We start from the raw sequence: 112,728 nt of genomic DNA, 5'->3' as shown, positions 1-112,728 counted from the left end.
ACGCCGTCCGCACTCGCCGCGTGTGATCGCAGCGCGCCCGGCCGGCACGAATGAGAGCAGCTCGAGGAAATGTTCTGGCTTCTGGCTTCCGGCGCGGTTTGGGCATTTCTAAAAAATGCTCAAGCCCCGCCATCCTTCTCCCCGCCTTCACCACCGGGACACCGGCGATTGGCCATTGAGGAGTTGTATCCAGTTACAGCAGCGCAACTGCTTCCGATTTTCACGGAATTCCTTCCTTCGATCTACTAACGTTTAAACTGGCAAAGAACTGGCGTCACATTAGGGAACACGCCCGGCGGGGAGCAAGTGCAATCTTGGAGAGAGCCAAGTGTTTCACAGCCCTACGCAGATGGTGTCGCCACTTGGCTCTTGGCTCTTGGCACTCGCTGTTTCTGATTGATCCCCCGCCTCTTCGGGAGCACTGTATCCGCGATGTTCGCCGCGCTTTTCCTCCTCGTCGTCGTTGTTCTCTACCGCATCCTTTCGGGATTCATCGGCAGTGGCGATTTTCACTGGGCGCATAATTTCGCACCGGTGGCCGCCGTCGCCCTTTGCGGGGCGGTCTATCTGCCGCGCCGCATCGCGATGGTGTTGCCGGTCGCCATGCTCTTCATCAGCGACCTCGTGTTGAACCTGTTTCACTATCATCAACCGCTGCTCACTTTCGATATCCTGCCCCGTTACCTGGCGCTGGCGCTCATTTCCGGTCTCGGTTTTGCCCTGCGCGGTCATGCGAATATCCTCCGCTTGCTGGGCGCGAGCTTCGTGGGCTCGCTGGTCTTCTTCGTGATCACGAACACCGGCTCCTGGCTCTCTGAACCGGCCTACGCCAAGACGGCGGCCGGATGGGTGCAAGCGATGACGACTGGTCTGCCGGGCTATCCGTCCACGTGGTGGTTCTATCGCTACACCCTGCTCAGCGACCTCTTCTTCACCCTGCTTTTCGCGGTCTGTATGATGGTGCCTTTCAAGGGAGAAGCGCAACCGGCCGCCAAGGGCGAGCTGGCGCATTCCTAGGCAACGGATTCCCAGGCAGCGTATTGCGCTGAGTTCGAGAAGTTTCCAGAGGGACAACGAATTTTAGCCGACAGGCCCGCCAGGCCGTCAGTTTCCTGTCCGGCGCACCAACGGTGCATTGTCTTTTCTCTTCTCGCCATGGGGCTCCCATTTTCGCCCGGCTTTCGCCGTTGAGAATTGAGCCGATTTGGTGTCTTTTGGACGTCCCTCCGAACGTCGACAGAGAGACCACCGACTGAAACCCAAATGTCTCATTTCCTTTTCTTGACAGTAGCTACGAGGAAGATTGATTAACGACGCGAAATTTCCATGCCGTTACTTATTTCGAATACCCTGACCATTCGATTCGAAGGCTGCCCTGCCTTCCGGCTGCGTTGCCGCGTTTCCTCCTCCCGGCCGTAACGCCCTACCCGCCCTTTTGCCCGACCTTTTTAAGTCCCGCCTGCCCTTTTTTTGCCTATGTGGAAACGAATGATCGTCATGCTCGTGGTGGTGTTTTCGTGCATCGCCGGAATCGGCTACGCCAAAAAAGTCATGGTGATGAAAGCCATCGAGGCGCATAAGAATTTCGCCATGCCGCCGGTCGCGGTAACGACCCTGGTGGTGAAAGGCCAGAAGTGGCAGCCGGTGCTCAGCGCCGTGGGGTCGCTGCGGGCGGTCAACGGTGTGACCGTGAGCACGGACCTCGCGGGCATCGTCTCGGAGATCAATTTCGAATCCGGCGCCGCGGTGAAGAAAGGTGCCTCGCTCATCCAGCTCGACACCCAGCAGGAGGAAGCCCAGCTCCACGCCGCCGAAGCCAAGCTGGAATGGACCAAGGTGGACATGGATCGCAAGCGCGACCTCGTCGCCAAGAAGACCATCTCGCCTTCCGATTGGGACTCCGCCCAGAGCGAATACCGTCAGGCCGTAGCCAATGTCGATACCGCCAAGGCGGTCATCGCGCGCAAACACATCGTCGCGCCCTTCGATGGCTATCTCGGCATCCGCCAGGTCAATCTCGGCCAGTATCTCAATCCCGGCGCGTCCATCGTCCCGCTGCAATCGCTCGACCCCATCTATGTCGAGTTCAACCTCCCGCAGCAGGACCTCGGTCAACTCGCCGTCGGCAAGAAGCTCCGTCTCCGGGCCGCGGACATCGAGGGCGAGTTTGAGGGCGAGATCAATGCCATCGACTCCCGGGTCGACGACGCCACGCGCAACGTAATGGTCCAGGGCACCGCGCGGAATCCCGATCACAAGCTGCGTCCCGGCATGTATGTGAACGTGGACGTTCTGCTTCCGGAAAAGGACAGCGTGCTCGCTATTCCCGTTTCTTCCGTCAACTACGCGCCTTACGGCGATTCCGTCTACGTCGTGAAACCGGCGGCCGATGGCAAGCCCGGTCTGGAAGTGGAGCAGCATGTGGTGAAGCTCGGACCGGCGCGCGGCGACCAGGTCTCCGTGCTCTCCGGCATCCAGGATGGCGACGAAGTAGTCACCTCCGGCGGCTTCAAACTGTGCCCGCACGCCGCCGTCCAGGTGAATAACGCCGTCACGCCCGACAACAGCCTTACCCCCAAACCGAACGACACCTAAGCTGCCCGCCGCTCGACCAGGGATATGAAGTTTACCGACCTTTTCATTCGCCGCCCGGTTGTCGCGACCGTGCTCAGCCTGCTCATTCTCGTGGCGGGTCTGCAGTCGATCCGCAACCTCAACGTGCGGCAATACCCGCGCAGCGACATCGCTACGATCACGGTGAAGACCTACTTCATCGGCGCCGCGGCGGACCTGGTGCGTGGCTTCATCACCACGCCGCTGGAGAAGGCCATCGCCAGCGCGGATGGCATCGATTACCTCGAGTCGCAGAGCGCGCAGGGGCTGAGCATCATCACGGTGCACCTCAAGCTGAACTACGACACGAACGCCGCGCTCACCCAGATCCAGTCGAAGCTCGCGCAGGTGCGCAACGATCTGCCGCCGGAGTCCCAGGCGCCGACCATCGAGCTGCAGATGAGCGACAGCCAGTACGCCATCATGTACATCAGTTTCGACTCGACCACGATGGACCCGAGTCAGGTCACTGATTACCTCACCCGCGTGGTCCAGCCGAAGCTCACCGCGGTGAGCGGCGTGCAAAAGGCCGACATTCTCGGCGCGCGCCTCTTCGCCATGCGCATCTGGCTGAAGGGCGACCGCATGGCCGCGTTGAACATCTCGCCTTCGCAAGTGCAGGCCGCGCTCGCCGCAAACAACTACCTCTCCGCCCTCGGCACGACGAAGGGCTCGATGACCGTCATCGACCTCATCGCCAACACCGACCTGCACACGCCGGAGGAATTCGCCCAACTCGTCATCCGTCAGCAGAACGGCGCCATCGTCCGTCTCAAGGACATCGCCGACGTGGAGCTCGGCGCCGAGGACTACGACATGGACGTGCGCTTCAACGGCAAGAAAGCCGTATTCATGGGCATCTGGGTCATGCCCACGGCCAACTCGCTCGACGTCATCGACGGCGTGCGCGCCGCCCTGCCCGAGATCGAGAAGCAATTGCCCGTCGGCATGAAGATGGACGTCCCCTACGACGGCACCCGCTACATCCGCGACGCGCTGCATGAGGTGATCCATACGCTCACCGAGACGCTGCTCATCGTCGTCGTGGTGATCTTCCTCTTCCTCGGTTCGATTCGCGCGGTCATCATCCCGGTCGTCGCCATTCCCATTTCGCTCATCGGCGCGGCGTTCCTCATGCTGGCCTTCGGCTTCACGCTGAACCTGCTCACGCTGCTGGCCATCGTGCTCTCGGTCGGTCTGGTGGTCGACGATGCCATCGTGGTGGTGGAAAACGTCGAGCGCCATTTGCACCTCGGCGAGCCGCCGCACATGGCTGCGTTGAAAGCGGCGCGCGAACTCGTCGGCCCGATCATCGCCATGACGATTACCCTCGCCGCGGTGTATGCGCCGATCGGTATTCAAGGCGGCCTCACTGGCACGCTCTTCCGCGAATTCGCCTTCACCCTCGCCGGCGCGGTCATCGTCTCGGGCATCGTCGCCCTCACGCTCTCGCCGATGATGTCTTCGCAGCTCCTGCGGGCCGGCGATTCGCACAAGGGCTTTGCCGGCTGGATCAATCGCCGCTTTGACGGTATCCGCCACCGTTACATGCGATTGCTCGCCAACTCGCTGCGCTGGCGGCCGGTCACGCTGACCCTCGCGGTCATTGTCATGATGCTCATCGCGCCGTTCTCCATGTTCAGCTTGAAGGAACTCGCGCCCAAGGAAGACCAGGGCGTGATCCTCGGCATCGTCAACGCCTCGCCGAACTCCACCATCGAGCAAACCGCGCGCTACACGGAAAAGGTCAACGACGTCTTCCAATCCATCCCGGAAAACCTCCACACCTTCCAGCTCACGCAGCCGTTCACGGGTTTCGGCGGCATGGGCTTGAAACCGTGGAGCCAACGCCATCGCACGGCGGAGCAAATCGTCGGCGAAGTCTTCGCCAAGACCTCGCAGATCGGCGGCATCCAGGTCATCGCCACCACACCCGAACCGCTGCCGGGCGGCAGCCAGTTCCCGGTCGAATTCGTCATCAACTCGACGGCGGAGCCGCGCGAGATCGTCGACTACGCCAACCAACTCGTGGCCGCCGCGTTTGCCAGCGGCAAGTTCATGTTCGCCGACACCGACTTGAAGTACGATAACCCGCGCACGGAGGTCGTCTTCGATCGCGACGAGGTCGCCTTTCAGGGCTTGAACCTCGGCCAGGTCGGTGCCGATCTGTCCACGATGCTCGGTGGCAACTTCGTCAATCACTTCGCCATTCAGGGCCGCAGCTACAAGGTCATCCCGCAGATCAAACGCGCCGAACGGCTCAACCCCGATCAGCTCAAAAACTATTACGTGACCGGCCCGAACGGGAAGCTCGTGCAGCTCTCGACCTTTGCCAAGCTCAAGAGCAGCGCCGAGCCGCGCACGCTCAACCGCTTCCAGCAACTCAACTCCGCGAAAATCCTGGGCGCCGTCCCGCCAGGCATCACGCTCGACCAGGGCCTGAAAGTGCTCGAGGAAAAGGCCAAAGAGATTCTGCCGAAGGGCTTCACCATCGACTACGGCGGCACCGCCCGCCAGCTCCGCACCGAAGGCGACTCGCTGACCACGACGATGATCTTCTCTGTCATCCTCATCTTCCTCGTGCTCGCCGCCCAGTTTGAGAGCTTCCGCGATCCGTTTATCATCCTGCTCGGCTCTGTGCCGCTGGCGATTTCCGGCGCGCTCATGTTCAGCTTCCTCGGGTTCACCACGCTGAACATCTACAGCCAGGTGGGTCTGATCACCCTCGTCGGCCTCGTGGCCAAGAACGGCATTCTCATCGTGGAATTTGCCAATCATCTGCAAGAAACCGGTCTGACCAAAGTGAAGGCCGTGACCGAAGCCGCCGGCACCCGCTTGCGTCCGATCCTCATGACCTCGGTCGCCACGGTCGCCGGCCACTTCCCCTTGGTCATCGCTACCGGCCCCGGCGCTGCCGCGCGCAACAGCATTGGCATCATGCTCGTCAGCGGCATGATCGTCGGCACCATCCTCACCCTCTTCGTCCTGCCCTCCATCTACGTCCTTGTCGCCCGCACCCGCCAGAAGGTGAAGCACGAGGAAGATTGCCAGGATGTCCTCGACGAAGTCGCCCTCGAACCGGCGGAGGTGTAGGCGGCGAACGGGCTGGAGAAATTCTTGCGCCGTAGGTGATGGGAGCTTCCCGCTCTTCGGCAGTAGAATCCGCCGGACCGGTTCCTACCCGTAAATCGGCACCTTCGGATCACACGACACGACGTCGTCTCCGCGCCACTGGAGTTGAAACTTCCGATGGCTGACGGGCATCTCCTCCACTGTTTGATGGGCCGGCAGATCGTGCTCCAGCGTCACGGCCGCTTGGTCGGGAAGCTCCTTGTCGGACAAAACGAGATACGCTCCGTCCCAACTCGCAGCCGTCGGCCGCTCACCGATTCGCAGCTGCACCGAATCACGTGATACCCAGGCGGGCACGCGAATCCTGAGATCGCGGCGCTGCTTCAGCGTCACGACGAGCGTGGCCTTTCCCCCGCGTCTCGACGCCACCTTGACCGCGGGCGTCTCGGCATCGAAATGCAAATTCACGGAGACCGCTCCCGCGGCCGTGGTCGTGATGATCTGCTGCTGCAGGTCCGCAAGGGAATGCAGCACCGCGGCAAACACATCGAGAATCGCCCCAAAACCGAAGGGATGTGCATAAACGCCCCACGCCCCATTGTTGCGCGGCCGCTTCTCATCTTTCATTTGCGACGGTAACAAACGCGCCCGAACCAATCGCTCCACGTCGTCGAGCAAATCCGTCTGCCCGGCCCGCAATGCCAGCCACAGCGCGATCTGCGCGATATCGCCACAGCTGGCGTGCTCGCCCACCGGATCGCCTTCCGGTCCGTGAAAACGGCTCTTGCCTTGATCGTGCGGTGTCCAGCCGGAGTGACTGATCGCCGAACCCCAAAGCCCGCGGCGATAAGTCGCGGCCACCGCATCGACATAGCGCTGCTCCCCGCTCGCGAGCCCGAAAAGCAATAACCCACGCAGGGTGCCACAATAGGAATGAGTATGCCCCACGTGCCCCGGGTCGCGCAGCTCCGCGCGCACCTCGCCGCTGAGATCGATCGTTTGCCGCAGATGCGTTTCCGCCAGTCGCTGGGCGAGTTTCCAGGCCAGGGCATCCTCAGTCGCCTCATGAAACCACACGATGGCCTCGATCGCCCGCCCCGTCGTCGCGGTCGCATTGAACCATTCCCCCGCCGGCGCGCGCTGAATCATCAGCGGATCCGCCGTGAGCGGCCCACCCGCCACCGTGGCCAACTTCGGGTAATTCATTTGTCCATCCGGCTCGAGCACCGACTCGATCGCCTCCAGCAACGTATGCCCTTGCGTCGCCGCCCAGTCGCTCTTGCGATAGCGAACCAGTGCGGTATAGGCCAGCATCGTCTCGCGCAGGTTATGCGGGTTCACTTTGATCTTTTCCGCAGGGATCGGCAAACCGGCGCAATTCATGAGCAACGCCGCCGGATTCCCGGTCAACGCGCGCAAGTTCTTCATCATGGCCTGCTCTTCGCGCTCCGGAAGCCGGACACCTGTCGCCGCCTCGTAGCGGAGCATCGCATCCCACCAGCGCCCCGTGTCGTGGGCCACTTCGTAACCACCCGTCGGCAACCATTCCGCCTCGGGATTCAGCCAGGCGAGACAACATTGAGCCGCGCGATCCATGGATGTCCTCAATCCTCCTTCACCCGGAGTCGGACCAGCCGCCCGGAGCGCTCCTCTCCCCGAGAAAGAAAACGCCGAGAGAGCGGCGATTTGCTGCAGAAACGTGCGCCGTGTCGTGGAGGGAAACTTCATCGTGCCCCAAAGGGCGTAGCTCCCTTTACTGGCCTGCGCAACCCCGGGTTGGCCAGAAGCCCCCTCGTCCCGAAGTTGAACTTCCGAACGAGCAGACAACCTGGCTCGACGGCAACGGCCAATCCGCGTGTAATTCGTGCCCGTCGAGGCAACTTGACCCGAAGGCCCCCATGAAAATCGCCACCCTCCTTCTCGCTACCGCATTGCTCGGATGTTCCGCAAAGGCGCAGGATTATCTTGAACCTGAACGCGGCATTTTCGCCGGTGATAACGGGGACAACTATTACGCCAACGTCCGCCAGGTTTTTGCTCCGGCTTACCAACCAGGCGTAATCCTGCGCGTCGTGGTTATTCCCTCATTTCGTCCGGAATTCGTGGTTGGCCTGCGCGCGGGCGAGAAAGGGGTCGAGGCCTTTGTCACCACGCCCTCCTGCCACATCTGGAACCTGGAACTGCTGCATGATTACGAATCGGGGCACATGACCGCCTTGGACCAGGACGGGAAGGAGCTCCCCATGGAAAAGAACGAAGCATATCAAAAGCTGAAACAACGCACGCCCGGCAACATCTCCGAAATCACCACGCATACGGTTGCCAAAGCGCTCCCCGAGCCGCTCGCCGAGCAGACGGCACTCTCCGATCGCGTCAAAGCGATTTGGAAGAAGACCTTGCTCGACGCACGCCATCCCGCCGAGCCTCGGAATGGAGCCGACGGCGTTTCCTACTATTTCTCCATGTGGATACAGGGACGCGGCTCTCTCGGCGGCGAGACATGGTCACCCGACGAGCACACCCGGATGCGCGACCTCGTCACCCTCGTCGACCAGCTCGCTGCTTACGCCAACGGCAAGGCCAATGCACGACAACTGGAAGCGGCCCTGAAACCGCTCGAATAGCGGTTGTCGCATTCCGCTCCGCCCGCCGAAACCTCATCATTGCCCCGCCGGTAGCGCCGGCACATCTTCACCTTTGCGAAGCTGCGCGAGACGATCATCGATTTCCGCATGAGTCAGCCCATGTTCTTTGAGGAAAACCGTGTACGCACCCGCTGTATTCTGCAAAGGAGGGGGCGGCTGCCCGGCCGCCTTCTCCGCTTGATAAAGCAGGGACAGCGCGCGACGAAAAGTGGCATCGGCCTGCGGCGTCTCGCGGGAATGATTTTGAATCGCGGCCAAGGTGGTCAGCCAGACCGGAAGCAACCGGCATCCCGTCGGCAATTTCTCACCGATCGCCACCGCCTGCTCGACGGCATGCCGGCCTTCATCTTCCCGTTTCAGAAGCAACAGAGTCTGCCCCAAGCTGTGCAGGTAGCCCCCATAGGTTTCGTTGTCCTTGCCGAGCGTGAGTTCCACATTGGTGAGGATCTTGCGCTGCAGCGGAAGGGCCTCGTCAAATCGCTTCGTAGTCTGGAGGACGTAGGCCAGCGTGTTCATCGCCCGCGCGTACTCCAGGTTCTTCGTTAAATCATTGGCGATTCCCAAATCGATGACGCGTTTGAGCAGCTGTTCCCCCTCGGTTGGCCGTCCCGTCGTGACATACAACCCCGCAAGACGATTGAGGACCAGAATGATCTCAGGGTGGTTGGGGCCGTATTTCTTCTCCATGATCGCCAGGCCACGCTTGAAGTACGCCTCCGCTTCGATGTTCTGCTTCATGGCGTTAAGGACCTGGGCCAGGCTGATGTAATCTTGGGCAAGATTGACCCCCTCCGGCTCCCTTTTTTCGTCGGCGGCAATCGCCCGCCGGACAAGGTCCGCCGCTTCCCGATAGTGCCCCGACTGCGCCGCGGACTGCCCTTGCATGTACAAGACACGCGAGTATTCCGGCGCCGTCGGTGACGGCAGGGTTGCTCCCACCGCAGCCGAACCCGAGTCCGCCGGGGCCTTTTCGTTCAGTTCCCACTGAAGCGTATTCAGATGGCTTTGGACAGAGAGGGTGAAGTGGGAATCTGGTCCCACATTTTTCCGATAGATATCCAAAGCGCCACGAAAATACCGCTCGCTATCTGCCAGACGGTTGGTCTTCTCGGCAATATAACCGAGAAGTCCCAAGTCGTGACCGACCTCGATGTGGTCCGCGGGAAATATTGCCTCATGAATTTCCAGGCTGCGTTGGGCCAGTTTCTCCGCGGTGGCGTAATCTCCGACATGCGCGCAGGCACTGGCGGCGAAACGGAGGAACATGCCCATCATGGGATGTTCCTTCCCGTAAAATTTCCCGCACAACTCCACAGCACGCGGAGCCAGCCTGGCCCCGTCGGAAAAATTTTGCCCCGTGCTGTCACAGGCCACCAACCGACCGAGAGCGATCGCCGTGTGCAAATCGTCTGCACCGTAGACCCGCTCACACTCACTCAACACACGGCGAGAGGCCATTTCGCTCTCCGTATACCGCTGCATCTCGTGGAGCAAAAATGAACGGATGGTGGCCGCAAAGAGGATATCGGGATGATCCTTATCGAGTTCCCACCGGTCGGCATCGAAGGCCTTGTTCAAGATATCCAGCCCCTCCTGTGCTTTGCCCAAGTCATGAAGGCAAATGGCCAATCGCGCCTTCGCCTCGAGAGGAGCGTCACCCGGCTGGCCGGAATTCGCCCGCATGGTGGCGATGTATTCCCGCTGCCGGCGCTCTTCTTCGAAATGACGCGCCGAATGCCAGACGTCGGCCAACCGTTCATTCAGACGAAATGACTCGGCGGTATCCCGGTCCTCATTCGCCCGCGATAACGCCTCGCGGTAGTAACGTTCCGCTTCGGGGAGCTTGAAAAGCGCGTAGGCCACATCTGCCGCCTGGAGCCAGCGCATCCGGGCCTCTTTCCCAGCCTGCGGAGCAAGGGCGACAATCTCCTTGAGATCTTCCTCGAGTCCCTTGCGAAACTGATCGACGGGCCGTTTCAACTCCTGGGCCACCGTGATTTGTTTGACCTGCCAGAGATCCGTATCGACGGGCCAGAAATCCGGTTCCTGCAGCTCGTTTAGCACTCGCCGGGCTTCCTCCACGCTGCGCTCCAAGCGCTCGTCTCGAATGCGAATCCGGTCTTCCTCCAGTTGCGCCTGCCGGGCTTGTTCTTCGTGCACCGCATGGTCATGGACCTCCCAGGCAATGCCGGCGGCAGACACCCCGAGGCATCCCATGGCGATAAAAACGTAACTCAGTTTCTTTGGCATTCCGCGTCCCGATATGGAGGCTGGCAGGTAAACACCGGTCGGCGCTTCCGTCAACGCAACCGGGTGGACAAAAGGATATCTCGCGCCGATACCGGCTTGACGGATCCGCAACCCCGGGTTGACCGCACGCCACTTGCCGCCCATAGTGCGCGGCTCTTTCCATGCCACAAACGCGCACCCGCAACTTCTGCATCATCGCCCACATCGATCACGGGAAGACCACGCTTTCCGATCGGCTGCTGGAATTCACTGGCACGATCCAGAAGCGTGAAGCCCAGGATCAGCTCCTGGACGCCATGGACCTCGAACGCGAGCGGGGCATCACCATCAAGGCCCACCCCATCGCCATGAACTACACGGCGAAGGATGGCGTGACCTACAAGCTGAACCTCATGGACACGCCCGGCCACGTGGACTTCGCCTACGAGGTCTCCCGTTCGCTGGCCGCGTGCGAAGGCGCGCTGCTCATCGTGGACGCCGCGCAGGGCGTGGAGGCGCAGACGGTGGCCAATGTCCACCTGGCGATGAAGCAGGGTCTCACGCTCATCCCGGTCATCAACAAGATCGACCTCCCGAATTCCGACCTGCCTTCCGTGAAGCGCCAGCTCGAGGAAATCCTTGCCATTCCCGCGGACGAAGCGCTGCTGGCCAGCGCCAAGGCGGGCATCGGCATCGAAGAAATTCTCGAGGCTGTCGTCGCGCGCATCCCGCACCCGAAAGGCCACCCGACGCACAAGATGCGCGCGCTGGTCTTCGACTCCACTTTCGATACCTACCGCGGCGTGGTTGTCTATGTGCGCGTGGTCGATGGCAGCATCAAAGCCGGCGACCCGGTGAAGCTCATGGCGACCAATGGCAGCTATGAGGTGAAAGAGGTCGGCCTTTTCAAACCGCAGCAGCCCAAGTTTTTTGCCCAGCCGATGCTCAACGCCGGCGACGTCGGCTACGTCATCGCCAACATCAAGACGACCAGCGAGGTGAAAGTCGGCGATACGCTGACCAACGGGCGCACCCCCGCGGAGCAACCGCTGCCCGGCTTCCAGGTCGTGCAGCCGATGGTGTTCAGCGGCATTTATCCGATCAACACCGCCGACTTCGAGCATCTCAAGATGGCGATGGGCAAGTTGCAGCTCAACGATTCCAGCTTTGTCTTCCAGGCCGAGTCGAGCGTCGCGCTCGGCTTTGGTTTCCGTTGCGGTTTCCTCGGCCTGCTGCACATGGAGATCATCCAGGAACGTCTCCGGCGCGAGTACGACATGGATATCATCGCCACGTATCCTTCGGTCATCTACGAGATCGAGAAGACCAATGGCGAGGTGTTGTACGTGGACAATCCGGAGTTCATGCCCGACCCGAGCGTGATCTTCGAAATCCGCGAGCCCATCGTGAAATGCTTCATCATGGTGCCGAACGAGTACATCTCGCCGCTGATGCAGCTCATCATGGACAAGCGCGGGATGCTCGACCACACCGAGACCCTCGATGCGCGCCGCGTGATGCTCACCACGATCCTGCCGCTCAACGAAATCCTCGTCGACTTCAACGACAAGATTAAGTCCATCACCCGCGGCTACGGCTCAATGGATTACGAGCACGCCGGCCATCGCGCCGACAAGCTGGTCAAGCTCGACATCCTGGTGAACGGCGAACCGGTCGACGCCTTCAGCAGCATCGTGCATCGCGACAAGGCCGAGGCCCGCGGCCGCATCCTCGCGGCAAAGCTCAAGGAAGTCATCCCCACCCAGCTCTACCAGGTCGCCATCCAGGCAGCGATCGGCGGCAAGGTCGTGGCCCGTGAGAACGTCAGCGCCATGCGCAAGAACGTGACCGCGAAATGCTACGGCGGTGACATCAGCCGCAAGCGCAAGCTGCTCGAGAAGCAGAAGGAAGGCAAAAAGCGCATGAAGGCCATCGGCCGGGTGAACATCCCGCAGGAAGCATTCATCGAGGTGCTCAAGGCGAACTAGGCCAAACCGGGTTTGAGCGAGCATCCGGAATTGGCCTTCAGTCCACCTTACCGATCCGGTTACTTCGGCGAACACCCCACAGGAGTTGTTCGTCGGGGCACTGAAGGCGAATGAGGCAGCGCCGCTTTTGCGGCGCATCGAGAAATTGACCTCCATATATGAATGTGGAAACATCCATATATGCATCGCACCACCATTTTGCTGCCGGAAGACTTGCGACGTCGTGCGGAAACTGTTGCCGCCACTCGCGGCTTATCTTTGAGCGAGTTGATCCGCCGGCAACTAGAGAAGGTTGCTGGACCGGCGTCAAAACCGAGTAGCCGCCGTGACGACCCTCTTTTCAAAAAACTGAAGCCTTCCAGTAAGGCTACTCCACGGGATTTGGCCGCCAATCACGATCACTATCTCTACGGCGAAGCATGAGCAAGTTGTTCATCGACACCGGTGCGTTTCTCGCCCGTGAGTTGACACACGACCAACACCATTCAGCCGCTACAGAAGGCTGGCAGATGCTGGCTGATTCCGATGATCGTCTCTTCTCCACGGAGCATGTACTGGATGAAACAATTACCCTGCTGGCCAGGCGCGAATCGTACGCTTTCGCCGCCGAATGTGCCGCTACCTATTTGCAAAGCAAAGCAATCGAGTGGTTGCGGCCCGGCATGGATGACTACAACAAGGCCGTGAAACTCATGCGAAAATACGCAGACCAGTCCGTATCTTTTACCGACTGTATTTCTTTCGTTCTCATGCGACGCGAATCCATTACCCGGATTTTTGGATTCGACCGGCATTTCCAAGCGGCACAGTTCCGGCTCTGGCCAGCTTAATTTCAGTCCCTTGTTTCCGGCTTCTCGGGAAGCAGATTACCCCTTATGAAGTGCTTCATCATGGTGCCAAACGATTACATCTGGCCGCTCATGCAGCTTATCATGGACAAGCGCGGCATGCTCGAGAAGCAGAAGGAAGGCAAAAAGCGCATGAAGGCCATCGGCCGGGTGAACATCCCGCAGGAAGCATTCATCGAGGTGTTGAAGGCGAATTAGGAACGCCTCAACGACGCCCATGGTTGAAATCCACCGGGGCGATTTTCAACGATGCGCCGGGATTGTCGCGTATCTCCACGTCGACACAGCTCGGGTCGACCTGGATGGCGGCATCGTGTGACCGAAAGACATTGTCCTTGAAAAGGAGTTGCTGGCCGCCGGGCGCGAACGTCACCGCGGGTGAACCGCACTCTGGGCCGGTGACAAAAATGTTGTCGCGGACAATGACGGGCCCGTAATGGCCATCGCGTTCGTGGAGTGTGAAATAGAGCTCCGGCTTCTGCTCATAGTCGCCAGTCACGAAACTCCGCCGGCCCCGATGCGGATCGTGCTCGTTCTTCGTCGTATTGTTGATGAAGACGTTTCCCGTCATCACAAAATTGCGCGGCTGATTGATCCACGAGCCACGCCCTCCGTTGCGGAACGTATTGCCGGTGATCGTTACATCCTCGCACGATTTCTCCACACTCATGACGCGAGAACCGTTGGTCCCGTCGATCGTATTTCCGGTGATGGTCGCATTCTGACAAAACTCCGCGAGGAAAAAGGCGCCCATGCGTGAACCGGTGATGTGATTGTCCGCGAAAACCACGCCGCGGCTTTTCTGAATGTGCATGGTATCGCCGAGGGCGCTCAACCGGCAGCCCCGGACAATCACTTTCTCGCAACCGACGAGATCCATCGCCCCTTTGCCAGGACCGGCGCCGGTGGGCGAATAGAGAGCGCCATAAGCGGCTGAAAGATTGTGGATTAGTTTCACCTCGCCACCCGCCCCTTCGAAGCGCATCGGTGAACCCGACGGCTGTTCGGCAATCTGAATGCCTTCCGCATCACTTGCCACGACGAAGTATTGGCGACCGCGCACGACATTGCGCGGCAGCGCATCGCCGAAAAAGCACACCGCGTATTGAGGATCATCGCCACGACTGATCCCGACGGGATGGTCGCGGTTCGCAAAGCGCACGCGACTGTCTCCGTCGGCCATACTCACTCCTGGGCAAATCAGATCATTGCGGAAATATTTCGCCGCCAGCGCGCGTTCGCGTGGCGAGTAATCCTCCGGCCAAATGGTGATCTGCCAGAGCAGACCGTAATCCCACATGAATTTTCCGCTGCGCTCGAGCGTGCAGTTCTCCACCGTCACGTTTCTGGCGTAAGATTCGATTTCGCGGTCGCTGCCGTGCTTCTCCGCTCCCGCCACGCTGATCGCCGCGCCCGCGAGCCCATCGGAAGTCACATCACGGAACGTGAGATTTTTCGTCTCTCCGTTTCCTGTCGTGGAGATGAGAATCGCCCGCGTATTCACATTGGGCTCCCACGAGTTCTCCTCCCGCGCGGGATCGAATACATGGCCGGCGAAGTGCCCGCCAAACCACCGAAAATCACTGACGTTTTCTCCCCTGAAAAGCACCGCCCGCGCTTTATCGCCGAGCACATCGGGCAAATGAAAACGCGCTCCGTAAGCAAAGACGGTCGTGTGCGATGCCAAAGGAATCGGCTGCGTGCCGTCGAGCGCATAGTCCCCGGGCGGGATGGTAATGGTCCCGCCATGCTCGGCAACCGCAGCAAAGAGCGGCGCGAGCTTTGCCGAATCATCCGCAACACCCCGGCTGGCACAGACGGTAAAGATGGCGGCACACCAAATGAAGGAACCGATATTCATAGGTGCAGTGAAGATCGCCGCCCCACGGTTTCCTTGGCCTGTTTTCCGTCCGTCCCATTTCCCTCCGGAATTCGTAACCGCGCTCTACCGATCCCGGCGGAGGTCGCGGAAGGCCGTGTCGATGTCGCCGAATTCCGCATCCATACGCATGTCGTCGATGTGACGGTTCAGCCGGCCCTTGACGTTGATTTTGTCGAAGACTTCGTCGCGCGGGATCAGTTGGAGGGTAAAGCACAATTGCTCCGCGTCGGCATTGGAGAGCGCGGAGATTCGCTGCTTAATGGCGTCCTTGTCCTGCCGGCGCCAGGCGTGAATGGCTTCGGGCGTTGAGGCGGGATCGGGCTGTCCGGCCTCGGGGATGTCTTTTCCGGCGTCGGGATTCACTTTCGTCAACGTCTGTGCGGGAACATCCGGAGTCACGAGCACAGTCGCCTGCGCAATCGGCGCCGGTCTCTTCGGCATCAGCACATATCCCAGCCCCATGCCTAACAACGCCGCTGCCGCCACAATCGCGAGTAGAGTCGTCTCACGCATGGCGGAAGACTAACACGATTCGCCGGGGAGTAAAGAATCCGCCGACCGGGTGATTTTCGGCGCTGGAGCGGCGCCGGCTAGGAGGGGACGCACCACGGAGGGATGCGCTCCTGCGCGTTCCTACTTCCCCGTTCCCAGCCCCCAAATGGGGAACACGCAGGAGCGTGTCCCTCCGTGGCGCGCCGCGATGCGCCGGCCAGAGGGCCTATTTCGCCGCCGCTTCCGGCAGGGCGAAGGCGACAATGCTGCCGCCGGCGGGGCGGCCGGATTTCGCTCCGCCCGCGGAAATGACGACATACTGCCGGCCCTTCACCGTGTAAGTGCTCGGCGTCGCGTCGCCACCAAAGGGGAGCGCCGCTTGCCAGAGGATCTTGCCGGTGTCCTTGTCGAAAGCGCGGAACGTTTCATCGGCCGTGGCGCCGATGAAAAGGAGTCCGCCTGCGGTGACGACCGGGCCGCCGTAATTTTCCGTGCCGGTCGGCGGGAGGCCGCGCTGGGTCAATGCCTTGTATTCGCCGAGCGGCACCTTCCATTTGATTTCGCCGGTGTTGAGGTCGACCGCGTTCAATGTGCCCCACGGCGGCTTGATCGCCGGGTAACCTTCTTTGTCCAAAAAGCGGTGAAACCCGGCAAAGGCGTATGGCGGCTCCTTGCGTCCCTTGGCCGCGGGCGCGGGCGCTTCATCAGCCCGGCCGCTGGTGGCGGGTGGCGGCGTGACGCCAAGGATGTAATCGAGAATCGCGTTGCGATCGCCTTCACTCAAGCGATCGAAGGCCGGCATGCGCCCGGCGCCTTGCTTGGTGACGAGCACCATCTGGTCGCGCGTCTTGCGCTTGGCGATATCGACGAGCGTAGGGAAACCGCTTTGCGGATTCCCGGTGAAGTCGAGGCCGTGGCAGGCCGCGCAATTGAGCATGTACTCGCGCTTGCCGTGGGCGATCGGCGTGCCGTCGGGATTGCGCGTTTCGACCATTTGCATGATCCACGGCATCTCATTCACGTTCACATAGTAGATGCCATTGGGGTCCGCGGCGCCGCCGCCCCATTCCATGCCACCATCGAAGCCGGGGAACATGATCAATTCCTTGATACTCGGCGCGGGGAACGGGCCGACATTCGGCGAACTCTGCACCTTGTTCACCGTCGCCAGCGTGGCGTCGGGCGAAATAGTCGAGATATCCTCGAGCTTGTAGAACTCGCGCGTGAGCGGCACGGGCTTCGTGGGGAAAGGCTGCGTGGGCGAGGCTTGCTCGCCGCGCAATTCGGATTGGGGGCCCGGCTTCTCCTCGATCGGCCAGAGCGGGTGGCCGGTCACACGATCGAAGACGAAGAGCAGCCCCTGCTTGGTGCCCTGGGCCACGGCGTCGACCTTCTTGCCGTCGTGCATCACGGTGATGAGCACCGGCGGGCACGGCAGGTCGCGATCGAGCAGATCGTGGTGGACGATCTGGAAATGCCACAGGCGTTTGCCGGTGTTGGCGTCGAGCGCCACGAGGCAGTTGGCGAAGAGATTGTCGCCGTGCCGTTCGCCGCCGTAGAAGTCGGGCTCCGCGGTCTTCGTCGCGACATAGAGGATGCCGCGCTGCTCATCGAGCGATTGCCCGCACCACGGCATGAGGCCGGTCGCGGTCTTGTAAGCCTCGGGGGGCCAGGTGTCGTACCCGACGTCACCCGGACGCGGGATGAGATGGAAGATCCAGCGACGTTCGCCGGTGTGGACATCGAACGCGCGCATCGCGCCCGGCCCACCAAAGCCGCCGATGATGAGCATGTCTTTGTAAGTCACACCCGGCGTGTTGAGTCCCACGGCGGGCAAGCCTTCCACGTCGAGTCCGGTGCCGAGATGGATCGAGCCATTCTGCCCGAAGTTGCGGATCGGCTGGCCGGTCTTCGTGTCGAGCGCGTAGAGGTAATTGCCCACGCCGGTGAAGATGCGACCCTCGCCACCGCTCTCGTTTTGCCAGAAGACGAGCCCACGCTCGCGGCTGCGATTCCCGCCCGGCCGTTCCGAGACCGGATCCCACTTCCACAGCTCCTTCCCCGTGGCCGCGTCGAGGGCGACCACCTTGCGCGTCGGCGTAGCGGTGTAGAGGACGCCGCCAACGATGAGATTGTTCGACTGATACTCGCCCTTGTCGCCGGTGTCGTAAGTCCACGCGACCTGAAGCTGCGAGACGTTATCGCGGTTGATCTGCTGGAGCGGCGAGTAAAGGCTGCGCGATTTGCCGCCGAGATAGACCGGCCAATCGACATTCGCCGAAGCATCACCCGGACTGGCAGCGAAACTCGCGGACGGCATCCACACGCCCACGGAACAAAGCGACGCCACCAGAACACTGGGGAGAAAAGTGCGATTCATGGCGTCTTCCAAAGCGGGAACGCCGCTCGAATGCAAACCGGTTCTTTTGCCAGCCTGCGTACAAAGAAAGCGCTCTGCCAAGCTTGAGAGCCTGGCAGAGCGCTGAAATCTGGGACCGGTTACTTCATCAGTTCGGTCAGCTTCGGCGTAATCGCGTCAGCCCAGATCTGGTAGCCCTTGTCGTTCGGGTGCAGGGAGTCGGGCATGATGTCCTTGGGCAAGGTGCCGTCGGGTTGGAGGAATTTCTCGCCGATGTCCATATAGAAGACGTGTTTGTCGTCGTTCAGCTTGGAAATGATCTTGTTCACTTCCGCGAGCTTCTGGCGGGCGGGATTGGGGCTGGCCTTTTCCCCGCGCGGGAAAACAGCAAGGAGGAGGATCTTCGTGTCGGGGGTCTTGGTGCGGATGGTGTCGACGATCTTCGTCACACCCTTGGCAATGGCCTCAGCGGAATCCCCACCCACGTTGTTCGTGCCGATCATCAGCACACAGACCTTCGGTTTGAAGCTGTCGGCGAGCTCACCGTTTTCGATGCGCCACAGCACGTGCTGCGTGCGGTCGCCGCCGATGCCGAAGTTGACCGGATCCCATTGCGAAAAGGATTTGGCCCACACTTCCTTGCCGCGGCCCGCCCACCCGGCCGTGATGGAGTCGCCGAGGAACAGAAGCTTCCCTTTGCCCTCCTTGGCGATCTTTACATATTTCTCATGCGCGGCGAGGAAGCCGGCATCTGGCTGGCCAGTCTTGGCGCTGTATTTCTCCGCGGCGACGTCGGGCTCCTGCTTGGGCAGCGGGAAGGGCGTGGCTAGGGGAGTTGCGGTGGGAGCGGCGGCTGGCTTATCCTGCGCCCAGAGGGCGGGCGTAAGCACGAGCGAGGCGGCGACGAGGGCGTGAAGGGGGAGTGATTTCATGATGAGGTAAGGAGCGCCGACTTTGCGACGAGCGGCCCGGTGGAGGCAAGCGCAGCGTCGCTCCTGGTTCTTAATCTTACTCGTAATCTTAATCTTAATCCCCGAGTGCGCCGCAGCCGCGGGATTACGATTAAGATCAAGATTAAGATTAAGAATGAGAAGCCTTCCCACCGCGGCAGCGCAGTGCCGCCACTACAGCGCACAGAGCCAACCGGTAGAATTCGCAAGAAGTGGTTTCCGATCTCAAAAAACCGCCTACAGTCCCCGACCATGAAATACCTCCCCCTTCTGCTGATCGCCGTTTTCCTTGTCGGCTGCGATACCAGCGAAGAAGACCGCAATTTCTATTATAATGGCTGGATGAAGCCAGAAACGGATGCGAATAAGCGCATCTACGGTGGCGAACCGACCAAGGTTCCGGCGGATCCGATCGATGAGCGGTAATCGCCGTTCGTCGGCAAAATTTCTCTTTCTTTACGGGGGATTTCGGATTGGACTCCCGACTCCGCGTCCCTAGCCATGTTTTCATTTTTCCTTCCTAAATTCGTCCAACAAGGGCGTCAGTTCGCCAAGGACGCACGGAAGATTCTCGACTACAAACGCGACCTTTGGAGCGAAGTCACTGTCACGGATTTCGAGCGCGAAATTGAGCATCTCGAGGAAGGCTGCAAGGAGCGCGACGCCCAGAAAGTCGAATCGGCCGCACAGGCCCTCAACGCTCTCTGCACCAGCATGCTTCCCAAAGTGGAAGACGCCGCCTGGCGGGAAAACTGCGAGGTCTTCCTGGTTGCCATCGTCGTGGCCCTGGCCGTGCGCACCTTCTTCATTCAGCCGTTCACGATTCCGACCGGCTCCATGCAGCCCACGCTGAATGGCATCCTCGGCCACAAGACTCCGGAAGATCCGCCGAACGCCGCCATCCGCCTCTGGGATTCGCTGATTCACGGCCGTTCCTGGGTCAACGTGGTGGCGCAGGACGACGAATCCATCGCCAGCGTCGAGGAAGTGAACTGGGCCTTTTTCTTCACCTACACCAAGGTGGAAACGAGCCAGGGACACACCTATTGGATTCACGGCCCGATGCGCACGGCGGTCGAAACCTGGGGGCTGAATTCCGTGGAGACCTATCATCGGGGTGACCACATCGCCCGTGGCTACATCGACACCGGCGACCACGTCTTCGTGGACAAGATGTCCTACGAATTCCGCCTGCCCCGGCGCGGCGACGTCTTCGTCTTCAATACCGAGCGCCTGCCCACCATCGATCGCCGGCACTCCGGCAGCTTCGAGCCGAATGATCCCACGCAATTCGACTGGCCGGAACTTGCGAGCTTCGCCGATCAGTGGCACTGGAAAGTCGACATGAACGTGCCGTCGCAATTCTACATCAAGCGTCTCGTCGGCCGCCCCGGCGATACGCTGCGGATCGATTCGCCCCGGCTCTACGTCAATGGCCAACTCGCCGAGGGCGCTCCCTTTGCGCGCGTCATGGCGGCCAAGGACGGATACGAAGGCTACAGCTTCGGCACCTCCGGCTTCCTGGCGAATATCCTCACCGCCTCCGACAAGACTTTCACCATCCCGCCGAAGCACTACTTCGCCATGGGCGATAATAGCTACCACAGCTCCGACAGCCGCGACTGGGGTCCCGTGCCGCAGCGCAACATCATGGGCCGCGGTCTCTTCGTCTACTGGCCCTTCGGTCCGCACTGGGGTTTCATCAAATGACGGTCGCGCCCGCAGCGCCCGTTTTGTAAGGCTCGTGTAAAGAGAAATGACAGCCCAACGGCCCAGCTCCAAGTTCCCGGAAACGAATATCCCATTCGTCATTCATCACTCGTCTTTCGTCATTCCGATTTTTCCCTCCCATGGCACGTCGCGCTAGTTCTTCCGCTCATCCCGCATGGATGTTGATCGCTGTCATCCTCGTCCTCGCGGCCCTGGGTGGCGGCTATTTTCTCTTCGGCCGGGCGAGCGATCCGTTTCGCGGCATATCTCCGTTGCCGGTGCAGGACTACCTGCAAAATTCCAATAGCCTGCGCGGCAACAGCTACAAACTGGATGCCGTCATTGGACAATCGCTCCAGTGGTCCCCCACGATCGGTCGTTTGTTTTCCGTGGAGGCGAATGGCGAAGTATTGCCCATCCTCGTCCCCCCGAAATTTAACAGTGTGAACATTGAAAAAGGGCAGCGGTTTTTCTTCCTGATCAAGGTGGAAGATCATGGAATTTTGTCCGCCGAGGATGTAAAGAAGTCCTGACCTCTATGAGAACGTTCTCCCCGGAAAGCCTGCGCCTTATGTCTTGGGGCGCTTCCCTCCTGCTCGCCAGCACCTCCATTGCCCAGGTCCCGGACGCCCCCGGCGGTCCTGCTCCGGCAGCCGGTGGCGGCGCCACAGCCACTGCTCCCGCGGCCCAGCCTGCCGCTCAGAACGGCGCCGGCGGCGGCCAGAAAGGCAGCTTCTTGGGCAAGGATGTTCCCTCCTTCGATCCCGGCACGGAAATCATGACCTGGGACGGCAAGAACTGGAACGTGAATAACAATCGCCTCTTCCAGGCCCGGTTTGAGAAGTATCTGAACGCGCCCGAGGAGACCACCGCGGTGGACCGGCAGTACCAGACCGTCATCAATAACCTGTTGACCCTCCTCGCACCGGGCAACGCCACGACGCAAAACATCGACGCTGCGTTCCGTCTGCTGCCGCGCGGCTCGAGCTTCGATATCGATGCCCGCCTGTGCGATTCGATTGCCGACGCCGTCTACAGCGCCTGGCGCGCGCAGAACGCGCAGAACCGTCTCGCCTCCGCCAATGACGCGCTCGATTCGGAACTCAAACAGGAATACTGGAACGCGCAGCACGCCAGCGTCATGGATGGCTCGCGCGAAGCGTCCTCAACGGGAAGCAGCTCGAAGCAAAAGGGCGGCGGCAAAAGCCCGTCCAGCAACCAGAGTTACGAGGGACAACATGATCCAGGTGGAGCACACCAAGCGCATCGCGGAGATCGAGGCCGTAAAGAAGGCCAACTCGGTGAAGCGCGAGCTCAACTCGATCCAGGCCAAGGTCGAGTTTCAGGCGCTCATCCTCCAGTTCTTCCTCCAGCGGCGTTTCCAGCACGTGCTCATCGCCACACGCTTCTACCGTGCGGTCTTTACCGATGGCGACACCAAGCTGAACGTGGGCAAGGACACCAAGGATCTCTTCGAGAAGAGCTCCGGGCTGCCGCCTACCGTGGGCACGATCGATTCCATGGCCAATGAAGCCCTGCGCGACGTGCGCGAAGGGGTGCAGGCCTACAACTTCCTGCTCGAGAAACAGGAACTCGAAAGCGCCACCAAGCGCCTCGGCGAGGCGTTCACCGTCGGTGAGTTCGTGCCCGAGATTCGTACCCTGCCGCGCGAGAAGAAGCGCAAGGCGCTGGAGTTCGCGCATAAGACAAACCAGCTTGTCTCCGCGATCGACGTAAAGGATTACACGCTCGCCGAGTCGCTCGTGAAGGATCTAGGCGTCATCGCCAAGGATTTCGATTCCTCGAAGCCGATGGCGGCGATCGATACCTCCAAGCAGATCTCCGACATGCACCTGGCCAAGGCGCGCAACGCGGCGCTCAAGGGCGACAACGCGACGCTCGAAGCCGAGCTCACCGCTGCCACGGAACTCTGGCCGCGCAATCCCGCGCTGGCCGAGCTTTCGAAGAAGATCTTCCAAACGGGCGACATCCAGCAAAAGGCGGTCATCGATTTCGAACAGCTCCTCAGCCAGAAGAATTACCGGCAGATCTTCGACGACCGCGCCCGCTTCATCGGCGCCCTCGCCTTCTATCCGGACAAAGCGGCCAAGTTGAAAGAGGTGCTCGACAACGTCCAGACCATCGAAGTCGCGCTCATGCGGGCGGATGAAATGGTGCGGCAGAACAATTACCCGGGCGCCTGGGAGAGTGTGGAGAAGATCGCCCAGCAATTCCCCGACGACACGAAGCTGAGCAAGACCCGCGCAGACCTCACCCCGCACGCGGCCGATTTCGTGCGGACCTTGCAGGACGCGCAGGACATGGAAAAGCGCGACCAAGTCGGCTCCAGCCTCGCTTATTACCTCAAGGCCCGGAAGATCTACCCCGCCAGCGATTTCGCCGGCGAAGGCGTCGACCGGCTGGTGAAGAAGATCGTGCCGGATAGCAATAACTAGAGCGGGGCGGGGCTTTCCGGGGACGGAGGCAGGATTCTTAATCTTAATCCTAATCGTAATCTTAATCCTCCGGCGCGCGTGTGCACGGAGATTAAGATTAAGATCAAGATTACGATTAAGAAAAGAGGCTCCGACCCACAACCCACCATTCGTGCGCCGAGCCACCAAAGGTTTTGCTCCCTCAGCGATTGGCTCACTCGTCATCACCCCCGCCTTTTACTAAGCAGCCTTTCCTCCCCACGCCAGATTCTCCCATCTCCCTCTCCCTCCCCTTTTCATGAGACTCACCGCCCCTTCATTTGTCCTCGCCGTCGCTCTTGGCCTCACCTCCCTGGCTCAAGCTCAAGCCCCGCAAGCTCCCGCGAAAAAAGCGCCGAAGCCCAAGGACCCCGACGCCGGCAAGCAGATCAATGAAAACAAGGCCACGCCGGCCGAGCGCATCAAGGTGATGAAAGACTTCAAGGTCGAACTCCTTTACTCGGTGCCGATCGCCGAGCAAGGCTCCTGGGTGGCGATGTGTGTGGACAACAAGGGCCGGCTCATCACCAGCGACCAGTACGGTTCGCTCTACCGCTTCACCCCGCCGCCCGCCGGCCAACCACTCGATCCGAAGACCATCGAGCGCCTCGACATCCCGGTCAAAGCCGCCAACGGCCTGCTCTGGGCTTTCAACGCCCTCTGGGTCGGCGTGAACGACTACGAACACGGCGAGAGCACCGGCCTCTATCGCGTCACCGCCTCGAAGGGCGATGATCATCTCGACACCGTCGAGCAGTTGCGCTCCATGAAAGGCCGCGGCGACCACGGTGTGCACGCCGTGCTGCCCGGACCGGATGGCAAATCCGTCTTCCTCATCACCGGCGACGGCACCACGCCCACGGAATTCAACCGCTCGCGCGTGCCCACCATTTGGGGCGAGGATCACCTTCTGCCCCGCCTGCCCGATGGCCGCGGCTTCATGCGCGACGTGCTCGCCCCCGGCGGCATCATCTACAAGATTTCCGCCGACGGCAAAGATTGGGAAGTCTGGTCGAGCGGCTATCGCAACATTTACGACGGGGCGTTCGACAAAAACGGCGAGCTCTTCACCTACGACGCCGACATGGAGTACGACTTCAACACGCCGTGGTATCGCCCTACGCGGATCTGCCATTGCGTGAGCGGCTCGGAATTCGGCTGGCGCAATGGCGCGGGCAAACGCGCGGAATGGTATCCGGACAATCTGCCGCCGGTGCTCAACATTGGCCCCGGTTCGCCCACCGGCATGGTTTTCGGCTACGGCGCGAAGTTCCCGGCGAAATACCAGAGCGCCCTCTTCGCGCTCGACTGGAGCTGGGGCCGCCTCTACGCGGTGCATCTCCAGCCAAACGGCGCGACCTTCAGTGCCACGAAGGAAGACTTCCTCAACGGCGCTCCGCTGCCGATGACCGATGTGGTCATCAACCCCAACGACGGGGCGATGTATTTCACCATCGGCGGACGCAAGGTGCAGAGCGGTCTCTATCGCGTGACCTATACGGGCAAGGAAAGCACCGCGCCCGCGCCGGCTCCAAAGAAGGACGCGCCGGCCATCGCAGAGCGGCATCGGCTGGAGGAATACCATCACGAAGACACCGGCGCACTAACCGTGGCATGGCCGAAGCTCGGCGACAACGATCGCTTCATCCGCTGGGCCGCGCGCACCGCCGTCGAGCATCAGCCGGTGGCCACGTGGGCGGACAAGGCGCTTAGCGAAACGGATCCCGCCAAGCAACTCGAAGCGCTTCTCGCGCTCGCCCGTTGCGCCGGCATCGACCCGCAGCATCGCAAGCCGACCGATCCGCCGGTCGACACCGCGATGCGCGACAAGCTTCTTACCGCGCTCCAGAAGTTCGACTGGTCCACACTCAACCAGGAGCAGCGCCTGACGCTCGTGCGCACGCTGCAGATCGCGCTCGTCCGCTTTGGGCGGCCCGACGACGCGACAGTGAAAGCACTCCTTGCGAAATTCGATCCGCTCTTCCCCGCGCCGACCTATGAGCAGAATCGTCTGCTCTGCGAGACGCTCGTTTATCTGCAATCGCCGACCATCGCCGCCAAGGCCGTGCCCATGCTCACCAGCGCGCCCACCCAGGAAGAGCAGATGGAATACGCGCGTTCGCTGCGCATGCTCAAGACCGGCTGGACCACACCGCTGCACACCGCCTACTTCGACTGGTTCCTCAAGGCCGCCAACTACCGCGGCGGCGCCAGCTTCGAGAACTTCATCGCTTTCATCCGTGCCGATGCCGTGGCCAGTTTGAGCGACAGCGAGAAGACCGAGCTGGCCGCGGAACTCGACAAGAAGCCCGTCATCAAATCGCCGCTCGAAGTCGCCGCCTCGGCGCTCGTCGGCCACACCAAGATCACCAACTGGACCCTCGACGACGTCAATCCGCCGGCCGCCCTTACCGGCCGCAACTACGAGACCGGGCACAAGATGTTCGCCGCAGTCGGCTGCTCGGCCTGCCATCGCTTCGGCAATGAAGGCGGCATGACCGGCCCCGATCTCACGCAAGCCGGCGGCCGTTACAGCCCGCGCGACTTGATCGACAACATCATCAACCCGAGCAAGGAGATCAACGAGCAGTTCGTCCCCACGGTCATCACCATGGAAGACGGCACGCAGCACATCGGCATGATCGTCAACCTCAACTCCGACGGGGTGAGCCTGAATACCGATCCCACGCAGCCGAACCAGCAGGAGCACATCGACCGCCGGAAAGTGGTGAAGATCGAACCCTCCAAGGTCTCCCTCATGCCTCCCGGCCTGCTCAATATCCTGAGCCGCGACGAAGTCCTCGACCTCGCCGCCTACGTCCTGAGCGGCGGCGACGAGAAGAACGCGATGTTCACGAAGAAGTAAGCGGTGGGACATCCCGAAGGGATGAAGGACCGTAGCCGGGGGTAAGCGAGCTTGGCGAGCAGCACCCCCGGTCACCCGTCCTCCACGGTTCCCACCCCAGAGGGGTGGAGGAATCTTTCGTCAGCAAGAAATTCCGGCACCGCCTCCGGGGTGCATTCGTTTTTGGAGGCGTATCCGGGGGTGGCGTTCGCAGACTCACTTACCCCCGGCTACGGTCCGGTATCCCTCCGGGATACGGGTCGCCGCAAATCAAAGATATAGATAATGTGCAGACTGGGTGACACCACTGGCGGTGCCCAACTGCAAGGCGAGGAAAACTGCCCTTCACCGCTCCATAGCGCCGAACGGGGAAGCTCCTCACCGCCATTGCCCATTCGCCTATTTTCGAGTTCGATAGCCAGGTGCGTTCCTTCACTGTGATCTGCTCGGTTTACGTCGCGCTGCTCGCCGGCACCGGAGCGCGGGCGGCCGAACCTGCGCTGCAAAGCATTCTCACTGCCGTCCAGCGGAGCGTGCCAAGCGCGACTTTGGTCGCGCCACCCAAGGATCCCGCCACTTTCTTCGCCGGCCATTTCAGCACCAGCCCTGAGGTCGCCCGCCGCGCCGGCAATCCCCTGCATGGCGACGACCTCTATCTCCTGCCAGATCAGACCTATTTCTATCTTTCCTGGACCGATATTTCGGCTCACTCCGAGATGGAGGATCAAGGCCATTGGCGCTTCGATGGACAATTTATCCGGACGCAAAGTGACCAGACCGTTCCCCGGCGGACGCCTTTTCACGATCATGCGTTCGCTCCTTTCTTCGCCAAAATCGCCAGCGAGAAATCCCTTTACCTGCTGGAGACCAGCCAGGATTTCCCGGGCTTCGTGAAAGAGACCAAGCCGGGCGACGATTTCCTATTTCTGGTGCTCGCTCGGATGCGGGTGGCCCCCATTCAAGACGCAGCCGCGGAACGGACGAAAATCTGGAAATCCACAGGACAGGCCGCACCGCCGAAATGACACGCGTACTCGCCCGCTTTGGAAACTTGGCGACAAATCATTTTCACCCATGCATCCCGAAATCGAGCAAAGCGGCTTCGCGCTGGTCGGCAATGTCCTGGATGCCAGCGAATGCTCGGCTCTGCGGGAAACCCTCGGCCCGGTGTCTGGCGCCGGGGAACGCGGGCTGTTGGGACGGCCCGGAGTGGTTACCCTCGCCCAATCGGACCGCCTGCTAAATCTCATCCGCCCGCATTTGCCCGCCGAACCGCAACCCGTTCGTGCCATCTACTTCGATAAATCGGCCGAAGCGAACTGGGGCGTCCCCTGGCATCAAGACCTGACCATCGCCCTGCGTGCTCGGACGGAAGTCGTCGGCTTCGGCCCCTGGAGCACGAAGGAGGGCATTCCCCACGTCCAGCCACCAGCCGAGTTGCTTGCCCAGATGCTCACCCTCCGCCTGCACCTCGACGACACGGACGAATCGAATGGCGCCTTGCATGTCCTGCCCGGTTCCCATCGCGAAGGGCGCCTCACTTCCGACCGCATTCAGGAATTGCGCGCCCAGCAAACCGATTACCTCTGTGTCGCAGCCGCTGGGGATGCCCTGCTCATGCGCCCGCTCCTGCTTCATGCCTCCGGTCGCTCGACCAGCCCACGACACCGGCGCGTCCTCCATATTGAATACGCCGGATTTGCCCTGCCAACGGGGTTGGAGTGGCACGAGGCGGCGTAACCGCGGCCCGCTTCTGGAGAGCGCGCGTGCCCCGGAAATGGGTTGCAGCGTTTTTGCGTTGATAAGAATATCGCCCGAAGCCCGATCTACTTCTGTAATTCCAGTTTACTACATTTTATCGGAGTTACGCATATTAACCCTACGTAGTTTTCCGTTCACGGGTTTTTGCACTTGTGAAATCCGTTCAGGACACTACTTCTTTCTCACAAATGAATTTGCCCAATGACGCGGGCGCGGCCCGCGTGGATGATTCGGAACGCGGTGGTGAGCGCAAAGCGCCCCGGCAATTGTCGGACCTGCAGAAGACGATCACCATGGCGCAGATCGCCAAGGCGGCCGGTGTCTCGCAGGGTGCCATTTCGTCGCTCTTGAACGATCGCGATTATGGCATTCGGGTGAGCGAAAAGACCCGCGAACGGGTCTTCAAGGTCTGCCGCGAGATGGGCTACATCCCGAACGACTTGCGCGCCGTAGTCCGCATGTATCCGGAACTCGGCGACTTCTGCCTGCTCCTTTCCACCAGCATCGAGGGCGGTCTTTTGGATCCCTTTGTGCATCGCCTCGTGGCCGCGGCCATGTCCGCCGTGCCGGATGAGTCGCACCCGCTGAGCCTCGCTTATTACGGCGAGACGCAGGATTACACTGCGGCCGGCACACTGCCACATCCGGTCCGGGTCGGCACTTACTCGAAATTTCTCATCCACGGCACGCCGAACGCCTCGCTGTTGGAGGTGCTTTTCAAGCGCGGGTTGCCGGTCGTCTCCCTCGGCTACGAAGCTCCGTTGGCCGGGCTGACCAGCCTCGTGCCGGACTATACGCAGGCGGCCACGCTCGCCATCGAGCATCTCGTCCAGCTTGGACATGAGCATCTGGGGATCATCTCCGGTCCCTTTGGCTCGACGCATCCGAAGATTCTCGAACTGAATCACGGCGTCAGCGTGGCCTGTGAAAAATTCGGACTGCCGATCGAGTCCCAGCACATCGTCTATGGCGATCTTTCCGAGCAGGCCGGACGTGCAGCGCTGGAGGAAATCCTCGCCCGTCAACCGGCGCCGACGGCCATCTTTGCCATGAGCGACCGGGCCGCTCTCGGCGCGCTCTCCCTCGCCCAAGCCCGCGGACTGCAAGTGCCTGGCGACCTGAGCATTGTCGGTTGCTCGGATGATCCCGGCAGCCAGACCGCGCACCCGCCGCTCACCACCGTCCATTTGCCGGCCGAGGAAATGGCAGCCCAAGGCATCCGGGAAATCGACCGCTTGGTGAACGCCGGAGCAGCGGACGCTCCGCGCAAGGAATCACTGCCCGTCCGTCTCGTTACCCGCTCCTCGACTGGCCCCGCGCGCAAGTTGCAAAAAGTTTAATCAAAAGCTGATTTGCCCCTTGACGCCCGCTGGTGTCTTGAACGAGAAGTTCGCCCCCTCTAATGAAACTCTCCTTTTATATCTCAGTCGCCGCCTCGGCACTCTGTCTCGTACTGAGCGTCGTCGTGCTCATCCAGGGCAACATCAACCAAGGGCTGCAGAACGACATTCAGACCCAGCAAGGCATCTATCAGAGGCAGCAGGAGGAAATTAACCGTGGCAACTCGATCAGTCAGCAGGTCGGACCGGCTCTGCTCCGCGACATGGCTGTTTCCTCGACCAAGAACGAGAAGATGAAGCAGCTCCTCGCGGCCAATGGTTACACCGTGAATCTCGCCACCCCGGCGCCCGGTTCCTCGCCGGCTCCTGGTGCGGCCACCCCGAAACCCGCCGCTCCTGCGACCGGCGAAGCCCCTGGCCTCCGTCCCTAATTTCACCCCATGAGCTCCGAACCCGATTACAATTTCAATCAGCCCACCTCCGCCGCCAACTCGGAGAACGGGTCCCTGCTGATCCCCTTCGCCCTCCTGACCGCGGCCATCGCCGTGGTGATGGTGGCGCAGACCTGGAACACCTTCCGTGCCCGCACCGCGCTGCGTGAGAACAGGACCCAACTCATCGATGTGGTGAAGAAGCGTGAACCGATGGTGGCTCAGTCCGGGGAAATTCAGAAGAAGCTCGAGAAGCTGATTCTGGACCTGCTCGTCCTCGCCAAGACGGACGAAGACGCCAAGGCGATCGTGCAGAAGTACAACATCCAGCAGGGCAACCCGACGGGTGCCGCGGAAGCGCCGGCTTCCACCGAAGCTCCGAAATAGCGAGCCGCTGACTTCAAGAAAGCATTCCCGAAAGCCCGGCCTCGTGCCGGGCTTTTCGTTTTATCAACCATGTCCGCCTCCGTCTCCCTCGCCGAATCCGCGCGCCGCGTCGTGCAGCAATTGCAGGACGCGGGCTTCATCGCGTACTACGCCGGCGGGTGCGTGCGTGACCAGTTGATGGGCGTGGAGCCGCACGATTACGACATCGCGACCAATGCGCATCCCGAGCAGGTGCAAAATCTCTTTCGCCGCACCATCGCGGTCGGCGCGCACTTTGGTGTCATCATCGTGCTGCAGGATGACTTCGAATTCCAAGTCGCCACTTTCCGCAACGACGGCCAGTACATCGACGGCCGTCGCCCGGAATCGGTAAGCTTCGCCACGCCCGAGGAGGACGCGACGCGGCGCGACTTCACGATCAATGGCCTCTTCTTCGACCCGATCGCCGGCAAGCTCATCGACTATGTCGGTGGACAGCAGGACCTCGCGAAGAAAATGCTGCGAGCGATCGGCAATCCTTACGACCGCCTTCGCGAGGACCGGTTGCGCCTGCTGCGGGCCGTGCGTTTCGGCGCGACCCTTTGCTTCGATCTCGATGGCGCCACTTGGCGGGCGGTTTGCGAAAATGCCCGGCATATCCATGAAGTCAGCGCCGAACGCATCCGCGAGGAGTTGGTGAAAATCTTCCTCTCGCCCAAGCGAGTCCGTGGATTCGATCTGCTGGACGAAAGCGGCTTGATGGCCGCTGTCCTGCCGGAAATCGAGGCCCTGAAAGGCTGCGAGCAGCCGCCCCAGTTTCACCCCGAGGGCGACGTCTTCGTCCACACGCGCATCATGCTCGGACTGCTGCCCACTCAGGTCTCGGTGCCGCTGGTCCTTTCCGTGCTGTTCCACGACATCGGCAAGCCGGGAACTTATGCAGTCGATCCCGACGGGCGCATCCGCTTTAGCGGGCACGACAAGCTCGGCGCAGAGATGACCGAGGCGCTGATGAGCCGTCTGCGCTTTTCGCGCGCGGAGATCGACGCCACGGTCGAAGCGGTGGCAAATCACATGGTCTTCAAGGACGTGCAGCAAATGCGCGTGGCGAAGCTCAAGCGTTTCCTCGCGCGCCCGCACATGGAGGATGAACTGGAGTTGCACCGGGTCGATTGCACGAGCAGCCACGGCATGCTCGACAACTACGAATATCTGAAAGCCAAGCGTGAGGAATTCGCCAACGAACCGTTGATCCCGCCACCGCTCATCACCGGTCGCGAACTCATCGCGCTGGGCCTGAAGCCCGGACCGCGTTTCGCCGAGATCCTCGAAGCGGTGCAATCGCGCCAGTTGGAAGGCACGCTCAAGACCTCGGAAGAAGCCTTGGAATGGGTCAAGAACGACTGGCTGGGCGAAGGCGGGGAAAATTCTTAATCTTAATCTTACTCTTACTCTGCCCGAGCGGGTTTGGATTAAGAGTAAGAGTAAGAGTAAGATTACGATTAAGAATCCTGGGAACAACCGCAATATAGGGTCGGTTTCCGGCAATTCCTAAGTAGCGCCCGCCTCCGAGGTGAGCTAAGAACAATCTCTCCATGTCTGCCATCGAACATAACGATCCCCTCAACGCCCAGATCCTCGCCGTTTCCGAGGACAAGATTCAGGGCTTTGTCCGCGAACCCTTTGTGGCCATCGCCGAGCGTAGCGGCGTGCCGCTCGAAACGGTGCTCGAGCGGCTGAAGACGATGCTCGCCGCCGGGACGATCCGTCGCATTCGGCAGACGCTCGTGGCCAGCAATCTGGCCGAGGGTGCGCTCGTGGCTTGGAAGGTGCCGGAGGAGAAGCTGAACGACGCGTTCGACTTCATGTTCCAGAAGGACCCTTTTAGCGGGCACATCGTGGTGCGGTCGACCGATACCGCCACCACCGGCAGCGAATTCCGTCTCTGGACCACGCTCAAGACCCCGGTCGGCACTTCCATGGAAGAGCATTGCGAAGTGCTCATGCGCCACACGGGCGCCACGCATTACAAACTCATGCCGGCCAAGGGCATCTTCGCCCTTGGTGTCGGCCATGTGCGCCGCAAGACCATCGAGCCCGGCGACAAGTGCGAGGGCCCGGCGAAAATGATCAAGGTCGGCGTGGTCGATCTCACCGATCTCGAATGGGAGGTCCTGCTCGCCCTCAAGCGCGAGCTCACGCTCGATGAAATCCGCGTCGGCCTGTGGGAAGCGCGCGCCGCCGAGGCCGGGGTCGATCTGGAGACTTTCTGCCGGGTCGCCGAGGACCTCAACCAGCGTCAGGTCATCGGCCGCTTCTCGACATTCCTCGAACACGTGAAGCCGTCGGCCAGCGGCCAGCGGGTCACCCGTTTCAACGCCCTGTTCCACTGGCGCGTGCCGGAAGGTCGTCAATTCGAGGCCGGCAGCGAAGTCGGCCGTTTCGACATCCTCACCCACTGCTACTGGCGTGAGGGCGGTCCGGAATTCAACAACGTCAACATCATGGCCGTGTGTCATGGCACCGAGAAGGACCGCGTCTTCGCCCACAAGGCGGCCATCGACGCCCATCTCGAGAGTATCGGTATTCCGGTGACTTACACGAACGTCTTCTGGGGCGGTCGCAGCGAGATCAAGCCCAGCGAGATCTCGCCGAAGGTCCATCGCGAATGGATGGAGAAAATGCGCGGGCCGGTCGCCGCGAACGTGTAAGGCGGAATATTTGGAGGGCGCCGCTCCGGCGGCGCCCACTTCCGCTGATCCATTTAGGCGCTGGCAGAGCCTAAGCATTACCCACATCTTTGCTCGGTTTAGGGACAGCGGGGAATTCGGCTGCGGCTCACTGGGAGGGGCGACTTTCCAGTCGCCCTGCGTCGCGGAGCGACGCCCCAAAGAAGGCGCTCCGCGCGTTGGTTCCGGTCGGCGACTGGAAAGTCGCCGCTCCCAACGCACTATCCGTATCGACGTCCAACACCGAGCAAAGATGTGGGTAATGCTCAGGGCAGAGCAGCGTCCTCCAACGTCACCCCTCAGTTCTCCGGCTTGTCGATATCGAGATAGGTCGGGTTGCGATCCTTTGAGGTGCCGTTGAAGGACTCGATCCGCATTTCCTTCAAAATCCACAGCCCGCCGCCCAGCGACTGCCCGCTCATCACCTTGAACCGCCGCGCCAGTTTGCCGGCGGCGTCAAACGCCTCGGCCTGCATCAACGCACCGGTTTTCTTGCTGATCCAGAGATCGACCTTGCCGTATTGCGTATCGCCGCGCGATCCCGGCTGCACGCGAATGATCCAGCACTTTTGCAGCAGCATGGTCTGCTCGCCTTGCACGGTCGCATTCGGCCAGTAGAGAAAGCACAGTGAAAGGTCTTCGTAGCTGATGTCCGTATCCCGCACGCGCTCATCGAAACGCCGCGGCGAGACCTTCGCCGCCTTGCCATCGACTACTTCCTCGAGCCGCGCATCCTTGTCGCCCAGCTTCACCTGCAGGACCTGCGGCGGATTCGTGAACTCGTAGCGGATCACACTACCCGCGCAAACCAGGCGGAACGGCAGGCTCTTGCCGCCATTGCGAATCTCGCCGTTGAGCGTGCGATTTTGCTCGGACTGCGCGATACGCACGGTCTTTAAGATGACGTGCGGGTCCGGTGCATCCTCGGCCAGCAACGGACCAGCGAACAGCGCGAGTGCTGCCAAAAGATTTGCGATGTGTGACTTCATACCCATACCTTCGCAAGGCTCCGCGAATCCCGCATGGATCAAAAGCTCCTTTTTCTCATCAATCGGCAATGGATCGGTCCCACGCTGGATCGAATCATGGCGCTCTTCTCGAGTTTCGACGCCTGGGTTTTGCCGATGTTGATCCTCATCGCGCTGCTGCTCTGGCGCGGCGGATTTCGTACCCGCGCCTTCGTGCTCTGCGCGGGGATCATCGTGGGAATCAATGATGGCGCGATCTCAAACAGCATCAAGCACCTCGTCAGCCGCCCGCGGCCCTATCAGAGCATCGACGGCGTGCGCCAGGTGGATCTCGGCAAGGCGAAGCCTCGCATGCTGGCGGTGGCCAAGCCGCTGAAGATCAAGCTCTCGGCGGCTGCTCCCGACCTGCAAGATCTGGCCGGGCGCTCGTTCCCGTCCTCTCACACCATCAACACTGTCTCCGTGGCACTGCTGGCGACCTGCTTCTACCGGCGTCGCGGCTGGCTGGCCTTCATCCCAGCCGCCCTGGTCGGCTACTCGCGGATCTATTGCGGCTCCCATTGGCCGAGCGATATCCTCGCCTCCATCTTCATCGGCCTCGGCGCCACCCTCCTTCTGTTCTGCCTGCTGGAATGGCTGTGGAAAAAGTGGGCCGGATCCGTTTTACCAGCGGTGCATACGGCGCACCCCAGCCTGCTCCATTCATGAATCCGCGGCGGTTTCTCTTTCTCTTTCTCGGCGTTCTCACGGTCTTCCGGCTCGTCTACATCACGCAGGTCGAGCTGTTTCCCGATGAAGCGTATTACCTGCAGTGGTCGGAGCATCTCGACCTGAGCTATTTCAGCAAGGGCCCCGGCATCGCACTGGCCCTGTGGCTCAGCACTCACATTTTCGGACCCACGGTCTTCGGCATTCGCGTGTTCAGCCCGCTGCTCGCGCTCGGCACGAGCCTGCTCATGTTTTCTTTCGCCCGCCGGCTCTATGGCGAGACGGTCGCCGTCTGGACGGTGCTGATGCTGTCCTGCGCTCCCATCCTCGAAGTCGGCTCGCTGGTCATGACCATCGACCCGCTCTCGCTCTTCTTCTGGATGGCCGCGCTCTACACCTTCTGGCTGGCCTTGGAAAAGAGCCCGGCCTTCAGCGTCTGGTGGCCGGCCACCGGCGCGCTCATCGGCCTCGGCTTCCTGGCGAAATACACCAACGCCATGCAGCTCCTCTCGATCCTGCTGCTGCTCGTCTTCACGCCGAAATATCGTCGCGTACTGCGCCGCCCCGGCTTCTATGCCATGCTCGGCGTCTTCCTCGTTTTCACCGCGCCGGTCATCATCTGGAACGCGCAGCACGCGTGGATCACCCTGCTGCACCTGCGTGCCCGCGGCGGCCTCGACGAGCCCCGGCGTTTCAACCCCATGGGCTTCCTCGAATACTTCGGCGCGCATCTCCTCGTCTATTCGCCGATTATCTTCGGCGCCATGGTCGCCGCGCTCGTCTGGGCCTGGAAAAAGTCGCGATCCCACTTCAAGCCGCGCTTCCTCCTGGCCTTCGCGCTGCCGCTCTACGTGATGTATTTCGGCCTGGCCTTCAAGAAAGCCGGCGAGCCGAACTGGACCGCTCCCGCCACCTTGAGCCTGGCGATCCTCGCCGTGGTCTTCTGGCTGGAACTGATGCGCCAGAAAAAATGGGCTGCCTCGCTGGCCGTCGTGGGACTCATCCTCGGCGGTCTGGAATGCGTCGCGACCCTGGATACCGACGTCATTCGCCGCGCGGGTTTGGCGTTTTCCTACGACCGCGACCCCAGCACCCGCGCCCGCGGATGGCAAACGGCCTCCGAGCGCATCCAGGAAATCCGCGATGCCTATGAAGCCGAGCACGGGCCCGTTTTCCTCATCGCCAACAAATACGGCACCGCAGCCAGCGTCGGCTATTACCTGCCGCACCCGCGGCGCGAGTTTCCGGATCACCCGCCGATCTACGTTCCGGAATCCGCCTGGCCGGACAACCAGTTCTACTTCTGGCCACGCTACGATGGGCTGGTCGATTACACCGACGTCGCCCGCGAAAAACTGCGCCCCGGCAGCAATCTCGACCCGGCGGTCCGCACTGAGCTTGCTGCCGCGCTGCAAGCCATGCCCACGGCGGAGAATGTCATGCCGAATGATGAAATCCGCATCCGCTTCCTTCGCGCCCTCAAGGCCGCATCGCCGGAACTCGGCATCGAGGATTACTACACCGAATCGCTCGGCTACAGCCCCTTCGTCGGCCGCAACGCCCTCTACATCACCGATCGTGACGACGAATCGCGCCCCCCGGACGTCTTCGAGCGGACCTTCGCCCACAGTGAGATGATCGCCTGCTTCAACGTGCTGCGCCGCGGCGGTTCCCTGCGCCAGATCCGCGTTTTCGCCTGCACCGGCTACCACTTGCAGGAATTGTAAGCCGCCCTTGTTTTGGGGCGTCAGCCGCGTTATCGGCTTCCGGCTCTTGCCACTGCTCTTTCGTTTCTGCATTCTGACCAACCCATGCCAGCCGTCTCTGTCGTCATCCCGCTCTACAATGAGGAGGATAACGTCGCCGAACTACAAAAAGAGATCGCCGCCGCGCTTGTGGGCCTCGACTACGAGCTCATCCTCGTGGACGACTGTTCGAAAGATCAGACCCTGGCCCGCATCGAACGGCGGCCGGAGGTGCGCGTCATCGAATTTGCCAAAAACACCGGCCAAAGCGCCGCCATGTATGCCGGCATCCAGGCCGCCAATGGCGACGTGATCGTCCTGCTCGACGGCGACCGGCAGAACGATCCGAACGACATCCCGAAGCTCCTCGAGGGCATCGCCCAGGGCGCCGACCTCGTGTGCGGCTATCGTGCCAATCGCAAGGACACCACTTTCAAGCGCATCCAGAGCCGCATCGCCAATGCCGTGCGCAGCCGTTTCACCGGCGACGGCGTACGCGACACTGGGTGCACGCTCAAGGCCATGCGCCGCGAATGCCGCGAAGCGCTCGTCCCCTTCTACGGCATGCACCGCTTCATCCCCGCGCTGATCAAGGGCATGGGTTACAAGATCGCCGAGGTGCCCACGCATCACCGCCCGCGCACCGCCGGGGTGAGCAAATACGGCTTCGGCAATCGCGCATGGAAAGCGACCTGCGATATGTTCGCCGTGAAATGGCTGCTCTCGCGGCAATTCCAGATCCGCATTCGCCGGGAGACCGGCGGCGACTCCGGAAATATCTCGTGAATCTCCCGCCTTCAATGGCACGTTAAAACATGCCCACTCTCGGCCTCGATCTTGTTGAAGAAATCCTCGAATTGAAGCGCACGCGCAATGCCGTGATTCTCGCGCACAATTACCAGGTCAAAGAGATTCAGGATCTCGCGGATTTCGTAGGCGACTCTCTCGGCTTGAGCTATCAGGCGGCCAGGACAGATGCCGATGTCATCGCCTTCTGCGGCGTCCACTTCATGGCCGAGACGGCGAAGATCGTGAACCCGACGAAGAATGTCGTATTGCCCGATCTCGAAGCCGGCTGCTCGCTCAGCGAGTCGTGCCCGGCCGACAAGCTCGCCGCCTATCTCGAGGCGAATCGCGACAAGCATTATTACGTCGTCGCCTACATCAATTGCAGCGCCGGGGTGAAAGCGCTCAGCGACGTCATCTGCACCAGCGGCAACGCTGTGAAGATCGTCCAGCGCGTGCCCGCCGATCGCCATATCCTCTTCGTGCCCGACCAAAATCTCGGCGCCTGGGTCATGGAAAAAACCGGTCGCAAGATGGAGCTTTGGAAAGGCAACTGCTACGTCCACGTCGAGTTCACCCGCAGCGCCATCGAGCGCATCAAGACGGAGTGGCCGGATGCTCCGGTCGTCGCCCATCCGGAGTGCACCTACGCTGTCCGCCTGCTGGCCGATGAAGTGTGCTCGACGGAAAAGATGATCACCTACTGCAAGGAATCGCCGGCGGAAGCGTTCATCATCGTCACCGAATCCGGCATGTTGCACCGGCTGCGCCGGGAGATTCCCGGCAAGACGTTCATCCCCGGGCCGACCGACCAGTGCGCCTGCGCCGACTGCCGGTTCATGAAGATGAACACGCTGGAGAAGCTCCACGCCGCGCTACTCAATCTCGAACCGGAGATCGTCATCCCCGAGCCGATCCGGGCGCGCGCCGAGCAGCCGATTCGTCGAATGCTGGAATGGAGCGCCTGATTCTGCTTCGCTCGTGATCGCGATGCGTTCCCTCTTCCGATTGTTAGCCCTGGCTCTTTTCCTACCGCTCGCCGGCTGTGAAAAAAGAGCCGACCCACTCACCTCCGCAAAGACCTTCTTCGGCCAAATCTCCACCGGCCATGCGGAGGACGCCTACCGCGGCGCTTCCTTCGCTTTTCAAGCACAACGCAGCTCGACCACCTTCAGCGCCTCGGTCAAGGACATGGGTCTCCTCGACTTTACCGGTGCGGATTGGGGCAAGCCCGAGCGCAACGGCCATACCGTGACGATTCCCGTGAAGATCAAAACCCACGGCGGCACGGAAATTCCGCTGATCGTCACCTTGATCGATCAGACCGGCGCCTGGCGGGTCTTCTCGCTCAAATCGCCCCCGAGCCAGGATACTGGCCAGACGGAAAATCGCTTCAGCCTCGTCGGCCAGGTCCCCTCGTTTTCGGACGCGGTCCAGAAACCGATGCCACCGGAAAATGAGATTCGCCAACTGGTCCGCGAGAATCTTTTGCGCTTCAACGAAGCGATCACCTCGCAATCGTTCGATGCCTTTTACGAGTCGGTGGCCACCCATTGGCAGGACCAGCTTACCAAGGGCCAGCTCCAGCGCGCCTTTCAACCATTCATCGACCAGAAGATCAATCTTGGCGGCATCGCCGATGCCCCGCCGATTTTCGATGAGGCTCCAGCGATCAACAGCGAAGGCCTGCTGATCGCCAACGGCCACTACGAGACAAAGCCGTATCGCGTGCAATTCGCCATGCGTTTCTACTACGAATTGCCCACCTGGAAGCTCTTCGGCCTCGACGTCAATATCCTGAAATAGGCGCGCTCGACGAACCCGCACTTGCGCGAAAGGCCGAATGGCCTGCATCTTCGCCGCCTTTTCGATGCTCACGCTTTCCCAAGTCAGTAAAGCTTTCGCCGGACGTACGCTCTTCAGCGACGTCTCGCTGCAGGTCAATCGCGGCGACCGCATTGGCCTTGTCGGCCCCAACGGCGCGGGTAAATCCACGCTTTTCTCCCTTATTCTCGGCGAGGCTTCGCCGGATACCGGCCGGGTCATGCTGGAGAAGAGCGCGAACATGGGCTTCCTGCCCCAGGAAAGCGCCCCCGCGGGCGATGAGACGGTGCTGGAACTGGCCTGCGCGACTTCGCCGGAGATGATGAAAGCCCAGCGCATCATCAAGGCGTACGAAAGCGCCCACTCCTCGAGCGAAGGAGCCACCCCCGGCACACCCTCGGACGAGGATTACCACGAAGCTCTCGCCACCTTCGACGAGCTCGGCGGCTGGCAGCTCGAGCCCAAGGCCAAGCAGATCCTCCACGGCCTGGCTTTCCGCGAAGTGGATTTCGACCGGCAGGCCCGCACGATGAGCGGCGGCTGGATCATGCGCGCCCATCTGGCGCGCCTGCTCGTCATGGAGCCTGACCTGCTCCTCCTCGACGAACCGACCAACCACCTCGACCTCGAATCGCTCTATTGGTTCCAGGATTATCTCAGCCGCTATCCCGGCGCGATCCTCATGATCTCCCACGATCGCGAATTCCTGAACGCGCTCGTCGGCTCCATCGTCGAAATCGCGCACTCGAAGCTCAACCGCTATCGCGGCAATTGGGACAAATACGTCGTCGAAAAGGCGGCGCGCGAAGAGCAACAACTCGCTGCTTACAAAAACCAGCAGAAGGAAATCGCATCGCTGCAGGAATTCGCCGATCGCTTCCGCGCCAAGGCCAGCAAAGCGTCACAGGCGCAGAGCAAGCTGAAGCAGATCGATCGCATGGAAAAAATCGAGGCGCCGCTCTCGCAGGAGAAGACGGTGCACATGCGCTTCCCGCAGCCGCCGCGCTCGGGCATCCGTGCGATCGAGATGAAGGGCATCGACTTCTCCTACGGCGACCTCACGGTCTACCGCGGGCTCAATTTTGAGGCGGAACGCGGCCAGCGCACCGTGCTCGTCGGCCCGAACGGCGCCGGCAAGTCCACGCTGCTCAAGCTTCTCGCCGGCAATCTCAAGCCACAGGCCGGGACGGTCGAGCCAGGTTACAACGTCAAGGTCGGCTACTTCTCGCAGCACCGCATGGAGGGGTTGAAGCCCAAAAGCACCGTCCTGGAGAGCGTCCAGGACATGCCGAACCCGCCGGGCGAGCAGATGTGCCGCACCGTGCTCGGCTCGTTCCTCTTCCGCGGCGATGATGTCTTCAAGCCCGTAGGCGTGCTGAGCGGTGGGGAAAAGACGCGTCTCGCCCTGGTCAAGCTGCTACTCGATCCGCCGAATCTTTTGCTCATGGATGAGCCGACGACCCACCTGGATATCGGCTCCATCGATGCGCTGATCAACGCGCTGCAGCAGTACGAGGGCACGCTCATCTTCATCAGCCACGACGTGCATTTTATCCGCGCCATGGCGAAGACGGTGTTGCACATCAGCGCCGGCAAGCTCACGCCTTATGCTGGGGATTACGATTACTACCTCGAGAAATCCAAGGCGACCTCCGCTCGCGAAGCGCTGACCGCCGGCGAGAAGCTGACAAATTTCCAACCCAAGGCCGCCCCGGTCGCGGCGACCAACGTCACCGGCAACGCGCCCACGCCCCGCAAATCCAAGGAGCAAAAACGCGCCGAAGCGGAAGCGCGTCAGGCGCAAGCGCGCGTTCGGAAGGAGCACGAGACGAAGGTGGCGTCACTGGAAATGCAAATCGCCACCCTGGAAGGAAAGCAACGTGCACTGACGGCTGAACTCGAAAATCCCGACACCTACGAGAGCGGTGGACGGGCGGTGGAGATCAATCGCGACCTCATGGCCGTGTCGGAAGACCTCGCGCGGTTGACCAAGGAATGGGAAGCCCTCGCGGCCACGGCGCCGGAAGACGGAGCGTAGCTACCTACGGCAGTTGCTCGTAAGCCGGCACATCCTTTTCAATCGGATCCCACGGACACGCATCCGCCACCCAGAAATTCATCTGCGGGCGAAAGAAGCTCGAGTCATCCAGCGTGCCGACGGTAATCCCGATCCCCTCGTCGCTCTCCCCGCCGGAAACCCGCGAGCCGCAATCCGCACAAAATCCCCGCTTGTGCTGTCCGCCTTTCACGCTCGGCGTGAAATGATGCCGGATCGTCCCTTGCGTCCAACTAAACCCCGTCTTCGGCACATAGATCGCGGCCACATACGGCCCGCCGGAGAGCCGCTGACAATCGCGGCAGTGACACTTGAACATGAACGCCGGTTCGACGGTGATTTCGTAGCGGATCGCCCCGCAGGCACACCCGCCGGTGAGTGGAAGGTTCATAGATAATTACGACTGGGTTTGGGCTGACTCTTAAGACGTTCCTCCGCTTCTTTCAATCGGCGCGCCAGAAACGCCTGCTCGGATTTCAGCTCCGCGAGTTGGAGCGCACGATGAAAATGGCTCGCCGCCACGAGGTCGTTTCCGACCTGCGTCTCGAATTCTCCCAGCACGGCGTAGAGCAGATAATAGGAAGAGAGCTCGCTGCGCCCGGAAATCGCCCGGATCGCTTCCAGTCCTTTCGCTGGGCCGTGCACGTTGGCCACCGCAACCGCGCGATTGAGAGCGACAACCGGCGAGTCATCCATTTCCACCAAACGGTCGTAGAGCGAAAGGATCTGCCGCCAATCGGTCGACGCGTCATCCAGCGCCGTGTCGTGACACGCCGCGATGCCCGCGTGCAGATGATACTCGCTGATCTCATTCCCGTACGCCGAGCGCCCGAGATGCATGATTCCCCGTGCGATCATCTCGCCATTCCACAGCGAACGGTTCTGCTCCTTGAGCCGCAAAATATTTCCGTCGCTATCCACCCGCGCGGGCAGGCGCGCGCCATTCAACAGCATGAGCGCGAGCAACGCGTGCGTGCGCGGTTGATTTCCCGCTGGATGCTCGGCGAGCAATGCCGTGAGACGAATCGCCTCCGCGCAAATGTCCTCCCGCACCAGGGATTCGCCGCTGGAGGCCTTGTAACCCTCGTTGAAAAGCAGCAGCAGCGTCTGCCGCACCCCATCGAGGCGGCTCGCCAATTCCGGGCCCGATGGAATCTCGAAGGGAATCTTCTGCTCCTGAATGCGCTGGCGGGCGCGGGTGAGACGCTTGGCGATCGCCGCCTCGGTGGTCAGGAAAGCGGTGGCGATCTCCACGGTACCCAGACCGCAAAGAGTCTTCAGCGCGAGCGCCGCCTGCGAGTCCGGTGGAATCAGCGGATGGCAGCAGGTGAACATGAGCCGCAACCGGTCGTCCTTGATCTCACCTTCCAGCATCGGCGAATTGCCGCCCTCACCGACGCCTTCTTCGACCTCAGCGATGATCTCAGGCTGCTTCTCATGAAAGCGCTTTTCACGCCGCACGATATCCAGCGCCATGTTCTTCGCCGTTTGCATGAGCCACGCCGCCGGGTTCTTCGGGATCCCTTGATACGGCCAGGTCTGCATCGCGCGGATGAGCGCCTCCTGCACCACGTCTTCCGCCATTTGCAGGCGGTCGGCACCGAAGATACCGGTGAGAACCGACACCAATTTACCCGCCTCGTGCCGGAAGAGATGCTCCGTCAACTGCGGAACATCCGACGTTGAGGGGATGGGCGGTGATGCTGACCTGGCCGCTTCCACGGAGGAATCAGGCGTGAACGGTGGCTGGCTTGGCTACGGCCATTTCGCTGGCCGCGCAACGGGCGAGCAGCGGGCGCACTTCGACCGTCGTCCCGTAACCGAGTGTCGGGCATTCCTTCGCGATCTCCGCGGCTTCCTCGAGACTGCCAACGGTGAGCAGAAAGTAGCCGGCGACGGACTCCTTGGCCTCGGCGTAAGGGCCATCGACGACGTTTTTCATTTTGCCGGAGACAATTTTCGAGTCGGGGCCGAGCGACTGCCCGCCCTTGCAACGACCTTCTTCGACGAGGCGGTTAAACCAGGCCATCCACACGGTCATGGTCTTTTGAATTTCGTCCGGGGAGAGACCGCGATGCCAGTCGGCGCCGCGGAAGAGAAGGAGATAGTCGGATTTTGCGGATGTGTTGTTCATAAGGGACTATTTGTGCGCTTCGGATTCAGACTGACTCTTCAAGTCGGCGAGGCCTTTTTCAAACATCGGCCCGCACATTTTTTCGCAGTCCATGAAGAGGCTCACGGCCTTGGTGACGAAATTGTAAGTGCCCGTCATGGTCCAACTGACGACGGTTTGATCGCCATTCGGCTTGAAGATGAATTCCACTTGGTTCGTACCCTTGAACGGCTTGAGGAAATCGAGCCGGTAGCCGAGCAATTCGTTCGGCTGGCACTCGGTGCAGGTCATGGAACCCTCGCCGGCCTGGGAGTTTCCGACCCAGGAGAAGCTGGCGTCCTTGCCCGAATCCGGGCCGGTGTAGGTCATCTTCGCCGCCGGATCGATTTTCGCAAAGGGCGACCACTCCTGCATTTTGTGCAGGTCGCTCACCTTGCCGAAGATGACCGCAGGCGGCGCAGTGATGGTCGCGCTCCGGGAGACGCGAAAATGATCGGGACGCGTGGCCACCACGATGACGAAGACGACGACAATGACGAGGAGACCGAGGAGGATGAATTTCAACATGGGATGCGAAGGGGTTGCGTGAGGATGGGGAGTTCAGTTTAGCAAGCCGGCGAAAGCTTTGCGGCCACACCAGAGCAGGTAGAGGGCGAGAAGGACGATGACGATGGTCATCGGGTCGGGGACGGTCTTGGCGACTAGGATTTGGAATGCCAGGATGTTCAGAATAATCGGGCCGAGCACGAGCATGCCGTAATTCCGCGTCCGCGGGATCGCGACGAGAATGCCGCCGATGAGCTCGAAAATTTTCACAAAGGTCATGTACCCCGTGTCAAAGAAGACCTGGTTGAACAGAGCGACCGGCGAACCTTCGGGAAGCTTCGGCATGGGCGCGAGGTGAAACAGGACCACGACGCTGGCCATGATGAAGAGGAGACCGAGAAGGACTCCGGCGATGATGGGGATGTATTTCATAGTTGGGAGGTGGCGGACATTTTCAAATTTATTTCTTTGCGAGGCCGGCGAGATAGACGTCGAGTCGAGTAGTGGTCACGGTGGGTTCTCCCTGGCGGGCTGGAAAAAAGGGGTGGCGGAGCGGAAGACCTTTACCGGGCGCGCCTTGCTGAACGCTCGGGAAAACGTCGTCGGGGTAGAGGCAGGGTGCTCATTTCATACCTACGACGAGCGGCCGACGCCATTCTGGACATGATTTTCGACTATTTTTCACAAATCTCTTCCAGAAGGGGGCTTTGGTGATTTTCTGCTGGGAAATGGCGCGGGGCGGCGCACCTTTCCCGGGAGCACACCGGCATGACCTCTTCCCTCGCGGCCCAACCGAGCATCGTTCTCGACCCGATTCTGCCCATCGGCGCGGTCATTCTTCTGGGGGCGACCGTGGCGATTCTTACCATCGCCATCTATCTCCGCGTGGGTTCGCGGCTTTCGGCCGGGCAAAATGCGCACCTGCTGTTGTTCCGGCTGCTCGGTGTGGCGCTGGTCCTGGGGCTGTTGCTGCAGCCTTCTCACATGGAGGAGATTCCGCCGCCGGTGACGAATCGCGTGACCCTGGTCGCCGTGGACGATTCGCGCAGCATGGCGCAGAAGGATGTCGAGCAAGGCACCCGCGCGGAAGCCGCCCAAGCCATGCTGGCCGATGCGAATCTCGTCAAAGCCGATGGCACACCGGCCGATCGCGAGACGCGGCTATTTCAGTTCGGCGAAGATGCCACGCCGATCAAGAGCACGAAAGAGCTCAAGACGGCCGGCGTGACCACTCGCATGCATCACTCCATTTCGACGATCCTTTCGTCGCTGGAGAACAACGACACCGCTCGCGCGCTGCTCATCTTCAGCGACGGCCACGATTTCGAGCTCACGAATCCAGCGAAGACCGGCTTCCTTGCGCGACAACGCGGCGTCCCGATTTACGCGGTGCCGATTGGTCAGCAGGGCAAGGTGCGCGATGCGAGCGTGCGCATTACGAGCTACCAGCCGTATTGTTACGTGAAGCAGAAGGCGCGCATCAGTGGCGCGCTGCGACTCATCGGTTGCGAACTGGAAACGCTGGAAGTGGAATTGGCGCGCGGCGACCAGATGGTGCAGACTCAGCACATCCATACGGGCGATGAGTCGGAAATCCCGGTGAACTTCGACGTCACGGAACCGGCGGTGGGACAATACGAATACGAGATCCGCGTGACGCCGCTGCCGGGAGAAACCGAGACGGAGAACAATCGCGCGCTGACTTATCTCAATGTCATCGACCAGCAAATCCAGGTGCTCTTTCTCGAAGGTTCGCCTTACTGGGACACGACGTTCCTCCAGCGTTCGCTCATGCGGAACGACAAGATGAATGTGGATAGCATCGTCCAATATGCCGACGGGAAGGCGCGCGTGGTGCGCAAGAAACCGGCCGACACCGAATTGAAAATCCCCACTACCGCCGATGCCTGGCGGCACTACGACGTAGTGGTGCTCGGGCGTTCCGTGGAAAAGCTGCTCGATGTCGAGGCGCTTCGGCAACTCGAGGATTACGTGAAGAACCACGGCGGCACGGTCATTTTCAGCCGCGGACGCGCTTTCGGCAGTGACACGCCGAATGAACTCGAGCCAGTCATTTGGTCGACACAACCGACTGAGCATGTGCGGCTGCAAGTGGCGCACGAAGGGCAGGCGCTGGCCCCATTTCGCACCATCACCGGTCCCGGGAATTCGGACAATGTGCCGGACCTCATCGCCAGCTATGGCGCGACGGACAAGAAGCCTCTCGTCGCCACCCTGGCGACGGCACAAGCCACCGATGGCGGTGAGGCCATGCCCGGCATGGTGCATCGCCGCTTTGGTGAAGGCCAGGTTTTGAGCGTCGGTGTGGATGGGCTTTGGCGCTGGGCGTTCAACGCGAAGATCGATGGCGTCAATACGCTATTTGATCGGTTCTGGGATCAGATGATCCTCTGGCTCATGGCCGGGCGCGATTTCCTGCCCACCCAGCAGTTTGCGTTGCGGGCGAATTCCGCGAACATCCCACTGGGCGAGAAGATCTATTTCCGCGCCGTCGTCCGCGATGGGGCGTCGAAGAGCGGTGCCGGCGACATCCCACTCACCATCTCGCGCGAGAATGCGGAGGAAGGCCGCACCGCCCTGCACGCCGAAGCGAATGCCATCGACAAACTCACCGCGGAATTTCTCGCGCCAAAAACCGGCAAATATACGGCGACGGCGAAATTCCCCGATGGGACATCACAGACCGTGCGCTTCGTCGTCTTCGACGAAAACCTCGAGCAAACCGAAGTCGCCACCGACACCGGCTATCTCCGCAAACTTTGTGAAAGCAGCGGCGGCCGCCTGCTCCTCCCCAGCGAACTCAGCAAACTCCTCGAGGAGCTGCGAAACGACAAAGTAGAGAGCGCCCCGATTCGAAAGTTAACCAGCATCTGGGATCGCGTGTGGGTGTTTTGGGTCATCGGTCTGCTCTTCGGGGTCGACTGGTATCTGCGCCGGCGCTGGGGCCTGGCGTAGGGGAAAGTGGATGGTTGATGGTTGATAGTTGATAGCCGCTCTGCCACCTGCGGAGATTTTCAGCGAAACAAAGCTTAATAGATCTCCAACCCGGTCCGAGACACGGCAAACCAACCGCAGCTTTCAACTATCAACTCTCAACTATCCACTCTTCTCCCCCGCCAGAAGTGGCTTGTCAGGCTCGACGCAACCGGTCAGAGAACCCTCGTTCACCTCCACGATGTCTCCCTTCCAGATTGCTTCGTTCATCTTCATCGCCGTCGGGCCATTGCTGGTCTGGATGTTCGACCGCAAGCCGCACACGGCACATCTGACGCGCATCTGCGAGCGCACGCTGGCGGTGCTGCTCGTGCTCGCGCTCCTCGGTGAACTCGGCGCGAAGATCTCCGACGGCACTTTCGACTTCGCCGATGCCCTGCCCATGCAGCTCTGCGATTGGGCACTCTTCACGATCAGCGCTGCGCTGTGGTGGCGCTGGCGGCCGGGGTTTGATGTCGCGTATTTTTGGGGTCTCGCCGGCACGGCACAGGCGCTCTTCACGCCGGCCATTGCGAGCGACCTTTTCTGGGGCCGACTCCTGATCTTTTTCTTCATTCACGCGGGGATCGTGGCCGGCGTGTTGCACCTGCTGCTCACCGCGCGTTTCCGTCCCGAGTGGCCACGCTCCATCATCCGCCTGGCGATCGCCTCATGCTGTTATGTGATCATCGCCCTGACCGCCAATGCCCTTACCGGCGGGAACTACGGCTTTCTCAGCCACAAACCGCCAACCCACTCGATGCTCGATCTCTTTTCCAACACGCATTGGCTTTATGTGCTGGAGATCAATCTGACCGGCTGGGTCTTTTTCGCGGTGCTGTATTTGCCGTGGGCCATTGCGGATATTTGCCGTAGCCGGAGGATTGCCCAAGAACCGTTGCCAAGGTGAATATGCTCCCGTATTGCCTATGTTCGAATCGGTATTACACTTTCGGCATGAAGACGATTACGGTCAAGCTCCCCGATTTTTTGAATGCCTCACTGGATGCTGTGGCGGCGAACAGCAAGAAGACAAAATCGGAAATCGTCCGTGATCTTTTGCAGAAGGCATTGCCGGGGAAAGAGGTTGTATCCGGTCGAAAGAAGAAGAGACCGTCCCTGCATGATCGGTTGCGCAAATACCAGGATGCTGGGCCGACGGGAGTAAAGGACCTGGCCTCGAACCCCGCGCATCTCGCCAGCTATGGCCGCGACTGACGGCGTCATTCTCGATACCGGCCCGCTAGTAGCGTATCTGGCGGGTGACGAGCAGTATCACTCTTGGGCCACCAAACAATTTGATCGCCTCGAAGGACCGATTTTTACCTGCGATGCCGTGATCAGCGAAGCGTGGTTTCTGCTGCGGCATTTGCCGCGTCACCTCCGCCAGTTGCGTGCGATGCTCGCTGATGGAGCCTTCGATCTTTCTTTCCATCTCGAAGACGAAGGCCGGGCTATTGCCCATTTGATGGACCGTTACGATGACATTCCGATGTCATTGGCGGACGCTTGTCTCGTCCGGCTTTCCGAACTCCGTCCGCGGGTGCCGTTAATGACTCTGGATTCGGGCTTCAAAGTTTATCGGCGTCACGGCCGACAGTTGATTCCGGTGATCACTCCCTGACGGACCGTTATCCATCGGTCCCCCAAAGAGCAGAAAGGCGCACGGTTTCCCGTGCGCCTTTCGCGAATGATCTTACTGGACCGTCCGCTTAGTAGCGGTAGTGGTTCGGCTTGTAAGGGCCCTCCACCGGGACGTCGAGGTAAGCGGCCTGCTTGGCGGTGAGCGTGGTGAGCTTCACGCCGATCTTGGCGAGGTGCAGGCGGGCGACTTCTTCGTCGAGCTTCTTCGGCAGGACGTAGACGGCCGGCTTGTAGCTGTCCTTGTTCTTCCAGAGGTCGAGCTGGGCGAGCGTCTGGTTGGAAAAGCTGTTGCTCATGACGAACGACGGATGGCCAGTGGCGCACCCGAGGTTCACGAGACGGCCTTCAGCGAGGAGGAAGACTTCCCGGCCGTCCGGGAAGACGTATTTGTCGACCTGCGGCTTGATGTTCACCTTCTTCACGCCGGGCAGGTTGTTGAGCTTGTCGACCTGAATCTCGTTATCGAAGTGGCCGATGTTCGCCACGACCGCCTGGTCCTTCATCTTGCTGATTTGCTCGGCGGTGATGACGTCCACGTTGCCGGTGGTGGTGATGTAAATATCACCGCGGCCGAGGGTGTCTTCGAGGGTGGTGATTTCGTAACCTTCCATCGCGGCCTGGAGCGCGTTGATGGGATCGATCTCGGTGACGATAACCCGCGCGCCCTGGCCGCGCAGCGATTGCGCGCAACCCTTGCCCACGTCGCCGTAACCGCACACAACCGCGACCTTGCCAGAGATCATGACGTCAAGCGCGCGGTTGAGGCCGTCGACGAGCGAATGGCGGCAGCCGTAGAGATTGTCGAACTTCGACTTGGTGACGGAGTCGTTCACGTTAAACGCCGGGACAAGCAGCTTGCCGAGTTCCTGAAGCTTGTAGAGGCGATGCACGCCGGTGGTGGTCTCCTCGGAGACGCCGCGCCAGTCCTTCACGATCTCGTGGAAGATGTAGGGATTCTCGGCGTGGATCTTCTTGAGCAGATCCTTGATGACCTTCTCCTCGTGGGAACCACTTTCGCTGTCCACCCACTTGTCGCCTTCTTCGAGCTCGTAGCCCTTGTGGAGGAAGAGCGTCACGTCGCCGCCGTCATCGACGACGAGCTGCGGGCCCTTGCCTTCGCCGTTGAGGATCGCCTTCCAGGTGCAGTCCCAATACTCCTCGAGCGTCTCGCCCTTCCAGGCGAAGACCGGCACGCCAGCCTCGGCGATGGCCGCCGCGGCGTGATCCTGCGTGGAAAAGATATTGCAGCTCGCCCAGCGCACCGTGGCGCCGAGGGCGACGAGGGTCTCGATGAGCACCGCCGTCTGGATGGTCATGTGCAACGAACCGGTCACGCGCACGCCGGCCAGCGGCTTCTGCGGCGCGTACGTTTCGCGGATCGAGATGAGGCCGGGCATTTCCTTCTCGGCGATCTCGATTTCCTTGCGGCCCCAATCGGCCAGCTTGATGTCGGCGACTTTATAGTCGGTATTTTTCGGGGAGAGAGTGGTAGTGCTCATTCTTAAAATCAGTCGATGGTTTGAGTGTTAGGAGTGGAGACTCGGCGGTGATTACTTCACCGCCGCCTTCAGGGCCTCGACCTTGTCCGTCCGTTCCCAGGTGATCTCCGGGTCGTCCTTGCCAAAGTGGCCGTAGTTCGTGGTCTTGCCGTAGATCGGGCGCAGCAGGTTGAGTTGCTCGACGATACGGCCCGGCTTGAACGAGAAGACTTCACGGACACCTTTCTCGATCTTTTCCTCGTCGACCTTCGCGGTGCCGAAGGTATCGATGTGAATGCTGACCGGATCGGGATGGCCGATGGCGTAGGCGAACTGCACTTCGCAGCTCGTGGCCAGGCCGGCGGCGACGACGTTCTTCGCCACCCAGCGGCCCATGTAGGCCGCGCTGCGGTCGACCTTCGACGGGTCCTTGCCGGAGAAGGCGCCACCACCATGGCGTCCCATGCCGCCGTAGGTATCGACGATGATCTTGCGGCCGGTGAGGCCGGTGTCGCCCTGCGGTCCACCGACGACGAAACGGCCGGTGGGGTTGATGAGAAACTCCGTCTTGTCAGTAATCAATTCCGCCGGCAGTTCCTTGCGAATGACTTCGCTGATGAGGAAGTCGCGGATTTCCTTGTGCTTCACGTCCGCCGCGTGCTGCGTGGAAATGACCACGTTCGAAATGCCGACGACATCGTTGCCGTCGTAAATAACCGAAACCTGCGACTTCGCGTCCGGGCGCAGCCAGCCGACCTGGCCGCTCTTGCGGATGCGGGTCAACGCACGGCCGAGACGATGGGCGAACATGATCGGCGCCGGCATCAGTTCCGGCGTCTCGTTGCAGGCGTAACCGAACATCAGGCCCTGGTCGCCAGCGCCCTGTTCGGCGTGGCCCTTGCCTTCGGCTTCCGCGGCGTCCACGCCCTGGGCGATGTCGGGCGACTGCGCGGTGATGATGTTCTGCACGAAAATGCGATCCGCGTGAAAGACGTCGTCGTCATTCACATAGCCAATCTCGCGCACGGCATCGCGCACGATCTGCACGTAATCGAGCTTCGCCTTGGTGGTGATTTCACCGCCGACGATGACGATATTGCTCTTGGCGTAGGTCTCGCAAGCGACACGGCTGTGCTTGTCCACGCGCAGGCAGGCGTCGAGCACGGCATCGGAAATGGTGTCACAGACTTTGTCGGGGTGGCCTTCACCGACGGACTCGGAGGAAAAAATAAAACGACGGGACATTCGCGAAATATGGTTTGGTGGATTCGAAACGAAAGGTCAAACAACGTATTGACCAATCATGATGCGGTGATATGTTTAGCCCGCATCCGCATGGTGTCAATCGTTAAATCCCTGCGCCTTCTTGCTGACGAAACACGTCTGCGCCTGCTGCTTTTGCTGCGCAAGGAGGAGCTCTCGGTGGTCGAAATTCAGGAGGTGCTCGGGATGGGCCAATCACGCATTTCCAGCCACCTCGCGCAATTGCGGCAGGCCGGCTTGGTGCGCGATCGGCGCGCAGGCAAGAATATCTACTACGCGCTGGTCGACAGCGGCGCGCACGCGGAGTTGCACTCGATTATCGAAGCTGCCGCCAGGGAACTGCCCGAGGCCGCGCGCGACCAGGTCGCGCTGAAAGTGGCGCTGAAGAAACGCGACGACAAGGCGCGCGAGTATTTCAACCAACTCGCGGGAAAATTTGGCCGCGCCTATTGCCCGGGGCGCACTTGGGACGGCGTCGCACACATGCTCTTCACGCTCGTGCCGTCGATGGTCATCGCCGATCTCGGCGCGGGGGAAGGCACGCTTTCGCAGTTGCTCGCCAAGCGGGCGAAGAAAGTGATCGCCGTCGACAACTCGGAGAAGATGGTCGAGTTCGGCTCGGGATTGGCGAAGAAGCACGGGTTTAAGAATCTCGAATATCGCCTCGGCGAAATGGAAGAGCCGCCGATTCCGGCGAACAGCGTGGATCTCGCGCTACTCAGTCAGGCGCTGCATCACGCGCCCAATCCGCAGCGGGCCATCACGGCTGCGCATCACATTTTGAAAAAAGGCGGACGCATCGCGGTGCTGGATTTGCTCGCACATCAGTTTGAAGAAGCGCGCGAGCTCTACGCGGATCGCTGGCTCGGCTTCAGCGAAGCGGATTTGCAACAGTTCCTGGAGGAGGCCGGGTTTCACGAGATCGAGGTCCAGATCGTCTCACGCGAAGCGCAGCCGCCGCATTTTCAGACGGTGCTCGCGACCGGGGTGAAGTAAAAGCGACGCATGTATCGCTTCTTCGTTTGTCTGCTCGTCCTCGCATTGACCACGCAGTTGGCCTCCGCCGCGTGGGTGCTGAAGGAGAGCGCGGATCGCCCCGCGCCGACGGAACTCGAGTTCACGGAACGCCACGTGCAAGGCGACGCTGGTGATGTGACGCTCTGGGTCGTGACATTTAATCCGAAAGCCTGTGCCTTTGCCGTGATGGACAATCCAACCGGCGCTTTCGATCTCGGCACGGCTTCGGAGAAGCGCGGCGCGCTGGCGGGAGTCAACGGCGGTTACTTTCATCCAGATCGGACCCCGCTCGGACTCGTCGTGCGGCAAGGGGTGGAGATTCATCCACTCGAACGCGCGAAGTTGCTCAGCGGCGTGCTGAGTGTGATGCCCACGACGATCACCCTTCAGCGGACCGGCGCTTTCAAAGGCTCATCGGCGGTGCGCGAGGCGCTGCAGGCCGGCCCATTCCTCATAGAGAAGGAAAAGCCGATCCCCGGTCTCGAAGCCACCAAGGAAGCCGCGCGGACGGTGGTGTTTCAAAATGCCAAAGGACGTTGCGGATTCCTGATCTGCAAGAGCACCACCCTTGCCGGCATGGCGGATCTGCTCGCCACATCGTCCATCTTTCCGGAGGGCAAAATCATTCGCGCGATGAATCTCGATGGCGGCACCAGCACGGCACTGTGGGTGCGCGGCACGCCACCGTTCTATGCGCGGGAATGGAAGAGCGTGCGCAACTATCTGGCGATCGTCCCTCGATAAGATGCGTCAGCTGCTCTTCGCTCTTTTTGCGCTGCTGCTGGGAGCATGCGCCGCGAGCGCCCATCCGCTTCTCCAGAACGCGATGTGGGTGCAATTCGAGCCGACGCAGGTCCACCTGGCGGTGAATGTTTCCGTGCGCGAGATCACCGTAGCCCAAGGCCTCACTGCGAAAGGGGACCACTTCGATGACGCCGCCGTCGCCGCGGCGGCGGAGAAAGATCGCGATTACATTCTGCAACATCTGCATGTCACGGCAAACGGCCAGACGCTGACCGGAAAGATTCTGCAGGTCACCCCGCCCCCGGAAGTTTCCGAACCGGAGAAGACCTACTACCAATACGAATTGGAATACCCCTTCCCGGGGCCGCCGTCCCCAAAGATCACCATTACCGAAGACATGCTGCGCGAGTGGTCGTATGCCGTCGGCACGCCGTGGGATGTCAATTACCTCGTCCGCCTGAAGCGCTCGGACTCCACGGAAATCACCACCGCGCTGCTGCTCCGTCGCCAGCCCACGGATTTTTTCACCGGCTGGGGAACCGCGTCGCCGCAAGCTACACCAACGCCGGAGGCCGGGAAATGGCGCACCTTCCGCGACTACTTCTGGCAGGGCGTGATGCACATTCTCACCGGCTGGGATCACCTGCTCTTCGTTGCGGCGTTAGTCATCGCCACGCTGAATTTTTGGGAAATGGTCAAGGTCATCGCGGCCTTCACCGTGGCTCACACGATCACCCTCACGCTCTCGGTGTTCAATATCCTCCGCCTTCCGCCGTGGATCGTGGAGCCCGTCATTGCGCTCAGCATCATCTTTGTCGCCTTGGAAAATGTGGTCCGGCCACGCCACGCACATTCGCGGATGCGCCTCGCCGTGGCGTTCGGCTTCGGTCTCGTCCATGGGTTGGGCTTCGCCGGAGGCTTGCTCGACGCCATGGCCGGCCTGCCCCACATCGGCATCTGGGTCGCCCTCGTCGCTTTCAGCCTCGGCGTGGAGACCGGACATCAGGTCGTGGTGCTGCCCCTGTTCGGCGTCCTCGCGGCTGGGCGCCAGCAATTGCACGAGCGCTTTACCCGTCCCGCCATGCGCTTCGGTTCCCTGCTCATTTCGTTCTGCGGCGTGTATTATCTCTGCATCGCCTTGCACGAGCAGTTCTTTGCACGGTGATTCCGCCTTGCACCGGAAGGGCTTCTTCCGCAGCGTCCGCGCGGAATGTCCATCGCCTCCCCCATGCTCGTACCGCTCGGTTCAGCGCTGGGATATGCTTTTGCCGCGATCATGCTCAAGCGCGGCACCGAGGGCGCTGGACCATGGCGGGTGAATTTCACCACCAACTGGGTGCAGGCCACGCTCTTTTCCCTGCTCTGGTTCGTGCCGACCGCGCACGCGGTGAGCGCCACCAACCTGACCCATGCGATCATCTCCGGCGCCATCTTCTTCGGCGGACAAATTTTCACCTTTCTCGCCCTGAGCCGTGGCGATGTCTCGGTGGCTACCCCAGTGCTCGGCTCGAAAGTCGTCTTCGTGGCCCTTTTCAGTGCCGCACTCGGCACCGAACACATCGGCGCGTCGACGTGGCTCGCGGTTTTTCTTACTGCGTGCGCGACACTGCTGCTCGGTCTCGGCCATCCGCATGCGGATAAGGAAGCGATCTTCCGCAGCCTCGTCTACGGCTTCAGCGCCGCGGCATTTTACGCGGTCACCGACATTACCCAGCAGCATTGGGTTCGTGATTGGGGCTTCTCACATTACATCGCCACGTTCTTCCTCACCGTGGGCGTATGCTCGTTCACGCTGTTGCCCGTCTTGCGCGGCGACCGGCGCGCCGTCCCGGCGGAAAGCTGGCGCTGGATGGCCGCCGGCGGCGGCATGCTCGCCGTGCAGGCCTGTGGCGTCGCGTGGTCGATCATCACCATCGGCGCGACTTCGACCAACGTGCTCTACAACTCCCGCGGCCTCTGGAGCGTGGTGCTCGTCTGGACCATTGGCAGTTGGTTTGGCAATGCCGAGCGTGGACACGGCCGCGCGGTCATGCTGCGCCGCCTCGGCGGCTCGCTGCTGCTGTTGGCCGCGATCTTCCTCATTACTCAGAGCCCCCATCGCTGAGGATACTCCAAGGGAGAAATTCGGAATGCGGAGTGCGGAATGCGGAATACGGCGCACCCATTCCGCATTCCGCATTCCAAATTCCGCATTTGAGACGGCCTCGACCTACACTTGCGTGACGGAGCATTTCATTCTAACCCTTCTCCACCTCCCATGGTCCGCCGATTCCTCCTCCCCGCCAGCCTCGCCCTGCTCCAAGTGAGCGCGACGGCGGCCCCTGCCGTCTTCGCGCCGGGCGAACTCGTGCGCGTTTCCCGCGGCGAAATGCTCCAGTTCGAAGGCAAGAATTTCGTCGGCGCCGCCAAGGGGCAGGAATTCCCCGTCATCCATGAGGATCTCGCCCGCGGCCTGGTCTTCGTGCCTTTCTATAAGAAGGACGGCGCACCCGTTGCCGTGACCATCCCGGCCGATGCGGTCGAAGAAGCACCGCACGATGGCTGGCTCGATCTCCTGGGCAGCATCGAAGCATTTCGCGATCAGCGCTACGACATCATGCGCCCGCTCCTCTCCCGCGCGGCGCAGGATGAAAAATACAAGGCGCTCGTCCTGGCCCTCGCTCCGCGGCTGCAAGGCGCCATCGCCTCGCGCAATGCCGCCGCGCTCGGAGTCCTGCGCGAAACGGCGGCACAATTGGAGAAGCTCGGCTACCTTTCCCTCGCACTCGCCGTCGACCAGGGGACCGATCGACTCGGCGGTACCACCGCGCCGGCCACGAAGCTGGATCGCGCAGCGCTGGAGCCAAAGGTCGCGACGAGCACCCGCGCCGTCGCGCGCACCCGCCAGGCTATCGCCATGCGGTGCCTCATGAATGCCACCGAGGAAATCGACCTCGGTCTCCAGGCCGAACCCAATCGCCCGGACCTCAAGGCCTTCCAGACCAAAGTGCAAAAAGACGTCGAAGAGGCCGGACAAAAATACGAAGACGCGGAACGGATGCGCCGTTTCCCGAAAGGCACGCCACACGCCCTCACCGCCCTGGAGATGGGCCTGAAGCTTTGCGCCGATTATCCCAAGCTTTTGTCATTGAAAAAGGACATGGGAGAAGCCTTCGAGTCGCAGACCGCGCCGCCGGTGGACGCGGCCTTCATGGCGGTCGTGAAGGGCGGCGATGCGAAGGAGTTGGCCGAGGGCCACAGCCTTTACACGAATCGCTGCACCGAATGCCACGATCTCGACCTGCTCGACTCGCGCTCGATGTCCAGTTGGGAGCGCATGGTCGGCAATATGTCCGGCCGGGCACGGATCGATAGCGCGCAGCAGGCCCGCATCGTGGCCTACATCGCCGCCGCGCAGAAGGTCGTGGAATCCAAGCCGCAGGAATAAAGGGCGCGTCGACGGCAATCGCGCCGCGACACGGCTATCAGCCCGTGCGCCTGCGATTTTCATAGGTATGAAAGCCTATTTGCGCGCTGTTTTCACGATGGCGTTGGGTGTGGCGATAAGCGTCCACGCCGCGACACCCAAGCCAAACCACCAGCAACTCGAGCAGAACACGCGGCTGCAAATTTTCCTCGATAACGCGAACTTCGGCCCGGGCAAAATCGACGGCCAGCAGGGCGAGTTCACAAAGAAGGCGCTGACACTCTACCGTCAGGCCAAGGGACTGCCAGAGTCATCAACGCCGGCGAATCCCAAAGCGCCGTTGGACACGACCGGGCTCGACCTCTCCGGCGTCGACCCAGTTTTCACGACCTACACCGTTACCGCGGACGACCTGGCCAATGTCGGCGAACTGCCCAGCGGCCCAGTCGCCGAGGCGAAAGTGAAGCGCCTGCCCTACGCCACCGTGGCCGAAGGCGTGGCGGAGAAATTCCATTGCGCGCTGCAGTTCTTCAAGGAACTGAATCCCAGGAAGACGGATAAGCTGAAAGCGGGCGATCAAGTCACCGTGCCAAATGTGAAGCCGTTCGAACTCAGCGCGGTGAAAGGCATCCAACCCGGCGCGGAGGAAAAGGCGGTGATCGCCAACGAACTCGGCGAGGACAATGCCACGCCGAGCAACGAGAAGGCCGAAAAGTCAGGCGCCGAAGCCAAGCTTTCGCTGCACGTGGGTGTAAAGGACGAGATGCTCGAAGTGCTCGTCGACGACAAAGTAGCCGCGGCCTTTCCCGTCACCGTGGGTTCGCAACAAACCGCTTCGCCCATCGGCCACTGGACGGTCAAGGCGGTCGCCAAAATGCCGACCTTCCGCTACGACCCACTCATGCTGAAGAAGGGCGAACGCAGTTCGCACGCCAACCTTCTGCCGCCCGGACCGAACAATCCCGTCGGCGTGCTCTGGATCGCGTTGAACAAAAAAGGCATCGGCATTCACGGGACGAACGATCCCGACTCGATCGGGCGCAACGCGAGCCACGGCTGCATTCGACTGGCGAATTGGGACGTGGTGAAACTCGCCGGGATGGTGAAGCCGGGGGTGCCCGTCACCGTCGACGATAACAGCCCGCTCGGAGCGATTGGCGGCGCGGCGAAAAAGCCGTAGGGATTGGAAAATTCATGAGTCCCACAGCGCGTCGCGGTGAAGCCAGTCTCCTCTGGATCGGCACGTACAAGCTCCTGCAAGGAATCATGCTCGTCGTCCTGGCGACGGGACTCTTGAAGGCCGTGAATCACGACCTCGAGGCGACGATGAGCCACTGGATTCGAGAGCTGCACTTCGATCCCGGCAATCGTTACATCACGTCACTCCTGCACCGGGCCGGGCTCATCGACGACCGCACATTGAAACGACTCAGCAGTCTCACCTTCACCTACGGAGCCGTTTTCATGGTCGAGGGCACCGGCTTGTTGTTCAAGCAGCGCTGGGCCGAATACCTGACGACGATCATCACGTTCTCACTCGTGCCCCTGGAGATCTACGAACTCGCGAAACATTTCACCGCGCTGAAGGTCGTCATTCTCCTCGTGAACATCGCGATTGGGATCTATTTGATCGTAATGATCCGGCGCAAGCCGGCGTGAGGCAGCGGCCGATGGCAAGCAGAGTGGCGGCATCCTGCCGCTTTGCGTTTCACGATCAGCGGCAGGGATGCCGCTGCCACTACGCGTCCACCCATTGGTAAGCCGCATCGAGGGCATCGAGCGCGAAATAGTGCACCCGCGCCGTGGTAAAGGAACCGCACAGGCTGGCCATCCGCTTGTGCCATCGCTCGTCGCCGACGATGGCGATGCGATCGACATGATTGAAATGCTTCGCCTCCCACTTGATTTCCTCCCACGTCGCTCCCAAGTCCCAACCGTCGAAATCGTGCAGGATCACCAGGATCCGGATCTTCCCGTATTTCTGAATCAGGCGCTCCGTCTCGGGCACGATGTGGTCGAAATCGGATCGGCTCAGCTTGCCATGCAGGTTCACATCCAGCACTCGGCCGTGAACAAATTCATCAACATGTGCCGTGGTTTTCATGACTCTAAAGAAGTTCGCATCCCGGGCCGGGCAGCGGGTGCCTTTTGGGGTTCGAAGGAATGCCTCTTTGCGCAAGGAGACAGGATTCACGCCACCGTAAAGACCACTCTTTCAAGGATGGTTGGCACACGTGTTTCCGCCCCCAATCCGACCAAAAAGATGACTCGGGTCATCATCTTGTCGCGACGCCCTAGGAAGTTCAGGGCGAACACAACCGTAGTTCCGCGCAGCCTCTAAAGAGGCGCGAGCGAGTTCCGCAAATCGGCTGCAATTTCGTCAAAAAATTCCAACTCGGCCCAATGGCGCAACACCAGTACAATTGAGGCCCTTTTCATGAAACCCACCTAGCCTCCGCTCCAGCACCATTCTCAGCGATGTCGAAATCACCGGCACGCTCACCTTCACCGGCGAACTCAGCTTCGACGGCCAGTTGCACGGCGGTGACATCATCGGCGAGGTCCTGATCATTGGCCCGAAAGCCAAGATCAATGGCAACATTCAGGCCGCTTCGCTCGTTTTGCACGGCACGGTGCAGGGTGATGTGTTGGTCACCGGCCGCTGCGAACTCAAGGGTTCGGCTTCGCTCGTCGGCAGCCTCACGACCAATCGCCTCGCGATGGACGAAGGCGCGACCTTGATCGGTAAAGCGGAGATTACGCCGGACGCGAAGCATCGCGCCGCACAGCAGAAGCCCCGCTAAACGCGGCGCGCTCCAGCACGGTAGCGGCAGACCGCAATCGGATCCTGCCCGCATCGATCAAAGACAGCGAAGAAGCCCGCGGATCACTCAGATAACGCGAATGAAGAAGGTTTCATTCGTGTCATTTGTGTGATTCGCGGGCTCTTCTTTCCCTCGCAGGGATACCGAAAGGAGATGGCAACGAAAATAAGAGTCGCCCGTTTCTGGTATCTGCCGAAAGGTGGAGGGTTTGAACCCGCATACTGCACTTCACACTCTGCTCCAGAGCGGCGACCCACTGCTCCTTCTCGCGCCCATGCAGGACGTCACGGATCTGCCCTTCTGGCAGCTCCTAACGCGCTACGGCGGGGCGGATTTGTGCGTGACGGAATATTTCCGCGTCCATCCGGACTCGCGGCTCGATCCCGACATCCTCGCTTCCATCACGAAGAATCCCACCGGGCGTCCCGTGGTCGCGCAGATGATGGGCAACGACATCCCCAGTCTCGTGCGCGCGGCAAAGGAACTGGAGCAGCATCCCGTCGCCGCCATCGACCTGAATCTCGGCTGCCCGGTGCCGGTGGTTTATCGCAAGTGCGCCGGTGGCGGCCTCTTACGCGACCCGGAGCGCGTCGATTCCATTCTCGGCGCCCTGCGCGAGGCGGTCACCATTCCCTTCACGGTGAAGACGCGCATCGGCTTCGATGATCCGTCCGTTTTCGAGCAGATGTTGCCGATCTATGCGCGTCATTCGCTCGACCTGCTGACCGTGCACGGGCGCACGGTGAAGGAGATGTATCGCAGCGAAGTGCACTACGAATACATCGCCCGCGCCGTCGCCGCCATGCCCTGTCCGGTGGTGGCGAATGGCAACGTCTCGTCGGTGCACAGCGCGGAGGAGGTGCTCAATTTGACCGGGGCGCGCGGCCTCATGATCGGCCGCGCGGCGATCCGCAATCCCTGGATTTTCCAGCAGATCCGCCAGCATCGCCGCAGCGAACCAATTTACCAGCCGACCGGCCGCGAAGTGCTCGAATACATTCAGGCGCTCTACGAGGCCGTTTGCGACCCACAGGTGCGCGAAACCTCGCAGGTGCAGAAGATGAAGAAGTATCTCACCTACATCAGCGACGGCGTGGAGCCGACGGGGCAATTTCAGCACTCCATCCGCCGCGTGATAACCAAGGCGGATTTCTTCCGCATCTGCGGCGAATACCTCGATCACGATTCCCCCATCCCGCACGTGCCGTTGCGCATGGCCACGGCGGTGGGCGTCGCTGCCGGCAGCGCCAATTCAGACGAGGGCTGAGCCCATCGTCAATCAACCGCAGGAAGCAATCGACGCTCGCGGAGCAGCATGCTTTTCTGCTGCGCACCAAGTGCGTTGGAATTGTCGACTTTCCACATGACCCCCGAAATCGCCGAAACGATCCCTTCCTGGAATTACCATGCGTATTGGGACGAACTGCGCCGCATGGAAGTCGAGCTGCCGCAACATAGCAAAGAGTTCCAGCCGCTCATGCAATTTGTGGAGAAGCTGCAACTGCGCAATCTCGTGGAGGTCGGCACGCGCGAAGGCGGATCGTTGTTCATGCTTTCACGCATCCTGCCGCCGGGCTCCACGATCATCTCCGTGGATCTGCCGGGCATGGCGTGGGGGCGCAAGGACAGCGGCGCGCGCAAGCAGCGCATCGCGGAGCGCCTGCGCGCGGATGGTTTCACGGTACATCTCGTGGAGCGTGACTCTTCGCTACCCGAGACCGCAACGGAGGTCGCCCGGTTGCTCGACGGGGCGCCGATCGAGGCGCTCTTCCTCGACGGAGACCATGCTTTCGACGGCGTGCTCGCTGACTTCCGGAACTATCAGCCGCTCATGAAGGAGCAGGCGCCGATCATTTTTCACGACATCGCCAAGGCGGCCAAGTTGCCCAAGGTGGAAGTGCATTACCTGTGGCGCTTGTTGAAGACCTTCATGCCTTGGCGCGAATTCGTGGCTGCCCCGGAGAATGGCCAGGGTATCGGCATCGTCCTGAACACGGACCTTCCTCAGGGCTTCGATTTGAAAGCGCGCTGAGACTGGAGGGAAGCGCGCCGTAGCCGTTAGCAGAGAGAGTGACAGCGGCATCCTGCCGTTGCGCATTGTTCGATCAGCAACAGGATGCCGCTGCCACTATTCCTGCCAACCGTCTCAAAACAGCTCGTTGATCGGCGCGCCTTCCGTCAGCGCAATGGGGCGGCCATCGCTCGACTGATAACTAATGCTGTGGACGTCGTAGCCGAGCGCCGCGTACATCGTGGCGTGGATCTCGGCCGGAGTCGTCGGGCGATCCTTCGGATACGCGCCGATGCTATCGGAAGCGCCGACTACCTGGCCGCCACGAATGCCGCCACCGGCGAGCAACACGGTGTAACAGCCCGGCCAATGGTCGCGCCCGGCATCGACATTGATCTTCGGCGTGCGGCCAAATTCGCCCATCCACACCAACAGCGTCGTGTCCAGCAAACCGCGCTCGTCGAGATCGTCGAGCAGCGCGGCGAAGGCCTGTTCCATGGGCGGCACGAGCTTGCCCTTGAGCGTGTTGAAATTGTCCTTGTGCGTATCCCAGCGGATGCTCGGGCCATTCACCGTCGTAACGAAGCGCGTCCCCGCCTCCACCAACCGGCGCGCCAGCAGATGCGACTGTCCCCAGCTATGCCGCCCGTAACGTTCGCGAACCGAATCCGGCTCCTTGGAAAGATCGAAGGCCTCCGCGGCTTTGCCCGATTGCAAAATCGAAGCCGCCTGCTGCGTGAAAATATCAAGCTCAGCCATCTGTGGTGAAACGAGCGGCGCGGAGTGTTCTCCGAGCTCGTGCAACAAGCCAAGGCGATCTTCCAACCGGTCCGCGCTCAAACTCGAATCGAGCGCCAGGTTCCGCACCTTGAAGTCTTTGGCGTTGGGATCCGCGTTGAGCACGAAAGGATCGAAGCGCGCGCCGAGACAGCCGCCAAATTGGCCCGGGGTGATGTAAGCCGAGCTGTCGCAATGCGGGAAAGGCGTGATGACATAGGGCGGCACCCCGCGGCTAAAGCCATCGCGTTGCGCCAGCCAGCCCACGAGCGTGCCGACGCCGGGAAGGTCCGTGCGGCTGGGGTTGATGAGCGTACTGTCGATCCGGTAAGGCCGGCCGGCCGTGGCCCAATACATGCCGCTATTGTGGCTCGTGTGCTCGTGATGCACGGAGCGCACCAGCGCGACCTTTCTCATGCGCTTCGCCATGTTCGGCAGGAGCTCGGAAATGTGAATGCCGGGCACGTCTGTTTTGATCGGCGAGAAAATGCCGCGCACCTCCGCTGTGGCGTCGGGTTTCGGGTCCCACAAGTCGATGTGGCTCGGCGCGCCGCCATTGAAGATGAGAATGACTGACTTCGCCTTGCCAGGCCCGATGCGCGTCACCGGCGGAGCCAGGGCACTCAGCGCCGCCAGCGGATTCCAACCCAACCCGGCCAGGCCCATACCCCCAGCCTTGAGCATCTGCCGCCGGGTCAGAGGCAAGCCGGATAAATCGGAGGGCTTCATGGAAAGAGGTGGGTTTTCTCTGGGGGGGCAACGCGTGGAGACGCGTGTTTATATCTCTTTCAACCCCACTCGCGCCGATTTCTCAGGCGCTTTTGTGCAATCCAACCCACCCCGCCTCCACTTCGATGAAAGCGACCCTAGGAATTAGTCGCCCGCGCGATCCTTGGGATGGAAGAGACGATGGAAAAATCCGTTCTCGTCATCATGTTCACGCGGGGGCGGTTGAGGAGCGGGCATTGTCGTGATCGTCTTCGTGACCGTCACCGTTTTTTGCGGCCCCGTCGCCACTTCCGCGGGAGCCGGCTGCGCACCCGCATATGTCCTTGAAGATCGCGTTTCCGTCCTGACCGGGGCGGGGCCGCCGTTGTCGTAAAACGGATCGGGCGCGATGTTCCTCGAAGTCCTCTCGCGAATCACCCTTCTCGGCTGCGGGTCGACGGTCTCCTGGTTGTTAGGGGCGGTCGGTGTCACCTGTTCGGTAGTGGCCGTTGTGACCTTCGGGTTCACGTCCTTTCTCGACCTCTTTTCCACCGGCCGGGTTTCCGCCGTCTCCTCCGCAGGGTCAACCCTTTCGGTTGTCGACGCCGTCGCTCTCCCATTCACATTCCTCCTCGATTTCTTTTCCGGCCGGATTTCGGTCTGCGGCCTTTCCTGGGCAACGGATGTGGTGGCCGGACGATCCGCCGTCTTTAGCGGCGCGGAATCGTTCGTCCGCCGCGCGGGCACGGTCTTCTCCGCTACAGGGGCCGGCTTGGACGGCGTTTCATTTTTGGTCGGAGGGGCGGCTGGCGCGTCCGCGCCTTGCACCGGACTCTGTCCCACTGGATCCGTGTGTTCCAGTTGCTGCAAAAACTGCTTGTCGGCCTGCACCGTGGAACCGGCCGGGGCGGAAGCGTTCTGCGCACCGGCAGTCACGCACACGGCGGTTAAGGAAAGGATGGAGAGCGTGAGTATTTTCATAATCCAAATTCGCGTTGCACATTCCCCGCATAGGGAAATCGCTGCTCGCCCCGGCGTCGGTTGGAAAGCCGCCCCACTAAACCGGTCGATCTTCGACTTTCGTCGACCGCGCCCGAAATCGTATTAGGCCGGCTAAAAGATCTGCCGCACCAGCCCCGCAACACCACTCCGCACCCGGTCGAGGGATTGCCACGGCGAAAAAGAAGAAGAGCGGCGCTGCTGTCTGGTGCCACGGCGCCGGTCGCTCACGCGCGATTCCTGGTCGGGCACCTTGATGGCCGGGACCGGAGTGTTAGCTTGCGATTCCGATTCCAGACCGGCCACCGTCAGCGCGACACTTTCCGGGCTTTGCAGATCCGCCGCCGCCGCAGAATCCGGTTCCGGCTGCGCTATCGGAGACGTCTCGGATTGATGATCAAAATTCGCGAGGTCGACGGCCACAGGAGACAAGTCCGGAACCGATTCAAAATCCACTGGCGGGGCACCCTGCTCACTCGACGGTTTTGACAAAGCGCCCGCTGCCGCGTGGCCGGGTTTCGCTACGTTTTGCGCAACCGTGGCCGGCACCGACGGCACCGCAGCAGCTTCCGCCCGCCCTATAATTTGCGGCGCTTTTTCATCCAGATGCGCCCGCGGCGACAGCGCCAGCCAAAGCAGCACGACCCCCAGCAATCCCGCCAGCGCGAACGAACGCAGATTGTACCACTCAAAAGGCACTAACGTCCCACTCTTCGCCGCTGTCGCCCGGGGGCCGCGACGGCTAAGCTGCTCCCGGCAAGCCTCGATCTGGTCGTGCAGGGCGACCGGCGTCTGCGGACGATTCATCGGCGATTTGGCGAGCATGGTGCGCAAGAGGCGCACGACACCCTTTGGAAGATGTTTGACCCGATTCCAAGGCGGTTCGCTGGTCAGCAATTGCGCGATGATCCGCGCCGGTGTGCCGACGAACGGCGCCTCGCCGACCACGAAGTACCACAGCGTGCTTCCCAGCGAATAGATATCCGAACGCACATCCAGCTCCAGGTTCTCCGTCTGCTCCGGACTCGCGAATTGCGGCGTGCCCGTAAATCCACACGTCGTCGCCGTCGGCGAGGCCTCCGCTGCAAAGGAGCGTGCCAGGCCGAAGTCGATCAACTTCGCAATCACGCGGTTCCCATTCGCCGGATCCGGCAGGATCATGATGTTCCCCGGCTTGATGTCCCGGTGCACCACCTTGAGCCGGTCCGCGGCAGTCAGAGCGCGCGCGATTTGCATGACGATATCCAGCGCCAGCTCGACCGACATTGGTCCACGCCGGCGCACCCACGCATCCGCGGAGATCCCATCCACATACTCCATCGCGTAGTAAAATTCCCCCTCCTGCGAATCGAGGTGATGGATGGCCGCCACATTCGGATGCCGGATCTGCGCCGCCAGTCGCGCCTCCCGCAAAAACCGGTGCTCACTGCGTTCCCCATCGAAACAACTCGGGCTGATGATCTTCAAGGCGACCGGACAACGCAAATTCATGTCCATCGCCTTGAAGGTCATGCCCATGCCACCCCGGCCCAGCAGCCACGGCGAGCCATCCGGATGCTGCGCGATCACATAATGCCCGTAGGCACGGACCTCGGAGCGCGAGCGGATCGGCGGCGCCGACACCGTCGGCGCCTCCAAAGAGGCGGTTTGCACCTCTTTGGAGGGCCGGGCAGATGGATCGTTCGCAATCACGGATGGATCGTTCGCAGTTACGTTCAGAGTTGCGGACGTTGCTCTTCCCGGCGCTTCTCTTCACCGGACGCAGGCGTCTTCTCTGGCGGGCGCTTGGAGGACGGCGTCGCGTTTTCCTCCGCCGGTTTGCGTCCTTTGGTGGTTTCCTCATTCGCATTGCGGTCCGCGGCCCCCTTGCGTTCGCCCTTCGGGCTCGTCGTATTATTCGGCTCGTTCTCCTGCGCCCGGGCGTTCTCCGCGTTGCGTTCGGTCTGTTGTTGCTTGGAGCGATCGTTCGCGTCCCGCGTCGGTTTCGTGGCCGCATTCGGTTCGGGAGTCGCAGCATTGTTTTCCGGACGAGCCGCGTTGCCCTTCTTCGCCTTCGCCGCCGGCGTCTCCGCATTCGTCGCATTCGGACGCTCCCGATTCGACGGCGTTGTCGCATTGGCGCGGTTGCGTTCCTGATTCGCTTCCGCCGCCGCATTAGGCCGATTCTCATTCGTCCGGCCGCTCGCTCGTTCCTGCTGCTGTCGGCGAACCTCCGCGTCGGCGTTATTCGCCGCCCCGCTCTCCGCCCGCGGATTGTTCTTGTTGTTCGGCGTCTCGGCATTCGGGCCCTTCTCGTTCGCCCGGCCACTCGTTGCCGCTCCGCGTTCGGTTGCGTTGCGCTCGGTTGCGTTGCGCTCGGTGGTTCCTTCCACGCGCGCATGGAAATGAGTGCGGTCACGTTCGATGATGCCCGGATCGATGACCGCGGCGCTAATCTGCGTGCGCTCGATCACCGGCGCGCTCACCAACCGCTCGCGGGTGATCTCGGTCAGCGTGATATCGTGGCCGCCACTAAACCGCAGCGACTCGTAAGGAATCGACACGAACCGTTCGCCGACGACGCCACCCGTGATGACCGTCGAAACGACCTCCCGGCTCGATGGATCCACGACGATGTATTCCACGTGTCCCGCCTCCGCACCATCGGAAGTGCGAATCACGCGCTGATCCTGGCAAACGCGGAAAACCGAAAGCTCTGCGGCGCTGGCGGATGCCCCTGCGAGGGCTACAAAAATGCATGCAATAATAGGTGTCTTCATTGTTGAAAATGATTGGTTTCTTTTAAGTCCCAATCGAAGAGACGAGAACGCATGGCTGTGAAGCGGCCCCACGGAAACGCCCGGAAAAAATGCCGCTCTCTAGAGACCGATGACAATGTCGGGTCACACCCCGAGACGGTCGCTGATTAATCCCTCGAGCGTCAAATCCCGTGGGTGGGACGGGAAGTAAGCTTCACGAGCCCCGCTTCACCTCGCCCGCCTCGAGAGGCGAAGGCCCGCGCTTGTCCGCAGCGGCGGACTGATCGCCGTTCCCGCTTCCTTGCGGAGCGGAGGAGACCTTGTGCCGCCGCTACGGCGTTTGAGCCGGGATGTTTGCGTCCTTGTCGACGGTGAGGGCCTCATACAGCCACTCGCGAGCTTCATCGAGCTCATCCATGGGGAAGTATCCCACCTCCGCCTCGGTGAAGGGCCGATAGAAATTGGTCAGCCAGCGCTGCCAATGCAACGTGCGGCGATAGCTCATGTCAAAGGCGCCGGAAACATCGCGAACCTCAATCGATTTGTCACCCACCACCGCCAGGCGTTCGAGATGGCGAAAGTGTTTCGAATTCCACTTGATGGCCTCCCAAAAAGCGCCCGCATCCCAACCGTGGAACTCGTGCATGATCACCAGCACACGGATCTTGCCATAACGGCCGATGATCCGGTCGATGTGCGGCGTCAGCCGGTCGTAATCTTCGCGGGTGAGTGTGCCATGCAGTTCGAACTCCAGCACATTCCCCACAATCTTTTCATCAACATGAGCGGTAATTTTCATATCGCCTCCTTTGGATGAATCGCGTCGCCGAACCCGGGCGCGCCTGTGCTCCGGGATAACCCGTGGGCCGGTGATGCCAGTCTCGTTCTCATCGTCTTTTTAGACGTGAGTGCCCGGCATGAGATTCAAGGCGGCCGCTGTAGCGAAATTCGCGAATGTTGCGCGGCTGGAGCCGGGTGCGCCGATTAGGCCGCGACCTTCTTTTTCAACGTGCGCGCACTTTGGTCCTTTTTCACCTGGAGCCAGGCGACATTGGATTGATCTTCCGCAAATCGGCGTGCGCCGGCTTTCTTGATCATCGCGTCAGCCACCTTCTTCAGTGGCGTATAGCACGGGTGATGCGCTTCTTTGTACGGGTTGTTAGCCTTCGCGTTATAGCAACAAATCATCGACCAGCGCGGCTTGTCGGAATCGTTGCGCGCCGAGGCATGCAGCAGGTTTGAGTGGAAAAACAGCGCATCGCCCGGCTGCATCACGCAATAGACCAATTCGTAGCGTTTCATCGCCTCGCGCACCCGCTCCATGTCCGCACCGGCTTGATCTCCCGACAGAACGTGATCGATGCGCCCCATCTGGTGCGTGCCCTTGAGCACCTGCAGGCAGCCGTTCTCCTTCGTCGCCGCGTCCACTGCGATCGACACACTGCACAGGTTCGGCGTCAGCACGCCATTCTGATACCAGTAACCGTAATCCTGGTGCCACGCCCACGCGCCGCCGACCTTGGCGTCCTTCATGATCATCTTCGAATGATAGTGATACGCTTCGTCGTCGAGCACTTGCTCCACGGAATCCACCAGCTTGTGGCACCGCGCAAACATGCCGTAGATCCCGTCTCCCGGATGATTCCACAGCGACAATCGCACCTTTGCTCCGGTCCCATCATCGCGGCTGAAAGAATGCTCATCCAGCACCCGATCCGCGTGGGCAGCACCGCGCAGGAGATTGATTTCTTCGCGATCGAAAAACTTGCGCGCGATGATGAAGCCGTCCCGATGATAGGCGGCGACTTGTTTCGGGGAGAGCTTGCCTTTTTTCATAGCTACGAGGTGTCGGGGTAAAACGTTCTCCTTCCATCGCATGATTTCTCCTGCCGGAAAAGCCGAATGGCGCCCGGCTTTTTCGGTATCACATTCCGCGGGAGCAGAAGCTGCCGCCGTTCGGCACAGACCCATCGAGCCGTGCGCCCACGCCCCGGCGGAGCGGGGCGGCTACAATGCCAGGTGCAGTGCGCCTTTGATGCGTCCGACCACCTTCGAACCATAGCGAGCGATCAAGACCAACGCCGCCGCGCCGAACATCCGCGACGCGATGCGAATATTTTTCTCCGGGCTGCCACCTGCCCTGCTGGTGTAGACCCGTTCCGCCACGCCCACCGCCAGACCGCAACCTAGCCCGCCCAGGATGGAGGCCGCCATATGCTCGCGAAGGTATTTCGGCAATTCACGCGAGGCTGCGGATTCTGAGGATGAAGGCTCCGCACTAGCAGGAAAGATCGCGCCCAGCGATTCCTGCGCCGGCTGGGGGCCGGCGTACGTTTCATGCACAGGAGAAACGGCCTGGCTAATTTCGGTGGGCACCGGCGTGGCGAATTTCGTCGTCTGCAACTTCTCGCCCCGAGCCAAAGCGTACTCCTTGGTAAACTCCGCGCCGAAAAGGACGATACAGGAGGCATAATAGACCCACAGTAAAATCAGCACGACCGAACCGGACGCTCCAAAGCTGGAGGTCGTGCTGGCTCTCCCCAGATAGTACGCCAGTCCGAACTTGCCGGCCTCGAAGAGCACCGCGGTGAAAGCCGCGCCGGCCCACACGTCGCGCCAATGGATCTTCACATCCGGCAGGACCTTGAAGATGAGCGCGAAGAGGAGCGTGACGACGACCAGCGAAAGCAACACTCCGGCTCCGCCCCAGATCCAACTCGGCAGACGCAGGATCGCCTCGACCCAGCGGCTGAACGCATTGAGCAGCGTGGTGAGGATAAACGAAACCAGCAGGAGGAAGCCAATCACCACGACCATGCCGAAAGAAAGCAACTCCTGGCGCACGTACACTTTCCACCCTCCGCTCTTCACTTTCACGCTCCAGATCGAGTTCAACGCATCCTTGAGCTGACCAAAAACCCCCGATGCGCCGATCAGCAAAGTGACCAACCCTATACTCGTGGCCCAAAAGCTGGTCGAAGGCTGGCTGGCGCTCTGCACCATGCTTTGGATGAAGTCCGCTGCCCGCCCACCCATCAGCTCCCGGAGATCGTCTTGCAATTGTCCGGTCATGGCTTTCGTCCCAAAAAACCAACCCGCCACGCCTACCGCCAGGACCAGCAACGGGGCGACGGAAAAAATCGAATAGTAGGCAAGAGCGGCACTCAAGCGCAGGGCGTTCGCATCCGACCATGCGCTGGCCGTCCGTTTGAAGAGCGTCAGCATATTCGGCGACGAGGAAGATTTTCCGGGCATACTTGAGAATCGCAGAAGTGCCGCCGCCGGGTTTGATCGAACGTCTCTCAAAGTGAATTCCCGAAGAGCGCTTGGCGGAATTCGAAAAATTCCCTTCGAGAACCGCTCCAACATTAGGCCCGCTTACCACGGGCTCCATAAGCGCGCCCCTCCGCCCTGCGCCGAATCTTATCTATGGCTGCGGTTTAACTCTCCACTTCGCTGTTCTATGAACCAATCCGCCGAACTCATTGCCGACGAATCCGACCCGCGCTCGGCCATTCACGCTTACACGGCTGGTGAAATGGGAGCCGAAGCGGCGACGCGTTACCTCCGGTCGCACCCGCACCATTCGCAGTTCCACACCCGCTCTCGCGAAAACGGGGAGGGATCGCTTTTTCAAGAGATCGCCGGCAATGCCCTGGCCGCCGCCTTCCTGTTCGGAGTATTCCTCGGGCGATACGTCAAACAGTAGCGGGCGTCCCATCCCACGAGCGGTGGCGCAACCTCATTGGCCGGCGCCGCTCTGCGACTGCAGAAGATGATGATCGAGGAAACTCGACATAGCCTCGATGTTGGCCGGCGAAACGAAAGCCGGGCCACCGTGCCCCGCTCCGGAGACGATGCGCAGCGTGCTTTCGACGCCCACCTTGTGCAGAGCCGCATCCAGTTCCTCGCTCTGCTGCGCGGGGACGATGGGGTCCTTGTCTCCCTGCATAATTAGAAACGGCGCCGCATCCGCTTGCACATAGGAGATGGGGCTGGAGCGCTTGACCTGGTCCAGATGCTCCGTGGGCAACCCGCCAATGAGCCGGGCGTAAGCGTTCTTGGGATCCATGTTCGGCGGGCGATTGCCATAGTGCGCGAAATCCGACGGCCCGTACCAATCGATCACGCATTCCACCGCGCTCGATTGATCCAGGTTTTCACCCACATCGAAATCCCGCATCTTGCCCGTCGTCCCCAGCATCGCGGCGAGATGTCCGCCGGCCGATTCACCCCAAACGCCAATCCGATTCGGGTCGATATCATATTCCGCCGCATGCGCCCGCAACCAGCGAATGGCCGCCTTGCAGTCCTCGATTTGCGCCGGAAAAATCGCGTGCTGGCTGAGCCGATAGCCGATGCTCACCACGGCATAGTTTTTAGCCAGCAACACTTTCGCCGGGCAGAAATCCTTGTTCCCCGCTTCCCACGCGCCGCCATGAATCCAGGCCAGGACCGGATGCAGTGAGCCGTTCTTCGCCGGGAGGTAAAGATCCAGCTTCTGGCGCTCGTGACCTCCGGTGACATACGGAACATCGTGCAACTCCCGAGCGCCCTCGGTCTTGAGCAAGGCGGAATGCGGAATCTGGCCTTGAGGCCGGGCATCCTCCGCCACGGCGAGCGAACCAAGAACAAAGGCAAAGAGGACAGGCGCGAGAACCAGAGCTTTCATAAAAGGGCGGCTGAAAACTAGAGCGGGAAGCGGGCAGCGCAACTGGACAAGCGCGGTTCGCTGGCCCATGCCAGGTCCATCCCTCACGGCCTCAAGGACGCTTGAAGGGCAGAAAACCCCGCAGGAAGGCATTCTCCCAAAAGATCGCCATGCGATCTGTCATCCCGTTATCCAGAAAAAGAGCATGTTCGCCGATGGAAAGAGCGCAACTGCCGTTAAAAACGACTCCATCCACCTTTCCGCTCAGAAGTTTGCCTTGTTTGCTGATCACGACAAAGCGCCCCGGGATGACGGAGGTAAAGTGAATGGGATCGCGGCCGTTCCCATTTCTGACCGGGATAATTTTACCCAAAACGCAAAGATCCGCTCCGAGACCGACATAGTTTTGGTCGATGAATCGCTTGGTCGATTCGGGCAATCCTCGCGGTCTCACCACGGCAGTGCCCGTCTCCACGAGGCGTTCGGCAATACGATTGGGAATCGAGCCCACGGCGAACCGCGCCTTGGTAAACGCCTCGATGGCATAATAGAAAGGGCGATCGCGAAAGATGGTTTCTCCGATCGCATCCATGACCAGGTCGCTCCGCTTGGTCACCCGCAGCGTATCCGCGATCATGGCGATCTCCTCGCGGTTTTTATTTTGCAGCGGCGGAGACATGCGAAACGCGAGACCGATATTGGCGACGACGACGACCAGCAACGCGCAGACCGTTCCCATTTTCGGCATGAATCGCATGGCTTGCGGCCGCGTCCCATAGTGGATCGCGGCCGACGCGAAGATGGCCAGCAAAGGCAGATAGGGCAGATCGTCCTGCCGCGTGAGAGTCGGAAAGAGGGTCTTGAGGGCCGCGAAATAAAACAACGTCACCAGCGCGAGGAAAATCCGCCGCACCCAGACCGCTTCTTGCAAAGAGGCCGATCGGAACAAGCCGATCACCGCGGCCACGATCGCCAATGGCAGCCAAAGCAAGTGCCCGTCGAATTGATTCCAATTCTGGGTATGCGGGACGAGGTTGTGGGTGATGTTGCAGTAAACGAAGGCGTCGAAAGCGCCGCGGGACCAGAAAAAGAGGGCAAACGCCAAGGGCAGAATGGCCAGGCCGAGACCACCGGCGACCATGAACCCAAACTGGGGTTTCCAATCGATTGTTTCCTGCCTTTTCCATTTCCAAATCCAGATCCACACCCCGGCCACGGTCACGGCTCCGAGCATGAGTCCCGTCTTGACCGTGACGGTGAAAGCGGCCCCTAAAAGCAGGCCAGCCACGAACGCCCTCGCTCGGGTCAATTTCGCGCCGATCAGGATGGAGAGGACCGAAAGCCAAAGCGCCATCCACAGATCGTCCGTCCTGAACTCCGTCGAAGTGAAAAGGAATTCCGGAAAGAACGCGGCCAGGAGGACCGCCCACGCCGCGATCCGCGGGGAGTAAAGGGACTTGCCGATGGCATACACGCTCCAGAGCGACCACAGCCACAGCGGAAACATCGCAAAGCGCATGGGGATGACGATGTCCGCTCTTTCGCCAAACAGGCTGAAGATCGGCGCGCAAAGCAGATGAAAGAGCGGACCGTGATTGTCGAAGATGTCGCGATAGGGCAACCGCCCCGTCACCCAGCCCCAGACGACGTGCAGGTGCTGCAGTTCGTCGGATTCGATCCGGAAGTTCAGCGCATAGGCGACCTTGATCGCGAGCAGGAACAAAAACAGAAAAACCAGGAGCCACTTTTCCACCGCGGGCCGGCTCGTTTTTCCTCCGCGGGGGTCACTATCACTCCAGAAGTCCCCCCACCGCCCTCGGAGCCTGGGAGCGAAAGTCGAGGACACGTCCGCTCCTTGATCCGGAGGACGATTTTCCGAGAGAAGAGATTTTGGCGCGGACAAATTAAGCGATTGGAAACATCGGGCAGCTTTTGAGGTTTCCGCGCGTCGGCTGCGGCGACCGGCGACACTGATAGCGCATTCCGCCGAAAAGTCCCTGAATCAAAACTGAATTCTTCTTCAGGGAGCACCTCGAGCAATGTCGTCATGCGAAATTGGAGCAAGCTCTACATGGGCACGTACCCCGATGAATGGAATCATGATCCGCTTTCGTGGAAATCGAATTTGGACACGCTGGGCAAGTGGCTCCTGCGCGAATATCCCGCGGCCAGTTTCATCTGGAAGTTAGAGCCGCAGAAGCGCGGGGCGCCCCAATTCCATTTGCTTGTTTACGGGATTTGCTTTCTCCCCTGGCAGGTGGTCGCGGTGCGCTGGGCGGAAATCGTTTCTGAGTGCAGCCTGCCGAAGAATTACCCTACGGAAAAAGGAAAGCGCGGCGCGGCGCTTTTCCATTCCTGGGTGCGGAACAACGTGGAGAACTACGAATTTGCAGACCACCTGCTCGCGGGCGTGCAGGTCAAGGCAATCCAATCCCGCAATGGGGTGATGCGATATTGCGGGAAGAAATACATGGGCAAGGAATTCGCTTTGCCGGAAAGCTGGGAGAGGGTGGGGAGATTCTGGGGCGTCGTTGGGCGCAAGAACCTTCCTCGCTCGGAAGTCTTGGAAGTCGAGATTTCTCGCGAGGGGTTCCTCAAGGTGCGCCGTTTTGCTCGGCGCTGGTTCGCTTCGAAAGGCATGGACCGTCGCGGTGGCGGGGCGCTCACGCTCTTTACCGGAGCGCACTGGCAATGGATACGAGTCTTAGAGCTTGCTGAAACCGGAAGCACAGCAACGTGTGATTGGGCGATGTTCCCACCCTAGCCATTTTCGGAAAGCCATAGAGAATTCTCTTTAACCTCGTCGGCGATTCGAATGATTTTCGCGAACATCTCTTTTGTAAAGGCCGCGAGTTCTGGGATGTGCTCTCTCAAGATCGCGAGCGCGACAGCCTTCGAAATTGCCTCTCTTTGAGTTCTGCCAAGCGCCTCTCGCTTGCGATCGTCTATCAACACCGCTTTTCTATTCTCGACCCTCAACTTTTCCTTGGCCGCTTCCACGTTTTGCCATGCAGGGGACAAATCCCGGAAGTATATGTTAACAATCATCGGGATGACCGCAGCCTTCTTTTCATCTTCTTGCAAGGCCTTCAGGTAGTCTGTGCGAAGGGTCTCCTCTTGTTCTTCAAGGCCCTCTGCATCTTCCGGACGGATAAGATATGCAGCGGATCGGGTGTAGTATTCCGAGATTGCGATTTCGTGACTTTGTAAGGCGAGGTAAAGCTCTTCGAGCTTTCGCAGGCGATATTCCTTCCACCATCTACGATGCGTAAGGAAGTGAACGAGATAGGCGCCCGCGATCGTTGTGGCGATGCCAGCAAAGTACGTGAGCAGTGCATTCATGACTTCTCACTCATTTCTGAAATGCGGCCAGGAATTCGTAATCGATGTCGAAGACTGTTCGCGGTTTGAGGCCAAGATTCTTCGCTTCGCACATGGCTACGAGTTGCTCCCCGTCGATCAATTCGATATGAGGGCTCACCCGGACTGCCTCTTCTTTCGCCGGTCCACTAAAAGTCCCGGTGGTGATCAACAAGGCCTTGTCCGCCCGCCCGCCGGCAGACCCTCGCAAGCGGGTCACTTCCTCACTCGAGACTGAGTTGCGGTAACGCTTGCATTGAAATACGACTACGGAACTGACAAACGGGTTCGTCTTCAACCGACCTTCGCCGTCGATTCCGCCGTCTCGAGTTTGTTTGGTTACCGTCACGTTTTCGAAATCATAAGCGAGGAGGAGGTGCCGACAAAATTGCTCAAATCCCTTGGGCGGCAGCTCGCGGAGGATGGTCAATAATTCAGCCTCCTTCACCTCATCTTCCGGAACCACGGCTGAGTCATCCTTGCTTAGGTCAATGTTCTTCTCGTCTTCCTTCTCGACTGTTTTGGCACGCGCTGCCGAGTGGACCTTTACCCATTTTGCAAAAATGGCTTTGGCATCATCGTCCGTGAGATGAGTTTGCATCCCGCGAGGGGTCAGAGACCAAATCCCTCGCTTGCTACCGTCAAGGAGCCCTTCAAAAACGAGATACTGTCGCGCCCACTGGACTTGATTTAGGAATCGTTCCGCTCCGGAAGCCATTATTTCTTCCTGCACCGCCAATGGGACTTCTTCCGTCTTAGCGATCCAATCCGCGGCTTCTCGCGGCCTTGCGGCACCCAATTCGCGGAGGCAATCGAGCAATGGCCGAAACCACTTCAAAAACTCTGCTCCATTTGCTCCGCGTTTCGTATGCTTCGCCATGGGGTGGATGTGAACCGGGAAAGGTCTGAAAGTCGATACCTTCTCAGGCTGGTTGCGTCGAGGTGCCTACACGAACGAGGGAGCGATCAGCGTGCGGCACCGTTCCATGCTGGCATCAAAAGAAGTTGCCAAAACACAAACTGCCTACTACGCGGGTACCTCGGACGCGAATCGGCATCCCCTGTCGCGGAAAGTCGCGAAAGCAAAAATGGTGCGCGCTGCAGGGTTCGAACCTGCGACCCCATCCGTGTGAAGGATGTGCTCTACCGCTGAGCTAAGCGCGCATTGGGCGGAAAGCGGATTTGGAGAATAGGCGAGGTTCGTGGGGACGCCAGAGAAATCTGCGGGAAGATTGAAGGAGGGTTTTCGCCAACGCCGGTTGGCGCAAAATCGGAGGGATGCGCTCCTGCGCGCTCCCACTTCTTCAGCTTGTTTCTCAAAGAAGTGGGAGCGCGCAGGAGCGCATCCCTCCGTTAAATCCCATCGCCAGCGCGTGCGCGACGGCGTAGTGCTCGCTGTGGCTCAAGCTGAGACGGATTTCGGTGATGCCGAGACGGGTGGCCGTTTTGGCGCCTTCGCCGTGGAGGACGACGAAGGGTTCACCGCTGGCTTTGCGGCGCACCTCGATGTCGAGCCAGCCGAGCATGGCGCCGATGCCGGTGCCGAAGGCCTTGGACACCGCTTCCTTCGCCGCGAAACGGGCAGCGTAGCATTGCGAGGGGCTGGCCATTTTCCCGCAATAGGCGCGTTCGCCTTCGAGGAAAACGCGGTCGAGAAAACGATCGCCATGCCGCTCGAGGCTGGAGGCGATGCGGGCGGTTTCCACAATGTCCACGCCGGTGCCGATGATGGTCATGGGTCTTCTACTTCCCGCCCATCGCCGCCAGCATTTCGGCGGTCGCTCGCTCCAGGCCGACGAAGATCGCGCGGCTGATGATGCTGTGGCCGATGTTCAATTCCGCGAGGTGCGGGATGGTGCGGATCAGGGCGATATTCTGGTAATTGATACCGTGGCCGGCGTTGACTTGAATGCCGAGCTGATGCGCCTGTTCCGCGGCGGTGATGAGGCGTTCGACTTCGCGGTGGCGGGCCTCGCCGGTGGCGTTGGCAAAGGCGCCGGTGTGCAGTTCCACCATCTCCGCGCCGAGCTGGCGGGCAGCCTGGAGTTGCGCCGGATCGGGCTCGATGAAAAGGCTCACGCGAATGCCGGCTTTCTGCAGACGGTCGACCGTGGGAGTGAGGAATTTGATCTGCCCGGCGGCGTCGAGGCCGCCCTCGGTGGTGACCTCCGCGCGGTTCTCGGGAACGAGGCACACCTCCTCGGGCAGGACTCGCAGGGCGACGTCGAGGATCTCCGGCGTGTTGCCCATCTCGAGATTCAGCTTGGTATTGATGCTCGCGCGCAAGCGCACGACGTCGCGATCCTGGATATGCCGCCGATCCGCTCGCAGGTGAATGGTAATGCCATGCGCCCCCACCCGCTCGCAGGCCGAAGCCGCGGCAAGGAGGTCGGGCTCGACTTTATGCGCGTCGAGCGAGAAAGCGTAGCGGGCCTGCCGCAGGGTGGCGACGTGGTCGATGTTGACGCCCAGCTTCATGAAGAGAGTTGATAGTTGAGGGTTGATAGTTGAGAGCCGCGCCGTTCTTGATCCAAAGCGCGGCTCCGAAATTGGAGAAACAAGAGATGCGGCACAGCTGAGAGGCGGAAAAGTCGATGTGTGGCTCTCAACTATCAACCCTCAACTCTCAACTGCTCCTAATGCTCCTAATGCTCCTAATGCTTGAAATGGCGAACGCCGGTGCAAATCATCGTCATCTTCCGCTCATTCGCGGCGGCGATGACTTCGGCGTCTTTCACCGAGCCGCCGGGCTGGATGGCGCTGGTGGCGCCGGCTTCGGCGGCGGCGATGAGGCCGTCCGGAAACGGGAAGAAGGCGTCGCTGCCCACCGCGCAACCCTTCAGCGAAAGCCCCGCGTCGGCGGCTTTCCAGATGGCGATGCGGCTGGCGTCCACGCGGGACATCTGGCCGGCGCCGATGCCCAAAGTGCGGTCCTTGGCAGCGTAGACGATGGCGTTGGATTTCACGTGCTTCACCACGCGCCAGGCGAAGAGCATGGCGGCGAGATCGGCCTTGGTCGGCTTGCGCTCGGTGACCGCTTTTTCCATGAGATCGATCTCCGGCTCGACGTCGCGGCTCTGCACGAGCACGCCACCGGCCACGGAGCGGATGAGGTTGTCCTCGTCCGGGTTCTTCGGCGCGGGGCGCACGCGTTTGCGCATGAGGCGCAGGTTCTTTTTCTTCTGCAGCAGCGCGCGGGCATCGGGCTCGAAGTCGGGCGCGATGATCACTTCGCTGAAGATCTCGCTGATCGCCCGGGCCAGCGGTTCGGTGAGCGGACGGTTGCAAATGATGATGCCGCCAAAGGGCGCCTGCTTGTCGGTGGCGAAGGCCTTGTCCCAAGCCTCGCGCAGGTCGGCGTCGCTGCCCACGCCACACGGATTCGTGTGCTTCAAGATGGCGACCGTCGGTTCCTCGAACTCCTCGATGAGTTCCGACGCGGCGGTGATATCGAGGATGTTGTTATAGGAGAGTTCCTTACCGTGGAGCTTCTCGAATTGCTCGTCAAAATGCCCGTAGAGCGCCGCGGTCTGGTGCGGGTTCTCGCCGTAGCGAAGCTGGGCGACGAGGGGCAGGCTGAGGCTGAAGCTGCTGGCGCATTCCTTTTCCTTGTTGAGAAAATCGGAAATGGCCCCGTCGTAGCGGGAAGTGGTGACGAAGACCTTGATGGCCAGCCGTTCGCGAAGCTGCAGGGTGGTTTCGCCGTCGTTCCGGCGCATCACGTCGAGGACGTCGTTGTAGTCGTTGGGGTCGGTGATGACCGTCACCGAGCGGTAATTCTTCGCCGCGCTGCGGAGCATGGAAGGGCCGCCAATGTCGATATTCTCGATCGCTTCATCGAGGGTCACATCGGGCTTGGCGATGGTCTCTTCAAAGGGGTAAAGGTTCACCACTACGAGGTCGATGGGCTTGATCCCGTGCGCCTCGCACTGGGCCACGTGCTCGGGGTTGTCTCGCAAATGGAGCAGGCCCCCGTGGACCTTCGGGTGCAGGGTCTTCACCCGCCCATCCATCATTTCCGGGAAGCCGGTGTAGGCGGAGATTTCCGTGGTGGGAATGCCCTCCTTCTGAAGCAGCTTGGCGGTGCCGCCGGTGGAGATGATTTCGATGCCCATTTCGGCGATGGCCCGGGCGAAATCGACCAGCCCGGTCTTGTCGGAGACGGAAATCAGTGCGCGTTGGATTTTCATGCGAGGGGTGGGACGGTAGGGCAGGCGCGCACGGTCTCCAAGAGCGTTTTTTTAGCCCCTATCCGTACAAAGTGAACCGCGCAGCCACCCAAAAAGCTGCGCGGTTCCAACCCAACAACACAAACACCCACAGCGAACATATGCAGCATTGGGCAGGGCGCAAATGAACCAGCGAGAAATTATTGCGCCCGGGCAATTTTTCTGTCATCCGAGGCGGTTTTTGCACCCGTATTGACTTAGAAAGGCGACAACCTTACCGTTAACCTTGTGAAAAATTTCACAAAGCTCGAAAACACACCGGAAACGATGGATAAAACTCAGGCCCTGAAGGTCCCCTTCGAGCTCATCAATGCCCAGCTTTACTCTGTAGAAGAACGCATCCGCCAGCAGGCCCGGGCCTTTGACCCCGCCGTGGAAGGCTACGTAGCTTACGCCGTCGAAAGCCACGGCAAACGCCTCCGCCCCGCCCTCGCCCTCCTGGCTGGCGGCGCGACCGGCAATATCTGCCCCAGCCATTTAGACCTCGCGGTCATCCTCGAGCTCATCCATGCCGCCACCCTGGTCCACGACGACATCCTCGATGGCGCCGACAAGCGCCGCGGCCAGCCCACGGCCAACGCCAAATGGGGCAACGCCATCTCCGTCCTGCTCGGCGACTGCCTCTTCGCCCACGCCCTGAAGCTTTCCACCAGCTTTCCCAATGGCGAGATCAGCCGTCGAATCGCCCACGCGGCCAGCGAGGTGTGCTCGGGGGAGATCATCCAGACCCAGCGCCGCTTCGACTTGAAGCTCAGCGTGCCGGATTACTACAAGATCATCGAGATGAAGACCGCGGCCCTCTTTGCTGCGGCTTGCGAACTCGGCGCGCTGATCAATGAGGCCGCCCCGGAAGTCATCGATGCCCTGCGCATTTTCGGCCTGCAGCTCGGCACGGCTTACCAAATTTACGATGATGTCCTCGACCTGGCCGGCGACGAAGCCAAGGCCGGCAAGACCCTAGGCAGCGACCTGCGCAAGGGCAAGCTCACCCTGCCCATCCTGCATCTCCTCCAAATTTCCGACGAAGCCGAACGCCATCGCCTGAGCGAGATCATCCTCAACGGCGACGAAGCCGACATCCTCGCCCTGGCCGAGAAAGCCATCGCCGCCGGCGCCGTGAAGAGCGCCATCGCCACCGGCCGCAAGATGTTGCGCGAAGCCGAAGGCCGCCTGCAGATCGTCCCGGAAAATAAATACCGCGACGCCCTCGGCGGGCTGGTCACGACGCTCGATCGGATGATCGGGCAATTCACGGTGTAAACGGGCGCCGGGAGCGCGCATTCAGATTCCAGCGAAAGCGACCCTGAACGCGCCCTCGGGGGGGCGATTTGCCGGCCGGTGAGGCGTCCGAAGCCCGGCTCCTTCTCGATCCCCCGATGTGAACGCACACGAACTCCACTCCGAAGAATTGCGCGAAGAGGTGGCTCGACTCGTCGCCGAATCCGCCCGTCTGCGCGAGGAAGCCAAAAGCAACGAGTTGCAGGCCAGAGTGATCGCGACCCGGTTGGCCGAAATCCAAAAGGCCGTGGCCTTGCACACCGTGATGTATGGCATTCCAGCGGGAGCGTGCGTCGAATGGCAGCCCGGCGCTTCCCAGTCCTTGGGCCGGGCTTCGAGCGAGCCGCGCCACGTCCCGTCGAACAGGGCTCGGGCATTGGCCGCCACGGCGTGAGCCACCGGATGTCTGAGCGGCGACGACCATTCGTCTTCGCGGTCTACCGACAACAAGACCGGGCCCAATGGCCGCCTCATCTCAACGTTCGACCGTTCAATTTTGACCCGGTGGCAATCGCTTACCAGCGGGCAGGATTTCGCGCTGGACCGCCTGGCGCAGGCGCTCCGGTTCAACGCCAAGTTCGCGCAGCAGGCCATCCCGCAACCGATCTTCGTTCGCCAGCAAAGCACAAAGCAATTGCACCGGGAATACCGTCAGGCCGGAGAGCTCCGCAAGATGGCCGGCCTCGGCAAAGACCTGTTTGGCCGCTGGACTCCGATGCAAACTGGAGGTCGGTTCGACCGCCTCGTTCCAATCACCACTGCCACTCCGACTGCGCAGGGCATGGCGAAAACTGCGGGCATCGAGCCCCACGGTTTTAAAGATCGTCCGCAGACGGCGGACTTCACGCAGCAATTCCTCGAGCACTTCGTCGCGATTCGGAGCATCCTTCGATACGAGAACCAGCAGATCCAGGTCGACCGATTTGCACAACGCGAGGAGCAAGTGATTCGGTTCGATGGTTGCGGCACGAAGCCGCCCGGCTTCCAGCCTTGCCAATTGCCAGATGAGGATGAGGCTTTCGGAATGGCGCACCTTCATGGCGCAGGGGCTGGTGGTCGCTGACCACCCAGAATCTTGATCTGCGCGCGAATCTCACCCACACGGGACCGGATCCATGGATTGAATCCGGCCACCACGAGCGCTACGACCACAAGAAGTGCGACGATGCGCCCGATCGTCTGGAGCCGTTCCGCGCGTCGGGTGCGCACGATGGCCCGCTCGTATTCCGCCTGACCGGGGAGCCGTTGCAGCGCTACTTCCCAGAGATGACGGGCGCGGGGATATTGCCGCTGCTGAGCCGCGATCCGCGCGAGCAGATCGAGCTCCCGGGGATCCGAGGGGTTTCCTTCATGTCCTGTCAAAAGGTCTTCGGCCTCACGATAGCGGCGGGACCTGGCCAGTTCCGCGGCCCGGGCGACACGCATCTGCGCGAAGCACGTCTGTACCGTTTCGCGGAACTGCTGGCTGGCTTTTTCGGGCGTTTCCATAAGGCCTCCCGGCGTCACCGGACCAATCCGGATTGGTACCCGCGCTGGGCGGCGGCGACGACCTCGCGCGGCAGCAAATCCCAGAACTGCCACACGACGTTCTTTAATCCCGCCGTGTTGTTTTTCGCGATACAATCGCGCCCCTGCTCCAGCAGGCGAGTAGCACGAGCCTGGTCCGTCGCCCGCGCCCGTTGCATTTCAATCCAGTGAAATTGATGAATCCAGAAAGCGGGCTGTGCCGAAACGATCGCCCAATGGAGTTGGCGGACTCGCTCCACTTTCTTACGCAGCCGATCCATCTGACGTTTGCCGGCGATGATCCCTTCCGTTTCCTCGACCAACAGGGCCGCTTCGTCGCGCTGGGCGGGTGAGCCGCTCTGCTTGACCACCGCGTTCAACTCACCGAGCAGCTTACGGGCTTCCACGACCTGCGCCGGCCACTCGAGGACATCGGCGACTTCATCGAGCTTGAGTTTCAACTGCAGCAGACGCTGCTGACATTTCGCCGCAGCCCCGGGATCCCCCTTCGCGGCCGCAACCCCTTCCCGGACTTCGCGCAAAAGAAGCGATGCCTCGACCTCGCGAATCATTTCCAGTCCTCCTTCATCCCTGGCCTCTTCGGCTTTCACCCGCACTTCGTGAAAGCGCCGCATCTCGGTATTGAAATCGGCCTGCAGGTCCTCCGGTTTGGGATCGTTTTTCTGCATGTCGAGCTTCACGGCAAACTCCTCATCCAACAACGGCACGTAAGCCGTGACGGTCACGATGCGCGACTCGTCGATTTTCAGCGTGACCTCCACTTCACTGTTGGCCGGAAGATCACGCCGGATTTGCTCTCCCGTGATTTCGAGATACCCGACCAGGCGGTTGCGGTCGGCGCAGTCCGCTTCGCCTTCGACCACCGGGATTCGGAAAACATCCGTACGCTGCCCCTGCCGGATGGGGTGGGTCGTCCGATAATCGCGCCTCTCCTTCAGCGGCAGGCCGCGACCCTTCTCGAACAGCTTGTCGTATTCATTATTCGCCAGAGAAACCCCCATCGTATGAATCAACGGCTGCTCCTCCACCACCGCGCCAATCGTATAAGTCAGCGTGTCGGGGGTGGTCTTTTGCTGGCGACCGCTCGGATCGAGGAACTCAATGGCGAATTGATTTCGGTCGCCGCGTTCCGCATGGAGGGTGGCGATGAAGACACCATCCGCACGCAGAGGGATCCGGCCACTGCGCCACTGGGTCTTCGTGTTGACCAGCTCCAGAGTAAAGCCGGTGAAATCCTCCGTCGAAGCGCCGGAGATTTTTCCACCGACCATCGGCGCACTGTCCATGCCCACCGGCTTGTGCCGCAGATCGACCGAGTATTCCCCGGCCGGCACAGGAGCTGCGGCACGGCCATTGAACCGCTGGGTCCCGGCAAAAACCGCAGCGCCCCGCGCCACCACGGTGAGAGGGTCGACGCTGTGGTCGAGAGGGATGCCGAGACTGCGTCCAAGAAGTTCGCGGAAATAGGGCGCGAGGGTGGGCCCGCCGACGAGAATCACTTTCTTCACCGCATCGCGGCCGAGATTCTTTTCTTCGAGCACGCGCTGACAGATCTTCGCGGAGCGAACGATGATCGGCTCGGCGACTCGAAGCAGCTCCGCCCGGGTCAGTTCGCACTCGAATTCGATTTCCTCTCCGCGACCATCAGTGAACTTGCAACTTTCCAGCGTGGCGCGCTCGTTGCGCGACAGCTCAATCTTCGCCACTTCCGCCGCGCGCTTCAACTTGGCAAAGGCCTGCCGCCACAGCGGGTTACCGCGCCGGAAACCCTCCAGTTTGAATTCACCGAGCAAGCGCGGGACGATCAAATCCTCGACCAGCGCCCAGTCGATATCGGAACCGCCGAGGAAATTGTCCCCGCCATGATTGACCACATGGATAGTGCCTTCCTCGGCCTTGATGATCGCCGCATCGAAAGTGCCTCCACCGAAATCGTAAACGAGCCAGTAGGCCTTCTCTTCGTCCGCCTGAAAACCATAGGCCAGCGCCGCCGCCACCGGCTCCTGCAACAGCGGGCTGTCACGGAAACCAGCCAGTTGCGCCGCCTTCCGGGTCGCATCGCACTGATGCAATTCAAAGGCCGCCGGCACGGTAATGACCGCGGCTTCGACGACTTCCTCCGTGCGCTGTTGCACATCGGCCCGCAGGGATTTCAGCACCTCTGCGGAGAGCTCCTCCGGCTTCCGGGCCAGCCCACTGCTCTCGAATTTGTATTCGTGATTGCTGCCCATCTGGCGTTTGAATTCGACGTAGGCGTCGCTCCTGGCAGAGTCGGAAATCAGGTTCTTGGCCCGCTGCCCGACGCGCAACGTTCCCTTTTTATCGATGCTCACCGCGGAGGGAGTAATGTCGTGCTGGTCGTTGTTCTTGATGATCTCCGCGTTCACGCCGTTGAGCACCGCGATGGCGCTGTTGGTCGTGCCGAGGTCGATGCCGAAGTCGATGGTGGTTCTGCTCATGCTTGGGTTTCGGTGGATGCGGGGGTGGCAATGACGACCTCCCCCATTTGAATGATCTGCCGCTGCCAATAGATCGTGGGTTTGATCGTCTCGATGACTTTCTCCCGCGTGAGGCCAGGGGTGGGCTGCGTGGTGATGACCTTCAACGGCAGGCCGTAATCAAAGATATCGCCGGTGTGGTCCTTCACTTCCACTCCGATGCCGGTCAGGCTCTCGAGCGAGCCGTCGACGTGCCGGTAAACCCGCTTCATCTCCTCGCGCACTTCGCCGGTAGACGTATCGAGCATCTTGGTGTGGGCCTTCCACAGGTGATTTGCGATGTCCGCAATTGCTTTCACCACTTCGACGGGAACGACCTTGCGTGTTTCGCCACCGCTTTCCGCAGAAGGGCGCAGCGCTTTGATTTGTGCCGCCATGGCCTCGACAAACTTCTCTTCGTCGGGCCACTGGGGCGTGGGTATGTTGAATTCATCGGGCATAATTAGGGGAGGGTCAGCGCCTGGTTTGCATCGTGAGGCGGGTGAGCACGGCGTTGACGATTTCCTGGAAAAACACCGCGTTCCAAACGTGACGCAGGGCAAATTTCTTGACGAACTTCGGGTTCCGCGCAGAGCGCAGGAACAAAGATTCGTTGTCCTTTTCCACGCGGATTTCAGGCCACGGGATGAGATGGTGTTTTTTGAAAACGAGCACGCCGGTGGTGGCGGCAAGTCCTTTGCTGCTCAGCCGGCAATCTCCAAAGGAAATCTCCGAACCTTGGAAAAGCTTTTCCACCAACCGCATCACCACCCCGGACCCGATCTGCTTGCAAAGTCCGGTCACCAGCAGCCGATAGTCAGTCTGCGCCTGCGACTCGCTCCGCAGCAATCGCCGGCACTCGATGTTCACCGTCCCGCGGTGCCAACTGGTCACACCCACCTTGTAGGAAGTATTGTTCGAGCCATTCTCCCGATGGACGCCGAAGCGGATACCGCTGATATCTGTCGCCGGAATGGCTTTGCCGTTGAAGCGAAATGTCTCCCGGGTGATCTCGATGATATCTCCGCGGATTTTCAGTGAGAGATCATTTTGTCGTGCAGCGGCTTTCTCCCGGACGAGTTGTTCCTTGTCCCGCTCGATCCGCTGCCTGGTCTGCTCATTTTTGGCGAACTCCCCCGCAATGACAACAGCTTCCAAGGCGGTGTCGAAATCGTGCTCCGTATGGGCACTGACCATCACCGCCAGGAAACAGCGGGCCACGTTTTCGGAAAACTGATCCTTCGAGGCGCCAAACTTTTGCGTGTAGTTCCACTTCGCCAGCACGGGAACGATCTCTTTTTTGAGCCGATGCAGGCGCTCTTTGGGCGAAGCCTTGCTCTCGAGGATTTCGCGGAGCGCCGTGTGATGAGCCTGGAGCTGGGCATTCGCCTCGAGGTCTTCCAGCTTCGCCTCAGCTTGGGCGATCAGCTTCGCCGCATGCTGGTGCAACTCTCTCGCCTTCGCCAGGGGCAGCACCGATTTCAGCAGATCGAGGCAATCCTGCGTGCGAGTGGTCGCCTTTTCATACTCGACGAGCAGGCGCAGACAAAGGGTCGCGACTTCATCCGAGAGATCATTCTTCGCGGCGCTCTCCGCACCATGAAACAGATCGTAAAGGGCGAAAGACCTCTGGGCATGTTCCAGCAATTCACGCACGACCTGACCGGCTCCCGCGGAATTTTTTCCTTCCTGTTCTTTGGCCCGCGCGAGCTGTTGTTGCAACCGCGCCCTGGTCGGCGCCAGCACGAGCTCGACCGATCTCCCAAGTTCGCCGGCGTCGACGCACGTCTCCCGCATCAAATCCACGTGCACGCGGGCCAGAGCCATGCGGCCGCCTTCCGCATAGCGCACCGCCAGTTGGGCATTGATCTTGTCGAGGGCCTGCGGAAGCGTCGCCCGGACGCGCTGGGCAAAGCCGGAGTTCAACCGCGGATCATCAAGCTGCTTCACCCGCGCGCCGAGGTTTTCCCAAAAGAGATCATCCGCCGTGAGAACGTTCCAGCGTTTATAGGAATCCCGCCAATAGCGTTCGATTTCCTGACGCTGGCGTTCGTCGATTTCCCGCTCGCCCGCGTATTCCTCCCACTCGAGAGCGACCAATTGCCAGAGCACAGCGACATTGTGCATGGCGGTGACTCCCGTGGTGGGATTGGTCTCTTTCAAGAGCCAGATCTCCAGCGCTGTCTCGCGGTCGCCGCCAGCCAGGGCCTGGATCGCGGGGTCGTTCCTGCTCTGGCCGAAAGTCTCGGGCCAGAACCAAAACAGCTCGTCGAGAACCCGTCGCTCCGGGTCGCGCAGGCATCCCATGGCGTCGCGAATCTGGTCAACACCCGGCGGTGGAGATAGCGCGAATGCCGCAGTGTGCACGCTCTCGCCCCGCCCCAGTTCCTCCAACATCTTGAGCTTGTCGGCATGCCGGGAAAGTTCCCGCGTCGTCGCATCCACCGGCAGGCCGGTGATGCGAAAAGCATTTTCCCGAAACATCTCCGGCCGTGCCATGGCGAGCAGCGGTTTGCAGGTGTCACTTCCGTTCATCGTCGCCAAGTTCATCGACTGTTCTGCCTTAGCCTGGCGTTGTAGGCATCCACCAATTGATTCACCCGCTGCTCCTGCGCCCGGAATGCCGCGAGCTGCTGATTGTACTGATCCACCTTCGCGCGCTCGACGCTGTTCAAGGAACGCTGCTGTTGGGCCAGTTGATTGTAGGTGTCAACCTGACGGTTGAAAGCATCGACACTGGCGGCGTCGGCGTGGTTCAAGGAGCCGCGTGTCAGGTTGATCTGGGCTCCAAGACGATTCAAGGCGTCGCTATATCGTTGCGTGTTTCGGCGAACGGCATCTGCCTCGTCACCCAAGGCGCGCAAAGTGTCCTCCATTTTCTTCATCGTCGCCTTTTCCGCGTCGATCACCTGTTTCTCTCGATCGAATTCCACGGTCATGGAATTCGGCACGTGGTAAGTCCCGGCAGGAAGGGACGTGAAGGGAGTGGGAGTGGACGGTCTCCAGCCCCCCAGGGGCGGGGTATTTCGACGCACGGCCGGAGTCCCGTAATTCACCACCGGACGCGTGCCCTTGACATGGGAAAATTCCGACAACGACGGCGTTTGTGGGGGAGGAGTTCCGCTCCCCATCATCATGGCAAAGAGTCCGACCAGGAGGGCCAGAATCGTGGCGCACAAATAAATGTTCTCCCCCGTCCGTAGCGGCCCCTTCGCCAGGATGCGGTAGGAGACTCCCTCGCGAATGACCCGGTAGCGGGACAGAGGAAAGAGAGGTATTCCCAGGACGGTGAGGTAGTGGGTGGTGAGGTACGAATTCAAGTATGCCTCAAAGTCACAGCGCCCGATGAACGCCAGACCGATCCACCCGCGGCTTAAGCCCGGTGTGGAAGTGACCGGTCTCATCCCACGAAACATATCCGCCTTCTTTGTGCGCGTCTGCGATCAGGTCGGTGACCTGTTGCTTGACCTCCGCACTCTCGGCCCACTTCAGGCTATCCTGCAAATAGCGGCCGGCGACATCCCAGAACAAAGTCAGGCGTCCGTAGGTCCCGGCACAGCGCGCGATGGTCAGCGCCACTTCATCCTGAGCCTGCCGTGCTGCCGCGATGCTCGCCTCGCGATAGATGGGCTCGAGCATGATTTTGCGGACGGTCGCATCGAGTTGTGCGATCTGCGCGGCCGCATTCGCGACCCCGGTGCACCTGACCGTCGTCTCACAGATTGGACGGATCGTCTCGAGCAGCCGTTGCCCAACCCAGATGCCGATATTCTCATCGATCAACTTGACCCAATGCGACGCAACGGCGAGAGGACGCAACAGGCGGCCGATCTGGGCACACGTCTCAAAATCCCGCGTCGCCTTTTCGTATTGCACGATCTGGCGATTGACCACTTCGACCACTTCATCCGAGAGATCGTTCCGCATCTCGCTCCCTTCTCCCAAAAGAAGATCGTAGAGCGGGAAAGTCCGCTGAACCTGTCCAAGCAATTCCTGCGAAATGCGGATGCCTTCCTCCGGCTTGGGCAGAGGGAGCCGCACCCGCTCGATCTGCTGCTTGATTCGTGCCGTGGTGGGCGCGAGCACCAGTTCCGCGGTCTTCATTTTTTCCACGGGATCGACTTTTCTCGCGCGCAGGAATTGCGCGTGGACGCCCGCCAGTTCCATGCGGTTTTTCCCGGCGTAGCGCACCGCCAGCTCAGCATGGATTTTATCCAGCGCGGAGGGTAGCGCGGACCGGACCCGGTAAACGAAGCCGGTGCTCAGGCGACTCTCATCAAGCTGCTTCGCCCGCCCGCCAATGCTTTCCCAAAAGACATCATTCGTCGCGAGCCGTTCCCAGCGATCGAAAGACCTCTGCCAGTAATTCGCGATTTTTTTCCGCCGCTCCGCATCGATCTCCTCGTGATCCGCGTAGTCCTCCCACTCCAGCGCGACCAACTGCCAGAGGACGGCCAGATTATGCGTGGCGACGAGGTCGGTCGCCGCTGCCTCTTCCCGGTCCAGCCAGATACCAAGAGCGGTGTTGCGATCCCCACCGGCCAGTGCCTGGATTGCCGGGTCTTTTCCACTGGCACCGAAGGTCGCGGGCCAGAACCAAAACAGTTCATCGAGAATACGCCGCTCCGGGTCGCGCAAGCACTGCATGGCATCGCGGATCTGATCGACACCCGGCGGGGGTGAAAGCGCAAAGGCCGCGGTGTGCACACTCTCGCCCTGCCCGAGTTCCTCCATCATCTTCAGCTTGTCCAGATGACGCGCGATCTCGCGGGTCGTCGCATCCACCGGCAGGCCGGTGATGCGAAAGGCATTTTCCTGGAACATCTCCGGCGTCGCCAGGGCCAGCAACGATTGGCACTCGACCGTCACGCGACCTCCTTTCGCTTCCCAACCCGCATCGTTGTCTGACATCGCCGCATCACCCGTTTACCTCACATGCTGATGCCGCAGCGCCAGAGCTTCACCTGGTGCGCATACTTGTCGCGCAGGGGCTGAGACTTGTTGAAAGCTTCCTCCATCAGGTCCGCCGCCTCGGCGAGGCGTCCCGACTGCCGGGCCCGCAAGGCCAGCTTCACCAACTCCTCCGCGCCATGTTCATTGGCGGGCGAATGCCGCCCGAGCACGGTCTTCGACACCTCCCGCGAGGTGGATGGCACGGCACTCGGGGATGGCAACACACCTGGCTGCCAGTTTTCGAGGGCCTCCAAAAGTTCCCGGGCACTCGCGTAACGTTTCTCCGGTTGCTTTTCGAGAGTCTTCATCACAATGCAATCCAACGCGGCATTGGCGTCTGGATTCATCTCCGACGGAGGGGGAACGCGTCCTTCGAACAGCCCCTTCGCACCCCAGGTGGCCTCGGCGGGCACTTCGTAGGGCAGCCGATCCGTCAGCAAAAGGTAAAGCGTGGTGCCAAGCGCCCAGACATCGGCAGCGCACGAGTCCGACTTGTGCTGCGTAAACACCTCCGGTGGCTTGAACGCCAGGGTGCCGGCCGCGGTAGCCAGCAGGGTCAGCGGGTTCACCTTTTTCGCCAGGCCGAAGTCGCTGACCCGAGCCCGCAGTCCGTCCGCCTCATAGCCGACGAGGATATTCTGCGGCTTGATGTCGCGGTGAATGATGGGCGGATTCTCGCGATGCGCCAGCGCGATCCCGCGGCAGACCTGTTTTACCAGGTCCAGCGTGGTCTCGATCGGCACCAGGTGTTTGTCGTGCGAACGCCAGAATTTATCCAGACTGCCGCCCGGGACATTTTCCATCGTGAAATAGCCGCAAATACCCTGCGACAGCTCGATCACGTTGGCATCGAATACGCGCACGATATTCGGGTGCCCAATGCGCGAAAGCAGGATCGCTTCGCCCAACGTTTCGTTGATCTCCTCGAGACTCATCCCTCCGCGCTTGAAGACCTTCATCGCCTGTCGTCCGAGGAAGCGGTGGTGCACCCGGTAAACCTCCGCAAACGCCCCTTCCCCGAGGAAGCGTTCCACCTCGTAGGTATCGCGAATGACTTGACCATCTTCCAGGAGACGCATGTGTTTTTGGGGGACCGATTCCGCAGGCTTCGGTCTAACGATTCCTCCACATCCGTGCAATACGCGAGATTACGAAAAATGTGCCACAAAGGAAACCCGGTGGACCACTCCGTACGAGACCAATTCGCCGGAATTGCTCTACAATCTCCCGCGAATGGCGCAACTCGAACTCCTTTGCTTTGTCCTGATGCTCGTCGCGGTGCTCGACATCGCGGCCCGCAAGATCGGCCTGCCGTACCCTGTGCTCATGGTCCTCTGTGGCCTCTCGCTCGGGCTCATCCCGCGCCTGCCGCACTTCACCTTTCCACCGGAACTCGTCCTGCCCGTCTTCATTCCGCCGCTGCTCTTCCCCGCGGCGTTCCTCACTTCGTGGCACGATTTCAAATTCAACCTGCGACCGATCTTCCTCCTCGCCGTCGGTCTGGTGCTGCTCACCATGCTCACCGTCGCCTGGACTGCGCACGCCTGCATTCCCGGCCTCCCGTGGTCCGCCGCCTTCGTTCTCGGCGCCATCATCTCGCCGCCCGATGCCATCGCCGCGACCGCCGTCTTCGAGCGCCTGGAAGTCCCGCGCCGCATCGTCACCGTCCTCGAAGGGGAAAGCCTGGTGAACGACACCGTTGCGCTCGTTGCCTATCGCTTCGCCATTACCGCCGTGGTCACTGGCACGTTCTCTCTCAGCACGGCGGCCTTGGAAGTGCCTCTCGTCGCCCTCGGCGGCGCGATCATCGGCGGTCTCATCGGAGTCGGCGTCGACTGGCTCCAGCGCCGCCTCGATGACCCACCGGTCCAGGTCACCATCTCGCTGCTCACCCCCTTCCTCGCCTATCTCACCGCCGAGCAGGTGGGCTGCTCCGGCGTCCTCGCCATCGTCACCGCCGGCGTCTTTCTCGGATGGCGTCTGCCGCGTATGGTCACCGCACGCACCCGGCTGGAACTCGGCGCGTTCTGGCAGATGCTTGTCTATCTGCTCAACGGCATCGTCTTCGTCTTCATCGGCCTGCAATTGCCGCAGGTCACGCAAGGCCTCGAGCAGCACACCTCGTGGTCGCGCTTGCTTTCCCAGACGGGCGCCGTCTGCGCCGTCACGGTCGTCGTTCGCCTGCTCTGGATTTACCCCGCGGCTTACCTGCCGCGACTGCTTTCCTCCTCGCTGCGTGCCCGCGATCCGTATCCCGATTGGCGCGACGTCACCATCATCGGTTGGTCCGGCATGCGCGGGGTCGATTCCCTGGCCACCGCCCTCGCGCTCCCTTTTTTCACCGTCACCGGCGCGCCCTTTCCCGGCCGCAATATCATCATCTTCATTTCCTTCGCCGTCATCCTCTTCACCCTCGTCGCACAAGGCCTCAGCCTCCCCATTCTCATCCGCCTGCTCGGGGTAAAAGGCGACGGTAAAGCCGATTGCGAAGAACACGTCGCCCGCCTCGCCGCCAACCAGGCCGCGCTCGCCTATCTCGAAGGCCTCGCCGAAACCAAAGCCGAACACCGCCAGCAAATCACCCTGCTCCAGGCTGAATACCACGAACGCCTCGCCCAACTCGAGCTCGAGGAAGAAGAAGACGAGGAAAACAACTCCGATGTCACCGAGGAGCGCGACACGCCCACCCCCATCTCGCCGTTCTTCCAACTCGCCCGCGCAGCCCTGCAGATCGAGCGCGACGCCATCATCGGTCTCCGCAACCAGCACCGCATCAATGACGAGACACTGCGTGTCGTCCAGCGTGACATCGACCTCGCAGATGCGCGGATGGTCGAGCGGGAGCAGTAGGAGATTTCAGCCTATTTCGCCGGCGGCGGATTCGACTTCCGGCGCGAGCCGGAGGCGGGGTCGCCAGTCCAGTCTTTGCAGCTAAACTGTTGGGAATTGATGAAGTGAAGCACCATCTCCCGCGGGCTGGGCTTATCCGTGGTGACGCTCACGGCATGCGGGCCGGTGATCCGCCACTTGGCGCCGGGCCACGGCGCCTTGGCCATGGTTCCATCCTCGGCAAAGGCAATCTCGACCGTAGTGTGATGCCAGAGGTAGTTCCAAGTGGACCCCGTCACGATCTGGAAGAGTTTATAAGTCGGTTCATCGACGGCGCCGACCGCTTTGGCGGTAGCCGGAATATCCACATCGGCGCGGAGTGGCACGAGGGCGGCAGCCGTGAAGACTAATACGAGGAGAAGATGTTTCATTGTCATGGGTGGTCGATCCACCTTTTAGCGCCCGGAGTGTCGAAACACAATCAGACGCACGCGAATTCGGGAACGTACCGTGTCACGGCGTGACGACCGAGACGTCGCGGACGGAGAGCGTGCCGAAGGCAAAGGCGAGGCCCACCTTGGTCTTCGGCTTGGCAATCGAGGGATGTTCGACGGTTTGTTTGAAGGTGTCGCCGAAGGAAAGGGTGCAATGGTCGCCTTCGAATTTCAGTTCGGCCTGCACCCATTCACCTTCGGGCAGTTTCGGTGCATCTTTCACTGGCATGGTATCGGCCTTGGCGTCGTGGCCTTGCTCCTTCCAGGCGTGCACGGAGAGCGGGTTCTGTCCGACAACGAATCGGAAGACGTGGCCCTTGTCGTCGTTCAGTGTGAAAATGAACATCTTTACCTTCTCCGCGCGAATCGCGAAGCGCACCGTCCCATCAGTGAACGTGGCGTTGTACCACATGATGGGGCCGTGGTTTTTGTTCTTCTCGTAGAGCGCATCGTCCTGCGTGCAGGTGGCCATGCCGTCGGCGACGGTCCAAACACCACGTCCCGGCGAGAGATCGCGTCCGGCGAGCTGCGGCGCGGTGAAATGATCATCCACCAACGTGCCCGCGAAGGACAACGGCGCGGTGAATGTGAAGACGAGAGCGAGAACGCCAAGAAGGTGAGGGAGTTTCATGGAATGACGGATGGCGAAGGTCTTGGGGGCTTTGGGGGTAACAGCAAAATGAGTCCGGCGAAGATCAATGGCTTAGGGGCCGTTATTCACTTTTGTGAAGAGGATGGCTCGGCCTACGCCGAAGGCGTCGAATTTTCCCGTTCGCAAATTTCGCAAATGCCCATTCCCCTCCTCCACCCATTTCTGCTAGATCGCGGAGATTATGGCCACTTTGCGGATTCATGAATTACCGGAGCAAGATCGTCCGCGGGAGAAGCTGGCAGCGCAGGGCGCGGGAGCGTTGAGCGATAGCGAATTGATCGCGATTTTGTTACGCACGGGCCTGCCGGGAGCGAACGCCGTCGATGTGGCGCGGAAGCTTTTGGCGGAGTTCAAATCGTTGAGCGGACTGGCGCGATGTTCGGTGAAGGAACTTTCGAAGATCAAGGGCGTGGGGCCGGCGAAGGCGGTGCAACTCGTCGCGGCGTTCGGGCTGGCGTCGCGGCTGGCACGAGAGACGCTTGCGCGGCAGCGACTCGATTCGCCGGAGTTGATCAATGACCTGCTCGGGCCGGAGATGCGCGCGCTCGGGCGCGAATCGCTCCGCCTCGTGCTGCTCGATACGAAATACCTCCTCATCCGCGTGGAGGAAATTTCGCACGGCAGCCTGAATGAAAGCATTGCGCACCCGCGCGAAGTGTTTCGCCCCGCGCTCATTTACTCGGCGTATGCGGTGATCCTCGTGCACAATCATCCTTCGGGCGATCCGACCCCGAGCAGCGCCGACCATCAGCTCACGCGCCGCCTCGTGCAGGGTGCGGAGTTGTTGCAAATTCGCCTGCTCGATCACGTGATCCTCGGCACGGGCGACAATGGGCGGCTGCCGTACTTCAGCTTCAAGGAAGCGGGGATTATTTGAAGAAAAGGATGAAGGCGGAAGGATGAGGGATGAAGGAATGCGCTCCCAGCCGCCCAAATCCCAGCGTCTCAAAACCCGCGAAGCGCATTTTTTCTTCATCCTTCATCCTTCATCCCTCATCCTTTCCTCTTCGCCATGATCCATCCTACTGCTGTCATTCATCCTGATGCCGTGCTCGGCGCGGATGTCGTCGTCGGGCCGTATGCGGTCATCGAAGGCGCGGCGAAGATCGGCGATGGGTGCGAGATCCAGGCGCATGCGATCATCGGCGCGCATGTGGAGATGGGGCGCAATAACCTGATTGGCTATGGCGCGGTCATCGGCGGCGACCCACAGGATTTCGCTTTCAAGCCGCAGGTGCACAGCATGGTGCGGATTGGCGACGGAAATAAAATTCGCGAGTACTGCACGCTCCATCGCGGCACTACGGAGAACAGTGCCACCACCGTGGGCAACCAATGCTTCCTCATGGCCGGAGCGCACCTCGCGCACAATGTCTCGCTGGGCGATCACGTCATCATCGCCAACAACGCGCTGCTCGGCGGGCACGTGCAAGTGGCCGAGCGCGTCTTCATCGGCGGTGGGTGCGTCTTTCATCAGCATATCCGCGTAGGCCGGCTGGCCATCTGCCAGGGAGCGAGCGCCTTTAGCAAAGACATCCCCCCCTTCACCACTGCGGCGGAACGCAATGGGATCGCCGGCCTGAACGTAGTGGGGCTGCGCCGAGCCGGCCTCTCGGCCGCCCAGCGGGCGGAGGTCAAGGAAGCCTTCGGCCTGCTCTATCGGCAGGGGCTCAATACGACTCAGGCGCTGGCCGCGGCCAAAGAACGGAAGTGGGGCGCTGAGGCCCAGGCGTTTTTCGACTTTGTCGCCTCCAGTCGGAAACGCGGGATCTGCGACTTTCTGGGCTCGCGGGACGGGACCGCGGCAGGGGACTTGCTCACTACAGAGTGAAATAATCGGTTGCCACGGGTGGCCGATGCGCCTAGAAAGCGCGCGGCCCCCGGGGTTTGCCTATCATCACACTCCTCATGCGTTATCTCCTACCGCTCGCCCTTGCGCTTTGTCTGATCGGCTGTGCCACGTCCCCGCAGCAGCAGGCGCAAAGAACCAGGAATAGCCGTGTCGGCCAGCTCATGACCGTGCGGACCACTGCCTACACGCAAACGGAAGCCGGAGGCTGGAAGAATGCCATTGGAGGACGGTTGCACTTCGGCGGGGTGGAATACAGCGCGGCCTCGGACTGGTCGTGGATGCCGCTGGGCACGCGCTTCATCCTCCTCAGCACCGGGCACGAATACGTGATCGAAGATTACGGCTCCGCCCTGGTCAACAAACAGACGATCGATCTCTTCTTCCCCAGCCGAAAGCAAATGCGCAACTGGGGCGTGCGCCACGAACAAATCAAGATTCTGGAATGGGGCTCGCAGGCGATGAGCCTGAAGCTGCTCGCCGGGCGCTGTAAAAATTCGCACGTGCGGGTGATGGTCGCGCAGTTGAAGAAGCAGGGCGTGGTGCCTTCGTCTTAGGACCACTGGCAATCAAACGCGGATCCATTTAAACGCAGAGGACGCTGAGAACGCAGAGGGCCGCAGAGGAACGGGTGGCACGTCCCAGAACGTGTCGGCTCTTTTCCCATTCGCAGAATATTTGAGGAATGGGTTGTGAGGCGGGAGCGCATCCCTCCGATATTTCCTCTGCGGCCCTCCGCGTTCTCAGCGTTCTCTGCGTTTAAGAATGGAAGTGAATGAACGGAGATACCGGGCCATCGCTTCCTCCGATTGCGTTCATCGTTTTTGGCGGGCCAGGCGCCATTCGCGCGCTTTTCATTTTCCCCCGCTCTTAATCTTGCGCGAAAGGCCGGGGCTTGCGCTTAATGTTGCGGCCCGGCGAACGACGGGAATCGAACTTTAAGCGTAATCATGAAAATCTTCGTTACCGGCGGCGCCGGCTACATTGGCAGCATCTGCGTGGAGCAACTCCTCGAGGCGGGACACCAAGTGACCGTTTTTGACAATCTCACCGAGGGGCATCGCAAGGCGGTGGATTCGCGCGCCGAGCTCATCATCGGCGACCTGCAAAAGGAATGCGACATTCACGATGCGATGGAACACGCGCGGCCCGACGCGGTGATGCATTTCGCGGCCAACGCGCTGGTCGGCGAGTCGATGGAAAATCCCTCGAAGTATTTCCGCAACAACGTCTACGGCGGGCTCAATCTGCTCGATGCGATGGTCGCGGTGGGCGTGAAGAAATTCGTTTTCAGCTCGACGTGCGCGACCTTCGGTCCGCCGGATCGCCTGCCGATCGACGAGACTTTGCCGCAGCGGCCGATCAATCCCTACGGCGAATCAAAGCTGATGTTCGAGAAAATCCTGCGTTGGTACGACGAGATTCACGGGCTGAAATTTGTCGCGCTGCGTTACTTCAATGCCGCCGGCGCCACGGAGCGTTTCGGCGAGGATCACCGCATCGAGACCCACCTCATCCCGAACGTGCTCAAGGTGGCGCTCGGCCAGAGGGAGAACGTGCAGATTTTCGGGACGGATTACGAGACGCCGGATGGCACCTGCATCCGCGACTACATTCACATCGTGGATCTGGCGCAGGCCCACATGCTTGCGCTCGGCACCAAGGAATCGGCTTTCTACAATCTCGGCACCGGCGGCGGCACAAGTGTCCGCGAGATCATCGCCACGTGTGAAAAGGTGACCGGCAAGAAGATCCCGGTGGTGGAAAAAGCGCGCCGCCCCGGCGACCCGGCGCGCCTCATCGCCGGCTCGGATAAAGTGCAACGCGAGCTCGGCTGGAAGCCGAAGTATCAGGCGATCGACAAGATCATCGAGAGCGCCTGGGCCTGGCACGTTCGCCACCCAAACGGCTACGGGGATTAGGCGGGGCGATTTTTCGAAGATTCAGACGTGCTTTAGGGATTCCCTCCTCTAGCCCTGATGATCTCGAATAAAGGGCGCGGATAGCCTGTGATTAAGGATCGTGAATTTCAAAAACGACGCAAAAATGACAGTCCTGCGGCGATTGTTTGACCCCGGCGGCACTCCCGCGTGCGACTTTCGCTGTCCGAACGCTTACGTTTATTAAAAGGACTAATACCCCTTTTAACTTGGCAAGCTTCCGAGCACTTCAGTAGTTTCCCGTTTCCCATGAAACGCCTGCTGTCTTTGCTCGTGCCCTTATTGCTTTGTGCCTCGGCGGCCAGGGCGCAGATTGGCAGCTTTGGTGATGTCCCGATCGAAATCACCTCTGAAGCGACCCGCATGGAGGGAGGCCTGGCGATTGCCGATCGCAACGTGATCATCCGGCACAAGGACACCCTGATTTATTGCGACTACGCGCAATACAATCCGGACACCCACGATTCCTATCTCACCGGCAACGTGCGCATTTACCGGGAGGGACACCTCTTTACCGCGGACCGGGCGATCTACAATCTGGAGACGAAAATCCTGAACGCTTCGAGCTTCGAGGGTGACGTGACTCCCTTCGAATTCGGTGGCGAATCCATCTCCACGCTGAATAACAATTCCTACATCGGGAAGGACGGGATTTTCACCACGAGTGACAACTCGAAGCCGGACTGGTTCTTGAGCGCGAAGACCGTCCGCATTTACCCGAAAGATCGCGTAATCTTCAGCCGCGTAACGGTTTACGTCGGCCAGACGCCCGTCTTCTGGTATCCCTACCTTTACCAGTCGCTCAACGTCGACCAGAGCTTCAGCTTCACCCCCGGCTACTACAGCGTATGGGGCGCGTTTGTGACATCGCAGTTCACTTTCCCGATCTCGGATACGATTTCGGGCAAGCTGCGCCTCGACCTCTATTCCCAGCGCGGTATTGGCGTCGGTTTCGAAATGCGCTGGGGTGCGGAAAAGCGCTCGGCCACTCCTTTCATCAAGGCTACCGAAACGAAGGAGGAAAAGCAGGCCCGTGATGTTCAGCACGGCGAAAACTGGGGCCATTTCCTGAGCTACTACATCGACGACTCCAAGCCGGGCACGAACGAGACCTCCCTGGCCCGCGAGAACATCAACCCGAATCGCTACCGCGTCTCGATGCAGGACCGCACCTTCCTCGATACGGACCTGTATACGACGGTCAACGTCACCAAGTTGAGCGACGCCCGATTCCTGCAGGACTTCGTGCCGGGCGATTTCCGCGAAGACCCGAATCCGGACAGCATGATTGCCGTCACGAAGTGGGATGAGAACTATTCGGCGATCCTCATGGCGCGGAAGCAGATCAACAAGGACTTCGACGGCACGGAAAAGCTGCCGGAGTTTGCCTTCGATGTGAAGCGGCAGCCGATCTTCGGCACGAAGATCCAGTACGACAGCGAGACGAGCACCGGCATGTATCAGCGCAACTTCGCCAACGGCTCGCTCTTCCCTGATTACAAGTCCTTCCGTGCGGATACCTTCCAGCAACTCAGCTACCCGGGCACCTACTTCGGTTGGCTCTCATTGAATCCGCATATGGGCGTGCGCGGTACCTTCTACGAGGACAGCGGCTTTACCCAGCAGGACATCCAGAACATCACCACCAGCAACACGGTGATCGGCCCCGATGGTCTCCCGGTGACGACCAAGACGACGACCCAGCAGATCAACGAGAATCTGATCAAGAACGGCTCGCTCTTCCGGGCGGCGGTCACGGCTGGCCTCGAGGCGTCCTTCAAGTTTTCCCGCGAGTATGAAAGCGTGCAGTCCCGCACCTGGGGCCTCGACGGGTTGCGCCACATCGTCCAGCCGTTCATGGATTACTCGTTCGTCTACACGAACCGTAACCCGGAGGAAATTTACCAGTTCGACCGCTTCACCCCCTCGACGCAGGTGCCGCCGATCGATTTTCCGCAGTTCAACTCCATCGACTCGCTGGACAACTGGTCGATCCTCCGCCTCGGCGTGCGCAACCGCCTCCAAACCCGCCGTGACAATACCACGATCAACTGGCTCGAGATGGACACCTACTTCGACATCGACCAGCACCGGCCCGACTTCGGCAACGCGGCGCTGCTGGCGGATACCGGGACGTTCTCGAATCTCTACAACTCGATCAAGTGGTCGCCGCTGCCATGGCTCGGGTTGAATATCGATTCGCAGTTCCCGGTGTTCGATCACGGCTTCACGCAGGTCAACACCAGCTTCAACTTCCAGGTCAATCGTGACCTCACCGTCAGTATCGGCAATCGCTACATCAGCGGGAACACCCAGTTCCAGAACAGCAACCTGCTTAGCTTCGGCGGCTATTATCGGATCAACGACAACTGGGGCTTCACCGTCGGCGAGCAGTATGAATTTGCCACCAGCACCCTCGAAGCGCAGACCTACTCGTTCAGCCGCGATCTTTCGAGTTGGGTTGCCTCCTTTGGCATCAACATCGAGGACAACGGCGGCAAGTCGACCTACGGGGTGATCTTCACCTTCACCTTGAAGGATCTCCCCAACGTCCGCTTCCCGCTCACGCTCGACCCGAGCAGCATCGCCGGGCTGGGGGGGAGCAGCAGCAGCAAATAACTGCCGCGCGCCGCCCGCATCCTTTTCCTTGCACTCGGGCGGGGGCGTACGCTTAATCCCCGCCCTGCCCGCCGCGGGACCGCTGTCTGCAGCATCCCGCACGGGTATTTTATCCAATCCGAATCAACTACTTAGAAACATGGATCTCTGTATCATTGGCTCCGGCTATGTCGGTCTTGTCTCCGGCGCCTGCTTCGCTGAAGTGGGTCACCACGTCGTTTGCGTCGATAACGACCAGCGCAAAGTGGACGCGCTTCAAGCGGGCAAAATTCCGATTTACGAGCCCGGCCTCGAAGACCTCGTCCACCGCAACGTGGCGGCCAAGCGCCTGCGCTTCACCAATTCGATCCAGGACGGGGTGGATTCTTCGCAGGTCGTTTTCATCGCCGTGCCCACACCGCCGCAAGTCGATGGCAGCGTAGACCTCACCTACATCGAGCGCGTGGCCCGCGAAATCGCCGGCGTGCTCAAGCCCGGTGAATATCGCGTGGTGGTCGATAAATCGACGGTGCCGGTGAAGACCGGTGAGAAAGTCGCCGACACCATCCGCCGCTACAACAAGGGCGCGGAATTTGACGTCGTCTCGAACCCGGAATTCCTCCGCGAAGGCTGCGCCGTGCCGGATCTCATGAACCCGGACCGCGTGGTCATCGGCTCCGCCAGCCAGAAGGCGACGGATCTGATGAAGCAGGTTTACGAACCCTTCCGCGCGCCGATCCTCGTGACCGATGTGAACAGCGCCGAGCTCATCAAGCACGCCGCGAATTCCTTCCTCTCGCTGAAGATCAGCTACATCAACGCCGTGGCCGCCATTTGCGAAGCCAGTGGCGCGGACGTGGAAATGGTCGCCGACGGTATCGGCATGGACAAGCGCATCGGCCGCAACTTCCTCAACGCCGGCCTCGGCTATGGCGGCTCGTGCTTCCCGAAGGACGTGAAGGCGTTCATCGCCATCAGCAAGCAACTCGGCACGCCCTTCAAGCTGCTCGAAGAGGTCGAGCGCATCAACGCCGCGCAGCTCAACCGTTTCATCGACAAGGTGCGCAATGCCCTCTGGGTGTTGAAGGACAAGCAGATCGCGGTGTGGGGCCTCACCTTCAAGCCCGATACTGATGACGTTCGCAATTCCGTGGCCATCGAGCTCGTCAACAAGCTCGTCGCCGAGGGCGCGCACGTCACCGCCTACGATCCGAAGGGCGCGGAGAAAGCCGTGGAGTGGAAGCTCATCGATCCCACCAAGGTCAAGCTCGCTCCGACGCCGCTCGATGCGGTGAAGGACGCCGAGGCACTGATCCTCGCCACCGAGTGGAAGGAATTCTCCAACGTCGACTTCGCCGAGGTGAAGCAGAGCATGCACACCCCGCTCGTTTTCGACGGCCGCAACCTCTTCGACCCGGAGACGATGGCCCAATTCGGCTTCACCTATCACGCCGTCGGTCGCGCGGGCGGCAAGTAACCCAGGCAGTCTCTTTCCGAAAGCGCCCTTCGGTCCACGGAGGGCGCTTTTCTTTTCATTGGGCGAGACGTCCGAATCCTTTACATTGCCCGCGTGCCTGTGAATCCGCGCCAATCCTGCGTTCTCGCACTCCTCGAGTGGGAGAAGGGCAAGTATTTCTCCGACGAGATTTTGCACACCTCGCTGGAGAAGAACCCCATGCAGCCGCTCGACCGGGCGTTTTTCATGGAGACGTTCTTCGGGGTGCTGCGCAATCTCAGCCGCCTGGATTTCCTCATCGGGCAACTGCGCGAGGGCCGCATCGATCCACAGACCCGCGCGGTGTTGCGACTCGGGCTGTATCAGATCTTCCACATGCGCACCGCCCCCCATGCAGCAGTGAATGAGAGCGTGGCGCTCGGCGGTCGCGCCCGCGGGCTCGTCAATGCCATCCTGCGGAGAGCGTTGCGCGAAAAGGAGGCATTGGAGTCCGATCTCCTGGCGGCGAGTTCGGCGGTACGCACGTCGCATCCGGAATTTCTGATCGCGCGCTGGGAAGAAGTCTTCGGCCCCGAAGCCACGCGGATTCTCTGCGAGTGGAACAACGAACCGGCCGACGTTCACGTCCGCGCGAATGGATTGCGGGTGACCGTGGGTGAATTGCTCCGCAGCTCAACCAGTGCCATGCCTTCGCCGGTCCATCCGCTGGCCATCAAGGTGGAGCATATCCCGCCTTCGTGGATCGCGATGGGGCTTTGTTACGTGCAGGACCCGAGCACCTTGCTGTCCTGCGATCTTCTCGCGCCGCAGCCCGGCGAAACCGTCCTCGACGCCTGCGCCGCGCCGGGCGGCAAGACGACCTATCTCGCCCAGCTCATGCACGACCAGGGCCGGATCATCGCCTGCGACCTCTACGATTCCCGCGTCGCGCGACTGCGCGAAAATCTCAAGCGTCTTGGCGTGACCATCGCCCGCGCCATCCGGCACGACTGCATGCAGGCGGGCCCGCCGCTCGATCCGGACAGCTTCGACCGTATCCTCGTCGACGCACCGTGCAGCAACACGGGTGTCATTCGCCGCCGGGTCGACGTGCGCTGGCGCCTCACCGAGGAAGATTTCATCCGCATGCCGGCCCAGCAACTCGCCCTCCTGCGCCGCACAGCCACCCTGCTCAAGCCCGGCGGCACGCTCGTCTACAGCACGTGCAGCCTGGAGCCGGAAGAGAACGATCTGCTGGTGGAAAAAGTGTGCGCCGCAATCCCGTCGCTGCGTTTCGTCGAATCACGACGCGCCCTGCCCTTCGTCGACCGGATCGACGGCGCCTTCGCCGCGAAGTTCGTTCGGGAGAAGTAGGAAGGGCAATCAAAGCGGCAGCGGCATCCCGCCGCTGATTGCCGACATCCAGGCGGCAGGATGTTGCGTCCACTCTCCTACGCGAAGATCTTGTCGAAGAACTTCTTCATCTCTTCCCATGACTTCTTGTCCGCCGCTTCGTTGTAGGCCGCGCCCTTGCTGTTGTCGTTACCGGCATCCGGGCGGGTGAAGCTGTGCACCGCACCGGGATAAGCGATGAAGGTGTATTTTACGTGGGCGTCATCCATCTCCTTCTTGAACGCGGCGACTTCATCCGGTTTCACAAATGGATCATCTGCCCCGTGCAAGATGAGCAGCGGGCATTTGATATGCGTCGCATCCTGCGGCGTCGGCGTGCTGAGACCGCCGTGGAAAGTCACGATGCCTTTCACGGCCGCACCATCGCGCCCGAGTTCGAGCGCACCCGTGCCGCCAAAGCAGTATCCGATGACCGCGACCTTGCCCGGCGCGACCAGCTTGTTGCCGGTCAATTGCGCGAGGCCGCCTTCGAGTCGCTCGCGGTAAAGCGCACGGTTCTCCTTGTATTTCCCAGCCAGGGCCGACGCCTCCTTCGGATTCGCCGGGCGCACCCCCTTGCCATAGATGTCCGCCGCAAAGGCGACATAGCCGAGCTCGGCTAATTGCCTCGCACGACTCTCCGCGTAATCGCTCACGCCCATCCAATCGTGAACCAACAGCACGCCGGGCCGCGGATTGGTAGTGGCATCATCATAGGCCAGGAAGCCTTGCATGGTGGCATCCCCGACCTTGTATTCGACGATTTCGGTTTTAACCTTCGCCTGGGCCGATTGAGTGATCATGCCAAGAGCGAGGAAAACCAGCGGGAAGAGGGCGAGAGGTTTCATGGGAAAGAAGTGAACGGAGCCACTTCTCTTCGTAAATGAAGTGGGTGGTGGATGCGTGGGGGGCGGTTCTTGATCGTTAATCCTAATCTTTAATCGTTAATCGTTAATCCCGACACTTGCCTCCCGAGCTATGGGATTAGGGATTAAGGATTAGGGATTAACGATTAACGATTAAGAGCTGGCCCGCTTAGCCCCCGCACACCTCGCGGATCGCCGTAGCCAAGGCGGACACCATACCGCCGATTTGCGCCTCGTTGATGCAGTACGGCGGCATCAGTACGATGGTGTCCCGAATGGGTCGTGTCAGCAGGCCGTGACGCCGTGCAGCCAGGCACACTTTCGCCCCAATGAACTGATCCGCCGGAAACGCTTCCTGCTCCGTCCGGCGAAGCTCCACACCAGCCATGAAACCACATTGCCTCACCTCGGCCACGTAGCGCTGCCCGCGCGGTTTGCCGAGCAGGCGCGCCAGCAGGTCGATCTTCCCGGCGAGCTGTTCGAGCACTCGCTCCTCGCGGAAGATTGCGAGACTGGCCAGCGCGGCGGCGCAGCCGAGTTGGTTCGCGGTGTAGCTGTGCCCGTAGTAGAGCGTGCGATCGGGCCCGCCGAGGAAGGCATTGAAGATCCGTTCGCTCGTGAGCGTCGCGGCGAGCGGCAGATAACCGCCGGTGAGCCCCTTGGCCAGCGCGATGAAATCCGGGATCACGCCTTCATGCTCGCAGGCGAACATCTTTCCCGTGCGGCCAAAGCCGGTCATCACTTCATCGAGAATGAGCAGGACGCCATGTTCATCGCACCAGCGGCGCAATTCCGCCAGCATGCCTCGCGGCCACAGCCGCATGCCCGCCGCGCCTTGCATCAATGGTTCGATCACCACCGCGGCGATCGTGGTCGAGTCGAGCGTATCGAGCGCTCCGACCGAGGCCACATGCTCCGCGGGAAATTGCCACGCCGAAAAGCGTCCGTGAAAAGTGGAAATCCCACCCAGGCTCGAAGCGCCCATGGTGTCGCCGTGATACGCGCCGGAGAAAGCGATGAAGCGTGTCCGCTCGGGGTGTCCATTCTGTTGCCAGAATTGCACCGCCATTTTCAGGGCTACCTCGACCGCTGTGGAACCATCGTCGGATAAGAAAACGCGGGTCAGCGTGTTCGCCGGCCAGAGAGCGACCAACTCACGCGCCAGTTCCGCCGCCAGCGGATGCGTGAACCCGAGAAAAGACGTGTGCGCCACGCGATCGAGTTGCGCGCGAATGGCCGCATCGATCTTCGGATGCCGATGGCCATGCAGGTTCGTCCAGATGGAGGAATTCCCGTCGATGTATTCGCGGCCCTCGCTGTCGCGCAGCAGAGCGCCCTCCCCTTCGACGAGGACCAGCGGTTCGTGTTCCGGCGCATTCCAATCCCGATGCTGAGTGAAGGGATGCCAGAGGTGCGACTTATCGAGAGCGATGGCTTCGCGGGTGGACTGCTGCGCCATGGCCAGGTTAGATGGTCCGCCGCAACGGAAAATGCCGGCTATTCATTGGCCGCAGTATCTTCCGCATCTTCGTCCGGCGTCTCCCAAGTGCCGCCGCGATCGGTGATCATCTTCTCCACCGCGGCGACATCCTCATACGAAAGATGCTTCCGCTGATACTTGCGCCAGAGCACTTCGCGCAGCTCGATCAAGTCCTCCACCAGCGGGTCGTCGTAGTAGGTCCAATTTTCTTCGTGCTTCAGCTTCGCCTGCAGCCGCCACTTCTTGCCAAACTTCTCCGCGCGAACTTCGCGCTTCTCCCCTTCCTCGGTGGTGGTTTTCCAAACGTGAACGTTGCGCATGAGAAATTGGCTGAAAATGAAATGGAGGTGAGATCGCTTCCCAATCATTACCGGCGGAGCGCGCGACCGCCAATCCGAAGCGTCGTTTCAGGACGAATTTCTTAGGCCGCGGAAAACGCGAGATCGACGCCGCGGGCAAAGGCCGTTTCCGGTGGCCCGGGCGGCGTGACGGCCCTGGCCGCCTGCAGCGCGCGAGGCTGGCCGTGCCCCATGGCCACGGAAAATCCGGCCCAGGCGAGCATCTCCACATCGTTGTTGCTGTCGCCAAAGCTCCAGACGTCCTGTTGCTCGATACCGAGCTTGCGAGCGAGCGCTTCCGTTCCCACCGCCTTGTTGGCCTGCGGCGACAGAAACTCCACGATGTCCTTTTCCGTCCAGACGACGTAGAGGCGATCGGTGAAGGCCCGCTCCAGCACCAACCCCGCTTCCGCCAGAATTTCGGGCGATTCGGAAATCAGAAGCTTTTGGATCCCGGAGGCCGCCATGTGCGCCAGATCCGCGCGCTTCGGCTTCCATCCGGCGCGCCGTGCATAAGCATAGACGGCTTCGTTTTCGGTGGCCTCCATGAAGACGCCATCGCGATGGTAAGCGAGCGTGACCAACCCCGCCCGACGGGCCGCCGCGTGCACGGCCAGGGCCTCGGCTTCCGGAATCGTCAGCTCATGCAGCAATTCATTCGTCACCGCGTGGCGGACCACTGCACCGGCCGAGGAAATCACCCACCCCATGGGGCCGATCTCCTGTTCGAAGCGCATGATGCTTCGGTGGTGGCGTCCCGAAGCGATCACCGTTTCAAAGCCGGCCTCCCGCAATCGCTCCACGGCGCGCAGGTTCTCCGCGCTGATTTGCTTGTCCGGGCCGAGCAGCGTGCCGTCCAGGTCGATCACGGCCAGGCGTCGCTTCACGACCGCGGTTCCGTCGTGAGGCTTCGTCTGGGAATTCGATTGTGAGGGCAACGGTGCAAGGGGATATCGAGGGCGTACATCTTGAAAAGGCGACACCGACCCTGCAAAACACGAGAAGCGCAGGGGGCGCCAATCACTTCTTTTCCGGGGAGGAAATCAGCGAAAGCAGATTATCCACCACCTTGTCCGCTTCTTCAAATTTTCTGTCTTTGATCAAGGCCTGGATCTTTGCGACCTGGGGCATCACCAGCGCTTGTTGCCCGGTCTTTTGCACCCAGGCTGGAAGATCCTTTTGCACGCGGTGCATTTTGTCCTGGAACGCTTCCGGCGAAAATCCGGTAGCCGCAGTTTCGACTAGAGGCTCGTGCTGCAAGAATTTGCCATAGGCGGCCAGAGCCTCCGGACCTTCCGTCGCACGACGGAAGAAATTGTTGCGCATGGCCTCGCCACCGATGCCCCAGGAAAATACATTCACCAGCACCGCCCCGTGGTTGAACATCTGACCGAGGTAGGTCTCCATATTGGCTCCGCTGGACATACCGGTCGGGCTCACATTGACGCCCTCCGCTGAAATCCAGCGGGGTGAATCGTGCTGGGTGAGAACGGCGTGGATTCGCTTGATCGTTCCCGCCTCCGGATAGGTGGAAAATCCCGGACGATAGGAAGCACTGAAGGCCACTTCCGGGGGAGAGAAATGCGACGTGTTCTGGGTCTTCTCCTGGTGATCCAATCCTTGAGATGTAAACGCGATGTGGCAGAAAATTTTCTCCGCGGGAATTCCTCCCACGTGGAGGGACTTGGCCCAGAGCTCGATGAACTCTTTCACGACCTGCACCCGTTCATGGTCCGGATCGGCTGGCGGTTTGCTCTCACTGAACCCCCGATGACTGAGCGCTCGGTAGCCCAAGGGGCGGTCAGTGTCGAAATCGCGGCCGATCATTGTTTCCCAACCGGCGATGATCCCGGCAAAGAGATGCTCTTTGCCCGAGGCCTTGAGCGCATCGGTTTCCTTTTTCACCTCCGCTCCGATGAGGGTCGCTCTCGCTTTCACGGCCGCCTCAATGGCGGGACTATTGAAACACATTTGAGGCGGAAACTGGGTGGGCTTTGGTCCCCAATCGGCGCGGCGGCCGGTGTTGGGGATTTGCTTCCAGTCCGCGGTCTCGATGTTGTCCGGATTGGAGATCAGGTCCTTGCGCTGCGACCAGCACATCGAATCGTCGATGTGAAAGGCCACGGCCACGTCGTTCTCTCGGGCGACGGTAAACGCATCGTGGATGAATTGGCGCGTTTCGTCGTCGGACATATCGAAGCAGAGCGGGCCGACGGTGAAGCCCAACTTGTTCCGAGCGTCGCCGGTCATGGCGACAGCCTGAATCACCGAGTGAACGAACTCATTCAACTGCCCCTTGCTCAGCGCAAAATGTCCCGGCAGCGGTGCCGGCCCCGCATAGCCATAAAGGCCGGTCATGACTTGAAAGTTCAGGTATTGGGTTTCGCCGGGAGCGTCCGCAGCGCGCACCGGAGGGAGTGAGCCAGCCGAAGCTAGCAGAACGACGAGGAGGGCGATGATTCTCACATCTTCGTAGAGCGAATCGGCAGGATGAAGGTTACAACCTTCGCCGATTCGTAACGCGACCTCGTACAGGAATTGTTGTGGAGCGGACGATGGATTTGGCGAGAATGCCTCGCTCTTGAAAGATATCGCCAAGATTTTTGCCTATTTGGTCGCCGTCATCGTGCTGGGTGCGCTGTTGGCACCGCCGCTTTATTGGGGTGCGCAATGGCTGATTGGCCACGGCGTTCTCACCTCGCTGGCCGCGTTCAAGTTTCAGAAATACTTTGATCGTGCCTGCATGATCGCCGCGCTGGCTCTTCTCTGGCCCACGGTAAAATCGCTGCAGGTGAAAGGCTGGCGCGACCTCGGATTGGAGCCGGACGCCCGTTGGGGCCGGCATCTGGTCATCGGTTTCGTTATCGCCGCACTCGCCGTAGAGGGCCATGGCCACCGCCTACATTCAGTTTAGAGTTTATCGCTTCCGGCCGGATCACCCCTGGCAGAAGCTGCCGATGATCGCCCTCTCCGCAGCCACGGTGGCCGTCCTGGAAGAGGCGCTCTTTCGCGGCGGCATCCTCGGCCTCGTGCGGCGATCTCTGTCGCCTTATGCCGCGCTCTTCTGAGGTCTCGACGCTCTTCGCCATCGTCCATTTCCTCAAGCCCGATGAGAGCTTCGACCCACATCCCATCAACTGGCTCTCCGGCTTCACGTTGATCCCGCACGCGTTTCATCAGTTCGCCGAGCCGCAGACGTTGCTCGCCAGTTTCACCACCCTGTTCATGCTCGGCTGGCTCTGCGGCGATGCCCGGTTGCGCACCCGCTCGCTCTGGATGGGGATCGGCCTGCACGCCGGCATTGTCTTTGTGAAGATGAGCTTCGCGGTGCTCTCGAAACGCCGTGAGACCCATCTGCCGTGGATCGGCCGGGAACTGCAGATCGGGCTGGTGCCGGTGGGAATCTTGTTTTTGGCGTGGGTGGTGGTGGTGCTCTGTACCCGCCGCGAAAATCGCCGGCGGCCGGGCGCAGAATAGAAGGAATAGGACAGATAGGAGCCTATACTTCCCATTCCTCCTATATCTCCTATCCTCCTTTCCCGATGAAAATCGCCGACGTGCTGCGGTTGACCGGGCAGGCCTTCCTGGATGCTCTCTACCCGCCGCATTGCGCGAACTGCCTGGCGGATACGCCTTCCGGCATTCACCTCTGCACGAAATGCGCGGCGCAGGCGCCGAAGATCAAGGCCCCCTTTTGTTCGCAGTGTTCCCAACCCTTCGACGGCGCGATCGACGATGTCTTTGTCTGCTTCCAGTGCGAAGGCCGGAAGCTGCACTTCGATTGCGCAATCGCGCCCTATCGCAGCCGGGGCGTCGTGCGCGAGTTCATCCACCGTTTCAAATACGAGCGGCACTTTTACCTCCGCCAACCGCTCGCCAATTGGCTGGCCGAAGCGCTCGAGGACCGGCGCATCACCGACCAGCCTTTCGATTTCCTCGTCCCCGTCCCCCTGCACAGCACTCGCTATCGGGAACGCGATTTCAACCAGGCCGAAGTCCTCGCCAAATTACTGGCCAAACGCGCTGGGAAACCCGTTTTGGCCGCCCTTAAGCGCATCCGCTACACCACTACCCAAACCCGGCTCGACCGGGAGCAGCGGATGGAAAACTTGCGTAATGCCTTCCGCGTGCGACATGCTTCCCGTGTGCAAAGCCGCCATCTCATTCTAGTGGACGACGTTTTCACCACGGGTTCCACCGTGGCTGAATGCGCGCGCGTCCTTCGTCAGGCTGGCGCCGCCTCCGTGCGGGTCGTCACCGTGGCCCGCGGCTGAGCCATTTCATCATTCCCGACCTATGGGTATTTTCAAGAAACCACCATTTAACTCCGACAAGAAACGCGACTTCCCCGAAGGCCTCTGGCAAAAGTGCCCGAGCTGCAACGAGATGATCCATAACCTGGAGCTCGTGCAAAATTTTCGGGTCTGCCCGAAGTGTGACCACCATTTCACCCAGAGCGCCCGGGAGCGCCTGGAGATGCTGCTCGATCCCAACACCTTCGAAGAACACGACGCCGGCATGACCTCGGTGGACACGCTGAAGTTCACCGGCATGGCCAGCTACACCGAGCGACTCAAGAGCTATCAGAAGAAGACCGGCCTCAAGGACGCGGTGATCAGCGGCCTCGGCCAGATGGATGGTCAGCGTCTCTCGATCTCGGTGATGGATTTCAACTTCATCGCCGCCACCATGGGTTCGGTCGTCGGCGAAAAGCTCACCCGCTGTGTGGAACGCGCCACCAAGGAGCGCCTGCCGGTGATCATCGTCTCCGCATCCGGCGGCGCGCGGATGTATGAAGGCGTGCTCAGTCTTTTGCAGATGGCCAAGACCTGCGGCGCGCTCGCTCTGCACGGCCAGGCCGGGCTGCCCTACATTTCGGTGCTCACTCATCCCACCACGGGCGGTGTCAGCGCGAGTTTTGCCACGGTGGGCGATGTGATCGTCGCCGAACCGAAGGCGATGATCGGCTTCGCCGGTCCGCGCGTCATCCGCGAGACGACCCACCAGGATCTGCCGCCGAATTTCCAGACCGCGGAATTCCTCGAGGATCACGGTCTGGTGGACATGATCGTGCACCGGAAAAAGCTCCGCGACACGCTGAGCAATCTGCTCGGCTACCTGACTCCCACGAAGTGAATTACGGCGAAGCCGTGGACTGGCTCTACGCCAGCCAGCTTCATGGCATCAAACTGGGACTGGAAAATATTCAGCGGCTCGTCGAGACGCTGAAGATCGACGTTGCGGGCCCGCGCGCACCGAAATTCCTGCACATCGCGGGTACCAACGGCAAAGGCTCGGTCTGCGCCATGCTGGATGCCTGCTGCCGCGCGGCGGGCTTGCGCACGGGGCTATTCACTTCGCCACACCTCATCACCTTTCGCGAACGCATCCGGCTGGATGGCGAAATGATCAGCGAAGCGGAGGTCGCCGAAGGGCTGACGAAGATCCGCACGCTGGCGGAAAATTGGGATCACGAGCCGACGTTTTTCGAAATTACCACCGCGCTGGCGCTGGCTTGGTTTCAAGCGAAGGGCGCCGAGATCGTCGTGCTGGAGACCGGCATGGGCGGACGCCTGGATGCGACCAACGTCGTTTCGCCCGTGGCCTGCGTGCTCACGCCAATCGATCTCGATCATCAGCAATGGCTGGGCGAGTCGCTCGGCGCGATCGCCCGGGAAAAAGCCGGCATCCTCAAGCAAGGCGTGCCCGCAGTCTCTGCGCCGCAAGCCGACGAAGTGGGGGCCGTTTTTGCCGAAGTCGCGACGGAGAAGCAGGTCGCCCTCGAATACATCCCCACCCCACTCGCCGGTTACGAGGTCGCACTGGCCGGTAGTCACCAAATGTGGAATGCAGCGCTGGCAGTCAGGGCGCTTTCGCTGGCTGGTCTGCCTGTGTCCGAGGAAGCCATCGTGCGCGGCTTGCGCGAGGTCTCATGGCCGGGTCGTTTCCAGCACGTGCAGTCGCGGTTCATCATCGACGGCGCGCACAATCCCGCCGCCGCACGACGCCTCGCCACGACCTGGCGGGAAGTCTTCGGCGACAAACGCGCCTCGCTCATCCTCGGCGTGCTGCGCGACAAGGATGTGAACGGCATTTGCGAAGCGCTGCTGCCCATCGCCGGGCGGATTCTGACTGTGCCGGTAAACAACCCGCGCTCCGCTACTTCGATGGAAGTCGCCCGGGCCATCGGCAAGATCGCGCCTCGATTGGAATGCATCGTCGTGCGCGACCTGCCGGCCGCCATTCGCATTGCCCAAAGCATGGAACGGAAGACGTTGATCACCGGTTCGCTCTTCCTCGCCGGCGAAGCGCTCGCTTTCCTCGAAGCCCAGCCCGCGCCGGAGCAGAGTTCGCAGTAAGGGCTGCAGCGTCTGGCAAACAGACAGGAGGAATAGGAAGGATAGGAATTATGGGAGTCCTATTTCTCCTATTCCTCTCATTCCTCCTATATCCGGGCGGCAGACCTATACCCCGCGCACTTTGCGCATGGCTTCGGCCATATCCGGCGCCGCGAAGACAGAGGTGCCAGCGACAAACGTATCCGCCCCGGCCTCGCGCGTCTGGGCGGCGGTCTTTTCATTGATCCCGCCGTCGACCTCAATGCGATATTTCATGCCGAGGCGCTCGCGTCGGTCGCGCGCGTCCTGCACCTTGGTCAACATCTCCGGCATGAAAGGCTGTCCGCCGAAACCGGGCACGACCGTCATCACCAGCAGCAAATCGATCTGGTCGAGGTAGGGCACCACCGCCTCGAACGGCGTAGCCGGCCGCAACGAAAGGCCGCAAGTCCGGCCCATTTCACGAATCCCGGCGAGCGTCTTCCTCACATCATGTTGCGCCTCGACGTGCACGGTGATGTTCGCAGCGCTTTTGACGAAGCGCGGGAAATAATGATCGGGACGCTCAACCATGAGATGCACATCGAGCGGCACGGTGGCCACCTTGGCGACGAAATCGACGAAAGCGGGACCGAAGGAAATGTTGTCCACGAAATGCCCATCCATGACGTCGAGATGCAGCCAATCGGCGCCCGCCGCTTCCGCGCGGCGGACCTCCTCGTGCAACCGGCCAAAATCACAAGCAAGAATGGATGGGGCGATGACGATGGAATGCGCGGGCATGGTGGATGAGTGCCTAGCGCGAAGCGCGGCGCGAGGCAAGCGAGCGTCACACGGAATCAAGTGCGATTCGCTACAATAGCCAGGTCGCCAGACTGAAATAGAGCGTAAGCGTCAGCACATCCGCCACCGCGAGCGTGATCGGGCCAGCCGCGATTTTGGGATCGAGTTTCAAGGCATGCAGCACTGAGGGCACCACCAGGCCGGAAAGACAGGCGATGATCGTCCCGCCAATGATGGTCGTCCCAATCACCCCCGCGGCCAGCGCCGCGCCGCGCCACAGCCAGACGATGAGGAAAACGACCAATCCGCATCCCAAGCCGATCAAGACCGCCTCCGGCACCTCCCGTCGCGCATTTTTCCAGAACCAGCGCCACGTAGGCTGCGTGGAGCGCAACGCCTGCAGAGTCAGCGACATCGACTGAATGCTCACCGCCTCGGAGAGCGCCAGCACCAGCGCGAGGAAGAAGGAAAGGATGATAGCGTGAGCGAGGGTAGTCTCGAAAAGGCCGGCCAGCAAAGCCCCCGCGGTGCCGCTGCCAATCGTGGCCAGCAGCCACGGGAAACGGATTCGAAACGCCTGGAACGCCGAGGCGCCTCGCATCTGGGTGATGCGAAAGCCCAGCGTCTCAAACATGTCGTTCACCTTTTCCGGTTCGGTGAGATCCATCACCTCCTCGGTGAAAATGGTGATGTCGATGACGCCCACGACCTTGCGCTCCGTGTCGACGACCGGAATGGCGAAAAATTTGTAGAGCACGAACAACTCGCACGCCTCCAGCAACGTCGCCGTGGTCGGGATGGCCACGACCCGCCGGATCATCAACTCTTCGAGCTTGGTCTCGGGCGGGGAGCTCAGCAGCCGCCGCGTGGGCAATACCCCCACGAGCCGTCCCTCCGGATCCGCCACATAGAAATAGACGATGCGCTCACCGATGCCGTGCAGGCGAATCGCCGCCAGCGCTTCATCCACCGTCATCGTCGCGCGGAGGAGCGCGAACTCCTGGCGCGCATGCGCGAGCACCGACTCGTTGAGATGGGCTTGATCGCTCATGACGACATCAGGCCGCGCTCACGAAGGCGTTAGAGCGTGCCATGACGCTGGCGTTTTGGAGTGCGGCGGTGCTCCCTAAGCATTACGCAAATCTTGGCTCGGCGTTTGGACGTCGATACGGATA

General features: G+C 60.9%; 103 protein-coding genes, 1 tRNA gene, 1 pseudogene and 1 riboswitch. Of the genes and pseudogenes, 58 read left to right on the top strand and 47 right to left on the bottom strand.

Annotation, left to right across the window (positions count from 1 at the left end; translation table 11 throughout):
• Positions 1-76: 76 nt before the first annotated feature.
• Positions 77-232, bottom strand: a riboswitch (cobalamin riboswitch).
• Between the two features lie 200 nt (positions 233-432).
• The 3 genes from CFE428DRAFT_RS10255 (at position 433) to CFE428DRAFT_RS10245 (ending at position 5,706) form a co-directional block, all read left to right on the top strand.
• Positions 433-1,017, top strand: coding sequence for a DUF6580 family putative transport protein (locus CFE428DRAFT_RS10255; protein WP_006979456.1), 585 nt, complete (start codon positions 433-435; stop codon positions 1,015-1,017).
• 459 nt (positions 1,018-1,476) lie between these two features.
• Complete coding sequence (locus tag CFE428DRAFT_RS10250; RefSeq protein WP_042724756.1) at positions 1,477-2,595, top strand: efflux RND transporter periplasmic adaptor subunit; 1,119 nt, start codon at positions 1,477-1,479, stop codon at positions 2,593-2,595.
• Between the two features lie 24 nt (positions 2,596-2,619).
• Positions 2,620-5,706, top strand: a complete 3,087-nt coding sequence (locus CFE428DRAFT_RS10245; RefSeq protein ID WP_006979454.1) for an efflux RND transporter permease subunit — start codon at positions 2,620-2,622, stop codon at positions 5,704-5,706.
• An 84-nt stretch (positions 5,707-5,790) separates the two neighbouring features.
• On the opposite strand, the gene CFE428DRAFT_RS10240 is transcribed toward CFE428DRAFT_RS10245, so the two are convergent.
• Positions 5,791-7,281 carry a hypothetical protein gene (locus tag CFE428DRAFT_RS10240; RefSeq protein ID WP_006979453.1) on the bottom strand — a complete coding sequence of 497 codons (1,491 nt, stop codon included), beginning with the start codon at positions 7,279-7,281 and terminating at the stop codon, positions 5,791-5,793.
• A 302-nt stretch (positions 7,282-7,583) separates the two neighbouring features.
• Between CFE428DRAFT_RS10240 and CFE428DRAFT_RS10235 the strand changes: the two genes are divergently transcribed.
• Positions 7,584-8,309 (top strand): hypothetical protein, encoded by a 726-nt coding sequence (locus CFE428DRAFT_RS10235; protein WP_006979452.1) that lies wholly within the window; start codon positions 7,584-7,586, stop codon positions 8,307-8,309.
• Between the two features lie 36 nt (positions 8,310-8,345).
• Here CFE428DRAFT_RS10235 and CFE428DRAFT_RS10230 read toward each other — a convergent pair whose 3' ends face one another.
• Positions 8,346-10,580: a tetratricopeptide repeat protein gene (locus CFE428DRAFT_RS10230; protein ID WP_162145257.1), complete on the bottom strand. Its 2,235-nt coding sequence runs from the start codon at positions 10,578-10,580 to the stop codon at positions 8,346-8,348.
• Between the two features lie 161 nt (positions 10,581-10,741).
• Between CFE428DRAFT_RS10230 and lepA the strand changes: the two genes are divergently transcribed.
• The 4 genes and pseudogenes from lepA to CFE428DRAFT_RS35575 all read left to right on the top strand — a co-directional run.
• Positions 10,742-12,547: a translation elongation factor 4 gene (lepA, locus tag CFE428DRAFT_RS10225; protein ID WP_006979450.1), complete on the top strand. Its 1,806-nt coding sequence runs from the start codon at positions 10,742-10,744 to the stop codon at positions 12,545-12,547.
• A 180-nt stretch (positions 12,548-12,727) separates the two neighbouring features.
• The gene (locus tag CFE428DRAFT_RS37185) at positions 12,728-12,970 is read left to right on the top strand and encodes a ribbon-helix-helix domain-containing protein (RefSeq protein ID WP_131989245.1); all 243 of its coding nucleotides are present in this window, start codon (positions 12,728-12,730) and stop codon (positions 12,968-12,970) included.
• Entirely contained in the window at positions 12,967-13,377 is a 411-nt protein-coding gene (locus tag CFE428DRAFT_RS10220; RefSeq protein WP_006979449.1) for a type II toxin-antitoxin system VapC family toxin, read from the top strand. The genes CFE428DRAFT_RS37185 and CFE428DRAFT_RS10220 overlap by 4 nt, the downstream gene beginning before the upstream one ends.
• Positions 13,378-13,476: 99 nt before the next feature.
• Positions 13,477-13,593, top strand: a pseudogene (locus CFE428DRAFT_RS35575) (hypothetical protein); the annotation flags it as partial.
• 7 nt (positions 13,594-13,600) lie between these two features.
• Here the strand turns inward: CFE428DRAFT_RS35575 and CFE428DRAFT_RS10215 are convergent.
• From CFE428DRAFT_RS10215 to CFE428DRAFT_RS10200, 4 genes are all read right to left on the bottom strand, one after another.
• The gene (locus tag CFE428DRAFT_RS10215) at positions 13,601-15,256 is read right to left on the bottom strand and encodes a right-handed parallel beta-helix repeat-containing protein (RefSeq protein WP_006979447.1); all 1,656 of its coding nucleotides are present in this window, start codon (positions 15,254-15,256) and stop codon (positions 13,601-13,603) included.
• Between the two features lie 84 nt (positions 15,257-15,340).
• On the bottom strand, positions 15,341-15,790 hold the full coding sequence (locus CFE428DRAFT_RS10210) for a hypothetical protein (RefSeq protein ID WP_006979446.1): 450 nt from the start codon (positions 15,788-15,790) through the stop codon (positions 15,341-15,343).
• A 205-nt stretch (positions 15,791-15,995) separates the two neighbouring features.
• Complete coding sequence (locus CFE428DRAFT_RS10205) at positions 15,996-18,149, bottom strand: outer membrane protein assembly factor BamB family protein (protein ID WP_006979445.1); 2,154 nt, start codon at positions 18,147-18,149, stop codon at positions 15,996-15,998.
• 119 nt (positions 18,150-18,268) lie between these two features.
• The gene (locus CFE428DRAFT_RS10200) at positions 18,269-19,060 is read right to left on the bottom strand and encodes a GDSL-type esterase/lipase family protein (protein ID WP_006979444.1); all 792 of its coding nucleotides are present in this window, start codon (positions 19,058-19,060) and stop codon (positions 18,269-18,271) included.
• Between the two features lie 270 nt (positions 19,061-19,330).
• Between CFE428DRAFT_RS10200 and CFE428DRAFT_RS37180 the strand changes: the two genes are divergently transcribed.
• The 12 genes from CFE428DRAFT_RS37180 to CFE428DRAFT_RS10140 all read left to right on the top strand — a co-directional run bounded on the left by CFE428DRAFT_RS37180 (position 19,331) and on the right by CFE428DRAFT_RS10140 (position 32,716).
• Entirely contained in the window at positions 19,331-19,504 is a 174-nt protein-coding gene (locus CFE428DRAFT_RS37180) for a hypothetical protein (RefSeq protein ID WP_006979443.1), read from the top strand.
• A 75-nt stretch (positions 19,505-19,579) separates the two neighbouring features.
• The gene (lepB, locus tag CFE428DRAFT_RS33365; RefSeq protein WP_006979442.1) at positions 19,580-20,788 is read left to right on the top strand and encodes a signal peptidase I; all 1,209 of its coding nucleotides are present in this window, start codon (positions 19,580-19,582) and stop codon (positions 20,786-20,788) included.
• Positions 20,789-20,928: 140 nt separating this feature from the next.
• A complete protein-coding gene (locus CFE428DRAFT_RS10190; protein ID WP_131989244.1) occupies positions 20,929-21,321 on the top strand; it encodes a hypothetical protein in 393 nt (130 codons plus the stop codon).
• 768 nt (positions 21,322-22,089) lie between these two features.
• Complete coding sequence (locus CFE428DRAFT_RS10180; protein WP_162145256.1) at positions 22,090-23,244, top strand: hypothetical protein; 1,155 nt, start codon at positions 22,090-22,092, stop codon at positions 23,242-23,244.
• Between the two features lie 277 nt (positions 23,245-23,521).
• Positions 23,522-26,128 (top strand): c-type cytochrome, encoded by a 2,607-nt coding sequence (locus CFE428DRAFT_RS10175; protein WP_006979438.1) that lies wholly within the window; start codon positions 23,522-23,524, stop codon positions 26,126-26,128.
• A 401-nt stretch (positions 26,129-26,529) separates the two neighbouring features.
• Complete coding sequence (locus CFE428DRAFT_RS10170; RefSeq protein WP_006979437.1) at positions 26,530-27,132, top strand: hypothetical protein; 603 nt, start codon at positions 26,530-26,532, stop codon at positions 27,130-27,132.
• Positions 27,133-27,181: 49 nt separating this feature from the next.
• Positions 27,182-27,847, top strand: a complete 666-nt coding sequence (locus CFE428DRAFT_RS10165) for a phytanoyl-CoA dioxygenase family protein (protein WP_006979436.1) — start codon at positions 27,182-27,184, stop codon at positions 27,845-27,847.
• Positions 27,848-28,056: 209 nt separating this feature from the next.
• On the top strand, positions 28,057-29,208 hold the full coding sequence (locus CFE428DRAFT_RS10160; RefSeq protein WP_006979435.1) for a LacI family DNA-binding transcriptional regulator: 1,152 nt from the start codon (positions 28,057-28,059) through the stop codon (positions 29,206-29,208).
• A 62-nt stretch (positions 29,209-29,270) separates the two neighbouring features.
• Complete coding sequence (locus CFE428DRAFT_RS10155) at positions 29,271-29,639, top strand: hypothetical protein (RefSeq protein WP_006979434.1); 369 nt, start codon at positions 29,271-29,273, stop codon at positions 29,637-29,639.
• 9 nt (positions 29,640-29,648) lie between these two features.
• Complete coding sequence (locus CFE428DRAFT_RS10150; protein ID WP_006979433.1) at positions 29,649-30,026, top strand: hypothetical protein; 378 nt, start codon at positions 29,649-29,651, stop codon at positions 30,024-30,026.
• A gap of 69 nt (positions 30,027-30,095) precedes the next feature.
• Complete coding sequence (locus CFE428DRAFT_RS10145; RefSeq protein ID WP_006979432.1) at positions 30,096-31,439, top strand: CCA tRNA nucleotidyltransferase; 1,344 nt, start codon at positions 30,096-30,098, stop codon at positions 31,437-31,439.
• Positions 31,440-31,600: 161 nt separating this feature from the next.
• Positions 31,601-32,716, top strand: coding sequence for an Lrp/AsnC family transcriptional regulator (locus tag CFE428DRAFT_RS10140; protein ID WP_006979431.1), 1,116 nt, complete (start codon positions 31,601-31,603; stop codon positions 32,714-32,716).
• Between the two features lie 317 nt (positions 32,717-33,033).
• Here CFE428DRAFT_RS10140 and CFE428DRAFT_RS10135 read toward each other — a convergent pair whose 3' ends face one another.
• Positions 33,034-33,723: an outer membrane lipoprotein-sorting protein gene (locus tag CFE428DRAFT_RS10135; RefSeq protein ID WP_157447472.1), complete on the bottom strand. Its 690-nt coding sequence runs from the start codon at positions 33,721-33,723 to the stop codon at positions 33,034-33,036.
• 33 nt (positions 33,724-33,756) lie between these two features.
• Between CFE428DRAFT_RS10135 and CFE428DRAFT_RS10130 the strand changes: the two genes are divergently transcribed.
• The 6 genes from CFE428DRAFT_RS10130 to CFE428DRAFT_RS10105 all read left to right on the top strand — a co-directional run bounded on the left by CFE428DRAFT_RS10130 (position 33,757) and on the right by CFE428DRAFT_RS10105 (position 40,803).
• Positions 33,757-34,410, top strand: a complete 654-nt coding sequence (locus tag CFE428DRAFT_RS10130; protein ID WP_006979429.1) for a phosphatase PAP2 family protein — start codon at positions 33,757-33,759, stop codon at positions 34,408-34,410.
• Complete coding sequence (locus CFE428DRAFT_RS10125) at positions 34,407-36,137, top strand: ArnT family glycosyltransferase (protein ID WP_006979428.1); 1,731 nt, start codon at positions 34,407-34,409, stop codon at positions 36,135-36,137. The genes CFE428DRAFT_RS10130 and CFE428DRAFT_RS10125 overlap by 4 nt, the downstream gene beginning before the upstream one ends.
• A gap of 84 nt (positions 36,138-36,221) precedes the next feature.
• A complete protein-coding gene (locus CFE428DRAFT_RS10120; RefSeq protein WP_006979427.1) occupies positions 36,222-36,941 on the top strand; it encodes a glycosyltransferase family 2 protein in 720 nt (239 codons plus the stop codon).
• A gap of 29 nt (positions 36,942-36,970) precedes the next feature.
• Positions 36,971-37,909 (top strand): quinolinate synthase NadA, encoded by a 939-nt coding sequence (gene nadA / locus CFE428DRAFT_RS10115; RefSeq protein ID WP_006979426.1) that lies wholly within the window; start codon positions 36,971-36,973, stop codon positions 37,907-37,909.
• Between the two features lie 22 nt (positions 37,910-37,931).
• Positions 37,932-38,747, top strand: coding sequence for a hypothetical protein (locus tag CFE428DRAFT_RS10110; RefSeq protein ID WP_006979425.1), 816 nt, complete (start codon positions 37,932-37,934; stop codon positions 38,745-38,747).
• Between the two features lie 37 nt (positions 38,748-38,784).
• Entirely contained in the window at positions 38,785-40,803 is a 2,019-nt protein-coding gene (locus CFE428DRAFT_RS10105) for an ABC-F family ATP-binding cassette domain-containing protein (protein WP_006979424.1), read from the top strand.
• Between the two features lie 4 nt (positions 40,804-40,807).
• Here the strand turns inward: CFE428DRAFT_RS10105 and CFE428DRAFT_RS10100 are convergent, their stop codons facing one another.
• The 5 genes from CFE428DRAFT_RS10100 to CFE428DRAFT_RS10080 form a co-directional block, all read right to left on the bottom strand.
• On the bottom strand, positions 40,808-41,212 hold the full coding sequence (locus CFE428DRAFT_RS10100; protein ID WP_006979423.1) for a GFA family protein: 405 nt from the start codon (positions 41,210-41,212) through the stop codon (positions 40,808-40,810).
• Positions 41,209-42,486 carry an RNA polymerase sigma factor gene (locus CFE428DRAFT_RS10095; RefSeq protein WP_006979422.1) on the bottom strand — a complete coding sequence of 426 codons (1,278 nt, stop codon included), beginning with the start codon at positions 42,484-42,486 and terminating at the stop codon, positions 41,209-41,211. Before CFE428DRAFT_RS10095 ends, CFE428DRAFT_RS10100 begins: the two co-directional genes overlap by 4 nt.
• Positions 42,487-42,550: 64 nt before the next feature.
• On the bottom strand, positions 42,551-42,955 hold the full coding sequence (locus CFE428DRAFT_RS10090) for a YciI family protein (protein ID WP_006979421.1): 405 nt from the start codon (positions 42,953-42,955) through the stop codon (positions 42,551-42,553).
• Positions 42,956-42,961: 6 nt separating this feature from the next.
• The gene (locus CFE428DRAFT_RS10085; protein ID WP_006979420.1) at positions 42,962-43,501 is read right to left on the bottom strand and encodes an SRPBCC family protein; all 540 of its coding nucleotides are present in this window, start codon (positions 43,499-43,501) and stop codon (positions 42,962-42,964) included.
• Between the two features lie 33 nt (positions 43,502-43,534).
• Complete coding sequence (locus CFE428DRAFT_RS10080; RefSeq protein ID WP_006979419.1) at positions 43,535-43,912, bottom strand: hypothetical protein; 378 nt, start codon at positions 43,910-43,912, stop codon at positions 43,535-43,537.
• 336 nt (positions 43,913-44,248) lie between these two features.
• Here CFE428DRAFT_RS10080 and CFE428DRAFT_RS10075 point away from each other — a divergent pair, with 336 nt between their 5' ends.
• From CFE428DRAFT_RS10075 to CFE428DRAFT_RS10060, 4 genes are all read left to right on the top strand, one after another.
• A complete protein-coding gene (locus CFE428DRAFT_RS10075; RefSeq protein ID WP_006979418.1) occupies positions 44,249-46,456 on the top strand; it encodes a hypothetical protein in 2,208 nt (735 codons plus the stop codon).
• Between the two features lie 220 nt (positions 46,457-46,676).
• Positions 46,677-47,384, top strand: coding sequence for a YwaF family protein (locus CFE428DRAFT_RS10070; protein ID WP_006979417.1), 708 nt, complete (start codon positions 46,677-46,679; stop codon positions 47,382-47,384).
• Positions 47,385-47,431: 47 nt separating this feature from the next.
• The gene (locus CFE428DRAFT_RS38430; RefSeq protein WP_193352240.1) at positions 47,432-47,692 is read left to right on the top strand and encodes a hypothetical protein; all 261 of its coding nucleotides are present in this window, start codon (positions 47,432-47,434) and stop codon (positions 47,690-47,692) included.
• Positions 47,679-48,098 (top strand): type II toxin-antitoxin system VapC family toxin, encoded by a 420-nt coding sequence (locus CFE428DRAFT_RS10060; RefSeq protein WP_006979415.1) that lies wholly within the window; start codon positions 47,679-47,681, stop codon positions 48,096-48,098. The genes CFE428DRAFT_RS38430 and CFE428DRAFT_RS10060 overlap by 14 nt, the downstream gene beginning before the upstream one ends.
• An 88-nt stretch (positions 48,099-48,186) precedes the next feature.
• Here CFE428DRAFT_RS10060 and ahcY read toward each other — a convergent pair whose 3' ends face one another.
• Positions 48,187-49,617, bottom strand: a complete 1,431-nt coding sequence (gene ahcY / locus CFE428DRAFT_RS10055) for an adenosylhomocysteinase (protein WP_006979414.1) — start codon at positions 49,615-49,617, stop codon at positions 48,187-48,189.
• 51 nt (positions 49,618-49,668) lie between these two features.
• Positions 49,669-50,841 carry a methionine adenosyltransferase gene (gene metK / locus CFE428DRAFT_RS10050; protein WP_006979413.1) on the bottom strand — a complete coding sequence of 391 codons (1,173 nt, stop codon included), beginning with the start codon at positions 50,839-50,841 and terminating at the stop codon, positions 49,669-49,671.
• A gap of 90 nt (positions 50,842-50,931) precedes the next feature.
• On the opposite strand from metK, the gene CFE428DRAFT_RS10045 reads away from it, so the two are divergent.
• The 7 genes from CFE428DRAFT_RS10045 (at position 50,932) to CFE428DRAFT_RS10015 (ending at position 57,685) form a co-directional block, all read left to right on the top strand.
• Complete coding sequence (locus CFE428DRAFT_RS10045; RefSeq protein WP_006979412.1) at positions 50,932-51,855, top strand: ArsR/SmtB family transcription factor; 924 nt, start codon at positions 50,932-50,934, stop codon at positions 51,853-51,855.
• Positions 51,856-51,864: 9 nt separating this feature from the next.
• Positions 51,865-52,620: a phosphodiester glycosidase family protein gene (locus tag CFE428DRAFT_RS10040; protein ID WP_006979411.1), complete on the top strand. Its 756-nt coding sequence runs from the start codon at positions 51,865-51,867 to the stop codon at positions 52,618-52,620.
• A 1-nt stretch (position 52,621) separates the two neighbouring features.
• A complete protein-coding gene (locus CFE428DRAFT_RS33360; RefSeq protein ID WP_006979410.1) occupies positions 52,622-53,785 on the top strand; it encodes a HupE/UreJ family protein in 1,164 nt (387 codons plus the stop codon).
• 45 nt (positions 53,786-53,830) lie between these two features.
• Entirely contained in the window at positions 53,831-54,724 is an 894-nt protein-coding gene (locus CFE428DRAFT_RS10030) for an EamA family transporter (protein WP_006979409.1), read from the top strand.
• A 153-nt stretch (positions 54,725-54,877) separates the two neighbouring features.
• Positions 54,878-56,047 (top strand): hypothetical protein, encoded by a 1,170-nt coding sequence (locus CFE428DRAFT_RS37165; protein WP_006979408.1) that lies wholly within the window; start codon positions 54,878-54,880, stop codon positions 56,045-56,047.
• A 67-nt stretch (positions 56,048-56,114) separates the two neighbouring features.
• Entirely contained in the window at positions 56,115-57,206 is a 1,092-nt protein-coding gene (locus CFE428DRAFT_RS10020; protein ID WP_006979407.1) for a L,D-transpeptidase family protein, read from the top strand.
• 14 nt (positions 57,207-57,220) lie between these two features.
• Positions 57,221-57,685 carry a DUF2127 domain-containing protein gene (locus tag CFE428DRAFT_RS10015; RefSeq protein ID WP_006979406.1) on the top strand — a complete coding sequence of 155 codons (465 nt, stop codon included), beginning with the start codon at positions 57,221-57,223 and terminating at the stop codon, positions 57,683-57,685.
• A 79-nt stretch (positions 57,686-57,764) separates the two neighbouring features.
• Here CFE428DRAFT_RS10015 and CFE428DRAFT_RS10010 read toward each other — a convergent pair whose 3' ends face one another.
• Positions 57,765-58,130, bottom strand: coding sequence for a SpoIIAA family protein (locus CFE428DRAFT_RS10010; RefSeq protein WP_006979405.1), 366 nt, complete (start codon positions 58,128-58,130; stop codon positions 57,765-57,767).
• Positions 58,131-58,494: 364 nt separating this feature from the next.
• Between CFE428DRAFT_RS10010 and CFE428DRAFT_RS10005 the strand changes: the two genes are divergently transcribed.
• From CFE428DRAFT_RS10005 to CFE428DRAFT_RS09995, 3 genes are all read left to right on the top strand, one after another.
• Complete coding sequence (locus tag CFE428DRAFT_RS10005) at positions 58,495-58,830, top strand: bactofilin family protein (RefSeq protein ID WP_042724751.1); 336 nt, start codon at positions 58,495-58,497, stop codon at positions 58,828-58,830.
• 229 nt (positions 58,831-59,059) lie between these two features.
• Entirely contained in the window at positions 59,060-60,118 is a 1,059-nt protein-coding gene (locus CFE428DRAFT_RS10000) for a tRNA dihydrouridine synthase (RefSeq protein WP_207910694.1), read from the top strand.
• A 96-nt stretch (positions 60,119-60,214) separates the two neighbouring features.
• Positions 60,215-60,883 (top strand): class I SAM-dependent methyltransferase, encoded by a 669-nt coding sequence (locus tag CFE428DRAFT_RS09995; RefSeq protein WP_006979402.1) that lies wholly within the window; start codon positions 60,215-60,217, stop codon positions 60,881-60,883.
• A 114-nt stretch (positions 60,884-60,997) separates the two neighbouring features.
• On the opposite strand, the gene CFE428DRAFT_RS09990 is transcribed toward CFE428DRAFT_RS09995, so the two are convergent.
• The 7 genes from CFE428DRAFT_RS09990 to CFE428DRAFT_RS09960 all read right to left on the bottom strand — a co-directional run bounded on the left by CFE428DRAFT_RS09990 (position 60,998) and on the right by CFE428DRAFT_RS09960 (position 69,339).
• Positions 60,998-62,368 carry a DUF1501 domain-containing protein gene (locus tag CFE428DRAFT_RS09990; RefSeq protein ID WP_006979401.1) on the bottom strand — a complete coding sequence of 457 codons (1,371 nt, stop codon included), beginning with the start codon at positions 62,366-62,368 and terminating at the stop codon, positions 60,998-61,000.
• Positions 62,369-62,512: 144 nt separating this feature from the next.
• Complete coding sequence (locus CFE428DRAFT_RS09985; protein WP_006979400.1) at positions 62,513-63,328, bottom strand: hypothetical protein; 816 nt, start codon at positions 63,326-63,328, stop codon at positions 62,513-62,515.
• A gap of 132 nt (positions 63,329-63,460) precedes the next feature.
• Positions 63,461-64,999: a serine/threonine-protein kinase gene (locus CFE428DRAFT_RS33355; RefSeq protein WP_049975603.1), complete on the bottom strand. Its 1,539-nt coding sequence runs from the start codon at positions 64,997-64,999 to the stop codon at positions 63,461-63,463.
• 62 nt (positions 65,000-65,061) lie between these two features.
• Positions 65,062-66,006, bottom strand: a complete 945-nt coding sequence (locus CFE428DRAFT_RS09975; RefSeq protein ID WP_042724750.1) for a PRC-barrel domain-containing protein — start codon at positions 66,004-66,006, stop codon at positions 65,062-65,064.
• 409 nt (positions 66,007-66,415) lie between these two features.
• On the bottom strand, positions 66,416-66,883 hold the full coding sequence (locus CFE428DRAFT_RS09970) for a SpoIIAA family protein (protein ID WP_006979397.1): 468 nt from the start codon (positions 66,881-66,883) through the stop codon (positions 66,416-66,418).
• A gap of 185 nt (positions 66,884-67,068) precedes the next feature.
• Complete coding sequence (locus CFE428DRAFT_RS09965; protein WP_006979396.1) at positions 67,069-67,920, bottom strand: phytanoyl-CoA dioxygenase family protein; 852 nt, start codon at positions 67,918-67,920, stop codon at positions 67,069-67,071.
• Positions 67,921-68,091: 171 nt separating this feature from the next.
• The gene (locus CFE428DRAFT_RS09960) at positions 68,092-69,339 is read right to left on the bottom strand and encodes a YihY/virulence factor BrkB family protein (protein ID WP_049975602.1); all 1,248 of its coding nucleotides are present in this window, start codon (positions 69,337-69,339) and stop codon (positions 68,092-68,094) included.
• A 208-nt stretch (positions 69,340-69,547) separates the two neighbouring features.
• On the opposite strand from CFE428DRAFT_RS09960, the gene CFE428DRAFT_RS09955 reads away from it, so the two are divergent.
• Positions 69,548-69,793 (top strand): hypothetical protein, encoded by a 246-nt coding sequence (locus CFE428DRAFT_RS09955; protein WP_006979394.1) that lies wholly within the window; start codon positions 69,548-69,550, stop codon positions 69,791-69,793.
• 33 nt (positions 69,794-69,826) lie between these two features.
• On the opposite strand, the gene CFE428DRAFT_RS09950 is transcribed toward CFE428DRAFT_RS09955, so the two are convergent.
• On the bottom strand, positions 69,827-70,756 hold the full coding sequence (locus CFE428DRAFT_RS09950; protein ID WP_006979393.1) for an alpha/beta hydrolase: 930 nt from the start codon (positions 70,754-70,756) through the stop codon (positions 69,827-69,829).
• Positions 70,757-70,847: 91 nt separating this feature from the next.
• The gene (locus CFE428DRAFT_RS09945) at positions 70,848-72,488 is read right to left on the bottom strand and encodes an ArnT family glycosyltransferase (RefSeq protein ID WP_006979392.1); all 1,641 of its coding nucleotides are present in this window, start codon (positions 72,486-72,488) and stop codon (positions 70,848-70,850) included.
• A gap of 294 nt (positions 72,489-72,782) precedes the next feature.
• Between CFE428DRAFT_RS09945 and CFE428DRAFT_RS09940 the strand changes: the two genes are divergently transcribed.
• Positions 72,783-73,499 (top strand): rolling circle replication-associated protein, encoded by a 717-nt coding sequence (locus CFE428DRAFT_RS09940; protein WP_006979391.1) that lies wholly within the window; start codon positions 72,783-72,785, stop codon positions 73,497-73,499.
• Here the strand turns inward: CFE428DRAFT_RS09940 and CFE428DRAFT_RS09935 are convergent.
• The 6 genes from CFE428DRAFT_RS09935 to purH form a co-directional block, all read right to left on the bottom strand.
• On the bottom strand, positions 73,496-74,077 hold the full coding sequence (locus CFE428DRAFT_RS09935; protein WP_006979390.1) for a hypothetical protein: 582 nt from the start codon (positions 74,075-74,077) through the stop codon (positions 73,496-73,498). The genes CFE428DRAFT_RS09940 and CFE428DRAFT_RS09935 overlap by 4 nt on opposite strands.
• A 10-nt stretch (positions 74,078-74,087) precedes the next feature.
• A complete protein-coding gene (locus CFE428DRAFT_RS09930; protein ID WP_042724748.1) occupies positions 74,088-74,975 on the bottom strand; it encodes a restriction endonuclease in 888 nt (295 codons plus the stop codon).
• Between the two features lie 209 nt (positions 74,976-75,184).
• Positions 75,185-75,259 (bottom strand) — tRNA-Val (locus CFE428DRAFT_RS09925).
• Positions 75,260-75,411: 152 nt separating this feature from the next.
• Positions 75,412-75,831, bottom strand: a complete 420-nt coding sequence (gene acpS / locus CFE428DRAFT_RS09920; protein WP_006979388.1) for a holo-ACP synthase — start codon at positions 75,829-75,831, stop codon at positions 75,412-75,414.
• Between the two features lie 7 nt (positions 75,832-75,838).
• Complete coding sequence (locus tag CFE428DRAFT_RS09915) at positions 75,839-76,573, bottom strand: pyridoxine 5'-phosphate synthase (protein ID WP_006979387.1); 735 nt, start codon at positions 76,571-76,573, stop codon at positions 75,839-75,841.
• A gap of 176 nt (positions 76,574-76,749) precedes the next feature.
• Positions 76,750-78,285, bottom strand: a complete 1,536-nt coding sequence (gene purH, locus CFE428DRAFT_RS09910) for a bifunctional phosphoribosylaminoimidazolecarboxamide formyltransferase/IMP cyclohydrolase (protein WP_006979386.1) — start codon at positions 78,283-78,285, stop codon at positions 76,750-76,752.
• Positions 78,286-78,552: 267 nt separating this feature from the next.
• Here purH and CFE428DRAFT_RS09905 point away from each other — a divergent pair, with 267 nt between their 5' ends.
• Both CFE428DRAFT_RS09905 and CFE428DRAFT_RS09900 read left to right on the top strand, forming a co-directional pair.
• Positions 78,553-79,584 carry a polyprenyl synthetase family protein gene (locus CFE428DRAFT_RS09905; RefSeq protein WP_202797404.1) on the top strand — a complete coding sequence of 344 codons (1,032 nt, stop codon included), beginning with the start codon at positions 78,553-78,555 and terminating at the stop codon, positions 79,582-79,584.
• Positions 79,585-79,702: 118 nt separating this feature from the next.
• Positions 79,703-79,996, top strand: coding sequence for a hypothetical protein (locus tag CFE428DRAFT_RS09900; protein ID WP_006979384.1), 294 nt, complete (start codon positions 79,703-79,705; stop codon positions 79,994-79,996).
• A 96-nt stretch (positions 79,997-80,092) separates the two neighbouring features.
• On the opposite strand, the gene CFE428DRAFT_RS09895 is transcribed toward CFE428DRAFT_RS09900, so the two are convergent.
• From CFE428DRAFT_RS09895 to CFE428DRAFT_RS09860, 8 genes are read right to left on the bottom strand one after another with little or no spacing between them, the layout of a single operon-like run.
• Positions 80,093-80,641, bottom strand: a complete 549-nt coding sequence (locus CFE428DRAFT_RS09895) for a Clp protease N-terminal domain-containing protein (protein ID WP_006979383.1) — start codon at positions 80,639-80,641, stop codon at positions 80,093-80,095.
• A complete protein-coding gene (locus CFE428DRAFT_RS09890) occupies positions 80,638-81,090 on the bottom strand; it encodes a tetratricopeptide repeat protein (RefSeq protein WP_006979382.1) in 453 nt (150 codons plus the stop codon). Before CFE428DRAFT_RS09890 ends, CFE428DRAFT_RS09895 begins: the two co-directional genes overlap by 4 nt.
• Positions 81,091-81,104: 14 nt before the next feature.
• A complete protein-coding gene (locus CFE428DRAFT_RS09885; protein WP_006979381.1) occupies positions 81,105-83,588 on the bottom strand; it encodes an Hsp70 family protein in 2,484 nt (827 codons plus the stop codon).
• Entirely contained in the window at positions 83,585-84,067 is a 483-nt protein-coding gene (locus tag CFE428DRAFT_RS09880) for a hypothetical protein (protein WP_006979380.1), read from the bottom strand. Before CFE428DRAFT_RS09880 ends, CFE428DRAFT_RS09885 begins: the two co-directional genes overlap by 4 nt.
• Positions 84,068-84,080: 13 nt before the next feature.
• The gene (locus CFE428DRAFT_RS09875; protein WP_131989237.1) at positions 84,081-86,141 is read right to left on the bottom strand and encodes a hypothetical protein; all 2,061 of its coding nucleotides are present in this window, start codon (positions 86,139-86,141) and stop codon (positions 84,081-84,083) included.
• 11 nt (positions 86,142-86,152) lie between these two features.
• Positions 86,153-86,926: a hypothetical protein gene (locus CFE428DRAFT_RS37160; protein ID WP_006979378.1), complete on the bottom strand. Its 774-nt coding sequence runs from the start codon at positions 86,924-86,926 to the stop codon at positions 86,153-86,155.
• 13 nt (positions 86,927-86,939) lie between these two features.
• The gene (locus CFE428DRAFT_RS09865) at positions 86,940-88,517 is read right to left on the bottom strand and encodes a hypothetical protein (RefSeq protein WP_006979377.1); all 1,578 of its coding nucleotides are present in this window, start codon (positions 88,515-88,517) and stop codon (positions 86,940-86,942) included.
• Between the two features lie 20 nt (positions 88,518-88,537).
• Entirely contained in the window at positions 88,538-89,638 is a 1,101-nt protein-coding gene (locus tag CFE428DRAFT_RS09860) for a serine/threonine-protein kinase (RefSeq protein WP_006979376.1), read from the bottom strand.
• Between the two features lie 154 nt (positions 89,639-89,792).
• Between CFE428DRAFT_RS09860 and CFE428DRAFT_RS09855 the strand changes: the two genes are divergently transcribed.
• Positions 89,793-91,409: a Na+/H+ antiporter gene (locus CFE428DRAFT_RS09855; protein WP_006979375.1), complete on the top strand. Its 1,617-nt coding sequence runs from the start codon at positions 89,793-89,795 to the stop codon at positions 91,407-91,409.
• An 11-nt stretch (positions 91,410-91,420) separates the two neighbouring features.
• Here CFE428DRAFT_RS09855 and CFE428DRAFT_RS09850 read toward each other — a convergent pair whose 3' ends face one another.
• On the bottom strand, positions 91,421-91,819 hold the full coding sequence (locus tag CFE428DRAFT_RS09850; RefSeq protein ID WP_006979374.1) for a hypothetical protein: 399 nt from the start codon (positions 91,817-91,819) through the stop codon (positions 91,421-91,423).
• Between the two features lie 82 nt (positions 91,820-91,901).
• Entirely contained in the window at positions 91,902-92,513 is a 612-nt protein-coding gene (locus tag CFE428DRAFT_RS09845; RefSeq protein ID WP_006979373.1) for a hypothetical protein, read from the bottom strand.
• Between the two features lie 202 nt (positions 92,514-92,715).
• On the opposite strand from CFE428DRAFT_RS09845, the gene radC reads away from it, so the two are divergent.
• The 7 genes from radC (at position 92,716) to rsmB (ending at position 101,730) form a co-directional block, all read left to right on the top strand.
• Positions 92,716-93,411: a RadC family protein gene (radC, locus tag CFE428DRAFT_RS09835; RefSeq protein ID WP_006979371.1), complete on the top strand. Its 696-nt coding sequence runs from the start codon at positions 92,716-92,718 to the stop codon at positions 93,409-93,411.
• Between the two features lie 135 nt (positions 93,412-93,546).
• Positions 93,547-94,365: an acyl-ACP--UDP-N-acetylglucosamine O-acyltransferase gene (lpxA, locus tag CFE428DRAFT_RS09830; protein WP_006979369.1), complete on the top strand. Its 819-nt coding sequence runs from the start codon at positions 93,547-93,549 to the stop codon at positions 94,363-94,365.
• A 77-nt stretch (positions 94,366-94,442) separates the two neighbouring features.
• Entirely contained in the window at positions 94,443-94,940 is a 498-nt protein-coding gene (locus CFE428DRAFT_RS09825; RefSeq protein WP_006979368.1) for a 3D domain-containing protein, read from the top strand.
• Between the two features lie 393 nt (positions 94,941-95,333).
• Positions 95,334-96,305 (top strand): UDP-glucose 4-epimerase GalE, encoded by a 972-nt coding sequence (gene galE / locus CFE428DRAFT_RS09820; RefSeq protein WP_006979367.1) that lies wholly within the window; start codon positions 95,334-95,336, stop codon positions 96,303-96,305.
• A 267-nt stretch (positions 96,306-96,572) separates the two neighbouring features.
• On the top strand, positions 96,573-98,942 hold the full coding sequence (locus tag CFE428DRAFT_RS09815; RefSeq protein ID WP_006979366.1) for an LPS-assembly protein LptD: 2,370 nt from the start codon (positions 96,573-96,575) through the stop codon (positions 98,940-98,942).
• Between the two features lie 139 nt (positions 98,943-99,081).
• Positions 99,082-100,398, top strand: coding sequence for a UDP-glucose dehydrogenase family protein (locus CFE428DRAFT_RS09810; protein WP_006979365.1), 1,317 nt, complete (start codon positions 99,082-99,084; stop codon positions 100,396-100,398).
• Between the two features lie 99 nt (positions 100,399-100,497).
• Complete coding sequence (rsmB, locus tag CFE428DRAFT_RS09805; RefSeq protein WP_006979364.1) at positions 100,498-101,730, top strand: 16S rRNA (cytosine(967)-C(5))-methyltransferase RsmB; 1,233 nt, start codon at positions 100,498-100,500, stop codon at positions 101,728-101,730.
• Between the two features lie 77 nt (positions 101,731-101,807).
• On the opposite strand, the gene CFE428DRAFT_RS09800 is transcribed toward rsmB, so the two are convergent.
• The 5 genes from CFE428DRAFT_RS09800 to CFE428DRAFT_RS38425 all read right to left on the bottom strand — a co-directional run bounded on the left by CFE428DRAFT_RS09800 (position 101,808) and on the right by CFE428DRAFT_RS38425 (position 106,898).
• Positions 101,808-102,596: a dienelactone hydrolase family protein gene (locus CFE428DRAFT_RS09800; RefSeq protein ID WP_006979363.1), complete on the bottom strand. Its 789-nt coding sequence runs from the start codon at positions 102,594-102,596 to the stop codon at positions 101,808-101,810.
• 187 nt (positions 102,597-102,783) lie between these two features.
• Complete coding sequence (gene bioA / locus CFE428DRAFT_RS09795; protein WP_006979362.1) at positions 102,784-104,073, bottom strand: adenosylmethionine--8-amino-7-oxononanoate transaminase; 1,290 nt, start codon at positions 104,071-104,073, stop codon at positions 102,784-102,786.
• 38 nt (positions 104,074-104,111) lie between these two features.
• On the bottom strand, positions 104,112-104,414 hold the full coding sequence (locus CFE428DRAFT_RS09790) for a hypothetical protein (protein WP_131989235.1): 303 nt from the start codon (positions 104,412-104,414) through the stop codon (positions 104,112-104,114).
• Between the two features lie 101 nt (positions 104,415-104,515).
• Positions 104,516-105,319: a Cof-type HAD-IIB family hydrolase gene (locus CFE428DRAFT_RS09785; RefSeq protein WP_006979360.1), complete on the bottom strand. Its 804-nt coding sequence runs from the start codon at positions 105,317-105,319 to the stop codon at positions 104,516-104,518.
• 133 nt (positions 105,320-105,452) lie between these two features.
• Complete coding sequence (locus tag CFE428DRAFT_RS38425; protein ID WP_006979359.1) at positions 105,453-106,898, bottom strand: hypothetical protein; 1,446 nt, start codon at positions 106,896-106,898, stop codon at positions 105,453-105,455.
• Between the two features lie 115 nt (positions 106,899-107,013).
• Here CFE428DRAFT_RS38425 and CFE428DRAFT_RS09770 point away from each other — a divergent pair, with 115 nt between their 5' ends.
• The 6 genes from CFE428DRAFT_RS09770 (at position 107,014) to CFE428DRAFT_RS09745 (ending at position 110,791) form a co-directional block, all read left to right on the top strand.
• The gene (locus tag CFE428DRAFT_RS09770) at positions 107,014-107,346 is read left to right on the top strand and encodes a hypothetical protein (RefSeq protein ID WP_006979358.1); all 333 of its coding nucleotides are present in this window, start codon (positions 107,014-107,016) and stop codon (positions 107,344-107,346) included.
• Positions 107,321-107,500 carry a hypothetical protein gene (locus CFE428DRAFT_RS09765; protein WP_006979357.1) on the top strand — a complete coding sequence of 60 codons (180 nt, stop codon included), beginning with the start codon at positions 107,321-107,323 and terminating at the stop codon, positions 107,498-107,500. Before CFE428DRAFT_RS09770 ends, CFE428DRAFT_RS09765 begins: the two co-directional genes overlap by 26 nt.
• Positions 107,484-107,909: a CPBP family glutamic-type intramembrane protease gene (locus CFE428DRAFT_RS09760; protein ID WP_006979356.1), complete on the top strand. Its 426-nt coding sequence runs from the start codon at positions 107,484-107,486 to the stop codon at positions 107,907-107,909. The genes CFE428DRAFT_RS09765 and CFE428DRAFT_RS09760 overlap by 17 nt, the downstream gene beginning before the upstream one ends.
• Positions 107,910-107,974: 65 nt before the next feature.
• Entirely contained in the window at positions 107,975-108,706 is a 732-nt protein-coding gene (locus CFE428DRAFT_RS09755) for a ComF family protein (protein WP_006979355.1), read from the top strand.
• A 22-nt stretch (positions 108,707-108,728) separates the two neighbouring features.
• A complete protein-coding gene (gene accD, locus CFE428DRAFT_RS09750; RefSeq protein ID WP_006979354.1) occupies positions 108,729-109,568 on the top strand; it encodes an acetyl-CoA carboxylase, carboxyltransferase subunit beta in 840 nt (279 codons plus the stop codon).
• On the top strand, positions 109,565-110,791 hold the full coding sequence (locus CFE428DRAFT_RS09745; protein WP_006979353.1) for a bifunctional folylpolyglutamate synthase/dihydrofolate synthase: 1,227 nt from the start codon (positions 109,565-109,567) through the stop codon (positions 110,789-110,791). The genes accD and CFE428DRAFT_RS09745 overlap by 4 nt, the downstream gene beginning before the upstream one ends.
• Positions 110,792-110,896: 105 nt before the next feature.
• Here CFE428DRAFT_RS09745 and rpe read toward each other — a convergent pair whose 3' ends face one another.
• Positions 110,897-111,553, bottom strand: a complete 657-nt coding sequence (gene rpe / locus CFE428DRAFT_RS09740; RefSeq protein WP_006979352.1) for a ribulose-phosphate 3-epimerase — start codon at positions 111,551-111,553, stop codon at positions 110,897-110,899.
• A gap of 70 nt (positions 111,554-111,623) precedes the next feature.
• Complete coding sequence (locus CFE428DRAFT_RS09735) at positions 111,624-112,604, bottom strand: magnesium transporter (protein ID WP_006979351.1); 981 nt, start codon at positions 112,602-112,604, stop codon at positions 111,624-111,626.
• Positions 112,605-112,728: the final 124 nt, after the last annotated feature.

Origin of the sequence: Chthoniobacter flavus Ellin428, assembly GCF_000173075.1 — a bacterium.
GTDB classification, from domain to species: Bacteria; Verrucomicrobiota; Verrucomicrobiia; order Chthoniobacterales; family Chthoniobacteraceae; genus Chthoniobacter; species Chthoniobacter flavus.
Note: the sequence above shows the minus strand (reverse complement) of the source record. Positions and strands in the feature narration are given on the sequence as shown.

What these genes read in the sequence shown, in the direction of transcription:
- CFE428DRAFT_RS10045 (WP_006979412.1), top strand. Translation starts at nt 50,932, where the DNA reads ATGGTGTCAATCGTTAAATCCCTGCGCCTTCTTGCTGACGAAACACGT.
- CFE428DRAFT_RS09850 (WP_006979374.1), bottom strand. Translation starts at nt 91,819, where the DNA reads ATGAAACATCTTCTCCTCGTATTAGTCTTCACGGCTGCCGCCCTCGTG.
- CFE428DRAFT_RS10160 (WP_006979435.1), top strand. Translation starts at nt 28,057, where the DNA reads ATGAATTTGCCCAATGACGCGGGCGCGGCCCGCGTGGATGATTCGGAA.
- CFE428DRAFT_RS10155 (WP_006979434.1), top strand. Translation starts at nt 29,271, where the DNA reads ATGAAACTCTCCTTTTATATCTCAGTCGCCGCCTCGGCACTCTGTCTC.
- CFE428DRAFT_RS10070 (WP_006979417.1), top strand. Translation starts at nt 46,677, where the DNA reads ATGTCTCCCTTCCAGATTGCTTCGTTCATCTTCATCGCCGTCGGGCCA.
- CFE428DRAFT_RS09880 (WP_006979380.1), bottom strand. Translation starts at nt 84,067, where the DNA reads ATGCCCGATGAATTCAACATACCCACGCCCCAGTGGCCCGACGAAGAG.
- CFE428DRAFT_RS10125 (WP_006979428.1), top strand. Translation starts at nt 34,407, where the DNA reads ATGAATCCGCGGCGGTTTCTCTTTCTCTTTCTCGGCGTTCTCACGGTC.
- CFE428DRAFT_RS09790 (WP_131989235.1), bottom strand. Translation starts at nt 104,414, where the DNA reads ATGCGCAACGTTCACGTTTGGAAAACCACCACCGAGGAAGGGGAGAAG.
- CFE428DRAFT_RS10165 (WP_006979436.1), top strand. Translation starts at nt 27,182, where the DNA reads ATGCATCCCGAAATCGAGCAAAGCGGCTTCGCGCTGGTCGGCAATGTC.
- CFE428DRAFT_RS09860 (WP_006979376.1), bottom strand. Translation starts at nt 89,638, where the DNA reads ATGCGTCTCCTGGAAGATGGTCAAGTCATTCGCGATACCTACGAGGTG.
- CFE428DRAFT_RS09935 (WP_006979390.1), bottom strand. Translation starts at nt 74,077, where the DNA reads ATGAATGCACTGCTCACGTACTTTGCTGGCATCGCCACAACGATCGCG.
- CFE428DRAFT_RS10230 (WP_162145257.1), bottom strand. Translation starts at nt 10,580, where the DNA reads ATGCCAAAGAAACTGAGTTACGTTTTTATCGCCATGGGATGCCTCGGG.
- CFE428DRAFT_RS09855 (WP_006979375.1), top strand. Translation starts at nt 89,793, where the DNA reads ATGGCGCAACTCGAACTCCTTTGCTTTGTCCTGATGCTCGTCGCGGTG.
- CFE428DRAFT_RS10100 (WP_006979423.1), bottom strand. Translation starts at nt 41,212, where the DNA reads ATGAACCTTCCACTCACCGGCGGGTGTGCCTGCGGGGCGATCCGCTAC.
- CFE428DRAFT_RS09810 (WP_006979365.1), top strand. Translation starts at nt 99,082, where the DNA reads ATGGATCTCTGTATCATTGGCTCCGGCTATGTCGGTCTTGTCTCCGGC.
- CFE428DRAFT_RS10075 (WP_006979418.1), top strand. Translation starts at nt 44,249, where the DNA reads ATGACCTCTTCCCTCGCGGCCCAACCGAGCATCGTTCTCGACCCGATT.
- CFE428DRAFT_RS10120 (WP_006979427.1), top strand. Translation starts at nt 36,222, where the DNA reads ATGCCAGCCGTCTCTGTCGTCATCCCGCTCTACAATGAGGAGGATAAC.
- CFE428DRAFT_RS10245 (WP_006979454.1), top strand. Translation starts at nt 2,620, where the DNA reads ATGAAGTTTACCGACCTTTTCATTCGCCGCCCGGTTGTCGCGACCGTG.
- CFE428DRAFT_RS09960 (WP_049975602.1), bottom strand. Translation starts at nt 69,339, where the DNA reads ATGCCCGGAAAATCTTCCTCGTCGCCGAATATGCTGACGCTCTTCAAA.
- CFE428DRAFT_RS10140 (WP_006979431.1), top strand. Translation starts at nt 31,601, where the DNA reads ATGTCTGCCATCGAACATAACGATCCCCTCAACGCCCAGATCCTCGCC.
- CFE428DRAFT_RS38430 (WP_193352240.1), top strand. Translation starts at nt 47,432, where the DNA reads ATGAAGACGATTACGGTCAAGCTCCCCGATTTTTTGAATGCCTCACTG.
- CFE428DRAFT_RS09970 (WP_006979397.1), bottom strand. Translation starts at nt 66,883, where the DNA reads ATGAAAATTACCGCTCATGTTGATGAAAAGATTGTGGGGAATGTGCTG.
- CFE428DRAFT_RS10200 (WP_006979444.1), bottom strand. Translation starts at nt 19,060, where the DNA reads ATGAAATCACTCCCCCTTCACGCCCTCGTCGCCGCCTCGCTCGTGCTT.
- CFE428DRAFT_RS10205 (WP_006979445.1), bottom strand. Translation starts at nt 18,149, where the DNA reads ATGAATCGCACTTTTCTCCCCAGTGTTCTGGTGGCGTCGCTTTGTTCC.
- CFE428DRAFT_RS09735 (WP_006979351.1), bottom strand. Translation starts at nt 112,604, where the DNA reads ATGAGCGATCAAGCCCATCTCAACGAGTCGGTGCTCGCGCATGCGCGC.
- CFE428DRAFT_RS10105 (WP_006979424.1), top strand. Translation starts at nt 38,785, where the DNA reads ATGGCCTGCATCTTCGCCGCCTTTTCGATGCTCACGCTTTCCCAAGTC.
- CFE428DRAFT_RS09890 (WP_006979382.1), bottom strand. Translation starts at nt 81,090, where the DNA reads ATGGAAACGCCCGAAAAAGCCAGCCAGCAGTTCCGCGAAACGGTACAG.
- CFE428DRAFT_RS37180 (WP_006979443.1), top strand. Translation starts at nt 19,331, where the DNA reads ATGAAATACCTCCCCCTTCTGCTGATCGCCGTTTTCCTTGTCGGCTGC.
- nadA (WP_006979426.1), top strand. Translation starts at nt 36,971, where the DNA reads ATGCCCACTCTCGGCCTCGATCTTGTTGAAGAAATCCTCGAATTGAAG.
- CFE428DRAFT_RS09825 (WP_006979368.1), top strand. Translation starts at nt 94,443, where the DNA reads ATGCGTTATCTCCTACCGCTCGCCCTTGCGCTTTGTCTGATCGGCTGT.
- CFE428DRAFT_RS10210 (WP_006979446.1), bottom strand. Translation starts at nt 15,790, where the DNA reads ATGCGTGAGACGACTCTACTCGCGATTGTGGCGGCAGCGGCGTTGTTA.
- CFE428DRAFT_RS10015 (WP_006979406.1), top strand. Translation starts at nt 57,221, where the DNA reads ATGAGTCCCACAGCGCGTCGCGGTGAAGCCAGTCTCCTCTGGATCGGC.
- CFE428DRAFT_RS09815 (WP_006979366.1), top strand. Translation starts at nt 96,573, where the DNA reads ATGAAACGCCTGCTGTCTTTGCTCGTGCCCTTATTGCTTTGTGCCTCG.
- purH (WP_006979386.1), bottom strand. Translation starts at nt 78,285, where the DNA reads ATGAAAATCCAACGCGCACTGATTTCCGTCTCCGACAAGACCGGGCTG.
- CFE428DRAFT_RS09865 (WP_006979377.1), bottom strand. Translation starts at nt 88,517, where the DNA reads ATGTCAGACAACGATGCGGGTTGGGAAGCGAAAGGAGGTCGCGTGACG.
- CFE428DRAFT_RS09955 (WP_006979394.1), top strand. Translation starts at nt 69,548, where the DNA reads ATGAACCAATCCGCCGAACTCATTGCCGACGAATCCGACCCGCGCTCG.
- CFE428DRAFT_RS37185 (WP_131989245.1), top strand. Translation starts at nt 12,728, where the DNA reads ATGCATCGCACCACCATTTTGCTGCCGGAAGACTTGCGACGTCGTGCG.
- CFE428DRAFT_RS10145 (WP_006979432.1), top strand. Translation starts at nt 30,096, where the DNA reads ATGTCCGCCTCCGTCTCCCTCGCCGAATCCGCGCGCCGCGTCGTGCAG.
- CFE428DRAFT_RS10150 (WP_006979433.1), top strand. Translation starts at nt 29,649, where the DNA reads ATGAGCTCCGAACCCGATTACAATTTCAATCAGCCCACCTCCGCCGCC.
- CFE428DRAFT_RS10240 (WP_006979453.1), bottom strand. Translation starts at nt 7,281, where the DNA reads ATGGATCGCGCGGCTCAATGTTGTCTCGCCTGGCTGAATCCCGAGGCG.
- accD (WP_006979354.1), top strand. Translation starts at nt 108,729, where the DNA reads ATGGGTATTTTCAAGAAACCACCATTTAACTCCGACAAGAAACGCGAC.
- CFE428DRAFT_RS37165 (WP_006979408.1), top strand. Translation starts at nt 54,878, where the DNA reads ATGGTCCGCCGATTCCTCCTCCCCGCCAGCCTCGCCCTGCTCCAAGTG.
- CFE428DRAFT_RS09885 (WP_006979381.1), bottom strand. Translation starts at nt 83,588, where the DNA reads ATGAGCAGAACCACCATCGACTTCGGCATCGACCTCGGCACGACCAAC.
- CFE428DRAFT_RS10130 (WP_006979429.1), top strand. Translation starts at nt 33,757, where the DNA reads ATGGATCAAAAGCTCCTTTTTCTCATCAATCGGCAATGGATCGGTCCC.
- CFE428DRAFT_RS09845 (WP_006979373.1), bottom strand. Translation starts at nt 92,513, where the DNA reads ATGAAACTCCCTCACCTTCTTGGCGTTCTCGCTCTCGTCTTCACATTC.
- CFE428DRAFT_RS10255 (WP_006979456.1), top strand. Translation starts at nt 433, where the DNA reads ATGTTCGCCGCGCTTTTCCTCCTCGTCGTCGTTGTTCTCTACCGCATC.
- CFE428DRAFT_RS10235 (WP_006979452.1), top strand. Translation starts at nt 7,584, where the DNA reads ATGAAAATCGCCACCCTCCTTCTCGCTACCGCATTGCTCGGATGTTCC.
- CFE428DRAFT_RS10060 (WP_006979415.1), top strand. Translation starts at nt 47,679, where the DNA reads ATGGCCGCGACTGACGGCGTCATTCTCGATACCGGCCCGCTAGTAGCG.
- CFE428DRAFT_RS09755 (WP_006979355.1), top strand. Translation starts at nt 107,975, where the DNA reads ATGAAAATCGCCGACGTGCTGCGGTTGACCGGGCAGGCCTTCCTGGAT.
- CFE428DRAFT_RS10135 (WP_157447472.1), bottom strand. Translation starts at nt 33,723, where the DNA reads ATGAAGTCACACATCGCAAATCTTTTGGCAGCACTCGCGCTGTTCGCT.
- bioA (WP_006979362.1), bottom strand. Translation starts at nt 104,073, where the DNA reads ATGGCGCAGCAGTCCACCCGCGAAGCCATCGCTCTCGATAAGTCGCAC.
- CFE428DRAFT_RS10220 (WP_006979449.1), top strand. Translation starts at nt 12,967, where the DNA reads ATGAGCAAGTTGTTCATCGACACCGGTGCGTTTCTCGCCCGTGAGTTG.
- CFE428DRAFT_RS10030 (WP_006979409.1), top strand. Translation starts at nt 53,831, where the DNA reads ATGTCCATCGCCTCCCCCATGCTCGTACCGCTCGGTTCAGCGCTGGGA.
- CFE428DRAFT_RS09930 (WP_042724748.1), bottom strand. Translation starts at nt 74,975, where the DNA reads ATGGCGAAGCATACGAAACGCGGAGCAAATGGAGCAGAGTTTTTGAAG.
- CFE428DRAFT_RS09995 (WP_006979402.1), top strand. Translation starts at nt 60,215, where the DNA reads ATGACCCCCGAAATCGCCGAAACGATCCCTTCCTGGAATTACCATGCG.
- CFE428DRAFT_RS09965 (WP_006979396.1), bottom strand. Translation starts at nt 67,920, where the DNA reads ATGAAAAAAGGCAAGCTCTCCCCGAAACAAGTCGCCGCCTATCATCGG.
- CFE428DRAFT_RS09915 (WP_006979387.1), bottom strand. Translation starts at nt 76,573, where the DNA reads ATGAAGCTGGGCGTCAACATCGACCACGTCGCCACCCTGCGGCAGGCC.
- CFE428DRAFT_RS09990 (WP_006979401.1), bottom strand. Translation starts at nt 62,368, where the DNA reads ATGAAGCCCTCCGATTTATCCGGCTTGCCTCTGACCCGGCGGCAGATG.
- lepA (WP_006979450.1), top strand. Translation starts at nt 10,742, where the DNA reads ATGCCACAAACGCGCACCCGCAACTTCTGCATCATCGCCCACATCGAT.
- CFE428DRAFT_RS10080 (WP_006979419.1), bottom strand. Translation starts at nt 43,912, where the DNA reads ATGAAATACATCCCCATCATCGCCGGAGTCCTTCTCGGTCTCCTCTTC.
- lepB (WP_006979442.1), top strand. Translation starts at nt 19,580, where the DNA reads ATGTTTTCATTTTTCCTTCCTAAATTCGTCCAACAAGGGCGTCAGTTC.
- CFE428DRAFT_RS10250 (WP_042724756.1), top strand. Translation starts at nt 1,477, where the DNA reads ATGTGGAAACGAATGATCGTCATGCTCGTGGTGGTGTTTTCGTGCATC.
- ahcY (WP_006979414.1), bottom strand. Translation starts at nt 49,617, where the DNA reads ATGAGCACTACCACTCTCTCCCCGAAAAATACCGACTATAAAGTCGCC.
- CFE428DRAFT_RS09985 (WP_006979400.1), bottom strand. Translation starts at nt 63,328, where the DNA reads ATGAAAATACTCACGCTCTCCATCCTTTCCTTAACCGCCGTGTGCGTG.
- CFE428DRAFT_RS10020 (WP_006979407.1), top strand. Translation starts at nt 56,115, where the DNA reads ATGAAAGCCTATTTGCGCGCTGTTTTCACGATGGCGTTGGGTGTGGCG.
- radC (WP_006979371.1), top strand. Translation starts at nt 92,716, where the DNA reads ATGGCCACTTTGCGGATTCATGAATTACCGGAGCAAGATCGTCCGCGG.
- CFE428DRAFT_RS33360 (WP_006979410.1), top strand. Translation starts at nt 52,622, where the DNA reads ATGCGTCAGCTGCTCTTCGCTCTTTTTGCGCTGCTGCTGGGAGCATGC.
- CFE428DRAFT_RS10085 (WP_006979420.1), bottom strand. Translation starts at nt 43,501, where the DNA reads ATGTTGAAATTCATCCTCCTCGGTCTCCTCGTCATTGTCGTCGTCTTC.
- CFE428DRAFT_RS09895 (WP_006979383.1), bottom strand. Translation starts at nt 80,641, where the DNA reads ATGAAGGTGCGCCATTCCGAAAGCCTCATCCTCATCTGGCAATTGGCA.
- CFE428DRAFT_RS10190 (WP_131989244.1), top strand. Translation starts at nt 20,929, where the DNA reads ATGGCACGTCGCGCTAGTTCTTCCGCTCATCCCGCATGGATGTTGATC.
- CFE428DRAFT_RS09760 (WP_006979356.1), top strand. Translation starts at nt 107,484, where the DNA reads ATGCCGCGCTCTTCTGAGGTCTCGACGCTCTTCGCCATCGTCCATTTC.
- acpS (WP_006979388.1), bottom strand. Translation starts at nt 75,831, where the DNA reads ATGACCATCATCGGCACCGGCGTGGACATTGTGGAAACCGCCCGCATC.
- CFE428DRAFT_RS09950 (WP_006979393.1), bottom strand. Translation starts at nt 70,756, where the DNA reads ATGAAAGCTCTGGTTCTCGCGCCTGTCCTCTTTGCCTTTGTTCTTGGT.
- CFE428DRAFT_RS09875 (WP_131989237.1), bottom strand. Translation starts at nt 86,141, where the DNA reads ATGAACGGAAGTGACACCTGCAAACCGCTGCTCGCCATGGCACGGCCG.
- metK (WP_006979413.1), bottom strand. Translation starts at nt 50,841, where the DNA reads ATGTCCCGTCGTTTTATTTTTTCCTCCGAGTCCGTCGGTGAAGGCCAC.
- galE (WP_006979367.1), top strand. Translation starts at nt 95,334, where the DNA reads ATGAAAATCTTCGTTACCGGCGGCGCCGGCTACATTGGCAGCATCTGC.
- CFE428DRAFT_RS10110 (WP_006979425.1), top strand. Translation starts at nt 37,932, where the DNA reads ATGCGTTCCCTCTTCCGATTGTTAGCCCTGGCTCTTTTCCTACCGCTC.
- CFE428DRAFT_RS09800 (WP_006979363.1), bottom strand. Translation starts at nt 102,596, where the DNA reads ATGAAACCTCTCGCCCTCTTCCCGCTGGTTTTCCTCGCTCTTGGCATG.
- CFE428DRAFT_RS10090 (WP_006979421.1), bottom strand. Translation starts at nt 42,955, where the DNA reads ATGAACAACACATCCGCAAAATCCGACTATCTCCTTCTCTTCCGCGGC.
- lpxA (WP_006979369.1), top strand. Translation starts at nt 93,547, where the DNA reads ATGATCCATCCTACTGCTGTCATTCATCCTGATGCCGTGCTCGGCGCG.
- CFE428DRAFT_RS09765 (WP_006979357.1), top strand. Translation starts at nt 107,321, where the DNA reads ATGGCCACCGCCTACATTCAGTTTAGAGTTTATCGCTTCCGGCCGGAT.
- CFE428DRAFT_RS10215 (WP_006979447.1), bottom strand. Translation starts at nt 15,256, where the DNA reads ATGAATATCGGTTCCTTCATTTGGTGTGCCGCCATCTTTACCGTCTGT.
- CFE428DRAFT_RS10010 (WP_006979405.1), bottom strand. Translation starts at nt 58,130, where the DNA reads ATGAAAACCACGGCACATGTTGATGAATTTGTTCACGGCCGAGTGCTG.
- rpe (WP_006979352.1), bottom strand. Translation starts at nt 111,553, where the DNA reads ATGCCCGCGCATTCCATCGTCATCGCCCCATCCATTCTTGCTTGTGAT.
- CFE428DRAFT_RS10040 (WP_006979411.1), top strand. Translation starts at nt 51,865, where the DNA reads ATGTATCGCTTCTTCGTTTGTCTGCTCGTCCTCGCATTGACCACGCAG.
- CFE428DRAFT_RS09940 (WP_006979391.1), top strand. Translation starts at nt 72,783, where the DNA reads ATGCGAAATTGGAGCAAGCTCTACATGGGCACGTACCCCGATGAATGG.
- CFE428DRAFT_RS10175 (WP_006979438.1), top strand. Translation starts at nt 23,522, where the DNA reads ATGAGACTCACCGCCCCTTCATTTGTCCTCGCCGTCGCTCTTGGCCTC.